General features: G+C 66.5%; 97 protein-coding genes and 2 pseudogenes. 76 read left to right on the top strand and 23 right to left on the bottom strand.

Translation table 11 applies throughout. The annotated features are described in order from the left end of the window. Positions 1 to 340: 340 nt before the first annotated feature. The 13 genes and pseudogenes from RhoFasB10_RS13485 to aroB all read left to right on the top strand — a co-directional run bounded on the left by RhoFasB10_RS13485 (position 341) and on the right by aroB (position 18,959). Positions 341 to 3,730, top strand: a pseudogene (locus RhoFasB10_RS13485) (transglutaminase family protein). A gap of 60 nt (positions 3,731 to 3,790) precedes the next feature. Further along, a complete protein-coding gene (locus RhoFasB10_RS13480; RefSeq protein WP_068424340.1) occupies positions 3,791 to 6,466 on the top strand; it encodes a circularly permuted type 2 ATP-grasp protein in 2,676 nt (891 codons plus the stop codon). Continuing rightward, positions 6,463 to 7,344 (top strand): transglutaminase family protein, encoded by an 882-nt coding sequence (locus tag RhoFasB10_RS13475; protein WP_068424339.1) that lies wholly within the window; start codon positions 6,463 to 6,465, stop codon positions 7,342 to 7,344. The genes RhoFasB10_RS13480 and RhoFasB10_RS13475 overlap by 4 nt, the downstream gene beginning before the upstream one ends. Positions 7,345 to 7,466: 122 nt before the next feature. Continuing rightward, entirely contained in the window at positions 7,467 to 8,636 is a 1,170-nt protein-coding gene (locus tag RhoFasB10_RS13470; RefSeq protein WP_068424338.1) for a kinase, read from the top strand. 33 nt (positions 8,637 to 8,669) lie between these two features. Further along, on the top strand, positions 8,670 to 10,073 hold the full coding sequence (locus RhoFasB10_RS13465; protein WP_068424337.1) for a replication-associated recombination protein A: 1,404 nt from the start codon (positions 8,670 to 8,672) through the stop codon (positions 10,071 to 10,073). 57 nt (positions 10,074 to 10,130) lie between these two features. Further along, entirely contained in the window at positions 10,131 to 12,797 is a 2,667-nt protein-coding gene (gene alaS / locus RhoFasB10_RS13460; RefSeq protein ID WP_068425945.1) for an alanine--tRNA ligase, read from the top strand. Between the two features lie 2 nt (positions 12,798 to 12,799). Next, on the top strand, positions 12,800 to 13,372 hold the full coding sequence (gene ruvX / locus RhoFasB10_RS13455; protein ID WP_068424335.1) for a Holliday junction resolvase RuvX: 573 nt from the start codon (positions 12,800 to 12,802) through the stop codon (positions 13,370 to 13,372). Continuing rightward, positions 13,369 to 14,679 carry an endolytic transglycosylase MltG gene (locus RhoFasB10_RS13450; RefSeq protein ID WP_068424333.1) on the top strand — a complete coding sequence of 437 codons (1,311 nt, stop codon included), beginning with the start codon at positions 13,369 to 13,371 and terminating at the stop codon, positions 14,677 to 14,679. The genes ruvX and RhoFasB10_RS13450 overlap by 4 nt, the downstream gene beginning before the upstream one ends. A gap of 3 nt (positions 14,680 to 14,682) precedes the next feature. Then, positions 14,683 to 15,483, top strand: a complete 801-nt coding sequence (locus RhoFasB10_RS13445) for a shikimate dehydrogenase (protein WP_167676750.1) — start codon at positions 14,683 to 14,685, stop codon at positions 15,481 to 15,483. A 169-nt stretch (positions 15,484 to 15,652) separates the two neighbouring features. Beyond that, on the top strand, positions 15,653 to 16,063 hold the full coding sequence (locus tag RhoFasB10_RS13440) for an A24 family peptidase (protein WP_068425942.1): 411 nt from the start codon (positions 15,653 to 15,655) through the stop codon (positions 16,061 to 16,063). 21 nt (positions 16,064 to 16,084) lie between these two features. Beyond that, positions 16,085 to 17,272, top strand: a complete 1,188-nt coding sequence (gene aroC / locus RhoFasB10_RS13435) for a chorismate synthase (protein ID WP_068424329.1) — start codon at positions 16,085 to 16,087, stop codon at positions 17,270 to 17,272. Beyond that, positions 17,269 to 17,841, top strand: a complete 573-nt coding sequence (locus RhoFasB10_RS13430; RefSeq protein WP_068424327.1) for a shikimate kinase — start codon at positions 17,269 to 17,271, stop codon at positions 17,839 to 17,841. The genes aroC and RhoFasB10_RS13430 overlap by 4 nt, the downstream gene beginning before the upstream one ends. A 5-nt stretch (positions 17,842 to 17,846) precedes the next feature. Then, positions 17,847 to 18,959 carry a 3-dehydroquinate synthase gene (gene aroB, locus RhoFasB10_RS13425; protein WP_068424326.1) on the top strand — a complete coding sequence of 371 codons (1,113 nt, stop codon included), beginning with the start codon at positions 17,847 to 17,849 and terminating at the stop codon, positions 18,957 to 18,959. Here aroB and RhoFasB10_RS13420 read toward each other — a convergent pair. Beyond that, complete coding sequence (locus RhoFasB10_RS13420; protein ID WP_068424325.1) at positions 18,956 to 19,603, bottom strand: B-4DMT family transporter; 648 nt, start codon at positions 19,601 to 19,603, stop codon at positions 18,956 to 18,958. The two genes, aroB and RhoFasB10_RS13420, sit on opposite strands and share 4 nt — an antisense overlap. Before the next feature lie 111 nt (positions 19,604 to 19,714). On the opposite strand from RhoFasB10_RS13420, the gene RhoFasB10_RS13415 reads away from it, so the two are divergent. The 20 genes from RhoFasB10_RS13415 (at position 19,715) to RhoFasB10_RS13320 (ending at position 41,294) form a co-directional block, all read left to right on the top strand. Beyond that, the gene (locus RhoFasB10_RS13415) at positions 19,715 to 20,833 is read left to right on the top strand and encodes an aminopeptidase P family protein (RefSeq protein WP_068424324.1); all 1,119 of its coding nucleotides are present in this window, start codon (positions 19,715 to 19,717) and stop codon (positions 20,831 to 20,833) included. Between the two features lie 41 nt (positions 20,834 to 20,874). After that, complete coding sequence (efp, locus tag RhoFasB10_RS13410) at positions 20,875 to 21,438, top strand: elongation factor P (RefSeq protein ID WP_068424322.1); 564 nt, start codon at positions 20,875 to 20,877, stop codon at positions 21,436 to 21,438. A 1-nt stretch (position 21,439) separates the two neighbouring features. Next, on the top strand, positions 21,440 to 21,976 hold the full coding sequence (nusB, locus tag RhoFasB10_RS13405) for a transcription antitermination factor NusB (protein ID WP_068424320.1): 537 nt from the start codon (positions 21,440 to 21,442) through the stop codon (positions 21,974 to 21,976). Positions 21,977 to 22,093: 117 nt separating this feature from the next. Next, on the top strand, positions 22,094 to 22,729 hold the full coding sequence (gene pyrR, locus RhoFasB10_RS13400; protein ID WP_068424318.1) for a bifunctional pyr operon transcriptional regulator/uracil phosphoribosyltransferase PyrR: 636 nt from the start codon (positions 22,094 to 22,096) through the stop codon (positions 22,727 to 22,729). Beyond that, the gene (locus tag RhoFasB10_RS13395; protein WP_068424316.1) at positions 22,726 to 23,673 is read left to right on the top strand and encodes an aspartate carbamoyltransferase catalytic subunit; all 948 of its coding nucleotides are present in this window, start codon (positions 22,726 to 22,728) and stop codon (positions 23,671 to 23,673) included. The genes pyrR and RhoFasB10_RS13395 overlap by 4 nt, the downstream gene beginning before the upstream one ends. Then, positions 23,670 to 24,971 carry a dihydroorotase gene (locus RhoFasB10_RS13390; protein WP_068424314.1) on the top strand — a complete coding sequence of 434 codons (1,302 nt, stop codon included), beginning with the start codon at positions 23,670 to 23,672 and terminating at the stop codon, positions 24,969 to 24,971. Before RhoFasB10_RS13395 ends, RhoFasB10_RS13390 begins: the two co-directional genes overlap by 4 nt. Before the next feature lie 2 nt (positions 24,972 to 24,973). Continuing rightward, positions 24,974 to 25,492 (top strand): transporter, encoded by a 519-nt coding sequence (locus RhoFasB10_RS13385; protein ID WP_068424313.1) that lies wholly within the window; start codon positions 24,974 to 24,976, stop codon positions 25,490 to 25,492. Further along, entirely contained in the window at positions 25,489 to 26,625 is a 1,137-nt protein-coding gene (gene carA, locus RhoFasB10_RS13380; protein WP_068424312.1) for a glutamine-hydrolyzing carbamoyl-phosphate synthase small subunit, read from the top strand. Before RhoFasB10_RS13385 ends, carA begins: the two co-directional genes overlap by 4 nt. After that, positions 26,625 to 29,966, top strand: a complete 3,342-nt coding sequence (gene carB / locus RhoFasB10_RS13375; RefSeq protein ID WP_068424310.1) for a carbamoyl-phosphate synthase large subunit — start codon at positions 26,625 to 26,627, stop codon at positions 29,964 to 29,966. Before carA ends, carB begins: the two co-directional genes overlap by 1 nt. Further along, positions 29,963 to 30,784, top strand: a complete 822-nt coding sequence (pyrF, locus tag RhoFasB10_RS13370) for an orotidine-5'-phosphate decarboxylase (RefSeq protein ID WP_068424308.1) — start codon at positions 29,963 to 29,965, stop codon at positions 30,782 to 30,784. The genes carB and pyrF overlap by 4 nt, the downstream gene beginning before the upstream one ends. A 159-nt stretch (positions 30,785 to 30,943) precedes the next feature. Further along, positions 30,944 to 31,264 carry an integration host factor, actinobacterial type gene (gene mihF, locus RhoFasB10_RS13365; protein ID WP_068424306.1) on the top strand — a complete coding sequence of 107 codons (321 nt, stop codon included), beginning with the start codon at positions 30,944 to 30,946 and terminating at the stop codon, positions 31,262 to 31,264. Positions 31,265 to 31,291: 27 nt separating this feature from the next. After that, on the top strand, positions 31,292 to 31,894 hold the full coding sequence (gmk, locus tag RhoFasB10_RS13360) for a guanylate kinase (RefSeq protein ID WP_068425940.1): 603 nt from the start codon (positions 31,292 to 31,294) through the stop codon (positions 31,892 to 31,894). Between the two features lie 90 nt (positions 31,895 to 31,984). Then, a complete protein-coding gene (gene rpoZ, locus RhoFasB10_RS13355; RefSeq protein ID WP_068424304.1) occupies positions 31,985 to 32,290 on the top strand; it encodes a DNA-directed RNA polymerase subunit omega in 306 nt (101 codons plus the stop codon). A 24-nt stretch (positions 32,291 to 32,314) separates the two neighbouring features. After that, positions 32,315 to 33,559, top strand: coding sequence for a bifunctional phosphopantothenoylcysteine decarboxylase/phosphopantothenate--cysteine ligase CoaBC (coaBC, locus tag RhoFasB10_RS13350; protein WP_167676748.1), 1,245 nt, complete (start codon positions 32,315 to 32,317; stop codon positions 33,557 to 33,559). 155 nt (positions 33,560 to 33,714) lie between these two features. Beyond that, complete coding sequence (gene metK, locus RhoFasB10_RS13345; protein WP_068424300.1) at positions 33,715 to 34,929, top strand: methionine adenosyltransferase; 1,215 nt, start codon at positions 33,715 to 33,717, stop codon at positions 34,927 to 34,929. Next, complete coding sequence (locus RhoFasB10_RS13340) at positions 34,926 to 36,950, top strand: primosomal protein N' (RefSeq protein ID WP_068425937.1); 2,025 nt, start codon at positions 34,926 to 34,928, stop codon at positions 36,948 to 36,950. Before metK ends, RhoFasB10_RS13340 begins: the two co-directional genes overlap by 4 nt. 85 nt (positions 36,951 to 37,035) lie before the next feature. After that, positions 37,036 to 37,887 (top strand): cyclase family protein, encoded by an 852-nt coding sequence (locus RhoFasB10_RS13335; RefSeq protein WP_167676746.1) that lies wholly within the window; start codon positions 37,036 to 37,038, stop codon positions 37,885 to 37,887. Positions 37,888 to 37,977: 90 nt separating this feature from the next. Continuing rightward, complete coding sequence (locus RhoFasB10_RS13330) at positions 37,978 to 38,784, top strand: PadR family transcriptional regulator (protein ID WP_240931078.1); 807 nt, start codon at positions 37,978 to 37,980, stop codon at positions 38,782 to 38,784. 81 nt (positions 38,785 to 38,865) lie between these two features. Next, on the top strand, positions 38,866 to 39,789 hold the full coding sequence (gene fmt / locus RhoFasB10_RS13325) for a methionyl-tRNA formyltransferase (RefSeq protein WP_167676744.1): 924 nt from the start codon (positions 38,866 to 38,868) through the stop codon (positions 39,787 to 39,789). Continuing rightward, positions 39,786 to 41,294, top strand: coding sequence for a transcription antitermination factor NusB (locus tag RhoFasB10_RS13320; protein WP_167676742.1), 1,509 nt, complete (start codon positions 39,786 to 39,788; stop codon positions 41,292 to 41,294). The genes fmt and RhoFasB10_RS13320 overlap by 4 nt, the downstream gene beginning before the upstream one ends. Here the strand turns inward: RhoFasB10_RS13320 and RhoFasB10_RS13315 are convergent. Next, positions 41,277 to 42,140 carry a helix-turn-helix transcriptional regulator gene (locus RhoFasB10_RS13315; protein WP_346764392.1) on the bottom strand — a complete coding sequence of 288 codons (864 nt, stop codon included), beginning with the start codon at positions 42,138 to 42,140 and terminating at the stop codon, positions 41,277 to 41,279. The two genes, RhoFasB10_RS13320 and RhoFasB10_RS13315, sit on opposite strands and share 18 nt — an antisense overlap. A 53-nt stretch (positions 42,141 to 42,193) precedes the next feature. Between RhoFasB10_RS13315 and RhoFasB10_RS13310 the strand changes: the two genes are divergently transcribed. From RhoFasB10_RS13310 to RhoFasB10_RS13230, 17 genes and pseudogenes are all read left to right on the top strand, one after another. After that, entirely contained in the window at positions 42,194 to 42,571 is a 378-nt protein-coding gene (locus RhoFasB10_RS13310; protein ID WP_167676740.1) for a VOC family protein, read from the top strand. Between the two features lie 48 nt (positions 42,572 to 42,619). Continuing rightward, a complete protein-coding gene (gene rpe / locus RhoFasB10_RS13305) occupies positions 42,620 to 43,297 on the top strand; it encodes a ribulose-phosphate 3-epimerase (protein ID WP_167676738.1) in 678 nt (225 codons plus the stop codon). Further along, positions 43,297 to 44,331 carry a bifunctional diaminohydroxyphosphoribosylaminopyrimidine deaminase/5-amino-6-(5-phosphoribosylamino)uracil reductase RibD gene (ribD, locus tag RhoFasB10_RS13300; RefSeq protein WP_167676736.1) on the top strand — a complete coding sequence of 345 codons (1,035 nt, stop codon included), beginning with the start codon at positions 43,297 to 43,299 and terminating at the stop codon, positions 44,329 to 44,331. The genes rpe and ribD overlap by 1 nt, the downstream gene beginning before the upstream one ends. 3 nt (positions 44,332 to 44,334) lie before the next feature. Then, entirely contained in the window at positions 44,335 to 44,946 is a 612-nt protein-coding gene (locus tag RhoFasB10_RS13295; RefSeq protein ID WP_167676734.1) for a riboflavin synthase, read from the top strand. 82 nt (positions 44,947 to 45,028) lie between these two features. Then, on the top strand, positions 45,029 to 46,354 hold the full coding sequence (locus RhoFasB10_RS13290; protein ID WP_167676732.1) for a bifunctional 3,4-dihydroxy-2-butanone-4-phosphate synthase/GTP cyclohydrolase II: 1,326 nt from the start codon (positions 45,029 to 45,031) through the stop codon (positions 46,352 to 46,354). Then, positions 46,351 to 46,848: a 6,7-dimethyl-8-ribityllumazine synthase gene (gene ribH / locus RhoFasB10_RS13285; protein ID WP_167676730.1), complete on the top strand. Its 498-nt coding sequence runs from the start codon at positions 46,351 to 46,353 to the stop codon at positions 46,846 to 46,848. The genes RhoFasB10_RS13290 and ribH overlap by 4 nt, the downstream gene beginning before the upstream one ends. Beyond that, a complete protein-coding gene (locus RhoFasB10_RS13280) occupies positions 46,845 to 47,300 on the top strand; it encodes a PH domain-containing protein (protein ID WP_114329556.1) in 456 nt (151 codons plus the stop codon). The genes ribH and RhoFasB10_RS13280 overlap by 4 nt, the downstream gene beginning before the upstream one ends. A gap of 36 nt (positions 47,301 to 47,336) precedes the next feature. Next, positions 47,337 to 49,304: pseudogene (gene uvrC / locus RhoFasB10_RS13275) on the top strand (excinuclease ABC subunit UvrC); the annotation flags it as partial. Positions 49,305 to 49,534: 230 nt separating this feature from the next. After that, positions 49,535 to 50,401 (top strand): RNase adapter RapZ, encoded by an 867-nt coding sequence (rapZ, locus tag RhoFasB10_RS13270; protein ID WP_346764395.1) that lies wholly within the window; start codon positions 49,535 to 49,537, stop codon positions 50,399 to 50,401. Further along, complete coding sequence (gene yvcK / locus RhoFasB10_RS13265; RefSeq protein WP_167676725.1) at positions 50,398 to 51,420, top strand: uridine diphosphate-N-acetylglucosamine-binding protein YvcK; 1,023 nt, start codon at positions 50,398 to 50,400, stop codon at positions 51,418 to 51,420. The genes rapZ and yvcK overlap by 4 nt, the downstream gene beginning before the upstream one ends. Then, complete coding sequence (gene whiA, locus RhoFasB10_RS13260) at positions 51,411 to 52,394, top strand: DNA-binding protein WhiA (protein ID WP_068424269.1); 984 nt, start codon at positions 51,411 to 51,413, stop codon at positions 52,392 to 52,394. Before yvcK ends, whiA begins: the two co-directional genes overlap by 10 nt. A 121-nt stretch (positions 52,395 to 52,515) precedes the next feature. After that, positions 52,516 to 53,535 carry a type I glyceraldehyde-3-phosphate dehydrogenase gene (gene gap / locus RhoFasB10_RS13255; RefSeq protein ID WP_114329552.1) on the top strand — a complete coding sequence of 340 codons (1,020 nt, stop codon included), beginning with the start codon at positions 52,516 to 52,518 and terminating at the stop codon, positions 53,533 to 53,535. 4 nt (positions 53,536 to 53,539) lie between these two features. Continuing rightward, positions 53,540 to 54,751 (top strand): phosphoglycerate kinase, encoded by a 1,212-nt coding sequence (locus RhoFasB10_RS13250; protein ID WP_167676723.1) that lies wholly within the window; start codon positions 53,540 to 53,542, stop codon positions 54,749 to 54,751. A 4-nt stretch (positions 54,752 to 54,755) separates the two neighbouring features. Then, positions 54,756 to 55,541: a triose-phosphate isomerase gene (gene tpiA, locus RhoFasB10_RS13245; protein WP_167676721.1), complete on the top strand. Its 786-nt coding sequence runs from the start codon at positions 54,756 to 54,758 to the stop codon at positions 55,539 to 55,541. Positions 55,542 to 55,663: 122 nt separating this feature from the next. After that, positions 55,664 to 55,897: a preprotein translocase subunit SecG gene (gene secG / locus RhoFasB10_RS13240; protein ID WP_068424261.1), complete on the top strand. Its 234-nt coding sequence runs from the start codon at positions 55,664 to 55,666 to the stop codon at positions 55,895 to 55,897. A gap of 92 nt (positions 55,898 to 55,989) precedes the next feature. After that, positions 55,990 to 58,818: a phosphoenolpyruvate carboxylase gene (gene ppc, locus RhoFasB10_RS13235; protein ID WP_167676719.1), complete on the top strand. Its 2,829-nt coding sequence runs from the start codon at positions 55,990 to 55,992 to the stop codon at positions 58,816 to 58,818. A 60-nt stretch (positions 58,819 to 58,878) separates the two neighbouring features. Beyond that, the gene (locus tag RhoFasB10_RS13230; RefSeq protein ID WP_068424256.1) at positions 58,879 to 60,021 is read left to right on the top strand and encodes an epoxide hydrolase family protein; all 1,143 of its coding nucleotides are present in this window, start codon (positions 58,879 to 58,881) and stop codon (positions 60,019 to 60,021) included. 305 nt (positions 60,022 to 60,326) lie between these two features. Here the strand turns inward: RhoFasB10_RS13230 and pgl are convergent, their stop codons facing one another. Genes pgl through tkt form a run of 5 tightly spaced genes read right to left on the bottom strand, consistent with a single transcriptional unit; the run spans position 60,327 to position 66,774 of the window. Beyond that, the gene (gene pgl / locus RhoFasB10_RS13225; RefSeq protein ID WP_068424252.1) at positions 60,327 to 61,073 is read right to left on the bottom strand and encodes a 6-phosphogluconolactonase; all 747 of its coding nucleotides are present in this window, start codon (positions 61,071 to 61,073) and stop codon (positions 60,327 to 60,329) included. Beyond that, entirely contained in the window at positions 61,066 to 61,974 is a 909-nt protein-coding gene (gene opcA / locus RhoFasB10_RS13220) for a glucose-6-phosphate dehydrogenase assembly protein OpcA (RefSeq protein ID WP_346764391.1), read from the bottom strand. The genes pgl and opcA overlap by 8 nt, the downstream gene beginning before the upstream one ends. Beyond that, positions 61,971 to 63,542, bottom strand: a complete 1,572-nt coding sequence (zwf, locus tag RhoFasB10_RS13215) for a glucose-6-phosphate dehydrogenase (RefSeq protein WP_068424248.1) — start codon at positions 63,540 to 63,542, stop codon at positions 61,971 to 61,973. The genes opcA and zwf overlap by 4 nt, the downstream gene beginning before the upstream one ends. A gap of 4 nt (positions 63,543 to 63,546) precedes the next feature. Further along, positions 63,547 to 64,671 carry a transaldolase gene (tal, locus tag RhoFasB10_RS13210; RefSeq protein ID WP_068424246.1) on the bottom strand — a complete coding sequence of 375 codons (1,125 nt, stop codon included), beginning with the start codon at positions 64,669 to 64,671 and terminating at the stop codon, positions 63,547 to 63,549. Positions 64,672 to 64,674: 3 nt separating this feature from the next. Next, the gene (gene tkt / locus RhoFasB10_RS13205; RefSeq protein ID WP_068424245.1) at positions 64,675 to 66,774 is read right to left on the bottom strand and encodes a transketolase; all 2,100 of its coding nucleotides are present in this window, start codon (positions 66,772 to 66,774) and stop codon (positions 64,675 to 64,677) included. Between the two features lie 309 nt (positions 66,775 to 67,083). On the opposite strand from tkt, the gene RhoFasB10_RS13200 reads away from it, so the two are divergent. Together RhoFasB10_RS13200 and RhoFasB10_RS13195 are read left to right on the top strand one after the other, a co-directional pair. Further along, on the top strand, positions 67,084 to 68,100 hold the full coding sequence (locus RhoFasB10_RS13200; protein ID WP_068424243.1) for a heme o synthase: 1,017 nt from the start codon (positions 67,084 to 67,086) through the stop codon (positions 68,098 to 68,100). 103 nt (positions 68,101 to 68,203) lie between these two features. Then, the gene (locus RhoFasB10_RS13195; RefSeq protein ID WP_068424241.1) at positions 68,204 to 68,596 is read left to right on the top strand and encodes a hypothetical protein; all 393 of its coding nucleotides are present in this window, start codon (positions 68,204 to 68,206) and stop codon (positions 68,594 to 68,596) included. A 135-nt stretch (positions 68,597 to 68,731) separates the two neighbouring features. Here the strand turns inward: RhoFasB10_RS13195 and RhoFasB10_RS13190 are convergent, their stop codons facing one another. The 4 genes from RhoFasB10_RS13190 to mptB are packed head-to-tail and all read right to left on the bottom strand — an operon-like array spanning position 68,732 to position 73,084. Continuing rightward, complete coding sequence (locus tag RhoFasB10_RS13190; RefSeq protein WP_068425931.1) at positions 68,732 to 69,700, bottom strand: heme A synthase; 969 nt, start codon at positions 69,698 to 69,700, stop codon at positions 68,732 to 68,734. Positions 69,701 to 69,747: 47 nt separating this feature from the next. Continuing rightward, positions 69,748 to 70,545, bottom strand: coding sequence for an ABC transporter permease (locus tag RhoFasB10_RS13185; protein ID WP_068424240.1), 798 nt, complete (start codon positions 70,543 to 70,545; stop codon positions 69,748 to 69,750). Continuing rightward, positions 70,542 to 71,489, bottom strand: coding sequence for an ABC transporter ATP-binding protein (locus RhoFasB10_RS13180; protein ID WP_157105278.1), 948 nt, complete (start codon positions 71,487 to 71,489; stop codon positions 70,542 to 70,544). Before RhoFasB10_RS13180 ends, RhoFasB10_RS13185 begins: the two co-directional genes overlap by 4 nt. Next, positions 71,486 to 73,084 carry a polyprenol phosphomannose-dependent alpha 1,6 mannosyltransferase MptB gene (mptB, locus tag RhoFasB10_RS13175; protein ID WP_346764394.1) on the bottom strand — a complete coding sequence of 533 codons (1,599 nt, stop codon included), beginning with the start codon at positions 73,082 to 73,084 and terminating at the stop codon, positions 71,486 to 71,488. The genes RhoFasB10_RS13180 and mptB overlap by 4 nt, the downstream gene beginning before the upstream one ends. Positions 73,085 to 73,391: 307 nt before the next feature. Between mptB and RhoFasB10_RS13170 the strand changes: the two genes are divergently transcribed. From RhoFasB10_RS13170 to RhoFasB10_RS13140, 7 genes are read left to right on the top strand one after another with little or no spacing between them, the layout of a single operon-like run. Then, on the top strand, positions 73,392 to 74,234 hold the full coding sequence (locus RhoFasB10_RS13170; RefSeq protein WP_308115103.1) for a transcriptional regulator: 843 nt from the start codon (positions 73,392 to 73,394) through the stop codon (positions 74,232 to 74,234). Continuing rightward, complete coding sequence (gene sufB / locus RhoFasB10_RS13165; RefSeq protein WP_068424238.1) at positions 74,231 to 75,685, top strand: Fe-S cluster assembly protein SufB; 1,455 nt, start codon at positions 74,231 to 74,233, stop codon at positions 75,683 to 75,685. Before RhoFasB10_RS13170 ends, sufB begins: the two co-directional genes overlap by 4 nt. Next, positions 75,686 to 76,918 (top strand): Fe-S cluster assembly protein SufD, encoded by a 1,233-nt coding sequence (gene sufD / locus RhoFasB10_RS13160; RefSeq protein WP_068424236.1) that lies wholly within the window; start codon positions 75,686 to 75,688, stop codon positions 76,916 to 76,918. Positions 76,919 to 76,949: 31 nt separating this feature from the next. Beyond that, on the top strand, positions 76,950 to 77,720 hold the full coding sequence (gene sufC, locus RhoFasB10_RS13155) for a Fe-S cluster assembly ATPase SufC (RefSeq protein ID WP_068424234.1): 771 nt from the start codon (positions 76,950 to 76,952) through the stop codon (positions 77,718 to 77,720). Positions 77,721 to 77,734: 14 nt separating this feature from the next. Next, positions 77,735 to 78,997 (top strand): cysteine desulfurase, encoded by a 1,263-nt coding sequence (locus tag RhoFasB10_RS13150; protein ID WP_068425920.1) that lies wholly within the window; start codon positions 77,735 to 77,737, stop codon positions 78,995 to 78,997. Between the two features lies 1 nt (position 78,998). Continuing rightward, complete coding sequence (gene sufU, locus RhoFasB10_RS13145) at positions 78,999 to 79,466, top strand: Fe-S cluster assembly sulfur transfer protein SufU (protein WP_068424232.1); 468 nt, start codon at positions 78,999 to 79,001, stop codon at positions 79,464 to 79,466. Then, positions 79,463 to 79,849, top strand: a complete 387-nt coding sequence (locus RhoFasB10_RS13140) for a metal-sulfur cluster assembly factor (RefSeq protein WP_068424231.1) — start codon at positions 79,463 to 79,465, stop codon at positions 79,847 to 79,849. The genes sufU and RhoFasB10_RS13140 overlap by 4 nt, the downstream gene beginning before the upstream one ends. 87 nt (positions 79,850 to 79,936) lie before the next feature. On the opposite strand, the gene RhoFasB10_RS13135 is transcribed toward RhoFasB10_RS13140, so the two are convergent. The 3 genes from RhoFasB10_RS13135 to RhoFasB10_RS13125 are packed head-to-tail and all read right to left on the bottom strand — an operon-like array spanning position 79,937 to position 82,869. Then, complete coding sequence (locus RhoFasB10_RS13135) at positions 79,937 to 80,902, bottom strand: Ku protein (RefSeq protein WP_068424230.1); 966 nt, start codon at positions 80,900 to 80,902, stop codon at positions 79,937 to 79,939. Between the two features lie 51 nt (positions 80,903 to 80,953). Beyond that, positions 80,954 to 82,084, bottom strand: a complete 1,131-nt coding sequence (locus RhoFasB10_RS13130; RefSeq protein ID WP_254303474.1) for a lycopene cyclase family protein — start codon at positions 82,082 to 82,084, stop codon at positions 80,954 to 80,956. Then, complete coding sequence (locus tag RhoFasB10_RS13125) at positions 82,081 to 82,869, bottom strand: SDR family oxidoreductase (RefSeq protein WP_068424224.1); 789 nt, start codon at positions 82,867 to 82,869, stop codon at positions 82,081 to 82,083. The genes RhoFasB10_RS13130 and RhoFasB10_RS13125 overlap by 4 nt, the downstream gene beginning before the upstream one ends. Before the next feature lie 157 nt (positions 82,870 to 83,026). Between RhoFasB10_RS13125 and RhoFasB10_RS13120 the strand changes: the two genes are divergently transcribed. Then, the gene (locus tag RhoFasB10_RS13120; RefSeq protein WP_068424222.1) at positions 83,027 to 84,658 is read left to right on the top strand and encodes an ABC-F family ATP-binding cassette domain-containing protein; all 1,632 of its coding nucleotides are present in this window, start codon (positions 83,027 to 83,029) and stop codon (positions 84,656 to 84,658) included. A gap of 166 nt (positions 84,659 to 84,824) precedes the next feature. Next, positions 84,825 to 85,055, top strand: a complete 231-nt coding sequence (locus tag RhoFasB10_RS26330) for a helix-turn-helix domain-containing protein (RefSeq protein ID WP_068424220.1) — start codon at positions 84,825 to 84,827, stop codon at positions 85,053 to 85,055. On the opposite strand, the gene RhoFasB10_RS13110 is transcribed toward RhoFasB10_RS26330, so the two are convergent. After that, positions 85,052 to 85,627 (bottom strand): TetR/AcrR family transcriptional regulator, encoded by a 576-nt coding sequence (locus RhoFasB10_RS13110; protein ID WP_068424218.1) that lies wholly within the window; start codon positions 85,625 to 85,627, stop codon positions 85,052 to 85,054. The two genes, RhoFasB10_RS26330 and RhoFasB10_RS13110, sit on opposite strands and share 4 nt — an antisense overlap. 114 nt (positions 85,628 to 85,741) lie before the next feature. Then, the gene (gene acnA, locus RhoFasB10_RS13105; RefSeq protein ID WP_068424217.1) at positions 85,742 to 88,546 is read right to left on the bottom strand and encodes an aconitate hydratase AcnA; all 2,805 of its coding nucleotides are present in this window, start codon (positions 88,544 to 88,546) and stop codon (positions 85,742 to 85,744) included. A 341-nt stretch (positions 88,547 to 88,887) separates the two neighbouring features. Between acnA and RhoFasB10_RS13100 the strand changes: the two genes are divergently transcribed. The 8 genes from RhoFasB10_RS13100 (at position 88,888) to RhoFasB10_RS13065 (ending at position 97,623) form a co-directional block, all read left to right on the top strand. Beyond that, entirely contained in the window at positions 88,888 to 89,430 is a 543-nt protein-coding gene (locus tag RhoFasB10_RS13100) for a DUF6676 family protein (RefSeq protein ID WP_068424215.1), read from the top strand. Between the two features lie 415 nt (positions 89,431 to 89,845). Further along, positions 89,846 to 91,363, top strand: coding sequence for an NlpC/P60 family protein (locus tag RhoFasB10_RS13095; RefSeq protein WP_068424213.1), 1,518 nt, complete (start codon positions 89,846 to 89,848; stop codon positions 91,361 to 91,363). A gap of 154 nt (positions 91,364 to 91,517) precedes the next feature. Continuing rightward, positions 91,518 to 92,789 (top strand): MoxR family ATPase, encoded by a 1,272-nt coding sequence (locus tag RhoFasB10_RS13090; protein ID WP_167676758.1) that lies wholly within the window; start codon positions 91,518 to 91,520, stop codon positions 92,787 to 92,789. Continuing rightward, entirely contained in the window at positions 92,786 to 93,778 is a 993-nt protein-coding gene (locus RhoFasB10_RS13085; RefSeq protein ID WP_068424209.1) for a DUF58 domain-containing protein, read from the top strand. Before RhoFasB10_RS13090 ends, RhoFasB10_RS13085 begins: the two co-directional genes overlap by 4 nt. Next, positions 93,775 to 94,767 (top strand): VWA domain-containing protein, encoded by a 993-nt coding sequence (locus RhoFasB10_RS13080; RefSeq protein ID WP_167676714.1) that lies wholly within the window; start codon positions 93,775 to 93,777, stop codon positions 94,765 to 94,767. The genes RhoFasB10_RS13085 and RhoFasB10_RS13080 overlap by 4 nt, the downstream gene beginning before the upstream one ends. A 65-nt stretch (positions 94,768 to 94,832) precedes the next feature. Continuing rightward, positions 94,833 to 95,555, top strand: coding sequence for a 3-oxoacyl-ACP reductase FabG1 (gene fabG1 / locus RhoFasB10_RS13075; protein ID WP_068424205.1), 723 nt, complete (start codon positions 94,833 to 94,835; stop codon positions 95,553 to 95,555). 63 nt (positions 95,556 to 95,618) lie between these two features. Beyond that, a complete protein-coding gene (gene inhA, locus RhoFasB10_RS13070; RefSeq protein ID WP_068424203.1) occupies positions 95,619 to 96,443 on the top strand; it encodes an NADH-dependent enoyl-ACP reductase InhA in 825 nt (274 codons plus the stop codon). A 100-nt stretch (positions 96,444 to 96,543) separates the two neighbouring features. Next, positions 96,544 to 97,623, top strand: coding sequence for a ferrochelatase (locus RhoFasB10_RS13065; RefSeq protein ID WP_068425913.1), 1,080 nt, complete (start codon positions 96,544 to 96,546; stop codon positions 97,621 to 97,623). Positions 97,624 to 97,650: 27 nt separating this feature from the next. Here the strand turns inward: RhoFasB10_RS13065 and RhoFasB10_RS13060 are convergent, their stop codons facing one another. Then, positions 97,651 to 98,475 (bottom strand): hypothetical protein, encoded by an 825-nt coding sequence (locus RhoFasB10_RS13060; protein ID WP_346764390.1) that lies wholly within the window; start codon positions 98,473 to 98,475, stop codon positions 97,651 to 97,653. A gap of 72 nt (positions 98,476 to 98,547) precedes the next feature. Between RhoFasB10_RS13060 and RhoFasB10_RS13055 the strand changes: the two genes are divergently transcribed. The 3 genes from RhoFasB10_RS13055 to RhoFasB10_RS13045 all read left to right on the top strand — a co-directional run bounded on the left by RhoFasB10_RS13055 (position 98,548) and on the right by RhoFasB10_RS13045 (position 101,081). After that, the gene (locus RhoFasB10_RS13055; protein WP_114329715.1) at positions 98,548 to 99,357 is read left to right on the top strand and encodes a DUF3097 domain-containing protein; all 810 of its coding nucleotides are present in this window, start codon (positions 98,548 to 98,550) and stop codon (positions 99,355 to 99,357) included. A gap of 76 nt (positions 99,358 to 99,433) precedes the next feature. Next, on the top strand, positions 99,434 to 99,865 hold the full coding sequence (locus RhoFasB10_RS13050) for an NfeD family protein (RefSeq protein ID WP_167676712.1): 432 nt from the start codon (positions 99,434 to 99,436) through the stop codon (positions 99,863 to 99,865). Positions 99,866 to 99,869: 4 nt separating this feature from the next. Next, positions 99,870 to 101,081 (top strand): SPFH domain-containing protein, encoded by a 1,212-nt coding sequence (locus RhoFasB10_RS13045; protein ID WP_114329513.1) that lies wholly within the window; start codon positions 99,870 to 99,872, stop codon positions 101,079 to 101,081. Positions 101,082 to 101,103: 22 nt separating this feature from the next. Here RhoFasB10_RS13045 and RhoFasB10_RS13040 read toward each other — a convergent pair whose 3' ends face one another. Genes RhoFasB10_RS13040 through RhoFasB10_RS13030 form a run of 3 tightly spaced genes read right to left on the bottom strand, consistent with a single transcriptional unit; the run spans position 101,104 to position 103,001 of the window. After that, positions 101,104 to 101,622, bottom strand: coding sequence for a hypothetical protein (locus RhoFasB10_RS13040; RefSeq protein WP_167676710.1), 519 nt, complete (start codon positions 101,620 to 101,622; stop codon positions 101,104 to 101,106). Beyond that, positions 101,619 to 102,254: a hypothetical protein gene (locus RhoFasB10_RS13035; protein ID WP_167676708.1), complete on the bottom strand. Its 636-nt coding sequence runs from the start codon at positions 102,252 to 102,254 to the stop codon at positions 101,619 to 101,621. Before RhoFasB10_RS13035 ends, RhoFasB10_RS13040 begins: the two co-directional genes overlap by 4 nt. A 60-nt stretch (positions 102,255 to 102,314) precedes the next feature. Beyond that, on the bottom strand, positions 102,315 to 103,001 hold the full coding sequence (locus RhoFasB10_RS13030) for a TVP38/TMEM64 family protein (protein ID WP_167676706.1): 687 nt from the start codon (positions 102,999 to 103,001) through the stop codon (positions 102,315 to 102,317). A gap of 162 nt (positions 103,002 to 103,163) precedes the next feature. Here RhoFasB10_RS13030 and mutA point away from each other — a divergent pair, with 162 nt between their 5' ends. From mutA to meaB, 3 genes are read left to right on the top strand one after another with little or no spacing between them, the layout of a single operon-like run. Next, a complete protein-coding gene (gene mutA / locus RhoFasB10_RS13025) occupies positions 103,164 to 105,023 on the top strand; it encodes a methylmalonyl-CoA mutase small subunit (RefSeq protein WP_167676703.1) in 1,860 nt (619 codons plus the stop codon). 4 nt (positions 105,024 to 105,027) lie between these two features. Next, a complete protein-coding gene (gene scpA, locus RhoFasB10_RS13020; RefSeq protein ID WP_167676701.1) occupies positions 105,028 to 107,310 on the top strand; it encodes a methylmalonyl-CoA mutase in 2,283 nt (760 codons plus the stop codon). A 2-nt stretch (positions 107,311 to 107,312) separates the two neighbouring features. After that, positions 107,313 to 108,323 carry a methylmalonyl Co-A mutase-associated GTPase MeaB gene (gene meaB / locus RhoFasB10_RS13015; RefSeq protein ID WP_114329502.1) on the top strand — a complete coding sequence of 337 codons (1,011 nt, stop codon included), beginning with the start codon at positions 107,313 to 107,315 and terminating at the stop codon, positions 108,321 to 108,323. Here the strand turns inward: meaB and RhoFasB10_RS13010 are convergent. Continuing rightward, the gene (locus tag RhoFasB10_RS13010; protein WP_346764389.1) at positions 108,320 to 109,351 is read right to left on the bottom strand and encodes a nucleoside hydrolase; all 1,032 of its coding nucleotides are present in this window, start codon (positions 109,349 to 109,351) and stop codon (positions 108,320 to 108,322) included. The genes meaB and RhoFasB10_RS13010 overlap by 4 nt on opposite strands. 369 nt (positions 109,352 to 109,720) lie before the next feature. On the opposite strand from RhoFasB10_RS13010, the gene proP reads away from it, so the two are divergent. Further along, a complete protein-coding gene (gene proP, locus RhoFasB10_RS13005) occupies positions 109,721 to 111,133 on the top strand; it encodes a glycine betaine/L-proline transporter ProP (protein WP_346764393.1) in 1,413 nt (470 codons plus the stop codon). 14 nt (positions 111,134 to 111,147) lie between these two features. Here proP and RhoFasB10_RS13000 read toward each other — a convergent pair whose 3' ends face one another. Further along, positions 111,148 to 112,488 carry a CoA transferase gene (locus tag RhoFasB10_RS13000; protein WP_346764388.1) on the bottom strand — a complete coding sequence of 447 codons (1,341 nt, stop codon included), beginning with the start codon at positions 112,486 to 112,488 and terminating at the stop codon, positions 111,148 to 111,150. After that, on the bottom strand, positions 112,485 to 113,723 hold the full coding sequence (locus tag RhoFasB10_RS12995) for a saccharopine dehydrogenase NADP-binding domain-containing protein (RefSeq protein WP_068424187.1): 1,239 nt from the start codon (positions 113,721 to 113,723) through the stop codon (positions 112,485 to 112,487). The genes RhoFasB10_RS13000 and RhoFasB10_RS12995 overlap by 4 nt, the downstream gene beginning before the upstream one ends. Positions 113,724 to 113,822: the final 99 nt, after the last annotated feature.

Here is a 113,822-nt window from a genome sequence, read left to right as displayed (position 1 = left end):
GTAGTTACCGGGAGGCGGGTAGTTTCCCGGAGGAGGGTAGTTGCCCGCTGGACTCTGCGGGTACTGCGGCTGGTTGGGGTCCGGACTGCCGCCGTACTGCGGTCCATTGGGTGGATTCTCGCTCACTGACATTCCCCTCGGCTGGAGTATTTATAGTTGCGTACCAATTCTTTACACATGCGCTGGTGAGCGAACCGCATTCCCGAGGGTGTGTCAAGCAGTACACGAGGTCGAGGAGAACGGGCATTTTCGGACCTGTCGATTCTCGACAGGCGAGTGGGCCTGGCCCGAACTATGGTTGTGCATTCGCACCCATTCCGGGACAGGTGAGGGGCTCGCCATGGGCATCAAGGTCGCACTGGAACATCGGACGAGCTATTCGTTCGACCGCATGGTGCGGGTATATCCGCACGAGATCCGTCTGCGTCCGGCGCCGCATTCGCGGACGCCGATCGAGGCATACTCGCTGACTATCGAACCCGCCGAGCATTTCGTCAACTGGCAGCAGGATGTCTTCGGGAATTTCCTTGCGCGCGTTGTCTTTCCCGAACGCACCGATCGCATGTCCGTCACCGTCGGACTCGTCGCCGACATGGCGGTGATCAATCCTCTCGACTTCTTCGTCGAGGACTGGGCGGAACACTTCGGTTTCGAGTACGAGGAACGCGACCTTCCGGATCTGGAGCCGTACCTGCGGGCCGTCGACGAAGAGGAGCCGGGATCGGGGCCGGGGTCGGTCGTCACCGCGTGAGTGGAGAAGCTCGACGCTGCTGTGCGAGAACGTGGTTCGACGATGCGGACGATCGACTTCCTGGTCATGGCGAACAGAGCCGTCCTCGGTGACGTCGAGTACTCGGTCCGCATGGAACCCGGTGTGCAGACGCCCGATCACACGTTGACCTCCGGGGTCGGCTCGTGCCGCGACTCGGCCTGGCTGCTGGTGTCGGTCCTTCGACAGATGGGCCTGGCCGCGAGGTTCGTCTCCGGCTATCTCGTGCAATTGGCGTCGGACGTGAGATCGCTGGACGGCCCGTCGGGTCCCGCTGCCGACTTCACCGATCTGCACGCATGGACCGAGGTCTACCTGCCCGGTGCGGGCTGGGTCGGCCTGGATCCGACGTCGGGGTTGTTCGCCGGCGAAGGTCACATTCCACTGTCCGCGACGCCCCATCCCTCCACGGCCGCAGCCATTTCCGGCGCCACCGGCAAATGCGAGGCCGAACTCGACTTCTCGAACACCGTCGTGCGCGTCCACGAGGATCCCCGCACGACGTTGCCGTACACCGCCGAGCAATGGACGGCCGTTCGCGCGGCCGCAGCGGTCCTCGACGAACGGATGTCCGAGCAGGACATCCGCCTCACGGTGGGGGGCGAGCCGACGTTCGTCGCGATCGAGAATCAGGAGGCACCGGAATGGAACACGACGGCCGACGGCCCGCACAAACGTCGGCTCGCGAGCGACCTCGCCGAACGGTTGCGCACCATCTACGCTCCGGACGGGCTCGTGCAACGCAGCCAGGGCAAGTGGTATCCGGGAGAGCCGTTGCCGCGCTGGCAGATCGGGCTCTTCTGGCGTACCGACGGCGAATCCTTGTGGCGGAACTCCGATCTCGTCGCCGACCCCTGGCCGCCCGACGACCGTAGGCCCGCCCCTGTCGATCCGGCGACGTCACGTGCCCTCGTGGAGAAGCTCGTCGAGGCACTGGGTCTGCCCGAGACTCAGGCCCGCCCGGCCTACGAGGATCCGCTCGTGCGACTTCTGGATCTGGTTCGGCAACCGTACGGAGACCCGCCGCACGACGACGACATCGAGCCGGGTGCCGATTCGGCGGAGACGCGGGCGGCACTGTTGCGCCGACTCGAATCCAGCACCGACGAGCCCGCTGCGTTCGTGCTTCCGATCAGCAGGAGCGCCGACGGCGCCGGCTGGCAGAGCGCCGACTGGACGCTGCGCCGGGGCAGACTGGTTCTGCTCGAGGGCGATTCACCCGCCGGTCTTCGACTGCCGTTGAACGCGATCACGTGGGCGGGCCGACCGCCCGAGAATCCGGACGATCCGACTGCCCCGAAAGATCCACTGCAGCAACGGACACAACGTCCGCCCAGGCAGGTCGACCCGGCCGAAGCGCGCTACGCGCGGCTCGTCGAGACGAACGAGGCTGCGCGCGGTCGCGTCGGGGGCTCGGATGTGACGGCCCTCGTCGCGGAAGTCCGCGACGGAACACTGTACGTGTTCATGCCACCGACCAACCGGCTCGACGACTTCGTCGAGTTGGTCACGCTCGTCGAGAACGCAGCCGCTGCACTCGACACGCCGGTCGTGGTCGAGGGGTACGGTCCGCCGTCGGACCCACGGATCCAGACACTCACCGTGACGCCGGATCCAGGCGTCATCGAGGTCAACGTGCAGCCGACGTCGTCGTGGGGCGAACAGGACGATCTGATGCAGACGCTGTACGAGCAGGCGCGGCAGTCACGTCTGAGCACGGAAGGGTTCGACAACGACGGCACCACCCGCGGCACGGGCGGGGGCAACCACATCACTCTCGGTGGCACGACGCCGTCGGACTCGCCGATTCTGAGGCGACCCGACCTGCTCGTGTCGCTGCTGACGCACTGGCAGCGGCATCCGTCGTTGTCGTACCTGTTCTCGGGCAGGTTCATCGGTACGACGTCGCAGGCGCCGCGCGTCGACGAGGGGCGCGAGGAGGCTCTCTACGAGCTCGAGGTGGCGTTCAGCGAGATCGGGCGGATGACGGATGCGGATCGAACCGCGTCACCGTGGGTGGTCGACCGCGCACTGAGACACCTGCTGACCGACATCACCGGCAACACTCACCGGGCCGAATTCTGCATCGACAAGCTGTACAGCCCGGACAGTACCCGGGGTCGGCTCGGTCTGCTCGAGCTGCGTGGATTCGAGATGCCGCCGCACCACCAGATGGCGATGGTGCAGTCGTTGCTGGTGCGGTCGTTGGTCAGCCGGTTCTGGGACGAACCGCTGAAGGCGCCCCTCGTCCGCCACGGCGCGAACCTGCACGGCCGCTACATGTTGCCGCACTTCGTGACCGCCGACATCGGACGCGTCGCCGAAGACCTGCGCGAGCACGGGATCGAATTCGACACCAGCTGGCTCGACCCGTTCACCGAGTTCCGATTTCCCAGGATCGGTACGACGGTCGTCGGCGACGCGGAACTCGAACTGCGCGGAGCCATCGAACCGTGGAACACGTTGGGCGAGGAGTCGACGTCGTCCGGCACCGCGCGGTACGTCGACTCCTCGGTCGAACGGATCCAGGTGCGTGTGGCAGGCGCCGACGACGGCCGCTACCTGGTCACCTGCAACGGCGTGCCCGTGCCACTGCTGCGCACCGATCGGAACGACGTCCAGGTTGCCGGTGTGCGCTACCGGGCGTGGCAGCCGCCGAGCGCGTTGCACCCGACCATCGAGGTACAGAGTCCGCTGCACTTCGACGTCGTCGAGAGACAGACCGGGCGTGCTGTCGGTGGGTGCACCTACCATGTCGTCCACCCGGGAGGCCGGTCGCACGACGGGCCTCCGGTCAACGCCGTCGAGGCGGAATCGCGACGTAACGGTCGGTTCGAGGAGGGCGGATTCGCCGCGGGGAAGGTGAACGTAGCAAGATTGGTCGAAATGCAAGCGCGACAGTCGATCGACGTCACCGCCCCGGGAATGCTCGATCTCCGGCGCACGGGTGTCCTGTTCTGACCGCGGTGCCCACCGGTGACCGGCGGCGTCGACTCGTCCCACGAAAGGAATGACGACTCGATGGTGCCCGTCGATACGGTCGACCCCGCGTCCGGGTCGGTCGACGGCAGTCCCGGCTCGCCTTCGGTCTCCGACCGCTTGGTGTCGCAGTATCACGCACGCCGCAGTACGTTGCGCGGCGCGGACACCCGCTACGACGAATTTCTCGCGCCCGACGGATGCGTCCGGCCGCAGTGGAATCGGCTCGTCCGGGGCATCGATGCCGCGGGGCCAGGTGGGGAGCGCGCTCTGCAGTCACGTGTGCGCCGCCTCGTCGACGACCACGGCATCACGTACAACCCGATTCCGGCCGACGGCGTCGAACGGGTCGCGTCCCCCGTGCGCTGGCGACTGGACAGCGTTCCGCTCGTCCTCTCCGCCGACGACTGGACAGGCCTGGAAGCAGGCCTGATTCAACGATCTCGACTGTTCGACGCTCTGCTCACCGATCTGTACGGCGCGATGGACACGGTTCGAAGGGCGCTCGTCCCGCCCGAACTGGTCTACGGCGACCCCGGCTACATCAGAGCCGCGCACGGCATCACCGTGCCCGGCCCGCATCAGTTGTTCATCCACGCCGCCGACGTCGGTCGGTCGTCGGACGGACGGTTCCGTGTCGTCGCCGATCGCACGCAGGCGCCGTCGGGGATCGGCTACGCGCTCGCCGATCGCCGGGTGATGTCGCGTGCCGCACCGGAATTGTTCGCCGGCACCAATCCTCGGCCGTTGTCGACGTTCGCCCGGGCGATGCGGTCGGCGTTGATCGACGCGGCGCCCGCTGCGGCAGAAGATCCGGTCGTCGTCGTCCTCAGTCCGGGTTCGCAGTCCGAAACGGCGTTCGACCAGGCCTATCTGGCGACGATTCTCGGTTTTCCGCTCGTCGAGAACGCGGATCTCGTCGTTCGCGACGGGGCATTGTGGATGCGCTCGCTCGGCACGTTGCGTCGGGTCGACGTGGTGCTCAGACGCGTCGATGCCGCGTTCACCGATCCGCTCGACCTCCGACCGGATTCACGTCTCGGCGTCGTCGGTCTCGTCGAAGTGTTGCGCCGCGGCGGAGTGACCGTCGTCAACACGCTCGGCAGCGGCATTCTGGAAAGCCCCGCGCTGTACCCGCTTCTCCCGTCGCTCAGCCGGGCGCTGCTGGACGAGGATCTGCTGCTCGAATCCACTCCGACGTACTGGGGTGGTGAACGCTCCGGCTTGTCTCACCTGACGTCGCACGTGCGGTCGCTGCTGTTCACATCGGTGACCACGCGCACGACCGTCCTCGGTCACGACCTGTCCGAAGCGGACGTCGACTCGCTTCTGCGGAAGGTGCGCGCCGAGCCGTGGAAGTGGGTCGGCCAGGACATTCCCGAGTTCGCCGTCGCCCCGTCGGGTTCGGCGTACGGCGGTCAGGTGGGCGCAGCCGAGGTGGGTCTCAGGCTGTTCAGCGTTGCGCAGCGGGTCGGTTACACGCCCATGGCAGGCGGTCTCGGCCGGGTGTTGGTCACCTCGCCGGTGGCAGAGCCACTCATCACGGTGGCCTCCAAAGACGTCTGGGTCAGGTCCGCCGAACGTGCCACTCCCGCCGACGCCGCGGCGCACACCCCGCCCTCGTCCGTCGAAGAGCTTCCGCACTACGCGGCAACCTCAGGCGACGTCGTCAGCTCGCCTCGTGTTCTCGGAGATCTGTTCTGGCTCGGTCGCTACAGCGAACGCGCCGAGGACATGACACGCCTTCTCATCGCAGTCCGCGAACGCTTGCAGGACTTCTCGTCGATGCCGTGGCTCGACGGGAGCGACAGCCTCCCGCTTCTGCTCGAAGCGGTGACGCGGGTGTCGGGAACGGCGCCGGGATTCTTCGACGAGAAGATCCGCGCCGACGCACAGTCCGAACTTCGGTCGCTGACGCTCGCCGTGGACCGACTCGGGTCGCTGGCGCAGTCGATCGACCGTGTACAGCAGGCAGCCCGGCGCGTGCGAGACCAGCTGTCGACCGACACGTGGGCGGTGCTGGCCCGGATCGCCACCGCGCTGGCCGAACTCGAAGCCTCGGAGGGCAACGGCGCGCAGTTGGCGGCGTCGCACACGTCGGTTCTGCGTGGCCTTCTGTCGCTCAGCGGACTCGCGTCGGAGTCGATGGTCCGTGACGCGGGCTGGTACCTGATGGATACCGGCAAGCGCATCGAGCGAGGCCTTCAACTGACGGCGCTTCTGTCGGCGACGTTGAGCCACGCGCTGCCTCCGACGACCGAGCAGGCAGTCATCGACTCGGTGTTGTCGGCTGCCGAGTCCTCGGTGATCTACCGGCGTCGCAATCGTGGGCCCGCGCGGCCGGCGGCCGTCGCACAGTTGCTGTTGTTCGACGAAGGTAATCCGCGGTCGTTGGTGTACCAGCTCGATCGGCTCAAGCACGATCTCGGCTCGCTTCCGGACGCGTCGGGCACCTCACGGCCGGAAGTCCTCGTCGAACAGATGGCCGTGCGGCTTCGGCGCGTCGACCCGGGCGACCTCGAGAGCGTCGACGCGTCCGGTGTGCGCACCGAGTTGGTCGAGCTGCTGGACGGCATTCACGCACAGCTCGAACAGCTTTCGGTTGTCGTGTTGGCGACGCACATGGTTCTGCCGGGCGGAACGCAGCCGCTGTGGGGTTCGAGTGCGCTGTGGGGTTCGAGAGCGCTGCGAGGTTCGACAGGCGAGGTCCGAGAGTGAGCAAGAGCTACCGCATCAGACACATCACCACCTATAAGTACTCCGATCGTGTGACGTCGTCGTACGGGCGGGGCTTCCTGGCGCCGCGAGACACCGAGGCCCAGCGGTGCGTCGAGAAATCGGTGACCGTCGAGCCTGCACCCTCGGATCAGTCGTTCGGCGTCGACGTCTACGGCAACGAAGACGTCTACTTTCATGTCACCACCGACCACGAGACCTTGGTGGTCACGGCGGATTCGCTCGTCGAGGTGTCGGAGCCGACCGGTGCCGACGATGCGCTCGGCACGACGTCGCCCTGGGAGACCGCGCGCCCGCAGTACCTCGGCGTCGACGGTGCCACCGCGGTCGAGTTCGTCCTCGACCTGGACGTTCCCGAGATCACCGACGAGGTTCGTGACTACGCCGCCGTGAGCTTCCCGCCGAACCGGTCGCTGCGTGACGCCGTCGTCGATCTGACGCACCGCATCTTCACCGACTTCACGTACGAGTCCGGTTCGACGACGGTGTCGACGACCGTCGCCGACGTGCTGGGGGCCAGGTCCGGGGTCTGTCAGGACTTCGCGCGGCTCGCGATCGCGTGCCTGCGCTCGAAAGGCCTGGCGGCACGGTACGTCTCGGGCTACCTCGCGACCGAACCGCCTCCCGGCAAGGAACGGATGGTCGGCGTCGACGCGACCCACGCCTGGGCCGCGGTGTGGACACCGGACGGAACATGGCTTGCGTTCGACCCGACCAACGATCAGCTCGTCGACGAGCGTTATGCGACCGTTGCGTGGGGTCGGGACTACGCCGACGTGCCGCCGCTGCGCGGAGTCATCTACACCGAGGCCGAGTCCAGCACGATTTCGGTATCGGTGGACGTGGCACCCGTGACCTGAGCTTTGTCGACCGTCGTGATGCAACTGCGACAGGACCTTTGTGCAGGTCGACCGGAAAGCGTCCGATTCGTTGTGTTGCGGAGGGCACAGTCGGTCGGTGCGACCGGGTACCTTGGTACCCGATGACCGCAACATTGGCAGACCCTGTCTCAGAGGTTGTAGCAGCTGCACAGCAGTTGCTCACCAAGCGCACCGGCGCACCCGTCACGCTCGTCGATGCCGTCGACCTCGGCGGCAGTGGGCAGGCTGTCGTTCTCCGTGTCCGGGTGGCCGAGAACCCATTTCAGCTTCCGCGCACCCTCGTGATCAAGCAGCTCCGTGAGACCGCCGCCGACGCCGACGTTCACGAGGGCAAGCAGACCACCGGCAGTCAGGCGGCGTTTCTCCGGGAGGCGGCGTCGTACCAGTTCGCGACGGCGCTCGCGACGGACAGCAGGCCAGGACCGGACCTGCTCGCCTACGACCTTCACGCCCGGCTGCTCGTGCTCAGCGACCTCGGGGACGCGAGCCCGATCACGACGCTGCTTCGGCATTCCGACACGGCGTCGGTGACCAACTCGCTCATGGCCATGGCGCAGGCGCTCGGACGCATGCACGCGGCAACCGTGGGTCGCGAGGAAGATTTCGCAGCACTGCTGCGGCGTGCCGGGCTGCCGCTGTCCGACGACGGTATCGCGGCTCAGATTCCCGACGCACTGGTTGCCGTTCCACGCATGCTTTCCGACGAACTCGATCTGGGGGAGACGCCGGAGTCGATTCTGCACCGTGTCGAGCGCAGCGGACGGCTGTTCGCGCACGGCGCGTTCCGCGCGTTCAGTCCGGCCGATCTGTGTCCCGACAACATCATCGTCAACGACGAAGGCGTCCGGTTCCTCGACTACGAGTGGGGTGGCTTCCGCGACGCGACTCTGGACATCACGTATGCGTTGGCGTCGTTCCCGGGTTGCCTGTGCCACTTCGATCTGTCCACCGAGCGTGCCCAGGCGATGATCGACGCATGGCGTGCCGAGGTCGTCGGCATCTGGCCGCACCTCGCCGACGATCACGTGCTCGCGTCCAAGATTCTCGACGCGCAGCTCATCTGGGTGTGGCTGTCGACCTACTGGTTCCTGCCGAACGATCATGCACGCATCGCTGCTGCTCGCGAACATCATCTGTCGGTGCCGCGCTCGGCGGCCCTGCTGGCTCGGTGGAGCGTGCTCGCCGATCAGGCAGAGCGGACGGGGGCGTCCGATGTCGCCGAGTTCGCCCACCGCGTCGTCACCGCGCTGCGCGCCAAATGGGACCGGTGATCGGCAGCTCGGCCGTCGTATAGCGTTTTCGACGTGAGTACAGGTTTCGGTGCGGGCTTCGACGACGACGCCGAAGAGAACGGTCTGTTCGAGGCCCCGCAGGCGGAGGACGAGGACATCGCACCCGACGTGACGTCCCCGTCGCCCGCCTCTCGCCCGTATGTCAGGCCCGACGCGCCACTCGCGGTTCGAATGCGCCCGACGACGCTCGACGAGGTGGTCGGGCAATCGCATCTGCTCGCGCCCGGTGCTCCGCTGCGCAGGCTCGTCGACGGCTCGGGCGCGTCGTCGGTCATGCTGTACGGCCCGCCCGGGACCGGCAAGACGACCCTGGCGTCGCTGATCTCGGGTGCGACCGGCCGCAAATTCGAGGCGTTGTCCGCGTTGTCGGCCGGAGTCAAGGAAGTGCGCGGCGTCATCGACCTGGCCCGTCGCAGGTTGACCGCAGGCGAACAGACCGTGCTGTTCATCGACGAGGTACATCGATTCTCCAAGACCCAGCAGGATGCGCTGCTCGCGGCCGTCGAGAACCGGATCGTGCTGCTGGTCGCCGCAACCACGGAGAACCCGTCGTTCTCCGTCGTGTCTCCCTTGCTGTCGCGCTCGCTCGTGCTGCAGTTGCAGCCGCTGAGCAGCGACGACATCGAACTGCTGCTCACCAGGGCCGCGAACGATCCGCGTGGTCTGGACGGCGCCGTGACCATCGACGAGGACGCCATGGCTCACCTGGTGCGCTTGGCGGCCGGTGATGCGCGACGCGCACTGACGGCGCTGGAAGCGGCAGCCGGCGCCGCATCCGGACCGGTGTTGGACCTGAAGACCGTCGAGGCAAGCGTCGACAAGGCCGCGGTGCGCTACGACCGCGACGGCGACCAGCACTACGACGTGATCAGCGCGTTCATCAAGTCCATCCGCGGATCGGACGTCGACGCGGCGCTGCACTACCTGGCTCGGATGATCACCGCGGGGGAAGACCCTCGGTTCATCGCGCGGCGCCTCGTGGTGCATGCGAGCGAGGACGTCGGTATGGCGGATCCGACGGCGCTGCAGACGGCGACGGCAGCCGCGACGGCCGTGCAGCTGATCGGAATGCCCGAGGCGCGGCTGGCGCTGGCGCAGGCCACCATCCACCTCGCGACGGCGCCGAAGTCCGGTGCCGTGATCGCCGCGCTCGGTGCTGCGATGGCCGACGTCGCCGCAGGCAAGTCCGGATCCGTGCCTGCGCACCTGCGGGACGGTCACTACAAGGGCGCGCAGGCTCTCGGCAACGCCGTCGGATACAAGTACCCGCACAGCGACCCAGGCGGTGTCCTGAGGCAGCAGTATCCACCCGACGAATTGGTCGGCGTCGACTACTACGAGCCCACCGATCACGGCGTCGAACGGGAGATCGGCACGCGCGTCGGGAAGCTCCGGCGTATCGTTCGAGGACGTTAGCGGCGGACCGCGGCGGGGCCTGCGCCTGTGCCGAGTCCGGCGCGTTAACCTGTGTACGTGCAAACCCATGACATTCGCAGGCGTTTCCTCGACCACTTCGTGAAGGCCGGGCACACCGAAGTGCCCAGTGCCTCGTTGGTGCTCGACGACCCCAACCTGCTGTTCGTCAATGCGGGCATGGTGCAGTTCAAGCCGTACTTCCTCGGCCAGCAGACCCCGCCCTTCCCGACCGCGACGAGCGTTCAGAAGTGCGTGCGGACCGGCGACATCGAGAACGTCGGCGTCACGACCCGGCACAACACCTTCTTCCAGATGGCGGGCAACTTCAGCTTCGGCGACTACTTCAAGGAGGGCGCGATCACGCTCGCCTGGGAGCTGATCACGAAGCCACAGTCCGAAGGCGGTTACGGGTTCGATCCGGAACGGATCTGGGTCACCGCGTACAACCAGGATCCCGAAGCTGCCGAGATCTGGCGACGCGTCGCGGGAATGCCCGACGAGCGGATCCAGTTCCGTGACGGCGCGGACAACTACTGGGACATGGGCGTGCCAGGACCGGGCGGACCGTGCTCGGAGATCTACTACGACCGTGGACCCGAGTACGGCAAGGAGGGCGGGCCCGTCGTCGACGAGGACCGCTACATCGAGATCTGGAATCTCGTCTTCATGCAGGACGTTCGCGGTGACCTGAGTCCGAAGAAGGGCCACCCGCCCGTCGGCGTGCTGCCGAAGAAGAACATCGACACGGGCATGGGTGTCGAGCGTGTCGCGTTCCTGCTGCAGGGTGTCGACAACGTGTACGAGACGGACCTGGTTCGTCCCGTCATCACGAAGGCCGAGTCGCTGTCCGGTCGCACGTACGGCACCGACCACCAGGCGGACGTCCGGTTCCGCGTCATCGCCGATCATGCTCGTACCGCCGTGATGCTGATCGCGGACGGCGTCAACCCCGGTAACGAGGGCCGCGGGTACGTGTTGCGCCGACTGCTGCGTCGCATCATCCGGTCTGCTCGACTTCTCGGGGCCGACAAGCCGAGCATGGCGGAGTTCGTCACCGTCGTGCGGGACACGATGGCCGAGTCGTACCCGGAACTGGTCACCGATTTCGATCGCATCCTCACCGTTGCCGTCGGCGAGGAGACCGCCTTCCTGAAGACGCTCTCGTCCGGTTCGAAGCTGTTCGACACCGCCGCCGAGTCGGTCAAGGCTGCGGGCAAGACGACGATCGGCGGCGCCGAAGCGTTCGCGCTGCACGACACGTACGGATTCCCGATCGACCTGACGCTGGAAATGGCGTCGGAGGCCGGTCTTCAGGTCGACGAAGAGGGCTTCCGGTCGCTGATGGCCGAGCAACGTCGTCGCGCCAAGGAGGACGCGCAGTCGCGCAAGCATGCGCACACCGACCTGTCCGTCTACAAGGACTTCGTCGACACCGCAGCGACCGAATTCACCGGTTTCGACGAATTATCCTCCGAGGCAACGGTTCTCGCGCTCATCTCCGGCGGCGTCCGTGTTCCGACGGCTACTGCGGGTGAATCCGTCGAGGTCATTCTCGACCGCAGCCCGCTGTACGCGGAGTCCGGCGGTCAGATCGCCGACATCGGTTCGATCAGCGCGCCCGGCTTGTCGGTCAAGGTGAACGACGTGCAGAAGATCGCCAAGAAGGTCTGGACGCACAAGGTGACCGTCGAGACCGGGCAGATCACCGAGGGTGACGTCGTCCGCGTCGACGTCGATCCCGCATGGCGCAAGGGCGCGACGCAGGGTCACTCGGGAACGCACATGGTGCACGCCGCGCTCCGACAGGTGTTGGGCCCCAACGCTACTCAGGCGGGCTCGCTCAACAAGCCGGGTTACCTGCGATTCGACTTCTCGTGGCAGGGCGCCCTGTCCGAGGCGCAGCGCAACGACATCGAGGCCGTCGCGAACGACGCGATCGGCGCGGACTTCGCCGTCAACACGATGGTCACCGATCTCGACAGTGCCAAGGCGATGGGCGCGATGGCGCTGTTCGGCGAGAACTACGGCAACGAGGTTCGCGTCGTCGAGATCGGCGGGCCGTTCTCGATGGAGCTGTGCGGTGGTACCCACGTCGGCCACTCGTCGCAGATCGGACCGGTCACGCTGCTCGGTGAGTCGTCCGTGGGTTCCGGCGTGCGCCGAGTCGAGGCGTTCGTCGGTCTCGACTCCTACCGCTACCTTGCGAAGGAGCGCGCGCTGCTCGCCGGAGTCGCGTCGTCGCTGAAGGTGCCGACCGACGAAGTGCCTGCCCGTATCGAGACGCTCGTCGATCGCCTTCGGGTCGCGGAGAAGGAACTCGAAGCGGTGAAGGCTGCGTCGGTTCTGGCCTCGGCAGGGACGCTGGCCGACTCGGCCGAGCGCATCGGGTCGGTCCGCGCTGTCGTCGCGCAGGCTCCCGACGGGGTCGGCGGCAACGACCTGCGCACTCTCGCCGCCGACGTGCGCGGACGTCTCGGGTCCGATCCCGCCGTCGTCGTGCTGTTCGGCACCGTCGACGGCAAGGTCCCGTTCGTCGTGAACGCCAACCAGGGCGCCCAGGACGCCGGAATCAAGGCCGGTGAACTCGTGTCGAGCTTCGGTCCCGCGATCGGTGGCCGCGGTGGTGGCAAGGGGGAGACCGCGCAGGGATCCGGCTCCAACCCGGACGGTATCGCGCAAGCTCTGTCGGGAGTGCGTGCTCGAATCTCGGAACTCGCTTCCTGATCGTGACGGATTCCGCCGGACAGGCCCGGCCGTCCCGTCGCGAACCCGACCGCCCCGGCGACGACGACCCGGGGCCCGGCCGACGCATAGCCATCGACGTCGGAAGCGTGCGCATCGGCGTCGCATCGAGTGATCCGGGTGGGGTGCTCGCGACGCCGGTGGAGACCGTCGCCCGATCCAAGATCAAAGGCCCCGACGCGCCCGATGTCGCTCGGGTGATCGAGATCGTCCGGGAGTACGAGGCCGTCGAGATCGTCGTCGGGCTGCCGCGCACTCTCCGGGGTGAGAGCGGTTCGGCGGTGAAAGCTGCAGAGGGCTTCGCGCGTACATTGTCGCGACGTCTGCCCGGCGTGCCGGTACGCATGGCGGACGAAAGATTGACTACCGTGACTGCGGCGCGTGCACTTCGAGAAAGCGGAGTCCGTGCCAAGGCTCAGCGTTCGGTGATCGACCAGGCTGCGGCCGTCGCGATCCTGCAGGGGTGGCTCGACGAGCGCTCCGGCCGCCTGAACGCGGCACGCACCAGCACCACCAGTTCCGAAGACACAGGTCCGACTCCGGAGGCCGGCGAGTGAACAACTACAGGTACGAGGACGAGGTCCACACCGATCCGATCGGCTATCGAACGGACGAAGGCAGCGAGTTCCATCGTGCCGTGAACGCTCCGGGCCCCCGCGAGGTCGGCCGCAGTCGCGCCCAGCGCCGGCAGGACCTCGAGGCCGAGCGCCGCAAGCGCCGAGGACGGACCGTCGGGTTGGCGTTGGGATTGATCGTCGTCCTGGCCGTAGCCGGAGTGGGGTACTTCGTATTCGATCGTTTCACCGGAGGACCAGGCGGTCCCGAGGATTTCGCGTCGGGAACCGCCGGGCCGTCCGTCGTCGTACGGGTGCATCCCGGTGACACCGCAGAGCAGATCGGCGCCGACGCCGTCGACAAGGGTGTCGTCGCCAGCACCGGTGCGTTCATGAGCGCTGCCGTGCAGAATTCGTCGATCTCCGCGGTGCAGCCGGGCTACTACCTGCTGCCCAGTCATGTTCCGGCGTCCGAGGCCGTCACCGCGCTCGTCGACCCCGCTGCTCGCGTCGGCAGCGTCGTCATCTCCGAGGGCCGTCAGCTGCACGATTCCAGCGACGTGAACACCGAGGCGGTCAAGAAGGGCATCTACACGCTGCTGTCGGAGGCGAGCTGCATCGACACCACCGGCAGCGGCACCCCGACCTGCATCTCGTACGAGGACTTCAACGCCGCAGGCGCGGCCGAGGACTCGTCGACCCTCGGGGTTCCGGACTGGGCTGCGGAACGAGTGAGCACGGTTCCCGACCGTGACCGTCAGCTCGAAGGCCTCATCTCGGCCGGCAGCTGGGACTTCGATCCCACCGCGTCGCCCACCGACATCCTGGCGCAGCTCGTGTCCGAGAGCGCCGAGACCTACGAGAGCACCGGCATTCTGACCGCGGGAGCCAACTCGGGCCTCGATCCGTATCAGACGCTGGTGGCCGCGTCGCTCGTCGAACGGGAATCGCTTCCCCAGGACTTCAGCAAGGTCGCGCGCGTCATCATCAACCGTCTCGCAGAACCGCAGAAGCTCGAATTCGATTCGACGGTCAACTACGCGCTCGACACCACCGAGGTCGCGACGACCGACCTCGACCGAGCCACCGTGACGCCGTGGAACACGTACGCGATGGAGGGTCTGCCTGCCACACCGATCGCGTCGCCCAGTGTCGGGGCGGTCGAGGCAGTCGAGGCGCCCGCCGACGGCGACTGGCTGTACTTCGTGACCATCAACACCGCAGGGGAGACGCTGTTCACCCGAAGCTACGACGAGCATCTGGCGAACATCGGCAAGGTCGAGGACGGCTTCCTCGAGAGCGGGCGCTGATCGATGCGCGCTGCGGTACTCGGCAGTCCCATCGAACACTCGAAGTCGCCTCTTCTGCACCTGGCGGCCTATCGCGCGCTCGGACTGGACGACTGGACGTACGAGCGAATCCTGTGCACGGGCGAACAGCTGCCTGATCTGGTGTCCGGTCTCGATTCGGACTGGGTCGGACTGTCGGTGACGATGCCGGGCAAGGTCGCAGCGCTGAATGTCGCCGACGAGCGCACCGATCGCGCGGTGTTGGCCGGATCGGCCAACACGCTCGTGCGGACGGCGACGGGGTGGCGCGCGGACTGCACCGACGTCGACGGCGTCGCAGGTGCCCTCGTCGAGGCGGGGATCGTCGACCTGACGGGTCGCTCGGTTCTCGTCGTCGGAGCAGGCGGAACCTCGCGTCCTGCCATCGTCGCTCTCGCCGGGCTCGGGGCGGCATCGGTCACCGTCGTGGCGCGATCGGCCGAGCGTGCGCAGGACACCCTCGCGTGCGCGAAGGCGACGGGGATGGCCGCGGACTTCGTGACCATCACGGACCCGAACCTCGCCGGGGTGGCCGCACGCGCCGCAGTGGCCGTCAGTACGGTGCCTGCGGTCGGCGTCGAACCCGTCGCTGCGGCCGTCGCGCATGCTCCGGTCGTCCTCGACGCCATCTACGACCCGTGGCCGACGCCGTTGGCCACGGCCGTCGAGACCGCGGGTGGCACCGTGATCTCGGGTGTGCAGATGCTGCTGAATCAGGCGTACGGCCAGGTCGAGCAGTTCACCGGCAAGCCCGCGCCCAGAGCCGCCATGCGCGCCGCGATCTGAGAAGATTCCACAGGTTCTCTTCGCTCACAGGGCAGATCGCGACCAGGGCATTCCGCGTGAGGGCCGACGCGAGGCACGCGAGCATGCGTGTGTGTACTTTCAAACCCTTCCTGTCGAACTCGGGTCCGCTTCCGCTGCAACGGCCGCCGGATGGCTCGACGGCGGACCCCTGGTCATCGTGTTCGTCTCGTGGTGCGTGTGCCTGTCCTGCATCGACCTGATGTCACGGCGGTTGCCGAATTCGCTGACCGGGACAGGAGCTGCCGCGATCGCCGTGTATTCGGGCGTCGTGGGGGCCGTTCCCGCGATGCTGGCGGGTGCCGTCGCACTGTTCGGTTGCTACCTGGCCGTCCATCTCGCGGCGCCGCGCGCATTGGGCGCGGGCGACGTCAAGTTGGCGTGGTCGCTGGGCGGTGTCACCGGTATGTCGGGTGTCGACGCGTGGGCGGTGGCCGCGGTTGCTGCACCGCTGCTCACCGGCCTGTGCGGGCTTGCGCTGTCGGCTGCCGGCCGCTCACGGACTCCGGTGCCACACGGCCCGGCGATGTGCGCGGCCACCCTGCTGGCACTCGCGGCGTGACGGACGTGGAAGGATAGCTGCGTGCTGCGCTGGATTACTGCTGGAGAATCTCACGGTCCCGCTCTCGTGTCCATCCTCGAAGGAATGGTCGCGGGTGTCGAGGTGACCTCGGACGACATCGCTGCTCAGTTGGCGCGTCGACGACTCGGATACGGGCGTGGTGCCCGCATGAAGTTCGAGGCCGACAAGGTCACCATCACGGGCGGCGTCCGGCACGGCCTGACCCTCGGTGGTCCCATCGCGATCGAGGTCGGAAACACCGAGTGGCCCAAGTGGGAGCAGGTCATGTCGGCCGACCCGGTCGATCAGTCGGTGCTGTCCGACCTCGCCCGCAACAGTCCGCTGACCCGTCCCCGTCCCGGTCACGCCGATTACTCCGGCATGCTCAAGTACGGCTTCGACGACGCGCGCCCGGTGCTCGAACGTGCGAGCGCGCGCGAGACCGCAGCCCGCGTCGCGATCGGAACCGTCGCACGGCGATTCCTGAAGCAGGCGTTCGGCGTCGACGTCGTCTCACACGTCATCTCCATCGGCGCGTCGGAGCCGTACGTCGGCCCTGCGCCGTCCGGTGACGACTTGGACGCGATCGACGCCAGTCCCGTCCGCGCGTTCGACGCCGCGGCCGAGGCATCGATGATCGCCGAGATCGAGGCCGCCAAACGTGACGGTGACACCCTCGGCGGCGTCGTCGAGGTCGTCGTGCACGGTCTGCCCGTCGGACTCGGGTCGTTCGTGAGCGGCGAGCGCAGGCTCGACGCACGGCTCGCGGCCGCCCTCATGGGCATCCAGGCGATCAAGGGCGTCGAGGTGGGCGACGGTTTCGAGACCGCCCGCAGGCGTGGAAGCGCCGCGCACGACGAGATGAAGCCGGGCCCCGACGGAGTTCTGCGGTCGACCAACCGCGCAGGCGGCATCGAAGGTGGCATGACCAACGGCGAGGCGCTGCGGGTGCGCGCTGCGATGAAGCCGATCTCGACGGTTCCGCGCGCGCTCGCCACCGTCGACATGTCGACCGGTGACGAGGCCGTCGCGATCCACCAGCGGTCCGACGTCTGCGCGGTCCCTGCTGCCGGCGTCGTCGCCGAGACGATGGTTGCCCTCGTCGTCGCGCAGGCCGCGCTCGAGAAGTTCGGGGGAGACTCGCTCGCGGAGACGGCGAGCAACGTCGACCACTACGTGAAGGGCTCTGCCGCCCGGCCGCCGCGATGACTCCGTACGCGGTGTTGATCGGCCCGCCCGGTGCCGGCAAGTCGACCATCGGGCGTCGGGTCGCTCAGGCGCTCGAACTGGAACTGCTCGACACCGACGCCGCGATCGAACGGACGACCGGACGGACCATCGCGGACATCTTCGCCGAGGACGGCGAACCCGCGTTCCGCGTCATCGAGGAGCAGGTGGTCGCCGACGCCATCGCGACCCACAGCGGCATCGTGTCGTTGGGAGGGGGCTCGATCCTCTCCGAGCGCACACGCGCGCTGCTGGAGTCGCAGACCGTGGTCTATCTGGAGATCAGCGTTGCCGAGGGCTTGCGCCGCACGGGCGCCAACAATGCTCGACCGCTGCTGGCCGGCCCGGATCCGCGTACGAAGTACCAGAACCTGATGCGTACGAGGCGGCCGCTGTACCGTTCGGCAGCCACCATCCGGGTGCGCACCGACGGGCGCAGTCCGGCACGTGTCGTCACCCAGGTCGTCGCGAAACTGAGAGCGCATCACGAGCACGCGGGTGCCACGACACCGCCCGCACTGGGGCGACCCAACCGATTCGATGGAGGGTGAGAACAATGACCGAGCCCGTACGCGTCATGGTCGAGACCGCAGCGCCGTACCCGGTGATCATCGGCAGGGGACTGCTGGGTGATCTGGTCGGCGAACTGGCCGGGACGGCCACCGTCGCGATCTTTCACCAGCCGCCGCTCGCGGAGACTGCCGAAGCCGTTCGAGAAGCCTTGGCGGCCAAGGGAATCGATGCTCACCGCATCGAGATTCCGGATGCCGAGGACGGCAAGGAACTGGCGGTCGCCGGGTTCTGCTGGGAGGTGTTGGGCCGGATCGGTCTGACGCGCAGCGACGCCGTCGTCAGCCTCGGCGGCGGCGCGGCCACCGATCTCGCCGGTTTCGTCGCCGCGACGTGGATGCGCGGGGTCAAGATCGTGCACGTGCCGACGACGCTCCTGGCGATGGTCGACGCAGCGGTCGGCGGCAAGACGGGCATCAACACCGAGGCCGGCAAGAACCTCGTCGGCTCGTTCCACGAACCCGCAGCAGTCCTCGTCGACCTCGCGACGCTCGAAACCGTTCCGCGCAACGAGATCGTGGCCGGTCTGGCCGAGGTCATCAAGACCGGTTTCATCGCCGACCCGACCATCCTCGATCTGATCGAAGCCGATCCGGACGCCGCGCTCGACCCTCAGGGGACCGTTCTGCCGGAACTCATTCGTCGTTCCGTCGAGGTCAAGGCCCGCGTCGTCGCGGCCGACCTCAAGGAATCGAGTCTGCGCGAGATCCTGAACTACGGACACACGCTCGGCCATGCCATCGAACGCCGGGAGCGCTACCGCTGGCGTCACGGTGCTGCCGTCGCCGTCGGTCTCGTCTTCGCGGCCGAACTGGGTCGCCTGGCCGGCCGTCTCGACGACGCCACCGCCGACCGTCACCGCAGCATCCTCGAGGCGGTGGGGCTGCCGACGACGTACGACGCGGACGCGTTCGGTGATCTGTTGAAGGGCATGCAGACCGACAAGAAGAATCGCGCCGGAATGCTGCGGTTCGTCGTGCTCGACGGCCTTGCCAAGCCGGGACGACTGGAAGGACCGGACCCGAGCCTTCTCGTCGCGGCCTACTCGGCCATCGCACGGGACGACTCCGGCCCGTCCAGCACCGGAATTCTGCTCTAGCTGGTGCTCTTCTTCGAGCCCTGATCTTTCTGCAGGTCTGGACCGACGGCCGGGAACACTTCGGTGTCGGCCGAGTCGTCGGCCCACCGTGCTTGGTCGGCCGTCGACTGCGACGGCGCTGCCTGACCGGTAGCCGACTGACCCGAGGCGTTCGCGCCGACCGTGTGATGTTCGCGGCGGTGCTGCTCGCGCTCGGCGTCGGTCGCGGCGAGCTTCTTCTTCGCATCGCGCGAAGCGAGAAGGCGTCCGAGGAACACGGCGATCGTCGCTGGAATGAAGATGACGAGGATCGTGAACGCGGCGCCCGACGTCAGTTCGAAGAACAGCGAATTCTGGCCGACGCTGAACTCGACGAGGAATCCGACCAGCCACGCGAGAAGGCCTGCCAGTAGACCACCGACGACCGCGGCCTTCAGCCAGACCATCGTCAGATCCTTGCCGTATTCGGGATCGGGATTGGCATGTCGGTCGCGGATTCCGTCGATTCCGGCCCACACGACGACCGCCAGCAGCACGGCGGCCATGCCCACCCAGCGCAGCTGCGAGCCGTGCGTCGGCCACTGCGCGACGGCTGCCCCCAGCAGTATCCGCACCCCCACGTTGATCAGACCCATACCGATTCCGCGCACAACCCACCCAGTCATGGGGTCAGCCTATCCCTACCCGCCGGTAAGTGTGTCCGGCCCCACAGAATTTCGTGACGGTCTACGACATCGATGGGCCGTGGCAGCTGCGTCGAACGATAGGTTGGAGGAATGTCTGCAGACCGGAAACGAGCCGACTTCGGAGCGCGTCGAGCCGCGCTACGTCGCGCTCTGCACGCGAAGAACCTCGACGCACTCCTGGTGACCGATCTCCTCAACATCCGGTACCTGACCGGGTTCACCGGGAGCAACGCCGCCCTCGTGGTGTCCGCCGCCGATTCCGACGGGAACGAGGACGGAACCGTCATCTGCACCGACGGTCGGTATCTCTCCCAGGTCGCCGCCCAGGTTCCCGACCTTCGTGCGTCGATCGACAGGTCGTCGGCGACGGCGTTGCTGACCGACGACCGGGCGGCGCCGTCCGGGAACGTGGGATTCGAAAGCCATGTCGTGACGGTCGACCAGCACGACGCGTGGAGTGCTCTGGACGCGGCTCCGACGCTCGTCCGCAGTCCGGGCCTCGTCGAGGATCTGCGCATGGTCAAGGACGAGCACGAGATCGGGCTGTTGCGCGACGCGTGTCGTGCCGCGGACGAGGCCTTCGCGCTACTGATCGAGCGCGGGGGAATCAGAGCCGGACGTACCGAGCTCGAGGTGGCGCGCGAGCTCGAAGCTCAGATGCTCGACGCGGGTGCCGACGGCATCTCGTTCGAGACGATCGTCGCAGCGGGTGCGAATTCCGCCGTGCCTCACCATCGGCCCACGGCGGCTGTACTCGCGACGGGTGACTTCGTGAAGTTCGACTTCGGTGCGCTCGTCGGCGGGTACCACTCGGACATGACACGCACGGTCGTCATCGGGGAGCCCGACGCGTGGCAGAAGGAGATCTACGAGCTCGTGCTGCGGTCTCAGGCCGCGGGCCGAGAGGCGCTGGCACCCGGCGTGAGCACGGCTTCGGTGGACGCGGCATCACGATCGGTCATCGAGGACGCCGGGTACGGGGAGCTGTTCCTGCACGGCCTCGGACACGGTGTCGGCCTCGAAATCCACGAAGCGCCGGGAATTGCACGCACCAGCACCGGTACACTGCTGAGCGGTGCAGCTGTGACCGTCGAGCCGGGTGTGTACATCTCGGGGCGCGGTGGCGTCCGGATCGAAGACACACTCGTCGTTCGCGACGGCGGACCCGAGTTGCTCACCATGACCAGCAAAGAACTGATTCTCGTGTGACGCACGGCGCAGGCGAGAAATACGAGGAGACGTAAGAGCCAGTGGCTTCTACCAGCGATTTCAAGAACGGTCTCGTTCTCAACATCGACAACCAGCTGTGGTCGATCATCGAGTTCCAGCACGTCAAGCCGGGCAAGGGCCCCGCTTTCGTGCGTACGAAGCTGAAGAACGTGCTGTCGGGCAAGGTCGTCGACAAGACGTTCAACGCAGGCGTCAAGGTCGACACCGCGACGGTCGATCGTCGCGACATGACGTACCTGTACCACGACGGCAGCGACTACGTCTTCATGGACGGCGACACCTACGACCAGATCTCGATCTCCGAGGCGACGGTCGGCGACGGCGCACGCTTCCTGCTCGAGAACATGCAGGTTCAGGTCGCGACCCACGAGGGCGCGCCGCTGTACGTCGAGCTGCCCGTCACGGTCGAGCTCGAGGTCAAGCACACCGATCCCGGTCTCCAGGGCGACCGCTCCACCGGCGGCACCAAGCCTGCAACCCTCGAGACCGGCGCCGAGATCTCCGTTCCGTTGTTCATCAACACCGGCGACAAGCTGAAGGTCGACTCGCGTGACGGCAACTACCTCGGGCGTGTGAACTCCTAACGTGTCGTCGAAGAAGAACCAAGCACGTCTTGCATCGAAACAGCCCGAGCAGCCGAAGAAGCTCGGTGCGCGCCACAAGGCTCGCAAGCGGGCCGTGGACTTCCTGTTCGAGGCCGAGGCGCGTGACACCGATCCGGTGGACCTGGCCAAGGAGCGTATCGAGTTGGCGCGCGGCGACGATACGATCGCGCCCGTCAGCGAGTACACCGAGACGCTGGTCGTCGGTGTCGCCGAGAATCTCGATCGTCTCGACGGTGTGATCTCCGACCACCTGACGGATTGGACGCTGAACCGGCTTCCGGCCGTCGACCGCGCGATTCTGCGTGTCGCGGTGTGGGAACTCTTCCACGCGACGGATGTGCCGCCGGTCGTGGCCGTCGACGAAGCCGTCGAACTCGCGAAGCAGCTGTCCACCGACGATTCGCCGTCGTTCGTCAACGGCGTTCTCGGCCAGATCGTGCTCGTGGCGCCTCAGGTTCGAGCGGCAGCCGCGGCCGTGTCCTCGCGTACTGCCGAGGACAAGCCCGCCGACTCCTGAGTATCTTTCGAATCGCTCCTCCCCGCCGCTCGTGCGGGGAGGAGCGATTGCTAGGCTGTGTCACCGTCAGACATCCTTTAACGATCCGTCCAGAGAGGCGGAGAAGGAGGTCGTAGTTTGCCTGCGCCCGAAAGTTCTTCCGTTCCCGACAATCGACCTGGTTCTTCCCGCGAGCTGCTGTCCGCCGCGGATGTGGGCCGGACCATCGCCCGGATGGCGCATCAGATCATCGAGAAGACCGCGCTGGATTCCGCGGACGGCCCCCGTGTCGTCCTCCTCGGCATTCCGACGCGCGGCACCACGCTCGCCGAGCGCCTCGCCGAGCGCATCGAGGTCTTCAGCGGTGTGCGCCCGCCGCTCGGCTCGCTCGACATCACGCTGTACCGCGACGATCTGCGGAACAAGCCGCACCGCCCCCTGGAGCGGACTCTCGTCCCCGAGGGCGGAATCGACGACGCACTCGTGGTTCTCGTCGACGACGTCCTGTTTTCCGGCCGGACAGTGCGGTCAGCGCTGGACGCGCTGCGTGACCTCGGTCGCCCCAGGGCCGTTCAGCTGGCCGTTCTCATCGACCGCGGACATCGCGAACTCCCGTTGCGCGCCGACTACGTCGGAAAGAACGTGCCGACGGCTCGGACCGAGGACGTGTCGGTGTCTCTGACCGAGCACGACGGGCAGGACGGTGTATCTATCTCAGCCGGGAGCGGAGCCCGCAGGAGTGACCCAGATGGAAACAAAGGTGTAGTGCAGTGAAGCATCTGCTGTCCGTGGCCGATCTGACCCGCGAGACCGCGACCGAGCTGCTCGACGAGGCCGATCGGTTCGAGCAGGCGCTGCTGGGCCGCGAGGTCAAGAAGCTCCCGACTCTCCGCGGCCGTACGGTCATGACCGTCTTCTTCGAGAACTCGACCCGCACCCGTGTGTCGTTCGAGGTCGCAGGCAAGTGGATGAGCGCCGACGTCATCAACGTCAGCGCCAGCAGCTCGTCGGTGTCGAAGGGGGAGTCGTTGCGGGACACCGCGATGACGCTGCGTGCCGCGGGCGCGGACGCGCTGATCGTGCGTCACCCGGCATCGGGTGCGGCACACCAGATCGCCGCGTGGACGAAGGGCCAGGGCGACGGGGCGGGACCCGCGATCATCAATGCAGGTGACGGAACCCACGAGCACCCCACGCAGGCGCTGCTCGACGCCGTGACCCTGCGCCAACGTCTCGGTGACATCGAGGGCAGGCGCATCGGCATCGTCGGCGACATCCTGCACAGTCGCGTCGCGCGATCGAACGCGATTCTGTTGTCGACGCTCGGCGCCGAGGTGGTTCTCATCGCGCCGCCGACGCTACTGCCCGTCGGAGTCTCCGGCTGGCCGGTCCGCGTGTCGCACGACATCGATGCCGAACTGCCCTCGCTCGACGCCGTGCTGATGCTGCGCGTGCAGGCGGAACGGATGAACGGCGGATTCTTCCCGTCGGCGAAGGAGTACTCGATCACATACGGGCTGTCCCAGAAGCGGATGGACCTTCTCCCGGAGCATGCCGTCGTGCTGCACCCGGGACCGATGCTGCGCGGTATGGAGATCGCGTCGTCGGTGGCCGATTCACCCAGAACTGCTGTACTGCAACAGGTTACGAACGGAGTTCACGTGCGCATGGCGGTGCTGTTCCGATTGCTCGTCGGCTCGGACGGAGGTGCGCTGTGAGTGTTCTGCTGCGCGGCGTTCTGATCTACGGCGAGGAACCCGCTACCGACGTCCTGATCGACGACGGCCAGATCGCCGCCATCGGATCCGATCTCGACGCAGGTGATGCCGAGGTCGTCGAGGCGGGCGGGCAGATTCTGCTCCCCGGATTCGTCGACCTGCACACCCACCTGCGCGAGCCCGGCCGCGAGGACACCGAGACCATCGAAACCGGTTCTGCCGCAGCCGCACTGGGTGGTTACACGGCGGTGTTCGCGATGGCCAACACCAACCCCGTCGCCGACTCGGTCGTCATCACCGATCACGTGTGGCGTCGCGGCCAGGAGGTCGGACTCGTCGACGTGCACCCGGTCGGTGCCGTCACGGTCGGTCTCGGGGGCAAGCAGCTCGCCGAGATGGCGACGATGGCGAGTGGCGTCGGCAAGGTCAAGATGTTCTCCGACGACGGCAAATGCGTCGACGACCCGCTGATCATGCGTCGCGCGCTCGAATACTCGAGCTCGCTCGGGGTGCTCATCGCGCAGCACGCCGAGGAGCCGCGTCTGACCGTCGGTGCCGTCGCACACGAGGGGCCGACGGCAGCTCGCTTGGGTCTCGCCGGCTGGCCGCGTGCCGCCGAGGAGTCGATCGTCGCCCGTGACGCTCTGCTCGCTCGCGACGCCGGAGCGAAGGTGCACATCTGTCACGCGTCGACGGCGGGAACCGTCGAACTGCTCAAGTGGGCACGCGCACAAGGGATTTCGATCTCGGCCGAGGTGACGCCGCATCACCTGCTGCTCGACGATTCGCGCCTCGAGACGTACGACGCCGTCAACAAGGTGAACCCGCCGCTGCGCGAGGCGTCCGACGTCGCGGCGCTGCGCACGGGCCTCGCCGACGGCACGGTCGACTGCGTCGCGACCGATCACGCGCCACACGCCGAGCAGGACAAGTGCTGTGAGTTCTCGCAGGCGCGTCCGGGCATGCTCGGTCTGGAGACCGCCCTCGCGATCGTCGCGCAGACGATGGTCGAGCCCGGTCTGCTCGATTGGCGTGGCGTGGCCCGCGTCATGAGCGAGCGTCCGGCGGAGATCGTCGGACTCGCCGACCAGGGGCGTCCGATCGAGGTCGGAGAGATCGCGAACCTGACGCTCGTCGACCCGGACGCATCGTGGACGGTCGAGGGCAGGAAGTTCGCCAGTATCTCCGAGAACACGCCGTTCGAGCAGATGGCGTTCTCGGCCAGAGTCACCACGACGCTGCTGCGCGGACGGATCACTGCCCTGGGCGGCGCCGTTCGCGTCGCGACGGAGGCATAGCCGTGGACAGAGTGGTCATCGTCGTCGCGTTCGTCGTCTTCTGGCTGGCGATGATCGGATTGATCTTCTGGGGCTGGCGTGGCCGGCAGAAGCGTCAGGCGGACCGGATCGGGGTGTTCCCTCCCGTGCCCGCCGATCTCGGGGCACCGTCGATCGCCGCTGCGACCGGCCTGTACGTCGGCAGCACGATCGCGCCGAACTGGCAGGACCGCATCGCCGTCGGCGACATCGGCCACCGCGCGACGGCGGAACTGTCGCGGTACGAGAAGGGCATCCTGCTCGAGCGAACAGGGGAGTCCACCATCTGGATTCCGCAGGAGTCCATTCGCGGGATCAGAACCGATCGTGCGTTGGCGGGCAAGGTCATGAGCAAGGACGGCCTGCTGGTCATCCGCTGGACCCTGCCGACCGGCACCGAGATCGACACCGGCTTTCGAGCCGACGACAAGCTCGTCTACCCCACGTGGGTCGACACACATCCGAACACAGGCACGAACGACTCGAAGGAGACACCCGCGTGAGCAGCGCAGTTCTTGTTCTGGAGGACGGCCGGACGTTCCGTGGCACCACCTTCGGCGCCACCGGACGGACTCTCGGCGAAGCCGTCTTCTGCACCGGTATGACCGGATACCAGGAAACCTTGACCGACCCCAGCTACCACCGTCAGATCGTCGTCGCGACGGCGCCGCAGATCGGCAACACGGGCTGGAACCAGGAAGACGGCGAAGCCGCGAGCGCCCAGGATCCCAACAAGATCTGGGTCGCAGGCTACGTCGTCCGTGACCCGGCACGACGCACGTCGAGCTGGCGATCGACCGGATCGCTGCAGGAACAGCTCGAGGCGCAGAACGTCGTCGGCATCGCCGGCATCGACACGCGCGCTCTCGTACGCCACCTGCGCACCCGCGGTTCGATGCGCGCGGGCGTCTTCTCCGGTGACGCACTCGGCACGGAGACGGAGATGCTCGAGCAGGTCGTCGGTCAGCCGTCGATGCTCGGTGCCGACCTGGCCGGTGAGGTCACCACCGACACCGGCTACGTGATCGAGCCCGAAGGCGGCGACGCCCGATTCACCGTCGCCGCAGTCGATCTCGGCATCAAGACGAACACACCGCGTATGTTCGCCCAGCGCGGCATCCGTGTGCACGTGGTTCCGTCGGCAGCCACCATGGACCAGATTCTGGAGCTGAATCCCGACGGCGTCTTTCTGTCCAACGGACCGGGCGACCCAGCGACTGCCGACGCCAACGTCGCGCTGACCCGCGAGGTTCTCGGACGCGGACTGCCGTTGTTCGGCATCTGCTTCGGAAACCAGATCTTCGGCCGCGCGCTCGGACGCTCGACGTACAAGATGAAGTTCGGCCACCGCGGCATGAACATCCCCGTCGTCGAGCACACCACCGGACGCATCGCCATCACCGCGCAGAACCACGGCTTCGCGCTCGAAGGCGAAGCAGGCGAGGAGTTCGACACCGACTTCGGCCGCGCCCGGATCAGCCACACGTGCGCCAACGACGGCACCGTCGAAGGCGTCGAACTGCTGAGTGGACGCGCGTTCTCGGTTCAGTACCACCCCGAGGCCGCGGCGGGCCCACACGACGCCGCGTACCTCTTCGATCGGTTCACATCAGTGCTCGAGGGAGTTGACAAGTAATGCCACGCCGCAGCGATCTGGGACACGTCCTGGTCATCGGTTCGGGACCGATCGTCATCGGACAGGCCTGTGAGTTCGACTATTCCGGCACTCAGGCGTGCCGGGTACTTCGCGAGGAGGGCCTGCGCGTCAGCCTCGTGAACTCGAACCCGGCCACCATCATGACCGACCCGGAGTTCGCCGACGCCACCTACGTCGAGCCGATCACCGCCGACTTCATCGAGAAGATCTTCGCTCGCGAGGCCGAGCAGGGACATCCGATCGACGCCGTTCTCGCAACCCTCGGTGGCCAGACCGCGCTCAACGCCGCCGTCGCGCTGCACGAGCAGGGGATCCTCGAGAAGTACGACGTCGAGCTCATCGGCGCGGACTTCGACGCCATCCAGCGTGGCGAGGACCGTCAGAAGTTCAAGGACATCGTGTCCAAGGTCGGAGGGGAGAGCGCGCGCTCTCGCGTCTGCTACACGATGGACGAGGTGCGTGAGACCGTCGCCGAGCTGGGCTTCCCGGTCGTCGTGCGGCCGTCGTTCACGATGGGCGGCTTGGGCTCGGGCATGGCCTACGACGACGCCGACCTCACGCGCATCGCCGGAGGCGGGCTCGCCGCGTCGCCGACCGCGAACGTGCTCATCGAGGAGTCCATCCTCGGCTGGAAGGAATACGAGCTCGAGCTCATGCGCGACGGCCGCGACAACGTGGTCATCGTCTGCTCCATCGAGAACGTCGACCCGGTCGGTGTGCACACCGGCGACTCGGTCACCGTCGCCCCGGCGATGACGCTGACCGACCGCGAATACCAGAAGATGCGCGACCTCTCGATCGACATCCTCCGCGAGGTGGGCGTCGACACCGGTGGTTGCAACATCCAGTTCGCGATGGACCCGACGGACGGCCGCCTCGTCGTCATCGAGATGAACCCGCGTGTCTCGCGGTCGTCGGCACTGGCGTCGAAGGCCACCGGCTATCCGATTGCGAAGATGGCCGCCAAGTTGGCCATCGGCTACACCCTCGACGAGATCGTCAACGACATCACGAAGGAAACCCCGGCGTGCTTCGAGCCGACGCTGGACTACGTCGTCGTCAAGGCGCCGCGGTTCGCGTTCGAGAAGTTCCCGGGCGCCGACGGCACGCTCACGACGACGATGAAGTCCGTCGGCGAGGCTATGTCGATCGGCCGTAACTTCGCCGAGGCGTTCGGCAAGGTCATGCGGTCGCTCGAGACGAAGCGAGCGGGTTACTGGACCGGCCCCGAGGTCGAGGCCGTGAACCTCGAGTCGTTGCTGAAGGACCTGTCGGTCCCGAAGGACGGCCGGATGTACGGCATCGAGAAGGCGTTCGAACTGGGCGCGACCCTCGAGCAGCTGTTCGACGCCACCAAGATCGACCCGTGGTTCCTCGACCAGTTCCAGCAGATCCACGAACTCGGACACGAACTGCGTGCCGCCGAGAAGTTCGACGAGGCGCTCCTGCGTCAGGCCAAGTACCACGGCCTGTCGGACCGCCAGATCGCCGCGGTGCGGCCGGAACTCGGCGGTGAAGACGGTGTTCGCGCCTTGCGCGTCGAGCTGGGTGTCCACCCCGTCTACAAGACGGTCGACACCTGCGCAGCCGAGTTCGAGGCCAAGACGCCGTACCACTACGGCACCTACGAGCTCGATCCGAACGCCGAGTCCGAGGTCGCCGAACAGCGCGAGCGTCAGAAGGTGCTCATCCTCGGTTCGGGCCCGAACCGCATCGGCCAGGGCATCGAGTTCGACTACTCGTGTGTGCACGCGGCGCAGACGCTGTCGCAGGCCGGCTACGAGACCGTCATGGTCAACTGCAACCCGGAGACCGTGTCGACCGACTACGACACCGCCGACCGCCTGTACTTCGAGCCACTGACGTTCGAGGACGTGCTCGAGGTATATCGAGCCGAATCGCAGTCCGGCACCGTGGCAGGCGTCATCGTGCAGCTCGGTGGCCAGACGCCGCTGGGACTGGCGAAGCGCCTGAAGGCTGCGGGTGTTCCCATCGTCGGAACCAGCCCCGAGGCGATCGACCTGGCCGAGGATCGCGGCGAGTTCGGTCGCGTCCTCACCGAGGCGGGCCTGCCTGCTCCGAAATTCGGAACCGCGACGACGTTCGACGGCGCTCGCGAGATCGCGGGCGGTATCGGCTACCCCGTCCTCGTGCGTCCGTCGTACGTGCTCGGCGGCCGCGGCATGGAGATCGTCTACGACGAAGCATCGCTCGCCGACTACATCTCGCGTGCGACCGAGATCTCGCACGACCGTCCGGTTCTCGTCGACCGCTTCCTCGAAGACGCCGTGGAGATCGACGTCGACGCACTGTGCGACGGAACCGAGGTCTACCTCGGTGGCGTCATGGAACACATCGAGGAAGCCGGTATCCACTCCGGCGACTCGGCGTGTGCGCTGCCGCCGATCACGTTGGGCAAGGCCGACATCGAGAACGTGCGACGGTCCACCGAGCTGCTCGCCAAGGGCATCGGCGTGAAGGGACTGCTCAACGTCCAGTACGCGCTCAAGGACGACATTCTGTACGTCCTCGAAGCGAATCCGCGTGCAAGCCGGACGGTTCCGTTCGTGTCCAAGGCCACGGCCGTGCAGCTGGCCAAGGCGTGTGCGCGCGTCATGCTCGGTGAGTCGATCGCCGACCTGCGGGCCGAAGGCATCCTGCCTGCCGAGGGCGACGGCGGGACGACCCCGCTGGACGCGCCGATCGCCGTCAAGGAAGCGGTCCTGCCGTTCAACCGATTCCGTCGCGCCGACGGCACAGGCGTCGACACGCTGCTGAGCCCGGAGATGAAGTCGACGGGCGAGGTCATGGGTATCGACGCGGACTTCGGTACCGCCTTCTCCAAGAGCCAGACGGCGGCATACGGTTCGCTGCCGACGTCGGGCTCGGTGTTCGTATCGGTCGCCAACAAGGACAAGCGGTCGCTGATCTTCCCGGTCAAGCGTCTCGCCGACCTCGGCTTCACGATCCTCGCGACCGAGGGCACCGCAGAGGTGCTGCGTCGCAACGGCGTCGAGTGCCAGCAGGTCTACAAGCAGTCCGGTGAGGACGTACCTGCAGGGGAGTCGACGATCGTCGACCGCATCCTCGCCGGGGACGTCGCGATGGTGATCAACACCCCGTACGGCAACTCGGGACCGCGCGTCGACGGCTACGAGATCCGCAGCGCCGCGGTGGCACAGAGCATTCCGTGCATCACGACGGTGCAGGGCGCGTCGGCGGCAGTGCAGGGCATCGAAGCCGCCATTGCCGGTGGGGTGGGAGTGCGGTCGTTGCAGGACCTGCACGCGGCCATCGCGGGCGCCTCGGTCACGGCATGAGCAAGACGTGGGCGGATCGGCTGCGCGCTGCGACGGCGGCGCGCGGCCGGCTCTGCGTCGGCATCGATCCGCACCCGTCGCTGCTCGACGCCTGGGGTCTGCCCCGATCGGCCGACGGGTTGGAGACCTTCGCCGAGCTGTGCGTCGAGGCGTTCGTCGGCGAGGTCGCCGTCGTCAAGCCTCAGGTCGCGTTCTTCGAGGCCTACGGCAGCGCGGGGTACGCCGTGCTCGAACGCACCGTCTCGGTATTGCGTGACGCAGGCACACTCGTCGTCGCCGACGCCAAGCGCGGCGACATCGGGAGCACGATGAGCGCCTACGCGCAGACGTGGCTCGGGGAGGACTCGCCGCTGTCGTCCGACGCGGTCACCGTCTCCCCGTACCTCGGGTTCGATTCGCTGCGCGAGACGTTCGACCTGGCCGCGCGAAACGGTCGAGGAGTGTTCGTCCTCGCGCGAACGTCCAACGCCGAGGGGGCGGACCTGCAGACCGCGACGGCGTCCCATCGGTCGGTCGCGCAGTCCATCGTCGACGGGGCTGCCGACATCGACCGGGACGGACGCGCCACGGCCGGTCTCGTCGTCGGCGCAACGCGTGATCACGGTCTGGATCTCAGCGACTTCACCGGCCCGATCCTCGCTCCCGGGCTCGGCGCTCAGGGCGCGGGTGTCGACGATCTCGCCCAGATCTTCGCGGGTTCCCGAGAGCTTCTGCTGCCCAACTCGTCTCGCGGCGTGCTCGCGGCAGGGCCGTCGGTCACCGCTCTTCGCGATGCCGCCACCACCCTCCGCGACGAAGTAGAAGCGGGCCTCGCATAGACCATGGTTGCGACCCCGTCAGCTCCGGGGGCAAGTTCGCCATGCGGGTCGCGCGTCGGTAACGTCGCTGATGTTGCTGGTGACCACGAGTTGCGCAGCAGCGACGTGCGCGACCCGCCATTCCGTGCACTGTCCACCCCACGATGAGACGGAGGAAACGTGGCGCTTCCCCAGTTGACCGCAGAGCAGCGTGCCGCTGCTCTGGAGAAGGCGGCTGCCGCCCGTAAAGTCAGGGCCGAGCTCAAAGAGCGCCTCAAGCGAGGCGGCACCGATCTGAAGCAGGTGCTCAAAGACGCCGAGACCGACGAGATCCTCGGCAAGATGAAGGTATCGGCACTTCTCGAGGCATTGCCGAAGGTGGGCAAGGTCAAGGCGCAGGAGCTGATGACCGAGCTGGAGATCGCGCCGACGCGTCGTCTCCGTGGCCTCGGCGATCGCCAGCGCAAGGCACTGCTGACCAAGTTCGATTTCGACGCCTGAGTGCACGTACAAGCGGAGGTAGCGCACGTGTCCGATCGTGACGCGTCATCGCCCCGGAGGGGCCGGCTCATCGTTTTGGCCGGTCCCTCCGGCGTCGGTAAGTCCAGTGTCGTCCGCGTCGTTCGACGCGTACTGCCCGAACTGTGGTTCAGCGTGTCCGTCACCACGCGCGACCCACGTCCGGGTGAGATCGACGGTGAGGACTACCACTTCGTCACCGCCGCGGAGTTCGATCGCATGATCGAGGCAGGGGAGCTGCTCGAATGGGCCAGCGTCCACGGTGGCCTGCATCGGTCCGGCACCCCGGCCGCGCCGGTCGAAGAGGCGCTCGAGCAGGGGAAACCGGTGCTTCTGGAGCTCGACCTCGCCGGCGCGCGAGCGGTACGGGTGTCGAAGCCCGAGGCGCAGCTGGTGTTCATGGCACCGCCGACGTGGGACGACCTCGTTCACCGACTCACGTCGCGGGCGACCGAGGAATCGGCGGCCACCGCACGCCGACTCGAGACCGCCAAGGTCGAACTGGCCGCGCAGGACGAGTTCGACACGGTCATCGTCAATACCGATGTCGACCATTCGTGCGAAGAGTTGGTATCCTTGTTGGTCGGTAGCTCGTCGGTCGGCCCTTCCTGAGGTTCTCGGCCTCCGAGGTTCACGAGCACGAACAACCTTTTCGCAGTTCAGTACGTATGCAGCATCGACGCTATTCAGGGAGATTCCATAGTGAGCAGCACTTCAGTGGCCGGTTCCGACTTCGACGCGCGTAGCGCACTCCCGGCTTACGACACGCCGCTCGGGATCACCAACCCTCCGATCGACGAGCTCCTCGCGCGCACGTCGTCGAAGTACGCGCTGGTCATCTACGCAGCCAAGCGCGCGCGTCAGATCAACGACTACTACAACCAGCTCGGCGACGGCATCCTCGAGTACGTCGGCCCGCTCGTCGAGCCGGGCCTGCAGGAGAAGCCGCTGTCCATCGCGCTTCGCGAGATCCACTCCGATCTCCTCGAGCACTCCGAAGGCGAATAAGAACCGAACAAGGAATCAGCCAAGTTGCGCGTAGTCGTCGGTGTAGGCGGAGGTATCGCCGCCTACAAGAGCTGTTCCCTCATTCGAAGGTTCACCGAGAACGGTGACCACGTCCGCGTCATCCCGACCGAATCCGCGCTCGAGTTCGTCGGCCGCGCAACATTCGAGGCGTTGTCGGGCAACCCGGTCCACACCGGAGTGTTCGCCGACGTTCCCGAGGTGCCTCACGTGCGCCTCGGGCAAGAGGCGGACCTGGTCGTCGTCGCGCCTGCGACCGCCGATCTGATCGCTCGGATGGCAGGCGGCCGGGCCGACGATCTTCTGACCGCCACGTTGTTGACGGCGAGATGTCCCGTCGTCGTCGCGCCTGCGATGCACACCGAGATGTGGGAACACCCGGCGACGGTCGCCAACGTCGCGACTTTGCGCGGTCGGGGCGTCACGGTCATCGAACCCGCTTCGGGGCGGCTGACCGGCCGCGACACCGGCGCGGGACGGCTTCCCGAGCCCGACGAGATCCACGCGCTCGCGATGCTGCTGGCAGAGCGCACCGATTCGCTGCCGCACGATCTCACCGGTCGCCGCGTCGTCGTGACAGCAGGCGGCACCCGCGAACCGCTCGATCCGGTTCGGTTCCTGGGCAATCGCAGCTCCGGCAAACAGGGCTACGCCATCGCCCGCGTCGCGGCGCAGCGCGGTGCGCGTGTGACGTTGATCGCCGGCTTCACCGCGAACCTGCCGGATCCTGCCGCCGTCGACGTCGTTCACGTCAAGACCGCGCACGAGATGCGGGACGCAGTGACGCAGTACTCGCCCGATGCCGACGTCGTCGTCATGGCTGCGGCCGTCGCGGACTTCCGTCCGTCCAGTATCGCGACGAGCAAGATCAAGAAGGGCGCCGACGAGCCCGACTCGATCCCGCTCGTTCGCAACGACGACATCCTCGCCGGTCTCGTCGACGCGCGTCGGAACGGCGAGATCGACAAGACCACGGTCATCGTCGGTTTCGCCGCCGAAACCGGTGACGAGCACGGCGACGTCCTGAGCTACGCACGCGCGAAGCTGGAACGCAAAGGTTGTGATTTGCTCGTCGTCAACGCGGTCGGCGACGGCAAGGCGTTCGAGGTGGATCACAACGACGGATGGCTCCTCGGATCGGACGGATCGGAAGCCGCTCTCGGTGCCGGGTCGAAGGCGCTGCTCGCCAGTCGCGTCGTCGACGCGGCGGTCTCCGTACTGTCCGATGTTTCACATTCGAATCTCGGGTGATTTCAAGGGTGCACGGGCGGCATCGACGCGACTAGTGTCGGTGTGCCAGAACGCCCATGTGTGCTTACCCGCAGTAACAGCGTGACCGTAGACAATGGAAGTGCCGACCGGAGCTGTGGCTCCGATCGGCCGGGAAACACGTCGAGAGGAAATCCGTGAGCAAGTCCGGCAGTCGGCTCTTCACCAGTGAGTCCGTGACCGAGGGTCACCCAGACAAGATCTGCGACGCCATCAGCGATTCGATTCTCGACGCGCTCCTCGCGGAGGATCCGCGTGCGCGTGTGGCGGTGGAGACGCTCGTCACGACCGGCCAGGTTCACGTCGCGGGCGAGGTCAACACCACCGCCTACGCCGATATCCCGAAGATCGTGCGCGACAAGGTGCTCGAGATCGGCTACGACTCGTCCGCCAAGGGCTTCGACGGCAACTCCTGTGGCGTCAACATCGCCATCGGTGCGCAGTCTCCGGAGATCGCGCAGGGCGTCGATCACTCCCACGAGGCACGCGTCGAGGGCCTGTCCGACGACGAGATCGACCGGCAGGGCGCAGGCGATCAGGGTCTGATGTTCGGCTACGCCAACACCGACACCCCCGAGTTGATGCCGCTGCCCATCGCGCTCGCACACCGGCTGTCGCGTCGTCTCACCGAGGTTCGTAAGTCGGGTGTGCTTCCGTACCTGCGTCCGGACGGCAAGACCCAGGTCACCATCGAGTACGACGGGGACGACGCGGTGCGCCTCGACACGGTCGTGGTGTCGACGCAGCACGCCGCCGACATCGACCTCGACAACCTGCTGACGCCCGACATCCGCGAGAAGGTTCTCGGCTCGGTACTCGAAGAACTGAACGTGCCCACGCTGGACACGTCCAACATTCGTCTGCTCGTCAACCCCACCGGCAAGTTCGTGCTCGGTGGACCGATGGGCGACGCAGGTCTGACCGGCCGCAAGATCATCGTCGACACCTACGGCGGAATGGCGCGCCACGGTGGTGGCGCGTTCTCGGGCAAGGATCCGTCGAAGGTCGACCGGAGCGCCGCGTACGCGATGCGCTGGGTCGCCAAGAACGCCGTCGCCGCAGGTCTGGCCGACCGCATCGAGGTCCAGGTCGCCTACGCAATCGGCAAGGCAGCCCCCGTCGGTCTGTTCGTCGAGACCTTCGGTACCGAGAAGACCGACCCGGCGCGCATCCAGTCGGCGATCAACGAAGTCTTCGACCTGCGTCCGGGCGCGATCATTCGCGATCTCGACCTCCTCCGCCCGATCTACGCGCCGACCGCCGCCTACGGTCATTTCGGTCGTACCGACATCGCGTTGCCGTGGGAGTCGACCGACCGCGCGGAGAAGCTGCGCGCGGCAGCGGGTCTCTGAGCAGCACAGCGCGAGCGGCAGCACCCGAGCTCCCCATAGCTCGGGTTCTGCCGCTCTTGCCGTTACCGCACCTCGATCGCGAGTTCGACTATCTCGTCCCCGCCGAATTCGCCGACGACGCGAAGGTCGGCGTTCGTGTCCGCATCCGCTTCGCGGGTCGACTCGTCGACGGTTTCGTCGTCGAACGCGTGGCGACCACCGAGCACACCGGCAAGCTGGGGTGGCTCGACCGCGTCGTGTCCGACGAGCAGGTTCTGACGCCGGAGGTCAGCCGGCTGGTGTCGGCCGTCGCGCATCGCTACGCGGGAACGCGTGCCGACGTTCTCCGGCTGGCGGTTCCGCCGCGTCACGCCAAGGTCGAGTCCGAGGATCCGCCCGAAAAACCGGACGTTCCAGAACCCGTGGTCGACGAACGAGCGTGGAGCAGCTATACCCACGGGTCCGCGTTTCTCGATGCACTCCGCGCCGGCCGCAATCCACGGGCCGTCTGGCAGGCCCTTCCGGGCGAGGAGTGGGCGCGTCGGCTCGCCGAGCTCGCGGCAACGTGTGTCGCCGTGGGCCGCAGCGCCGTCATCGTGGTGCCCGATCAACGCGACCTGGATCGGGTCGCGGCCGCGTGTGAAGCGGCAGCGGGCCCGGACGTCGTGGCTGCGCTCTCCGCCGGGCTCGGTCCGGCCAAGCGATACCGGAGATGGCTCGGCGTGCTGCGTCGAGACGTGTCGATCGTGGTCGGTACCCGCAGTGCCGTTTTCGCACCCGCCGCGAATCTCGGTCTCGTCGTGCTGTGGGACGACGGTGACGACGGATACGCCGAGCCGCGTTCGCCGTATCCGCACGCCCGTGAAGTCGCGTTGCTGCGAGCGTTCGAGACCGGATGCGGCGTGGTCCTCGCCGGACACGCACGCACCGCAGAGGCCGAAGCGCTCGTCGACTCGGGATGGGCCCACGATCTCGTGGCGCCACGAGACGTGGTCCGCGCCCGGCAGCCTCACGTCGTCGCGTTGGCCGACAGCGATCATGCGCTGGCCCGCGATCCGGGAGCCCGCGCTGCGAGGCTGCCGGCGATTGCCTTCGACGCTGCGCGAACAGCGGTGAAGAACGACCTACCGGTGCTGGTGCAGGTACCGCGCGGCGGCTACATCCCGTCTCTCGCGTGCGGAAAATGCCGGACCCCAGCGCGATGCCGCCGATGCAACGGCCCGTTGGCACTACCGTCGGCGCCAGGAGCCGACGGGGCCGCGAGCCCCACGTGCACGTGGTGTGGCATCGCCGACACCAATCATCGCTGCACCGTGTGCGGCTCGCGCGCGCTCCGCGCAGTCGTCGTCGGAGCGCACCGCACCGCCGAGGAACTGGGACGCGCATTCCCCGGCGTCACGGTGCGAACATCGGGGGGCCCGGCAGTTCTGGACACCGTCGAACCCGGTGCGTCGCTTGTCATCTCGACGGTCGGCGCCGAGCCGTGGGCTCCGGGCGGGTACGGTGCTGCGCTGCTTCTCGACGGATGGGCGCTGCTCGGCCGAGCCGACCTGCGTGCGGCCGAGGAAGCGCTGCGACGCTGGATGACGGCAGCTGCCCTCGTACGTCCGGGAGCCGAGGGCGGCCGCGTCGTGGTCGTCGCGGAATCCGAGATTCCGACGGTTCAGGCTCTGGTCCGGTGGGATCCAGTAGGGCACGCGCGAAGTCAACTCGACGAGCGCGCCGAGGTGCGCTTCCCGCCTGCTGTCCATGTCGCGGCCGTCGATGGCACGACCGCCGCGATCATGGCTCTCGTCGAGACGGCCGAATTGCCCGAGGGGACAGAGGTTCTCGGGCCGGTGGACCTTCCCGAGGGGCAACGGCTGCCTGCGGGCGGCGGCGAGGACAGGATGCCAGGAGACGTGCAACGGCTGTTGTTGCGGGTCCCGCGTGCCGCCGGGGGAGCGCTGGCGCACGCGCTCGCCGACGCTCAGGCGGTTCGGAGCGCGCGGAAGAACACCGAGGCGGTCCGCGTGCAGATCGATCCCATTCGTATCGGTTGAGTCACCGCTCGGCTGCCGGTCCGCATAGAGTCCTCGGCGACGACGTGGCACCACACGAAACTCGGCCGCGAGGAGGGCGCTTCGAATGCACCGCAGGCAGTGGGTTCGGCGGGTGGCGACGGGACTGGCCGGCATCGCGGGGGCGCGGTTCGCGGGTCGGAGTTTCGCACATGCGGCACCCGGGACCGGATCGGCCGATCTACCGACGCCGGCGGTGCCGCTGGGCGAACTGGTGCGCATCGTCTCGTTGTCGCACGTCAACGATCCGGCGTCCACACCGATCTTCTCCGGCGACCCGGAGTTCGTGCTGGAGACAGCCGCGACGGTCGCCGAGGACGGGTACTACCTGCAGAACGTGCGCCAGGGTGAGCACACGGGAACGCACTGGGGTGCGCCTGCGCACTTCCAGGACGGAGGCCTGACGGCGGACCGACTCGTACCCGAGGATCTGTTCCTGCCTGCCGTCAAGATCGACATTCGCGACAAGGCCGCGGCCGACGCCGACTATGCGGTCACCGTCGCCGATCTGCAGGAGTGGGAAACTGCACACGGGCGAATCCCGTCCGGAGCTGCGGTCGTGCTCTGGACCGGCTGGGAATCGCGATGGGGCACCGATGCATACGTGGGCGCGGACGCCGACGGTGTGACCCATCAGCCCGGATTTTCCGCCGACGCCGCCCAGTGGTTGATCGACACGGGCAGGCTCGCCGTTCGCGGCGCACTCGGCACCGATACGTTCGGTCCCGATCTCGGTAACGACGACACGTATCCGGTGTCGGAAAAGCTGTACGACCAGCACCGCATCAGCCTCGAAAACCTGACCAACCTCGGATCGTTGCCCACCACCGGTGCTTACATCCTGGTCGGCGGCCCGATCAATCGCGCCGGATCGGGTTCTCCTGCAACGATATTCGGGTTGGTTCCGCGGCTGTCCTGACGCGGGTGAGCTCGACCGTCAGGGGGTTGCCATCGATGCATTGTCGATATATCGTCAATATGTCCAAACGATACGACAAGGAGCAAGGACATGGAAAACTACTTCGACATGCACCGCATGCCCTGGATGGGCATGGCGGAACGTCCCCAGAAGCGGCGAGCGTTCACGATGTGGATGCCGCAGGATGCGTCCGGTCCCGAGGATTCGCGACCGGATTCAGGTCATCGTGGCGGGCCGGGTCACCGTGGTGGCCATGGGCGTCGCGGACACGGCGGCGACGGACTCCGCGGAGACGAACACCGCGGACGCGGCGACCGGAATCGCGGCTTCGGGCCAGGTGGCTTCGGACCGGGCGGATTCGGCGGTTTCGGGCCGGGCGGCGACTTCGGACGAGGTCGAGGACGCGGCGGACGTGGTCGGCGAGGAGACGTCCGATCGGCAATTCTGTTGTTGCTGGCGGAATCTCCCATGCACGGCTACGAGCTGATCCAGCAGATCGTCGCGCGAAGCGAGGGTGCGTGGAAGCCGAGTCCGGGATCGATCTATCCCGCCCTGTCCCAGTTGGAAGACGAGGGCCTCGTTCTGATCGAGAAAGTCGACGGCCGCAAGACTGCACGACTCACCGAGCAGGGAACCACCTTCGTCGACGAGCACCGAGCTGAGCTGGGCGCCCCGTGGGACGACGTGCGCCGCAGCGTCGGCGGTGACGCTCTCGATCTGCGCGGTCTCATCGGCCAACTGATGGGCGCAGCAGGCCAGGTTGCAGCAGTCGGGACGCCCGACCAGGTGAAGGCGGCCGGTGAGGTTCTCACCGACGCACGGCGACGTCTCTACCGCATTCTCGCCGAGGACGATGCCGACAACGGCGACGCCGCGTCGTCGCCTACGGCGGAGTGATCGATGAGCTGCGACAGCGGTTCCCTAGAATAGGTAGTTCGTCGTACGGAATCGAACTACCTATTCTTCGGGAGCCAACTGGTGCGTGTTGTGTTTGCAGGGACGCCTGATGCGGCGGTTCCGTCGCTGGAACGGCTGATCGCGTCGACGAAACACGATGTGGTGGCCGTCGTGACGCGGCCCGATGCCCACGCCGGACGCGGCCGCAAGGTCAATCGCTCCCCCGTCGGACTACTGGCCGACCAGCACGGGATCCCGGTTCTGACCCCGAGGCGTCCGTCCGAACCCGAATTCGTGTCGGAACTGACCGATCTCGCTCCCGACGTGTGCCCCGTCGTCGCGTACGGCGCTCTACTTCCGCGGCCCGTTCTCGACATCCCTCGCTTCGGCTGGATCAATCTCCATTTCTCTCTTCTCCCTGCGTGGCGCGGAGCAGCGCCCGTGCAGGCGTCGATCGCCGCAGGAGACGACATCACCGGCGCATCGACCTTCCTGCTGGACGACGGCATGGACACCGGTCCTGTTCTCGGCGTCGTCACCGAGACGATTCGCCCGACCGACACGTCGGGAGATCTGTTGCACCGGCTGTCGGTGAGCGGTGCGGAGCTTCTGGAGGCGACGCTCGACGCCATCGAATCCGGTGAGGCATCGGCAATCCCGCAACCCACGGACGGTGTGTCCCACGCCGCGAAGGTGACCGTCGACGCGGCCCGCATCGACTGGTCGGCGTCGTCGACGGCGGTCGACCGGCATATTCGTGCCGTCACTCCCGCGCCGGGCGCCTGGACGACGATCGGAGATCTGCGTGTGAAGATCGGACCGGTCCGTCCGTCCGACGAGACGCTCGAACCCGGAGAGGTTCTGGCGCGCAAGGACGGTGTCCACATCGGAACCGGTGACGGCTCGATCGTTCTCGGTGACGTGCAACCGCAGGGCAAGAAACTCATGAAGGCAGCAGATTGGGCGCGCGGCGCACGATCGATCGACGGGACGGTGGCGCAGTGAGCGACCGCAGCAGTAACTCGAACCGAGACGGCAACTCCGACAACGCCGGTCGGCGTCGTTCCGGCGGCGGATCGGCTCGCGGCGGTCGGCCGCAGCGCAGTCCCGGATCTCGTGGTGGCGGTGGCCAGCGACCCCAGCGCGGGCGCGGACCGTCGTCGGCACCGCCGATCGATCCGGCACGGCTGGCTGCGCGCGATGTTCTGAAGGCAGTTCGTGAACGCGATGCGTACGCCAATCTCGTTCTGCCAGGACTGCTTCGGGATCGCAAGCTGGACAGCCGCGACGCGGCGCTCGCGACCGAACTTGCCTACGGCGCGTGTCGCGCCCGTGGGTTGCTCGACGCGGTCGTCGAATCAGGTTCGGGCAGAACGATTTCCGAGATCGACGGCGGTCTGCTCGACATTCTTCGTCTCGGCGCCTACCAACTGTTGCGCACGCGTGTCGCGCCGCACGCCGCCGTCGCCACGTCCGTCGACCTGACGCGCGCCGAATTCGGCAGCGGCAAAGCGGGATTCGTCAATGCCGTACTGCGGCGGGTGTCGGAGAAGAGCGCCGAGGAGTGGGTCGCCGAGCTCGCTCCGGACGCGGAGAAGGATCCGGTGGGGCACCTCGCGTTCGAACATGCCCACCCGAGATGGATCGCGCAGGCATTCGCCGACGCACTCGGTGCCGACGCGGGCGAGCTGGCGGCGGTCCTCGAAGCCGACGATGCCCGTCCGGCGGTCCACCTCGTCGCGCGTCCCGGAGAGATCTCGGCCGAGGAACTGGCGTTGATCACCGGGGGAGAAGAGGGAAAGTACTCGCCCTACGCGGTCTACCTCGACGGCGGCGACCCCGGCAAGCTCGACGCGGTCCGCGACGGTCTCGCCGGGGTGCAGGACGAGGGCAGCCAGCTCGTCGCGCGGGCGCTGACGCTGGCACCGCTCGACGGTCCCGACGGGGGTCGTTGGCTCGACCTGTGTGCGGGGCCGGGCGGCAAGGCGGCGCTGCTCGGTGCACTGGCCGAGATCGACGCGGCGCAGGTCGACGCCGTCGAGCCTGCGGCGCACCGGGCCGAACTGGTGCGCAAGACGACCAAGGCGCTGCCCGTCACCGTGCACGCCGTCGACGGACGCGATCCGGGCCTGGATCCGGGGTACGACCGCGTCCTCGTCGACGCGCCCTGCACCGGTCTCGGAGCGTTGCGTCGTCGCCCCGAGGCACGGTGGCGACGCTCGCCGAAGGACGTCGCCGAGCTGGTGACGTTGCAGAAGCAGCTGTTGGCCTCCGCGATCGAACTGGTGCGTCCCGGCGGGGTCGTGCTCTATTCGACCTGCTCACCGCACCTGTCGGAGACCTCGGCCGTCGTCGCCGACGCGGTCCGCAGGCACGGTGTGGAGGAGCTCGACACCCGCGCACTGGTGCCCGATGTGCCGGGTGTCGGCGACGGCACCTCGGTGCAGTTGTGGCCGCACCGACACGGAACGGATGCCATGTTCCTGGCGGCGCTACGCAAGCCGTCGTGATCGATAGTCGCTCGGTGGCACGCCCACGAGTTCGGTGAACTCCCGGGTGAAGTGCGCCTGGTCGAACCAGGCGTAGCGCGCCGCCAGATCGGCGATGGAGCCGGAGAATCCGTCGTCGAGATCGGTGATGGCGTCATGGATGCGGTAGCGGTTCAGCACCCATTTGGGGGTCGTGCCCACGTACCGTTCGAACAGTCGCTGCAGATGTCGCGTACCGATGTCGCAAGCACGCTCGACGTCGGACACGCGCAACAATGTCCGGTCGTTCAACATCGTTGCGACGATGGACAACACCGCGCTGTACGCGGGTTCGACGTGTGCGTCCTGGATCGACAATGCCTCGTCCGCGACGGCCGCGCATCGGTCCGGATCGTCGTCGGGGCCGAGCGCTCCGAGTGCGGCGACCGCGTCCGGGGCGAACATCGACGGCGCGGCGACCAGAACATCGCGCAACGTGCGGGCGGACGTTCCGGTCATGCTCGCGAAACCACCGGGCCTGAACTTGACGCCGAACACCCAGCCGGATTCGGCGATGGTGACGTCGAATCGCCGCGTCAGGACACCGGTCGCCACCACTGGTCCGACGTCGGCGACGCCGGTGCGCACTCGTCCACGTTCGACGCTCAACGTGCACGCCGGGTGGGGAAGCGTCGAGCTCCGGTACGACACGCCGTCCGGCAGATCCCAGCGCAGCAACCAGTAGTTCTCGACCCACGCGCTCGCCGAGTCCCCACACGCCAACCGCGTGAGGTTCACGTGTTGCGCCAACCGTTCCGGGCTCAGGATGCCCGCGGTCGTCGACGTCCCGGCCGCGACGGCTGCTGTCGCATTTTTCCTATCGACCACGGGCGAAGTCTAGAAGTCTGGGGCGACACGAGAAATCGAACGAGGGGACAGTCATGAGTGAGAAGCCGGTGGCCGCACTGAAGATGGTGACGCTGGACTGCGCGAATCCTGCCGAGAGCGCCGAGTTCTGGTCCGCGCTGCTGGGCTGGACGGTCGCACACGCGGAACAGGAGTACGCGATGGTGACGGGAGGGGACACCGCGCTCGGCTTCGGTCGCGTCGAGGACTACGTCCCTCCCGCGTGGCCGAATCCCCACGGCAGCAAGCAGTTCCATTTCGATCTCGCCGTGGACGACCTCGACGACGCCGCGCTCCGGGCCGTCGACCTCGGGGCGGTGCTTCCCGATGATCAGCCCGGCGAGACATGGCGGGTGCTGCTCGATCCGGCGGGCCATCCGTTCTGTCTGACGAAGGCGGAGAACTGGGGTTGACGGCAGCCGCCTGTGACGGCTGATACAGGGCCGCACTAGGCTGCGCATGTGGCTGCTCCGATGATCGCTCCGTCGATATTGTCCGCCGATTTCGCTCGTCTGGGGGAGGAGGCCGACGCTGTCGCCGGTTCGGACTGGTTGCATGTCGACGTCATGGACGCGCACTTCGTTCCGAACCTGACGTTGGGCCTGCCTGTGGTGAAGAGCCTGTTGAAGGCGACGGACATCCCGCTGGACTGCCATCTGATGATCGACGACCCCGGCCGGTGGGCGCCGTCGTACGCCGAGGCAGGTGCGTACAACGTGACGTTCCACGCCGAGGCAACCGACGATCCGATCGCAGTGGCGAAGGACATTCGGGCGGCAGGCGGGAAGGCGGGCCTGTCGGTCAAGCCGAACACCCCGATCGAGCCCTACCTGGAAATCTTGAAGGAATTCGACACGCTGCTGGTGATGAGCGTCGAACCCGGCTTCGGCGGGCAGTCGTTCATTCCCGACGTGCTCGGCAAGGCTCGAACCGTGCGGAAACTCGTCGACTCCGGTGAGCTGACGCTCGTCGTCGAGATCGACGGTGGAATCAACGTCGACACCATCGAGCAGGCGGCCGAGGCAGGCGTCGACTGCTTCGTCGCCGGCTCGGCCGTGTACGGCGCTGCCGATCCCGCCGCTGCGGTCCGTGGACTCCGCGAGCAGGCAGGGCGCGCGTCGGCACATCTGTCCCTCTGATGTCGGATCCCGCCGCGTCCGACTACGCGGCCGCGATGCGCACGGCGATCGACGCGTCGGAATCGGCACGGGGACGCACGAGCCCCAATCCGCCTGTCGGCGCAGTGATCCTGGATGCCGCGGGCGCGGTCGTCGGTATCGGGTCCACGCAGCCACCCGGTGGTCCTCATGCCGAGATCATGGCGTTGCGCGAGGCCGGTGACCGGGCTCGGGGCGGTACGGCCGTCGTCACGCTCGAGCCGTGCAACCACACCGGTCGGACCGGGCCGTGTGCAGTCGCGCTGATCGAAGCAGGTATCGCCCACGTGATCCACGCCGTCGGCGACCCCAATCCCGTGGCGATGGGCGGCGCGGACAGGCTGCGCGCCGCGGGTGTCGTCGTGGAATCCGGTCTGGAGGCCGACGCCGTCTCGCACGGTCCGTTGCGCGCCTGGCTGCACAAGCAACGAGCGGGCAGGCCGTTCGTGACGTTGAAGTACGCGGCAGGCCTCGACGGACGTAGTGCCGCCGCAGACGGAACGAGTCAGTGGATCACCGGTCCCGACGCGCGCGCTCACGTCCACGCCGAGCGCGCGAAGCTCGACGCCGTCGTCGTCGGGACCGGAACAGTGCTGGCCGACGACCCGCTGCTGACCGCACGGCTGACCGACGGGTCGAACGCCGCCCGGCAGCCGCTGCGCGTCGTCGTCGGGCGACGCGAGATACCGGCAGATGCTCGAATACGCGGAGACGACGCGCCGACGGTGTTCGTCCGCAGTCACGACCCGCTCGACGTCCTCGCCGCTCTGGCCGACCACACCGATGTCCTGGTCGAAGGTGGTCCGACTCTGGCGGGCGCGTTTCTCGCAGCGGGCGTGGTCGACCGAATCGTGGCCTACATCGCGCCCGTCGTGCTGGGGTCGGGCAGAGCCGCGGTGGAGAATGCGGGGGTCGGAACAATTGCCGACGCCCTGCGGTTCTCGATCGAGAGTGTGCAGACGCTGGGGACCGACCTGGTCGTCGTCGCCGTACCGAAAGAAACAGGAGTGACGTAGACAGTGTTCACCGGGATAGTCGAAGAGCTCGGCGAGATCGTCGGCAAGGAAGACCTGGCCGACGCGGCGCGGTTCACCGTCAAGGGACCTGTCGTGACGTCGGACGCAGGTCACGGAGATTCGATCGCGGTCAACGGTGTGTGCCTGACCGTGGTGGACGTCCTCGACGGGATCTCCTTCACCGCCGACGTCATGCAGGAGACACTGAACCGGTCGAGCCTGCAGCGGCTCGAGGTGGGCAGTCGCGTGAATCTCGAACGCGCTGCGTCGCTCGGCGGCAGGCTCGGCGGACACCTCGTTCAGGGGCATGTGGACGGCACCGGAACGGTCGTCAGCCGCTCGCCCTCCGAGAACTGGACGGTGGTGCGCATCGCGCTGCCGACCTCGGTCGCCCGATACGTCGTCGAGAAGGGATCGATCACCGTCGACGGTGTCTCGTTGACGGTGTCCGGCCTGGGCGAGGATGCGGACGGTCACTGGTTCGAGATCTCGCTGATCCCGACGACACTCGAGCTCACCACCCTCGGCCGGTCGCCGGTCGGCACGCCGGTGAACCTCGAAGTCGACGTCATCGCGAAGTACGTCGAACGCCTGCAGACCCTCGCCGCAGACTGACCGAACCGGAAAGTACTGTTGAAGGGGTATCTGCGCCGACGTCTGAAGTCGGTGCGGAACGAGACACTTTGGAGCGTACGACGTGACTAGGTTCGACAGTATCGAGCGTGCTGTCGCCGACATCGCCGCAGGCAAAGCCGTGGTGGTGGTCGACGACGAGGATCGCGAGAACGAAGGCGATCTGATCTTCGCCGCCGAGAAGGCCACCCCCGAGCTCGTGGCGTTCATGGTCCGATACACGTCCGGATACCTCTGTGTTCCGCTGTCCGGCGACGACTGCGACCGGCTCGGTCTGCCTCCGATGTACGCGACCAACCAGGACAAGCACGGCACCGCGTACACGGTCACCGTCGACGCGCGTGAAGGCATCGGAACCGGTATCTCCGCATCCGATCGTGCCGCGACCATGCGTCTGTTGGCCGACCCGAACAGCGGCGCGGGCGACTTCACTCGTCCGGGCCACGTCGTGCCACTGCGCGCCAAGGACGGCGGCGTGCTGCGACGCCCCGGCCACACCGAGGCCGCCGTCGACCTGGCACGCATGGCGGATCTTCGTCCCGCCGGCGTGATCTGCGAGATCGTCAGTCAGAAGGACGAGGGCGAGATGGCTCGCACCGACGAGCTCCGCGTGTTCGCCGACGACCACGATCTTGCACTCATTTCCATCGCGGATCTCATCGCATGGCGTCGCAAGCACGAGAAGCACGTCGTACGCGTCGCCGATGCACGGATCCCGACGTCGCACGGCGTTTTTCGCGCCGTCGGCTACCAGAGCGTGTACGACGACGTCGAGCACGTCGCCCTCGTGCGCGGCGACATCGCAGGCCCCGACGGCGACGGCAGCGACGTGCTCGTGCGCGTCCACTCCGAATGCCTCACCGGCGACGTCTTCGGGTCGCTGCGCTGCGACTGCGGTCCCCAGCTCGATGCCGCACTCGAGATGATCGCGCAGGAAGGCCGCGGCGTCGTGCTGTACATGCGTGGCCACGAAGGCCGCGGCATCGGTCTGCTGCACAAACTGCAGGCCTACCAGCTGCAGGACGCGGGATCGGACACCGTCGACGCGAACCTCCAACTCGGATTGCCCGCCGATTCGCGCGACTACGGCATCGGTGCGCAGATCCTGGTCGACCTCGGCATCTCGTCGATGCGTCTGCTGACCAACAACCCGGCCAAGCGCGTCGGACTCGACGGCTACGGTCTGCACGTCACCGAGCGGGTGCCGATGCCGCTGCGCGCGAACGCCGAGAACCTGACGTACCTCCGGACCAAACGCGACCGCATGGGCCACGACCTCGTCGGCCTCGACGAGTACGAGGCGGGTCATTCCGCAGGCTCCACTCCCGAGTACGAGTTGGGTCACAAGGCAGGCTCGACCCCGGATATCGAGTTGGGAACGAATCCATGAGCGGCGAGGGCGAGCCCGTACTCCAGTTGTCCGGTGCTGCCGATCTGAAGTTGGCGATCGTGGCGGGCCAGTGGCACAAGACGGTGTCCGAGGCGCTGCTCGACGGTGCCACGCGCAAGGCCGACGAGGCAGGTGTCACCGACGTGACCGTCGTACGTGTCGCGGGTGCCATCGAGCTTCCCGTCGTCGCGCAGCAGTTGGCGCGCACGCACGACGCAGTGGTCGCGTTGGGCGTCGTCATCCGAGGCGGCACGCCGCACTTCGAGTACGTCTGCGACGCCGTCACGGCCGGTCTGACGCGGGTGTCGCTCGACGAGGGCACCCCTGTCACCAACGGTGTGCTGACGACCAACGACGAGCAGCAAGCGCTCGATCGTGCCGGGCTTCCCGGGTCGAGCGAGGACAAGGGCGCCCAAGCGGTGGCCGCGGCCATCGACACCGCGTTGACGCTGCAGCGACTACGGCAGGCTCATGTCGACGGGGCTGCGCGATGACCGAGCCCGGTCGCTGGGAACTCGAAGTCAGGTCTCGAAAGTCCGCCCGATACGCCGTCATCGCGGCGGTCGTACTGGTCACCGCGCACGTGACCGTCGCCGTTCTGCTGCGAGTGTCGCCGACCGGTGTGTACTTCCGTACCGCCGACCAGCTGGCGCTCGCCGGCATCGGCTTCCTGCTCGCCGGCATCGCGTTGCTGCTGACGCGCCCGCGTGTGCGGGTCGGCGCCGAAGGGGTAGCGGTCCGCAACATCCTGTCCGAGCGACTCATCGAATGGGATCTCGTTCGGGGTCTGTCGTTCCCCGACGGCGCCATGTGGGCACGCGTCGACATTCCCGACGACGAGTTCATCCCGGTCATGGCCATCCAGTCGAACGATCGCGATCGAGCCGTCGCAGCCGTGCGCACGTTCCGCGCTCTCGAAGCCAAATACGCAGGCGCCGACACGTGATGTTCCGCGTCGGACCCTGCGGCTAGCCTGGAATACGTGTCCGATCCCTCTACGTATCGCCCGGCCACCGGGACCATCCCGGTCGAACCCGGCGTGTACAAATTTCGTGATCCGCACGGACGCGTGATCTACGTCGGCAAGGCCAAAAGCCTGCGCAGCCGACTCAATTCGTACTTCGCGGACGTCGCGTCGTTGCATCCGCGTACCCGCCAGATGGTCACCACCGCGGCGTCCGTCGAATGGACGGTCGTCACCACCGAGGTGGAGGCGCTGCAGCTCGAGTACAACTGGATCAAGGAGTTCGATCCGCGGTTCAACGTTCGGTACCGCGACGACAAGAGCTACCCGATGCTCGCCGTCACGATGAACGAGGAGTATCCGCGGCTGTTCGTCTATCGCGGTCCGAGACGCAAAGGTGTGCGGTACTTCGGGCCGTACGCGCACGCGTGGGCCATCCGGGAGACCCTCGATCTACTGCTGCGAGTGTTCCCGGCGCGTACCTGCTCGGCGGGAGTGTTCAAGCGACACAGCCAGATCGGCAGGCCCTGCCTGCTGGGGTACATCGACAAGTGTTCGGCGCCCTGCGTGGACCGCGTCAGCGCCGAGGAGCACCGCAAGATCGTCGAGGATTTCTGCGATTTCCTTTCCGGCAAGACCGACAAGCTCGTGCGGCAACTCGAGAAGCGCATGCAGGAGGCGTCCGAGGAACTCGATTTCGAGACCGCGGCTCGGCTGCGCGACGACGTCGGCGCACTCCGACGCGCGTTGGAGAAGCAGGCTGTCGTTCTCGGGGACGGCACGGACGCCGACCTCGTCGCCTTCGCTGCCGACGACCTCGAAGCCGCCGTACAGGTCTTCCACGTGCGCGGTGGGCGGGTGCGCGGCCAGCGGGGCTGGGTCGTGGAGAAGGCGGGAGAAGTGGTCGAGCAGCAAGCCGAGAACCGTGACGATCTGCCTGCTCTCGTCGAGCAGTTCCTGACGCAGTTCTACGGTGAGCAAGCTGCCATGTCGATTCAGTCACCCGGTGTCGACGACGCAGGCGCCAATGCGGTTCCGCGTGAGGTCCTCGTTCCGGTCATGCCTGCCAACTCCGATCAGGTACAGCAATGGCTCAGCCGTCTGCGCGGGTCCAACGTGCAGCTTCGGGTTCCGCAGCGCGGTGACAAGAAGGCGCTGGCCGAGACCGTAGAACGCAACGCCAAAGAGGCGCTGCAGCAACACAAGCTCAAGCGTGCAGGTGACTTCACGTCCAGATCGGCTGCGCTGCAGGGTATTCAGGAGGCACTCGATCTCGACTCCGCGCCTCTGCGGATCGAGTGCATCGACATCTCGCACGTGCAGGGCACCGACGTCGTGGCCTCGCTCGTCGTGTTCGAGGACGGTCTCCCGCGCAAGAGCGACTATCGCCACTACTCGATCAAGGAAGCGGCGGGCGACGGACATTCCGACGACGTCGCCAGCATCGCCGAGGTGACGCGTCGCCGATTCCTCCGGCACAGTTCCGACGCTGGTGGCGGCGGTGACCTGTCGCCCGAAGCCGCGTTGGATCCGCAGACCGGACGCCCGAAGCGCTTCGCGTACCCACCGAACTTGTTCGTCGTCGACGGCGGCGCTCCCCAGGTCGCAGCCGCCTCCGAGGTTCTGGACGAGCTGGGCGTGACCGACGTCGCGATAGTCGGTCTGGCCAAGCGTCTCGAAGAAGTCTGGGTGCCGGGCGAGTCGGATCCGGTCATCCTGCCGAGGACCAGCGAGTCCCTGTACCTCCTGCAACGGGTGCGCGACGAGGCACACCGATTCGCCATCAGTTTCCACCGCAGCAAACGTTCGCGTCGCATGACGGCGTCGGCGCTGGACTCGGTACGCGGGCTCGGCGAGACGCGTCGCAACGCTCTCGTGGCGCATTTCGGATCCGTCGCCAAGCTGAAGCAGGCGTCGGTCGACGACATCGTCCAGGTACCGGGAATCGGCGAGATGACGGCGAAGTCGGTGCTCGAGGCCCTGGGCGGGGAGTCAGGTCCGGTCGTTCCGGACACCCTAGGGTCGGACACTTCGGACATCGTCGGTCAAGATGGAGTCACGGGCAGCGACGCTGCCGATCGGGGTCGGGAAGATGCAACTTCGACAGGGTGAGGCGTGACGTGAGCAAACCGGATGTACAGCCGGCGCCGGACGCGACGGCGGCGGACAGCGCGAGCGGCAGCAGCGACGAGGTCGTCCCACCGCACCCAGGCGGTATCGAGGTCGCCCTCGTCACCGGCTTGTCGGGCGCCGGGCTTCGTACTGCCGCCAAGGCGCTCGAGGACATGGGGTGGTACGTCGCGGACAACCTGCCACCCGAGCTGATCTCGAAGATGGTCGATCTGGGCCTGGAGTCGGACCCGCGCATCGAGCGGCTCGCACTCGTGATGGACGTGCGCAGCCGCCTGTTCACGGGCGACCTCGGCTGGGTCGTCCGGGAACTCGATTCCAAGGGCGTCCGCAATCGTGTCCTGTTCCTCGACGCCACCGACGCGGCGCTGATTCGACGGTTCGAGTCCAACCGACGTAGCCACCCACTGCAGAACGACGGGCAGGACGGCACGCTGACCGAGGGCATCGCAGCCGAGCGGCTCCGCCTCGCGCAGGTCAAGGCGGCAGCCGACGTGACGATCGAGACCTCCTCGCTGTCGGTGCACCAGCTACGTCGCAAGATCGAGGCCGCGTTCGGAGGCGCCGATGCTGCGATGATCGGCGTCACCGTGCAGTCCTTCGGCTTCAAATACGGTCTTCCGATCGACGCGGATCTGGTGTGCGACGTCAGATTTCTGCCCAACCCGCACTGGGTTCCGGAGCTCCGCGAGCACACTGGTCGGGACGAGGCGGTTCGCGACTACGTCCTGGAGCAGGACGGGGCCCAGGACTACTTGGACACCTACCACCATCTGTTGCAGCTGACGGTGGACGGATATCGGCGGGAAGGCAAGCGATACATGACGGTTGCAGTCGGGTGCACCGGAGGAAAACATCGAAGCGTGGCCATGTCGGAAGCGCTGGCCGCGATGCTGGAACAACACGACGACCTGTCGGTGCGGGTGCTGCATCGAGACATGGGTCGCGAATGACCGACCTGCGACCGGACGACACGTCGTCGAAGAAGATAGTCGCGCTGGGTGGAGGTCATGGTCTGTATGCCACGCTGAGCGCGGCGCGCAGGCTCGCGAAGGACGTGACGGCCGTCGTGACCGTCGCGGACGACGGGGGATCGTCGGGTCGCCTTCGCGCCGAGCTCGGTGTCCTTCCGCCCGGTGACCTGCGGATGGCATTGGCCGCGCTGGCCGCCGAGAACCCGCGCACCCGCATGTGGGCCGACGTGCTCCAACATCGCTTCCGCGGTACCGGGGCGCTGGCGGGACACTCGGTGGGCAATCTCATACTGGCCGGGCTCACCGAGGTGCTCGGTGACACGGTTCTGGCGCTGGACGAGGTGTCCGATCTGCTGGGAATTCGGGGCAGGGTGCTCCCGATGGCACCCGTTCCGCTCGACATCGAGGCGGACGTCTCGGGGCTGGAGGACGATCCTCGGGTCAGCCGCGTCATTCGGGGTCAGGTGGCCGTTGCGACGACACCCGGCAAGGTGCGGCGTGTCCGCCTGATGCCTCCCGATCCGCCGGCTACGCCGGAAGCAGTGGAGGCCATCGGCGCGGCCGACCTCGTGGTGCTCGGTCCCGGTTCGTGGTTCTCCAGTGTCATTCCCCACGTTCTCGTCCCGGACCTACTGGCTGCTCTCGACCGATCGACGGCGCCGAAGGTCCTGGTGTTGAATCTCGCGCCGGAGTTGGGGGAGACCACCGGATTCTCCGCCGAGCGGCATCTGCACGTACTCTCCCAACACGCACCTGACTTCGGAGTGGACTACGTCCTCGTCGATTCGCTCTCCGTGCCTGCCGGGGGAGAGCGAGACCACCTCGCCCGTGCGGCTGCCAGGCTGGGAGCCGAGGTCGTCTACGACGATGTCGCCGAATCAGGTACTCACGCGCATCATTTCGGAAAGTTGGCGGCAGCGCTCGGTAGCATCGTCTCGTCGCGAGACGGGACTGCGCCGACGACGTCGCGCAGAGAGGGGATCACTTCGTGGCCATGACAGCGGAGGTGAAAGACGAGCTCTCGAGGCTCGCGATCACCCAGGTGAGCTGCAGGAGAGCCGAGGTGTCGGCTCTCCTGCGGTTTGCCGGTGGGCTTCACATCGTTGCGGGGCGTGTCGTCGTCGAGGCGGAGGTCGATCTGGGGTCGATCGCGCGGCGCCTACGGCGGGAGATCTTCGACCTGTACGGCTACTCGTCGGACGTGCACGTTCTCAGTGCAGGCGGTCTGCGCAAGAGCTCGCGCTACGTCGTGCGCGTCGCGAAGGACGGCGAAGCGCTGGCTCGCCAGACGGGACTGCTCGACATGCGCGGTCGGCCCGTGCGTGGTCTCCCCGCACAGGTCGTCGGCGGCACGGTCGGCGACGCCGAAGCAGCATGGCGCGGTGCCTTTCTCGCTCATGGTTCGCTGACCGAGCCGGGTCGCTCGTCGGCTCTCGAAATCAGCTGCCCCGGTCCTGAAGCCGCGCTCGCGCTCGTCGGTGCGGCCAGACGACTGGGTGTGGCAGCCAAGGCGCGTGAGGTGCGTGGCACCGATCGCGTCGTCGTCCGCGACGGCGAGGCCATCGGCGCTCTGCTGACCCGCATGGGAGCTCAGGACACTCGCCTCGTCTGGGAGGAACGCCGCATGCGACGCGAGGTGCGTGCGACCGCCAACCGGCTCGCGAACTTCGACGACGCCAACCTACGACGCTCCGCACGTGCCGCAGTCGCGGCGGCGGCACGCGTCGAACGGGCGTTGGAGATCCTGGGCGACGACGTTCCCGACCATCTCGCCGCGGCGGGTTCGTTGCGAGTTCAGCATCGACAGGCGTCCCTGGAGGAGCTCGGCCAGCTGGCCGATCCGCCGATGACGAAGGATGCCGTCGCGGGAAGGATCCGTCGTCTGCTGTCGATGGCGGACCGAAAAGCGAAGGACACCGGCATTCCGGACACCGAGTCGGCCGTCACCGCGGAATTGCTCGACGAGGCGTGAAGGCCCTGGTAGCGGACGACCCGCGCGCGAGTCGTGACTGCGCACTAGGGTGGGATCTGCTGCGTGCGGATGTCCACATGCACGAAATCCGACAAACGGTTCAACAACTTAGGAGCGAACAGTGACGATCCGGGTAGGCGTGAACGGCTTCGGCCGCATCGGACGTAACTTCTTCAGGGCAGTCGATGCGCAGAAAGCTCTGGGCACCACCGACATCGAGATCGTGGCTGTCAACGACCTCACGGACAACGCAACCCTGGCGCACCTGCTCAAGTACGACTCCATCCTCGGCCGTCTGCCGCACGACGTGAGCCTCGAAGGCGACGACACCATCGTCGTCGGCGACCAGAAGATCAAGGCGTTGTCGCTGCGCGAGGGCCCGTCCGCTCTTCCGTGGGGCGACCTGGGTGTCGACGTCGTCGTGGAGTCCACCGGCATCTTCACCGACGCGGCCAAGGCCAAGGGTCACCTCGACGCAGGCGCCAAGAAGGTCATCATCTCCGCGCCCGCCAAGGGTGAGGACATCACCATCGTGATGGGCGTCAACGACGACAAGTACGACGGCAGCCAGAACATCATCTCGAACGCGTCGTGCACCACCAACTGCCTCGGTCCGATCGCCAAGGTTCTCGACGACGAGTTCGGCATCGTCAAGGGCCTCATGACGACCGTGCACGCGTACACGCAGGATCAGAACCTGCAGGACGGCCCGCACAGCGACCTGCGCCGTGCGCGCGCTGCCGCTCTGAACGTGGTTCCGACCGGAACGGGCGCGGCGAAGGCGATCGGCCTGGTTCTTCCGCAGCTGCTCGGCAAGCTCGACGGCTACGCACTGCGTGTGCCGATCCCGACCGGCTCGGTCACCGACCTGACGGCCAACCTGAAGAAGTCGGCCAGCGCCGCGGACATCAACGCTGCGATGAAGTCGGCCTCCGAGGGCGCGTTGAAGGGCATCCTGAAGTACACCGAGGATCCGATCGTCTCGTCGGACATCGTCACCGACCCGCACTCGTCGATCTTCGACGCAGGCCTGACCAAGGTCATCGACGACCAGGTCAAGATCGTCTCCTGGTACGACAACGAGTGGGGCTACTCCAACCGCCTCGCGGACCTCATCGGCCTCGTCGGAAAGTCTCTCTGATCACATGGCAGTCAAAACACTGCAGGATTTGATCGCCGCCGGGGTGTCCGGCCGCGCTGTACTGGTCCGATCGGACTTCAACGTTCCGATCGAGAACGGTGTCATCACCGATCCGGGCCGGATCGTCGCGTCGCTTCCGACGCTGAACGCTCTGCTCGACGCGGGCGCCAAGCTCATCGTGACGGCGCATCTCGGACGACCGGATGGCAAGCCCGAGTCGAAGTACTCGTTGGCGCCCGTCGCGTCGAAGCTCGGCGAGCTGCTGGGCAGGCACGTGCAGCTGGCCGGCGACGTCGTCGGGCAGGATGCCCAGGCGCGCGCCGAGGGACTGACCGACGGCGACGTCCTCCTGCTGGAGAACATCCGCTTCGATCCGCGCGAGACCAGCAAGGACGAGGCGGAGCGTGCTGCGCTCGCTGCCGAGTTGGTGGCGCTGACCGACGGCGAGGGTGCGTTCGTGTCCGACGGCTTCGGTGTGGTCCACCGCAAGCAGGCGTCGGTCTACGACGTCGCGAAGTTGCTCCCGTCGTACGCGGGCAACCTGGTCGGCACCGAGGTCGACGTCCTGAAGACGCTGACCGAGACCCCGCAGCGCCCGTATGCGGTCGTGCTGGGTGGCTCGAAGGTGTCCGACAAGCTCGCGGTCATCGAAGCTCTGGCACCGAAGGTCGACACGCTCGTCATCGGCGGCGGAATGTGCTTCACGTTCCTCGCGGCTCAGGGACAGTCCGTCGGTTCGTCGCTGCTGCAGGACGACATGATCGACACGTGCAAGGACCTGCTCGAGCGTTTCGGTGACGTCATCCACCTGCCGAAGGACGTCGTCGTCGCCGATTCGTTCTCTGCGGATGCGGATGCGAAGACGGTGCCGTCGTACGAGATTCCCGACGGCTGGATGGGCCTGGACATCGGCCCGGAATCCGTCGAGCGTTTCGGTGCGGTTCTGCGCGCGGCCAAAACGGTGTTCTGGAACGGCCCCATGGGTGTGTTCGAGTTCGAGAAGTTCGCGGCAGGCACCAAGGGTCTCGCCGAGGCGATCGTCGCGGCGACCTCGAACGGCGCTTTCAGCGTCGTCGGTGGCGGCGACTCCGCAGCCGCGGTCCGTGCCCTCGGACTTCCGGACGACGGTTTCTCGCACATCTCCACCGGAGGAGGGGCGTCGCTCGAATATCTCGAGGGCAAGCAGCTCCCCGGTCTCGCAGCCCTGGAGGACTGAACAGATGGCACGTAAGCCGCTCATCGCCGGCAACTGGAAGATGAATCTCAACCACCTCGAGGCCATCTCGTTGGTGCAGAAGATCGCGTTCTCGTTGCCCGCGAAGTACTTCGACAAGGTCGACGTGACGGTCATCCCGCCGTTCACCGACATCCGCAGCGTGCAGACGCTGATCGAGGGCGACAAGCTGCTGCTCACCTTCGGTGCGCAGGACGTGTCGGCTCACGACTCGGGTGCGTACACCGGTGAGATCAGCGGTGGCATGCTCGCCAAGCTGGGATGCACGTTCGTCGTCGTCGGACATTCCGAGCGCCGCACGCTGCACAGCGAGGACGACGCGACGGTCCTGGCCAAGACCAAGGCTGCGCTGAAGCACGGGCTGACGCCGATTGTCTGCATCGGCGAAGGCCTGAACATTCGAGAGGCCGGTGAGCACGTGTCGTACAACGTCGCTCAGCTGCGTGCGTCGCTCGAGGGGCTGTCCGCCGAGGACATCTCCAAGATCGTCATCGCGTACGAGCCCGTGTGGGCCATCGGTACCGGCAAGGTGGCCAGCGCTGCGGATGCGCAGGAAGTGTGCGCAGCCATTCGCGAGGAACTGCAGACGCTGGCGTCCGCCGATGTCGCGGCCGGCGTTCGAATCCTCTACGGCGGATCGGTCAACGCCAAGAACGTCGGCGAGATCGTCGCGCAGAACGACGTCGACGGCGCCCTCGTCGGTGGTGCGTCGTTGAAGGCGGACGAGTTCGCCACCCTGTCGGCCATCGCCGCAGGGGGACCCCTGCCCTGATCTTCTGGGCGACACCCGACCGGAGCTGCCGTGCCACTGTCTCGCGAGAGGCGGTGGCACGGCAGTCGGCGTTCGACAGGTAGGCTGTCAGCGGTCGTGAGCTGAATCGATGTGAGGCGGACATGGAACTGTTTCTGGATATCTTGCTGGTCGTCACCAGCTTGGCGCTGATTCTTCTGGTGCTGTTGCACCGGGGTAAGGGCGGCGGTCTGTCCAGTCTGTTCGGTGGCGGCGTGCAATCGTCTCTGTCGAGTTCGACGGTCGTCGAGAAGAACCTCGACCGCTTGACCATCTTCACCGGCATCGTCTGGCTCATCGCGATTCTCGGCATCGGCCTCGAGATCAAGTTCTCCTGACTGTCGCGGCCTCACCGAGGTCATTTGTAAAGACATGCCGACACGACGTGGTGTGAACTGCGGATGCGGGGGCGTTCGGCGATACTGTACGAATGAGTGAAACCCCTGTGGAGTCGGCTGGATCTCCTGCGTTCGTCACACCGACGACCCAGGGTCGCGAGCTGACCGAACCGCTGCGCGAGGACATCCGTTATCTCGGTGGGATTCTCGGCGACATCATTCGCGAACACGAGGGTGAGGAGACGTTCGACCTCGTCGAGCGGGCGCGTGTCGAATCGTTCGCCGTCCGCCGTTCGGAGGTCGATCGAGGCACCTCCGTCGGCATGTACGCCGATACCGCTGTAGCCCAAGCGATTCCGCTCATCCGCGCATTCAGTCATTTCTCGCTCCTGGCCAACCTCGCCGAGGATCTGCACCGCGAGCGTCGACGCGCGATTCACCTCGACCGCGAGGATCCGCCGCAGGACAGCAGCCTCGAGGCGACCTGGCTCAAGCTCGACGCCGCGAACCTCACGCGCGACCGGATCGCGTCCGCATTGACCGATGCCCTTGTCTCGCCGGTCATCACGGCGCATCCGACGGAGACGCGTCGGCGCACGGTGTTCGACGTACAGTCCAAGATCACCGAGCTGATGCGTCGTCGAGAGGTCGCGATGGCTGCGGCGCCGAACAAGGCGTCGGCCGCGAAAGAGCTTGCGTCCGTTGATGCCTCGATCAGGCGTCAGGTGCTGACACTGTGGGAGACGGCGTTGATCCGCTTGTCCCGCTTGCGGATCCAGGACGAGATCGAGGTCGGGCTCCGGTACTTCGAGACATCGCTCTTCGACGTCATCCCGGCGCTGAACGCGGATGTCCGTGCCGCACTGCGCACACGGTACCCCGAGGACGGTCTGCTGCCGCGGCCGATCCTGCGCCCCGGTTCGTGGATCGGCGGCGACCGCGACGGCAACCCGAACGTCACCGGCGACGTCGTGCACACCGCGACACACCAGGCGGGATACGTCGCCTTCGCGCACTACCTGGACCAGTTGGTCGCGCTGGAGAAGGAACTGTCGATGTCGGCGCGGTTGGTCGACATCGCCGACGAATTGACCGCCCTCGCTGCGGAGTCGGGAGATCCCGACGACCGACGGGAGGACGAGCCGTACCGCGTCGCAGTCCGTGGAATTCGTGCCCGACTCACCGCCACCGCGGTTGCAGTGCTCGACTCGCTGCCTGTCTCTGCGCTCGACCTGGGCGCGACGCCGTATGCCGCCCCGCAGGACGTGTTGAACGATCTCGACGTCATCGACCGAGCACTGCGTGCCGACGGCGACGCACTGATCGCCGACGACCGTCTGCTCGCGCTCCGACAAGCCGTCGAGACGTTCGGGTTCCATCTGCAGGCCCTGGACATGCGTCAGAACTCGGAGACGCACGAAGAGGTCGTTGCCGAACTGTTGGCGTGGGCCGGTGTGCATCCGGACTACGCGTCGCTGGGGGAGGACGAGCGGGTCGCACTGCTGTCTCGGGAGCTGACGACGCGTCGTCCGCTCGTGGCAGCCGACGCCCGACTGAGCGACCTTGCGACCAAGGAACTCGGCATCGTCCGCGCCGCGAAGACGGCGATCGATCATCTCGGCCCCGACACGATCCAGAACTACATCATCAGCATGTGTCAGTCGGTCAGCGACATGCTCGAAGCGGCCCTTCTGCTCAAGGAAGCAGGCATCTTCGATCCGGGTGCGGACGGGTCGGCCCCGACGTCGACCGTCGGCGTCGTGCCGCTGTTCGAAACGATCGAAGACCTGCAGCAGGGCGCCGAGACGCTCGTCGCGACGCTGAACGTCCCGGTCTACCGAGCTCTCGTCGAGGGCCGCGGCATGAACCAGGAAGTCATGCTCGGGTACTCGGACTCCAACAAGGACGGCGGGTACCTCGCGGCCAACTGGGCGCTGTACCGCGCCGAACTGGATCTGCTGGAGGCGTCGCGCACCACGGGAATTCGACTGCGGCTGTTCCACGGTCGCGGCGGCACCGTGGGACGCGGCGGCGGCCCCAGCTACGACGCGATCCTCGCCCAGCCGCCCGGCGTCGTCCAGGGCTCGCTTCGACTCACCGAGCAGGGCGAGATCATCGCGGCGAAGTACGCCGAACCGTCGATGGCACGGCGCAACCTCGAATCGCTCGTCGCGGGCACGCTGGAATCGACGTTGCTCGACGTCGAAGGTCTGGGCGACGGGGCCGAACCGGCCTACGCCGTGCTCGACGACCTGGCGGCCAGAGCCCGTGCCGCCTACGGCCGTCTGGTGCACGAGGAGCCCGGGTTCGTCGAGTACTTCCGGACGTCGACGCCCGTCGCCGAGGTCGGGGAGTTGAACATCGGTAGCAGGCCCGCATCGCGGAAGCCCACCAACTCGGTCTACGACCTCCGGGCGATCCCGTGGGTCATGTCCTGGAGTCAGTGCCGCGTCATGCTTCCGGGGTGGTACGGAACCGGCTCGGCGTTCGAGGAATGGGTCGACGGCGACGACGAGAAGCTGGCCGTGCTGACCGACCTGTACCGGAAGTGGCCGTTCTTCCAGACGGTGCTGTCCAATCTCGCTCAGGTCATGGCGAAGTCGGATCTCGGCATTGCCGCTCGATACGCCGAGCTGGTGCCGGACACGGCTTTGCGTGATCGCATCTTCGGCATGATCGAGACCGAACACGCGAAGACCATCGAGATGTACCTGAAGATCACCGGTCATTCCCGATTGCTCGAGGACAACCCGGCGCTGGAACGGTCGGTGCACAACCGGTTCCCGTATCTCGAGCCGCTGAACCAGATGCAGGTCGAAATGCTGCGGCGCTTCCGTGCAGGCGACGACGACGAGCGCGTCAAGCGCGGAATTCTGTTGACGATGAACGGTCTAGCGACGGCGTTGCGCAACAGCGGGTAATAGTTCTCGATGGGCTGTCGAGGACCGAAGCCGTCCTCGACAGCCCATACCGTGCGTGGCATGACTTCGTTCAAGGCATCACCGTTCCGTGTCGACATTCCTCAGGCCGAACTCGACGACCTTCGACGGCGTCTGACCGGCACCCGCTGGCCGGACGACCTTCCCGGTGTCGGATGGGAGTACGGCGTCCCTGTCACGTATCTGCGCGAACTCGCCGAGTACTGGGCCACGGCGTTCGACTGGCGTGCCCACGAGAAGAGACTGAATCGGTACCCGCAGTTCGTCGCAGACATCGACGGCCGAACGCTCCACTACGTCCACGTCGCGTCGCCGGATCCCGACGCGGTTCCGTTGGTTCTCGTTCACGGATGGCCGTTCGAGGACTTCGGCGACGTGATCGGACCGCTCACGGATCCGCGTGGCCACGGCGACGATACGGCGCAGGCGTTCCACGTCGTGGTGCCCACACTCCCCGGATTCGGCTTCTCGGGCCCCACGACCCGGCGCGGTGACGCAGACACGGTGTGTTCGGCCGAGCTGATCGCGCGGCTCATGGCCGAACTCGGCTACGACCGCTACGGTGCACAAGGCGGAGACGCCGGTTCGTTCATCGCCCCGCAGCTCGGGCGGATTGCGCCGGACAAGGTCATCGGAGTGCACATGAACGGACCGATCACCATCCCGTCGTGGGACGACGACGGTAGCGGATACAGTGCCGAGGATCGGAAAAAAGTTGCGGCGCTGGCAGATTGGAGCAATTCCGAGACAGCGTCGTATGCGTCTGTTCATTCGACGCGGCCCGCAACGCTTGCACCCGCACTGACCGATTCACCGGTCGGATTGCTGTCCTGGGTGATCGACGTCGTGAACACCTACATCGACCCGGCGAAGACCCTATCCGACGCGATCGACCGCGACATGCTGCTCGCGAACGTCAGCATTCTGTGGTTCACCGAGACCATCGGGTCGTCGATGCGCCTGTACAAGGAGTCGACGCAGTGGGGAGCAGAGCTGACCTCGTCGGGTGTGCCTACCGCTGCCGCAGTGTTCGCGCGTGACAACAGTATTCGTGGAATCGCCGAGAAGCAGAACCACATCGTCCGGTGGACCGAGTTCGATCACGGCGGACATTTCGCAGCGATGGAAACGCCGGGCGAGTTGATCGACGATCTCCGGACCTTCTTCTCGTCGCTGTCGCGGTGAGTCCGCTGGTGGAACCGTTTCCTCGGCGGCCGCGTCAGAAGGGATAGGAAGCCGGGTCGAGGCAAAGGGGGACAAGGCCGTGGCACAGTGCTCGAGCGACGCCCGATCGTGGCGTGACGGGACCGCGTATCGCGTGCACGGACGTCGGTCTCTCGGTGGTCGCGCGCAGATGTCGGCCGGCACGGACGCCACGGATTCGAGCCTTGCGACGCCGCCCGCCGGGGACCTGTCGAGAGACGGCGACGGCGTCGAACCTGCTTGACGGACAAGCAGATTCGACGCCGTCGTGGTTCTCGCCGCTCGTACTACGTGTCCAGCTTCGACGCGGCCGCCGTGTCGACGAACCACACCGTCGACTCGGATCCGACGGCTCCGGCCGATGGCACGTCGTCCGGGGAGGCGCCGCCGACCGCTGCAGCCACGGCCTCGGCCTTTGCTTCGCCGGACACCAGTAGCCAGACATGCTTCGCACGTCGAATCGCGGGCAGAGTCAACGTGATTCGCACGGGTGGCGGCTTGGGGGAGTCCTCGACCGCGATGACGTACTGCGTCGTCTCGCGCACCGCGTCGGTATGGGGGAACAGGGAATTGATGTGTCCCTCGCCTCCCATGCCGAGCAGGTGCACGTCGAACTCCGGCGCCCGCTCACCCTCGTCGGCGTGGGCTGCGAGAACCCGGGCGTACGACGCCGCAGCCACCTCGGGGTCGCTCTCGTGCGGACCGTCCGACGCGGCCATGCGGAACACTCGATCTGGGTGCACGTCGACGTGATTCAGCAGGGCGTCCGACGCTTGAACTTCGTTGCGTTCGGGATCGCCCGCCGGCAGGAACCGCTCGTCGCCGAAATAGACGTCGACGCGGCTCCAGTCGATGTTCCCCGAGTCCTTGCGCAGAGCTTCGAGCAGTGCGATGCCGGTTCCACCACCGGTCAGTACGACCGAGGCGGATCCACGCTCGGCCTGCGCCGAGGTGACGACGTCGACGAACCTCGAACGTGCCGCGTCGACGAGCGCGTCGGCGTCGAGAAAATGCAGAACCGATGTCTCACTCATAAGTCACCTTCGACAGTCCGTTCAGGGCCAGTTCGTAGATCTCGTCCGTGTCGAGGCGACGCAGCTCCTCGGCGAGGCATTCACGCGTGTCCCGACGCGCCAGCGCGACCTCGGCGTCGGGCTGTCCCGTGCGCCGAAGCGTGGCAGTCTTGCCGGTCTGGGGCCGGGTGATCGAGATGCTGCTGTTCTCGCGATGCAGCTCGACTCTCAGCTCGCCCGTCGTCCGGTGGACCGGCACGTCGAGCTTCGCGGCCAGCCAGCCGGCGAGGATGTCCAACGCGGGCTCCTCGGCCAAACCGGAGACCGACACGGACACGACCTTCTCGTGCGGCGGCTGGTCGAGTGCCGTCGCGAGCAGCCCACGCCAGTACGTGATGCGGCTCCACGACAGGTCGGTATCGCCCTGCCGGTAACTGGTGACGCGGCTCTTGATCGCCGCGGTCGTGTCCGGAGCGTTCGTCGCGTCGGTGATGCGACGAATAGCCAAGCGGCCCAACGGATTCTTCGCAGGAACCGCAGGAGCCTCGTCCGGCCACCACGCCACAATCGGCGTGTCCGGCAGCAGGAACGGGATGACGACGCTGTGTTCGTGATCCGCCAGTTCGCCGTTGAGCCTGAGCACGACGACCTCCGACGCGCCTGCATCGCCTCCGACGCGAATCTGGGCGTCCAGACTCGACTCGGCGGCGCGGTCACCGTGGGTCAGCACGATGACACGACACGGGTGCTCACGACTGGCGTCGTTCGCGGCCTCGATGGCACGCTCTGCCTTCTCGGCGTCCGGGCTGGCGACGATGAGCGTGAGTACGCGCCCGATGGTGACGGCACCACCGGACTCGCGCAGCTCGACCAGCTGTTTGCCGACCTCGGCCGTGGTGGTGCGGGGGATGTCGACGATCACGGCCTTCTCCATTCGCGTCCGGTGCGGTGCATCATCTCGTCACCGGAGGTCGGTCCCCACGTGCCGGCCTCGTACGGCTCGGCGGTGCCGCCGGACGCCCAGTACTCGAGAATCGGGTCGAGAATCTTCCAGGACAGTTCGACCTCGGCGTTGACGGGAAACAGCGACGGCTCGCCGAGCAGAACGTCGAGGATCAGACGTTCGTAGGCCTCGGGGGACGACTCGGTGAACGCCTGCCCGTAGCTGAAGTCCATGCTGACGTCGCGCACCTGCATGCTCGAGCCCGGCACCTTCGATCCGAAGCGCATGGTGACGCCCTCGTCCGGCTGGACGCGGATGACGAGCGCGTTCTGGCCGAGTTCCTCGGTCATGGTGGCGTCGAACGGCAGGTGCGGTGCACGCTTGAACACCATGGCGATCTCGGTGACCCTGCGCCCCAACGCTTTTCCGGTGCGCAGGTAGAACGGGACGCCGCCCCAGCGCCTGGTGTCGACCTGCAGGGTGATCGCCGCGTACGTCTCGGTGTTGGATTCGGAGTCGAATCCCTCTTCTTCCTTGAGCCCCTTGACCTTCTGGCTGCCCTGCCACCCCGCGGTGTACTGGCCGCGGGCGGTGGTTTCCCCGAGAGGGAGTGCAGGCTTGGTCGCCGACAGCACCTTGATCTTCTCGGACTGCAGTTCCGACGGGCTGAAACTGACCGGTTCCTCCATCGCGGTGATCGCGAGCAGCTGCAGCAGGTGGTTCTGGATCACGTCACGGGCCGCGCCGATGCCGTCGTAATAGCCTGCGCGGCCGCCCAATCCGATGTCCTCGGCCATCGTGATCTGAACGTGGTCGACGTAGTGCGCATTCCAGATCGGATCGAACAGCTGGTTCGCGAAGCGCAGCGCCAGGATGTTCTGAACCGTCTCCTTGCCGAGGTAGTGATCGATCCGAAAGACGGTGTCCTCCGGGAACACTCGGTTCACGACGGCGTTGAGCTCCTGAGCGCTCTGAAGGTCGTGGCCGAACGGCTTCTCGATGACGACGCGTCGCCACTGGTCGTCCTTGCCCTGGGACAGCCCGGAGCGAGAGAGCTGTTCGAGGACGACGGGAAACGCGCCGGGTGGGATCGACAGATAGAACGCGTGATTGCCGCCCGTCCCGCGGGTCTCGTCCAGCTCGGTGAGCGTGCGGGACAGTTCGTCGAATGCAGCGTCGTCGTCGAAGGACCCCTGCACGAACCGGAACCCTTCGGCCAGGGTGTTCCAGACTTCTTCGCTGAAGGGTGTACGCGCGTGATCCCGGACCGCGTCGTGCACGATCGTGGCGAAATCTTCCTTGCCCCACTCACGTCGAGCGAAGCCGACCAGGGCGAAACCGGGGGGCAGAAGCCCCCGGTTCGCCAGGTCGTACACCGCAGGCATGAGCTTCTTACGAGCGAGATCGCCAGTGACGCCGAAGATCACGAGACTGCACGGTCCGGCGATTCGCGGAAGACGCTTGTCACTTCGATCGCGGAGCGGGTTGGTCCACTCCGAGGAACTGTTCTGCGCAGGATCCTTGTGTTCGGTGTCTGCGGTGGTCACGTCTCTAGCTCTTCTGGCCCGCTTGGCGGAGCTGTTCGCCGGTGGCGTCGAGCAACTCGGTCCACGACGCCTCGAACTTGGCGACACCCTCGTTCTCGAGCGTCAGGAACACGTCGGTGACGTCGATGCCGATGGCGGAGAGCTTGTCGAAGACTTCCTGCGACTCCTGACCCTTGCCCGAGATCGTGTCACCGGTGATCTCACCGTGGTCGGCGACAGCATCGAGAGTCTTCTCGGGCATCGTGTTGACGGTGTTCGGCGACACCAGGTCGGTGACGTAGAGCGTGTCCGGGTACGCGGGGTTCTTGACACCGGTCGACGCCCACAGCGGGCGCTGCGGACGTCCGCCGGATCCGGCGAGCTCGTGGAAACGCGGTCCGACCTCGAACGCCTGCTGGTACGCGACGTAGGCCAGGCGAGCGTTCGCCAGAGCAGCCTTGCCCTTGAGTTCCTCGGCCTCGGGGGTGCCGATCTTGTCCAGGCGTGCATCGATCTCGGTGTCGACGCGCGAGACGAAGAACGAAGCGACCGAGTGGATTCTGGACAGATCGTGGCCTGCGGCGCGCGCAGCCTCCAGTCCCTCGAGGTAGGCGCCGATGACCGCCTCGTACCGCTCGACGGAGAAGATCAGTGTGACGTTGACGCTGATGCCCTCTCCGATGACCTTGGCGATCGCGGGAATGCCGGCTTCGGTCGCGGGAATCTTGATGAGCACGTTCGGGCGGTCGACGATCTTCCACAGCTCGACGGCCTGCGCGACGGTCTTCTCGGTGTCGTGCGCCAGGCGGGGATCGACCTCGATGGAGACGCGGCCGTCGACTCCTGCCGTCGACTCGAAGACGGGAGCGAAGATGTCGCACGCGTTGCGCACGTCGTCGGTGGTGACCGTGCGGATGGTGGCGTCGACGTCGGCGCCTCGCTCGGCCAGCTCACGAACCTGCGCGTCGTAGGCGTCGCCCTTGCTCAGCGCTGCCTGGAAGATCGACGGGTTGGTCGTCACGCCGACGACGCTCTTGCTCTCGATCAGCTCCTGCAGGTTGCCGGAGTTGATGCGGTCGCGGGACAGGTCGTCGAGCCAGACGGATACGCCTGCTGCGGACAGATCTGCGAGGTTCTTGTTCTGGGTCATGGGTTATCCCTTCACATTGGTGATCGAGCGCTGTGCGGCAGCGACCACGGCCTCGGCCGTGAATCCGTACTCGCGGAACAGCGTCTTGGCGTCCGCCGACTCGCCGTAGTGCTCGAGCGAGATGATCTCGCCGAAGCCGCCGACGATCCGGTACCACGGCATCGCGATGCCCGCCTCGATGGAGACGCGCGCCTTGACGGTGGGCGGAATGACCTGGTCGCGGTAGTTCTGGTCCTGGCTGAAGAACCACTCGACACACGGCATGGACACGACGCGAGCCGCGATGCCCTGCTCCTCGAGAGTCGTCTGCGCCTCGACGGCGTACTGCAGTTCCGAGCCGGTGCCGATGAGGACGACGTCCGGAGCCGCCTTCGAGGACTCGGAGAGGATGTAGGCGCCCTTCGACACACCCTCGTAGCTCGTGCCCTCGAGAATCGGGATGCCCTGACGGGTCAGTGCCAAACCGACGGGGCCGCTGCTGCTGGAGCGCGCCAGCACGGCCTGCCAGGCGAACGCGGTTTCGTTGGCGTCGCCCGGGCGGACGACGGACAGGTTCGGAATGGCACGCAACGCGGCGAGGTGCTCGACGGGCTGGTGCGTCGGGCCGTCCTCACCGAGGCCGATGGAATCGTGGGTCCACACGTAGATCGGATCGATGTCCATCAACGACGCCAGACGCACCGCCGGACGCATGTAGTCGCTGAACTGCATGAACGTACCGCCGTAGGCGCGGGTCGGTCCGTGCATGACGATGCCCGACAGGATCGACCCCATCGCGTGCTCACGGATACCGAAGTGCAGCGTGCGTCCGTAGGGCTCGGCGTCCCAGTCGTCGGTGGAGATCGACGTGGGGCCGAAGGACTTGGCGCCCTTGATGGTCGTGTTGTTGCTGCCCGCGAGGTCGGCGGATCCGCCCCAGAGTTCGGGAAGGACCGGTCCGACGGCGCTCAGCACCTCGCCGGACGCGGCGCGCGTCGCGATGGCCTTGCTACCGGGCTCCCAGGACGGGAGGACGTCGGTCCAGTTCTCGGGCAGGGTGCCCGCGGTCAGCCGGTCGAGCAGCTGCTTGCGCTCGGGCTCACGTGCGGCCCATGCGTCGAACTGGGTGTTCCACTCGGCGTGGGCCTTGCGTCCGCGTTCCTGCAGCGACCGGGTGTGCGCGATGACCTCGTCGGAGACCTCGAACTTCTTCTCGGGGTCGAAGTCGAGCGCCTGCTTGACCTTCGCGACCTCTTCGTCGCCGAGAGCGGCACCGTGCACGGCGCCGGTGTTCATCATCGTCGGAGCAGGGAAGCCGATGATCGTGCGCAGCACGATGATCGACGGCTTGTCGGTGACGGCCTTGGCCTTCTCGATGGCCTCTTCGATCGCCACGACGTTCTCGCCGCCCTCGACGACCTGGACGTGCCAGCCGTACGCCTCGTACCGAGCTGCCGTGTCCTCCGACAGCGCGATGTCGGTGGCGTGCTCGATCGAGATCTTGTTGTCGTCGTAGAACAGGATCAGGTTGCCGAGCTGCTGCGTTCCTGCGAGCGACGACGCCTCGGACGTCACACCTTCTTCGATGTCGCCGTCGGAGGCGATGACGTAGATGAAGTGATCGAAGGGGCTGTCACCGAGCGCGGGCTCGGGGTCGAACAGGCCGCGTTCGCGTCGCGACGCCATGGCCATACCGACAGCGGACGCGAGACCCTGGCCGAGGGGACCCGTCGTGATCTCGACGCCGTCGGTGTGGCGGAACTCCGGGTGGCCGGGGGTCTTGGACTTGAAGGTACGCAGCGACTCGATGTCGATGAGCTCGAGACCGAATCCGCCCAAGTACAGCTGCAGGTAGAGCGTCAGGCTCGAGTGTCCGCACGAGAGGACGAAACGGTCGCGTCCGATCCAGTGGGTGTCGTTGGGGTCGTGGCGCATGGTGCGCTGAAAAAGCGTGTAGGCGAGCGGGGCCAGGCTCATGGCCGTGCCGGGGTGCCCGTTGCCGACCTTCTGTACCGCATCCGCAGCGAGGACTCTGACGGTATCGACCGCCCTGGTGTCCAGGTCCGTCCAGTCGCTGGGGTGGTGCGCCGTGGTGAGGACGTCAATATCGTCTGTGATCGACACGAGCAGAGATCTCCTGACATTGGTACGAGTAAGGCCAGTTGCGCGCACCGATTTCAGCGCATCGGAAACACGTCGCCCACCAGCCTAGTTCCGCGGCGGTCCGATGTCGTGCCTTCCCCCTCCCGGTCGCGTCGGCGTAACCGGGGAGCGACGCATTGCTCACTTTGGGTGCCCTGAGAATTGGAGTCGGGATGGTCGACGTCTACCATCGCTTGTAGTAGTACGCATCCGCACCGAAGTTCTCGGTGTCGACGTGTGCGTGCAGTAGTTCGAGTGTTCATGTGTTTCGAGCCCGTGCAAGGAGACGTAGTGCGAATGGGGCAGCGGCCGGGCGGCCACGGATTCGCAGGCGGCCCTAGCCACCCCGAGGACGACGCACACGGTGCGGACGCCCCGTCGCAGACCACCGGAGAGAAGTCCGCGACCAAGCGGGCGATCGATCTGGTGTTGGCGTACGTCGCGCTGACCAAGCCGCGGGTCATCGAGCTTCTTCTCGTCACGACGATCCCGGCCATGCTGCTCGCCGACCGTGGACACGTGCAGCCGTGGCTGATCCTGACGACGTTGTTCGGCGGAATGATGGCAGCCGCCAGCGCCAACTGCCTCAACATGGTGGCCGACGCGGACATCGACAAGGTCATGGCCAGGACGGCGAAGCGTCCGCTCGCACGCGGCGCGATGCCGGTGTCGCACGCGTTCGTCTTCGGCGTGACACTGGGCATCGTCTCGTTCTTCTGGCTGTGGGCGACGACGAACCTGCTCAGCGGCATTCTCGCCGTCGTCACCATCTGCTTCTACATCTTCGTCTACACGCTCGTCCTCAAGCGGCGGACGTCGCAGAACGTCGTCTGGGGCGGTGCCGCCGGCTGCATGCCCGTGATGATCGGCTGGTCGGCCGTCACCGGGACGATCGGCTGGCAGGCGATCGTCATGTTCCTGGTCATCTTCCTGTGGACGCCGCCGCACACATGGGCGCTGATGCTGCGCTACAAGGAGGACTACCAGGCCGCCAACGTGCCGATGTTGCCTGCGGTTGCGTCGGAAACCAAGGTCACCAAGCACATCGTGATCTACGCCTGGGCCACGGTTCTGGCGACGTTCGCGTTGGCCCCTGGATCCGGCGTCATCTATGCGGCGGTCGCACTGGCGGCGGGCGTGTGGTTCCTCGTCGTCGCGCACCGGTTGTACGCGGGCGTTCGCGGCGGCACACCGGTCAAGCCGCTCAAGCTCTTCATTCTGTCGAACGAGTACCTGGCGCTGGTGTTCTGCGGACTCGCGGTCGACTCGGTCATCGGCTGGGACACGCTCGCACAGCTGTTCTCCTGACGCGCATGTGAGCAGAAATGCGTACCCCGGTACGCATTTCTGCTCACGGGGCGCGCAGCGCCCTCCACGCGTGCACGAGGTTACCGAGCGGTATTGTCGTGCAATGGCTACCGATTCTGAGAAGACGCTCGAAGACATTTCGGATCAGGCTGAGGACGCGCCCCAGACGGAGGTGCCCGCGGGCGCGCTGAAGGCGGTGCGTGAGTTCGTCGGCGAGCACGGGGGATCCGGACATGTCGTCGTTCAGCCGATCGGCCGCGCAGGCACCCGGGTGACCCTCGTGGGCGCCGACGGCGTGTTGGGGGACCAGGTCGTCGCGAACGACGAGATCGCCCGGGCGCTCGTCGACCAGGTGGACAGTCTCAGCGAGTCGGAATGGGACCGTGACCTCGTCAGTTCGGTCAATCCGGCCCCGGGGCACTACCGCCGGATGGCGGGATGGGTTGCGCGCCAGACCCGTTTCCCGAAGGCGCGTAACGCAGCGCTCGAGAAGTAATCCGAACCCGCGAAATTTTCCCCGAAACCGGGGAACCGAATGTTTCCGGGTCGCGTCGAATATGAGTGGAGAGGTAGTCGGTCGTCTGAGGGGGAGACCGGCTGCCTCTCCCCTCGTGAGGTCTGACTTCCAGCTCTAGATCGCTGCGCTGTCCACCAGCTCGTCGGCAGGAGTACGAGCCCGGCATGCCGCCCACACGGCCGCGGTCGCTGCGGTGCAGGCGCCCGCTCCGGCCACGTGCACGGCCACCAGTGCGGCGGGCACGTCCGTGAAGTACTGGACGACACCGACGAGGGCTTGTGCGACGACGGTCGCGATGAGCACCCAGAGGCGCTTCTTGACCGTGTCGGAGGCTCGCACGGCGTACAGCGCGAATCCGAGTCCGACCAGAAGGGCGAGGTAGGCAACGAGCAGCTGTGCATGCAGGTGCACCAGCGTGACGATCTCGATCTCGAGACGCGGAACCGGCTCGTCGATGCTCTTGTCGCCGGCGTGCGGGCCTGCGCCGGTCACCATCGTGCCCGCGACGAGCACGGCTGCGAGCACGATGCCGGACAATCCGGCGAGCATGCGCAGAGGCTCGGGCACGGTTCGCGTGGACACGACGTTCTCGTCGGGTTCGGCGACCTTGAAGTACAACAACGTGGCCAGCCACACCATCGCCATCGAGACCACCAGGTGGATGGCGACGGTCCACCACAGCAGACCGGTGAGAACGGTGAATCCGCCGATGATCGCCTGCACGACGGTTCCGAGCGGCATCAGCCACGCGAAAAGAAGTACGTTGCGACGACGACGCGCCCGCGTCACGGCGAGGACGATCGCTGCAGCGGCGAGCACGACGACGAACGTCAGAAGCCGGTTTCCGAACTCGACTGCCTGGTGCAGCACCGGTACTTCCGACACACCGACCGGCGTGAAACTGCCGGGGAAGCACTGCGGCCACGTCGGGCATCCGAGTCCGGACGCCGTGACGCGCACGATCGCGCCGGTCACGGCGATGCCGCCCTGGGTCAGGATGACGATGAACGCCAGGATCTTCTGCACTCGAAGCGAGGGCAGCGGAAGACGGTCGACGACGCTCAGAAACGCTCGATACAGCACGTGGTGATCGTAGTGGTCGATCAACTACAGGCTGTCGTTGACCCCGGTCAGACGAACTTGAACAGCCGAACGGCCAGCCAGGAACAGACGACGGTCCAGCCGGCGAGCACGGCGACGCCGAACCAGTCCCACGAACCGGACACCGCGTTGCCGAGTGCTTCCGCAAGGGCCCCGGACGGGACGAACCGCGCGATGGTGTGCAGCGCGACCGGCAGGTCGTCGCTCAGCACGACGAGCGAGCCGATTCCGAGCATCACGAACCAGAGGATGTTGGCGAGCGCGAGCACGATCTCCGCGCGCAGAGTTCCGCCGAGCAGCAGACCCATCGTCGCGAACGTGACGGTCCCGAGGGCGATGATCACCGCGCCGAGTACCAGTCCGCCTGCGCCGGGGCGCCACCCCAGCAACGCCCCGATGGCGCCGAGCAGTACCGACTGCAGGACGACGACGAGTACGACGGCCACGGCCTTGCCGCCGATGATGCCCCACTTGGGCAGCGGCGTCGCACCCAGACGTTTCAATGCGCCGTAACGGCGATCGAATCCGACTGCGATGGCCTGTCCGGTGAACGCCGTCGACATGATCGCGACCATCATCACCGCGGGCACGACCTGGTCGACGGGTTCCTTGCCCATCGCGCCGAGGGGCAGAAGAGTGAGACCCACGAGCAACGTGATGGGGATGAACATCGTCAGCAGAAGCTGTTCGCCGTTGCGCAGCAACAACTTCAGCTCGAGCATGGACTGCGACGTCAGCATCGTGAGTGGCGAGTTCGGCGACGGGTCGGGTGTGAAGAGTCCCGCGTCGAAACGGTTGTCGCTGCGTGCGTCCTTGCGCACCGTCATCGTCTGAGCTCCCTGCCGGTCAATTCGAGAAACACGTCTTCCAGGCGACGTTGATCCACCTGGAGTTCCGTCGCGAGAACGTTCTGCTGTGCGCACCACGACGTCACCGTCACGAGGATGTCCGGTTCGATGACGCCCTCGATCACGTACGAGCCGGGCGACTCCTCGGACGGTCGATAGCCGACGGGGAGGGCGGCGTCGAGAAGCGAGAGCTCGAGGCCAGGGGGAGCGGTGAAGCGAAGGCGTCCCTCGGCGCCCTGCTTCGTCAGTTCCGATGCCGTGCCCGACGCCACGATACGGCCGTGGTCGACGATGACGAGCTGGTCGGCGAGCTGTTCGGCCTCGTCCATGAGGTGGGTCGTCAGCAGCACGCTGACGCCGTCCCGCCGCAGCGCCTCGACGAGTTCCCAGACCAACAGACGCGCCTGCGCGTCGAGACCGGCCGTCGGTTCGTCGAGAAAGACCAGTTCGGGCCTACCGACGATGGCGCACGCGAGAGCGAGCCGCTGCTGTTGACCGCCGGACAGCCGTCGATACGGCGTCTTGACGGTGCGGTCCAGGCCGAGACACGTGAGCAGCCAGTCGGGGTCGAGCGGATTCGCGGAGTACGACGCGACCAGGTGCAACATCTCGCCGGCCTTGGCGCCCGGGTAGGCGCCGCCTCCCTGCAACATGACACCGATGCGGGGGCGTAGCTGGGCCGATTGCGTGATCGGGTCGAGGCCGAGCACTCGGACGGTTCCCGAATCAGGGGTGACGAATCCTTCGCACATCTCGACGGTGGTCGTCTTGCCTGCTCCGTTGGGTCCGAGCAGAGCGAGCACCTGACCACGTTCGACGGTGATGTCGAGTCCGTCGACGGCCAGAAGTCCGTTGTACGACTTCCGCACATCGGTCAGCTGTACGGCAGGTTGCGTCGAGGAGTTCGACGAGCGCACGATCACGAGGAACCAGCGTATTCCCCTGCCGATGTCCGGCGTGTCTGCGGTCCGACCTCGGACCGCCACGGCAGCGTCGAGCGGGTCAGGAGATACAGGACGCCGATGGTCAGGATGGTCATGACGGCTGCCTGGACGATCTGGAACGGCAGATACTCGCTGCCGTTCGGCATGAGGATGACGCTGACGATCGTCGAGAAGACGATCGCAGGAACACGGAACGCAGGCCGTGTCGCCCACGCCGCGAGCGGGATGACCGCCCACAGCAGGTACCACGGCTGGACCACCGGGAACAGCAGTACGAGCGCACCGAGCGAGACGCCGAGCGCGCCGACCGGGTGCAACCGTCCCTTCAGGACCGCGACCAGCATCCTGATCGCGACGAAGCCTGCGACGACCGACGCGATCGGTCGTGTGAGACTCAGCATAGCCGTCGTGTGGTCGCCGAGGCCGAGGAGCACGCCGACGAACCCGGTGCCGACGCCCAGGATGGTCGGGATCGACATCCAGCTGCGCACGACGCTCGCGGTCCCGAGGGTGTGCACCCACCCGAAGCCGAGGCCACTCGCGAGACTGACCCCGACGTGCACGATCACCGCCACGACACCGAGCAGCGCTGCCGCCGAGACGACGGCCTTGACCGTTCCGCCCCATCGTCGGGCGAGTGCCATCCCGACGAACCCGAGCGCGAGCAGCGACGGGATCTTCACCGTCGACGACAGGGCGATCAGCGCCGCGCCGGACAGCAGAAGAGCCAACGACGCGTTCCTGATGGGCGACGCGGATTCGATGGCGCGCCACGCGAGCTCGGTACCGGCGAGCATCAGTCCGATCATCAGGGCTTCGTTGTGGATGCCCGCCACCAGGTGGAAGAGCAGCAGGGGGTTGGCGGCACCGAGCCACAACGCGCTGACCGCGGCGACACCGCAGCGCCGAGCGAGGCGGGGTAGCGCCCAGACGATCAACGCGACACCGACGAGGGCAAGCAACCGATGCAGGAAGATGCCCGCGACGATGTTCTCACCCGTCAGCCACGTGATGCCGCGCCCGATCCAGAGGAAGAACGGGCCGTACGGCGCAGGCGTGTCTCGCCAGATGTTGGGAACGGTCCGCGTCAGGACGTTGTCGACGCCGAGTGCCCCTGCCGGCCCGATCTCGTAGGGGTCGAGGCCTCGCGCGGTGATCTCGCTCTGGGCGAGGTAGGAGTAGACGTCGCGGGAGAACATCGGCGGTGCGACGCACAGCGGAAGGATCCACAGCAGCAGGGTGCGATCGAGTTGGGAACGCGTCATTCGTCGGGGGACCGATCCGTCGCGCAGACGCCCGACGGCGAAGCGGCCGAGCAACAGCCATGCCAACACGACGATGACGGTTCCGGTCATGGTGATCGTCAGAGCCGAGCTCGCCATGCGCGACGGCAGGCTCAGCACCCGGACTCCGGCGACCGGATTCTGCAGGACCGGTTGCGCTCCTGCGCCGAGCGCGCCGACGGCCATGAGAATCGCGCCTGCCGCGCCGAACCGTCGTATCGCCCGTAGCTGCGACGTTTCCGACGCGTTCAGACCGGGCGCCTCGGGCTCGTCACCGTGCAGCGCAGCCACACTCGCCGACGACGGGTGGCGTGTGTCGAGGCCGACGAGTCGCCGCGCCGAGTGGACTACCGTGCGCGGGAGTTGCCCGAGGCGTCGTCCGGGATGATCGGTCGGGGTGACCGAGGAGTCCGCGAAGTTCTCGTCGTCGGCGGTCTGTGGCACGTGTGAAGCGTAACCGTGCGGGCCGCACGCGCGGTCGGTCCGGTCCGAGGGCACTCCAACAACGGGTGGACGACGGATATTCCCTGGTGCCGCCGGTCGGTGAAGAAGGGCACCCTTGGTGGACCGGTGCGGGTAATTCCGTCACACTGGTGTTGTGAAAACATCCGTCAGTCGCATGCGCGCCGCCGAGAACAGCCGTTCTCGTGCCGACGTGTCCGCGTCCGAGCAGGCTGTCGTCACGTCGAGTTCGCCGTCGTCGGTAGCCGCGCCCGTCGGTCACGAGGGGCAGACGCGGAACGCCGTCGTCACATTACTGCTCGAAGAAGGACCGATCACGGCGTCGGACATCGGGTCGCGGCTCGGTGTGAGCGCGGCAGGGGTCAGGCGCCATCTCGACGCACTCATCGAGACCGGCGAAGCGCGCGTCGCATCCTCGGCAGCCGTTCGGCATCGGGGCCGCGGTCGCCCCGCGAAGCACTTCCAGCTGACGGCCGTCGGACGGAACAGGCTGGGCCACACGTACGACGACCTGGCCGGTGCCGCGATGCGTCAGCTGCGCAAGATCGGTGGCGACGCCGCGATCGAGACGTTCGCCCGGCAACGCGTCGACGCCATCGTCGCCGACGTCGAGCCCGCGGCAGGTGAACGTGCAGTCGACGTCACCGAGGCAGCGGACCGGATCGCCGACGCGTTCACCGCCGCCGGTTTCGCCGCGTCCACCCGAAAGGTGGGCAACGGGGTGCAGATCTGCCAGCACCACTGCCCGGTCTCGCACGTGGCATCGGAGTTTCCGGAGTTGTGCGACGCCGAACGTCGTGCATTCTCCGAACTGCTCGGCACGCACGTCCAACGACTCGCGACCATCGCCAACGGCGATTGCGCATGCACCACCCACGTTCCACTGAACACCCCGCACGTTCGTTCCACCCCCTCCAGAACATCCGGTGCACAGCCCAGTGCCGGAGAACGTACAAGCCTCCGGAAGGAGCTCGCATGACCGTCTCACCAGACCAGGTGACCCCAGCTGCGCCCGCAGCCCCGCTGACGCAGGACGAGACCATTGCGTCACTCGGTAACTACGGATACGGATGGGCGGATTCGGACGTCGCCGGGGCAAGCGCTCAGCGCGGACTGTCCGAAGCGGTGGTTCGCGACATCTCGGCCAAGAAGAACGAGCCCGAGTGGATGCTCGAGGCCCGGCTGAAGGCCCTCAAGACCTTCGATCGCAAGCCGATGCCGTCGTGGGGTTCCGACCTCGACGGAATCGACTTCGACAACATCAAGTACTTCGTCCGCTCCAGCGAGAAGCAGGCAGCGACGTGGGACGATCTGCCGTCGGACATCAAGAACACCTACGACAAGCTCGGCATCCCCGAGGCCGAGAAGCAGCGCCTCGTGTCGGGCGTCGCGGCACAGTACGAGTCCGAGGTCGTCTACCACTCCATCCGTGAGGATCTCGAAGCTCAGGGTGTGCTGTTCCTCGACACCGACACCGCTCTGAAGGAGCAGCCGGAGCTGTTCCGCGAGTACTTCGGAACCGTCATTCCCGCCGGTGACAACAAGTTCTCGGCGCTCAACACGGCCGTGTGGTCGGGTGGCTCGTTCATCTACGTGCCGCCGGGCGTCCACGTCGACATCCCGCTGCAGGCGTACTTCCGCATCAACACCGAGAACATGGGTCAGTTCGAGCGCACGCTGATCATCGTCGACGAGGGTGCGTACGTGCACTACGTCGAGGGATGCACCGCGCCGATCTACAAGTCGGACTCGCTGCACTCCGCCGTCGTCGAGATCATCGTCAAGAAGGGCGGTCGCTGCCGCTACACGACCATCCAGAACTGGTCGAACAACGTCTACAACCTCGTCACCAAGCGCGCCAAGGCAGAAGCAGGGGCGACGATGGAGTGGATCGACGGCAACATCGGTTCCAAGGTCACGATGAAGTACCCGGCCGTCTGGATGACGGGCGAGCACGCCAAGGGCGAGGTTCTGTCGGTGGCGTTCGCCGGTCCGGACCAGCACCAGGACACCGGGTCGAAGATGCTGCACCTCGCGCCGCACACGTCGTCGAACATCGTCAGCAAGTCCGTCGCACGCGGTGGTGGACGCACGTCCTACCGCGGTCTGATCCAGATCAACAAGGGCGCACACGGCTCGCGTTCGACGGTCAAGTGCGACGCACTGCTCGTCGACACGATCTCCCGCTCGGACACCTACCCGTACGTCGACATCCGTGAGGACGACGTCTCGATGGGACACGAGGCGACGGTCTCGAAGGTCAGCGACGATCAGCTCTTCTACCTGATGAGCCGCGGCCTCACCGAGGACGAGGCGATGGCGATGGTCGTTCGCGGATTCGTCGAGCCGATCGCTCGCGAGCTCCCCATGGAATACGCGCTCGAGCTCAACCGGCTCATCGAGCTTCAGATGGAAGGATCGGTCGGTTAAGTGACCAACCCCGCAACAGGCGCGCAGGGTCCCCTCACGGGAGTGCAGGGCGCAGTGGCGTCCGAGAACCCCGGCGCGAAGGAAGACAAGTCGAAGCTGGTCGCCAACAAGGGCGCTCAGTTCACCTCCTACGACGTGAACGCGTTCGAGGTGCCGTCGGGACGTGACGAGCTGTGGCGGTTCACGCCTCTGCGTCGACTCCGTGGCCTGCACGACGGTTCCGCTGTCGCCACCGCCGGCTCCGACATCGCGGTCACCGCGGTGGACGGCGTCACCGTCGAGAAGGTCGGTCGCGACGACGACCGTCTCGGCGTGGCCGGTGTGCCCGCCGATCGTATTGCGGCGCAAGCGTTTTCGTCGTTCGCCGATGCGACCGTCGTGACCGTGGCGCGCGAGCAGGAGATCGCCGAGCCGATCGACGTCACCGTCACCGGCCCGGGTGCCGACGCGATCGCATTCGGTCACCTGCAGATTCGGCTCGAACCGTTTGCGAAGGCAACCGTCGTCGTCGACCAGGTCGGCAGCGGCACGTATGCCGAGAACATCGAGTTCGTCGTCGGCGACAGCGCGCAGCTCACCGTGGTGCTGCTGCAGAGTTGGCAGCAGGACGCCGTCCACGTCGCGGCACATCACGCTCGGCTCGGGCGCGATGCGGTGTTGCGGCACTTCAACGTCAGCCTGGGTGGCGATCTGGTTCGCGTCAGCCCGACGGTGCACTACGACGCACCCGGTGGCGACGCCGAACTCCTCGGCCTCTACTTCGCCGACGCCGGCCAGCACCTCGAGCAGCGACTGCTGGTCGATCACACGGCGCCGAAGTGCAAGTCCAACGTTCTCTACAAGGGTGCGCTGCAGGGCGAGACCGGTCCGGGCAAGCAGGACGCGCACACCGTTTGGATCGGCGACGTGCTCATTCGCGCCGAGGCCGAGGACACCAGCACGTTCGAGTTCAACCGGAACCTCGTTCTGACGGACGGTGCGCGCGCCGATTCGGTGCCGAACCTCGAGATCGAGACCGGCGAGATCCTCGGTGCAGGACACGCCAGTGCAACGGGACGATTCGACGACGAGCAGCTGTTCTATCTGCGCGCTCGCGGAATCTCCGAGGACGCAGCCCGACGTCTGATCGTCCGCGGCTTCTTCCACGAGATCATCGAACGTATTCCGGTGCCCGCCGTGCGCGAGCGTCTCGACGCCGCCATCGAGATCGAACTCGCCGTCACCGGCGCTTGAGCCCACCTCTCACACTTCGAAGGAACTACAGATGTCCACGCTCGAAATCCGCGACCTGCACGTCAGCGTCGCGCAGTCGGATCCGACCGCCCCGTCCATCGACATCCTCAAGGGCGTCGATCTGACCGTGAAGTCCGGCGAGACCCACGCGATCATGGGTCCGAACGGATCCGGCAAGTCGACGCTGTCGTACGCGATCGCCGGCCACCCCAAGTACACCGTGACGTCGGGCAGCATCACCCTCGACGGTGAAGACGTGCTCGAGATGTCCGTCGACGAGCGGGCTCGCGCAGGACTCTTCCTGGCGATGCAGTACCCGGTCGAGGTGCCCGGCGTCTCGATGTCGAACTTCCTGCGCACCGCCGCGACCGCGGTCCGCGGCGAGGCGCCGAAGCTGCGTCACTGGGTCAAGGAAGTCAAGACCGCCATGGGCGAACTCGAGATCAAGGAAGAGTTCGCCGAGCGCAGCGTCAACGAAGGCTTCTCCGGTGGCGAGAAGAAGCGCCACGAGATCCTGCAGCTCGGTCTGCTCAAGCCGAAGATCGCGATCCTCGACGAGACCGACTCCGGCTTGGACGTCGACGCGCTGCGCGTCGTGTCCGAGGGCGTCAACACCTACCGGGAGCGCGAGGACGGCGGCGTTCTGCTGATCACGCACTACACGCGAATCCTGCGCTACATCAAGCCCGATTTCGTGCATGTGTTCGTCGGCGGCAAGGTCGTCCAGTCGGGCGGCGCCGAGCTGGCCGACGAGCTCGAGACGAACGGATACGCAGGATTCACGCAGACCGCGACATTGTGAGGACGGAGGCACCGGTGGCTTCGAAGGACGATGCGTTCGACGTCGACACGATTCGCGCCGACTTTCCGATCCTCGGGCGAACCGTCCGCGACGACAAGCCTTTGGTGTACCTCGATTCCGGCGCGACATCGCAGCGTCCGGTACAGGTGCTCGACGCCGAACGTGACTTTCTGGTGACGTGCAACGCCGCGGTTCACCGCGGCGCGCATCAGCTGGCCGAAGAGGCAACCGACGCGTACGAAGGTGCCCGCGCGGCCATCGCGTCGTTCGTCGGCGCCGACGTGAACGAGTTGGTGTTCACCAAGAACGCCACCGAGTCGTTGAACCTCGTCACGCATGTGTTCGGAGACGATCGGTTCGAGCACCGGGTCGGTCCCGGTGACGAGATCGTGATCACCGAACTCGAGCACCACGCCAACCTCGTTCCGTGGCAGGAACTCGCGCGTCGAACGGGTGCCACACTGCGCTGGTACGGCGTCACCGACGACGGACGCATCGATCTCGATTCGCTCGAGCTGACCGACGCCGTCAAGGTCGTCGCGTTCACTCACCAGTCGAACGTGACCGGTGCCGTTGCACCGGTGGCCGAGCTGGTTCGCCGTGCTCGAGCCGTCGGCGCGCTCGTCGTGCTCGACGCGTGCCAGTCGGTTCCGCACATGACCGTCGACTTCCATGCACTCGACGTCGACTACGCGGCGTTCTCCGGGCACAAGATGCTCGGCCCGTCCGGCGTCGGCGTCCTGTACGGCAAGGCCGCCTTGCTCGACGCGATGCCGCCGTTCATCACCGGCGGGTCGATGATCGAGACCGTGACGATGGAGAAGACCACGTACGCGCCGCCGCCGCAGCGTTTCGAGGCCGGCGTGCCGATGACGTCGCAGGTCGTCGGTCTCGGTGCCGCGGTCGACTACCTCGGCAAGATCGGTATGTCACGCATCGCCGGTCACGAGCACAGCTTGGTCGGCGCGACCTTGGAGCGGTTCGCCGCACTCGACGGGGTACGGGTCGTCGGCCCGACGGACAACGTCGATCGGGGTTCGGCCATCTCGTTCGTCGTCGACGGAATCCACGCGCACGACCTCGGTCAGATTCTCGACGACGAGGGCGTCGCCATCCGCGTCGGACATCACTGCGCGTGGCCACTGCATCGTCGATTCGGGGTCGCGGCCACCGCCAGGGCGTCGTTCGCGCTCTACAACACGCTCGACGAAGTCGATGCCCTGGTCGCCGCCATCGAGCGAGCGCAGAGGTTCTTCGGAACCGGTGAGGTGGCCTGAGATGCGAATGGAACAGATGTACCAGGACGTGATCCTGGACCACTACAAACACCCGCACGGCCGCGGCCTACGTGAGCCGTTCGGTGCCGAGGTGCATCACGTCAACCCGACGTGCGGTGACGAGGTCACTCTCCGCGTGCACATCGACGACGCGGGCACCGTCGCGGACGTGTCCTACGACGGTCAGGGCTGCTCCATCAGCCAGGCGGCGACGTCCGTCCTCACCGATCAGGTCGTCGGATTGGCGGTCCCCGAGGCTCTGCGCATCGTCGACGCGTTCGGCGAGATGGTCGGAAGCCGGGGTAGCGTCGAGGGTGACGAGGACGTCCTTGGCGACGGAATCGCATTCGCCGGAGTGTCGAAGTACCCCGCACGCGTCAAGTGCGCGCTGCTCGGGTGGATGGCTTTCAAGGACGCGGTTGTTCGAATAGTAGAAGAAGCTCCCGCTCGATCCGGAGGACAGGCATGACCGAACCACAAGCACCCGAGACAGCAGCAGAGGACACGACCGCCGCTGCTCCGCTCACCCCCGAAGAGATCAAGGTTCTCGAGGACCTCGAAGAAGCCATGCGCGACGTCGTCGACCCCGAGCTCGGCATCAACGTCGTCGACCTGGGCCTCGTCTACGACATCAAGGTCGACGACGAAGAGATCGTCACGATCGACATGACGCTGACGTCGGCGGCGTGCCCGCTGACGGACGTCATCGAGGACCAGGCCCGCGGTGCTCTCGTGCGCAGCGGCCTGTGCGCGGATCTGAAGATCAACTGGGTCTGGATGCCGCCGTGGGGCCCGGACAAGATCACCGAGGACGGACGCGAGCAGCTCCGCGCACTCGGCTTCACCGTCTAGCGATCGAAACGCTTCACCTCAGCACGAGAAACGCTCCGCGTCGGAAACATGACGCGGAGCGTTCTTCGTTCTGCCACTACGTTCTGCTCAGGCGCCCTTGCGCGTCTCGCTCGTGCCACCGGACGACTTCTTGGCGGCAGTTTTCTTCGCTGCCGTCTTCTTGGCGGGGGCCTTCTTCGCGGGTGTCTTCTTCGCCGCTGCCTTCTTGGCAGGTGCCTTCTTCGCGGCGGACTTCCCGGACGATTCCGTGGACGAACTCTTGGCGTTCCGGCCCGCGGCCTCGACACTGCGCTGCAGTGCCGCGACCAGGTCGACCACCTCGGCGTCCTCGCCGTCGTCGGACGTCTCTTCCTCGGTGTGGATGACCTTTTCACCACCGTTCGCGATGGTGTCGTCGAGCAGCTTGCGGAGTTCGATCTGGTAGTCGTCGGTGAACTCGGTCGGATCGAAGTCCGACGACATGCTCTCCACCAGCGACGTCGCCATCTTCACTTCCTGCGGACGTGCCTCGGGTGCGTCGTCGAGCGACGGGAACTCCGCTGCACGCACCTCGTCGGGCCACAGAAGAGTTTGAATGACCAGTGTCTCGTCGCGGACGCGCAGCGCGGCGAGCCTGGTCTTCTGGCGCAGCGTGAAGTGCACGAGCGCGGTCCGTTCGGTTTCGAGAAGGGTCTGCCTCAACAGCACGTAGGCCTTCGGCGACGTCGAATCGGGCTCGAGAAAATAGCTCTTGTCGTAGAGAATCGGATCGATCTGATCGGTCGGAACGAATTCGAGCACCGGTATCTCGTGCTTCTCCGCTGCCGGTAGTTTGTCGAAGTCCTCGTCGGTCAGGACGACCCGATCACCGTCGGGGGAGTCGTACGCCTTGTCGATGTCGGCGAACTGCACCGACTTTCCGCATTCGGAGCACACCCGGTCGTACTTGATGCGGCCGCCGTCCTTCGCGTGCACCTGGTGGAACCTGATGTCGTGGGTCTCCGTCGCCGAATAGACCTTCACCGGCACGTTGACGAGTCCGAAGGCGATCGATCCTTTCCAGATGCTACGCATGGGGTTCATGATTCCCGAGAAACGACAGCCGTGTCGAGCGAAGGGACCGATTCATCTGCCGGCGACCGTTCTCGCGATCGCCAACCGCGCACTCGGGGGCAGCGTCGGAAACATGCGCATCATGGCGCCCAGCGTGCCGCGCAGGTCGTTTCCGCCCGACAGATAGGCCGTCTGAAGGGGTACCGACAACTCGAAGAAACTCGCGAAGAAATCCGGAATCTGACGAGCCTCCAGATTCAGCGCCGTCCGCAGGCCCAGGTTGCGCAGACGTTGAACGGCCCAGATGGACGGCGAATGTCCAGAGCGGCCGCTCGTCACCGTGGCGAGGAATGCATCCGTCGTCGCGAGCGATGCGGCGACGCTGTATCCGGTGGCCGGGTGCATCGACGCCGAGCGTGCTCCGAACCGCCGCACCCCGCGATCCGCCCGGTCGCGCGGAGGGGGCTGGACCGCGAATTTCACGCGTTCGACGGCTTCGTCGCCGGTCAGGTCGAGTCCGCGTGTGCTCAGGCGCTGGACAAGCCTGTCGCGCAACACATCCGACGTGAGCGCAGGCGCTCCGACGAGGCACGTCTCCTCGAGCAGGATTCGGTGTTCGTCGAGCGCGACGGCGTAGAGGAAGCTCGGTGTGTCGGCGGGGTCGGATCCGTTGTCGGACCGCCAGTCCATGAACCAGGCGCCCTCACCTTCGAGCAGTTTCTCGCCCACATGCCGCTCGACGACGACGCCGTATGCCGTTTGTTCCGCGAGGCCGGCCATTCCGACCGAACCCCGCGCGTCGACGACGGTGCGCCCGTGGATGACTCGTCCGTCTGCGAGCGTCACCTGATGGCAGCGCACGTCGGTCGCGGTGGCGGCGACGACCCTGGCGGGATCCACGACGAGAGCACGCTGCAGCGCCGGCGTGTCCAGGACGCAGTAGGTGCGCTCGATCGCCTGCCTGCGCGTCGTCCATGCCGCCGGCCGCGTGGTGGACGACGCCGCAACGGACAGAGGAAGCCAACTCGGTAGCTCGTCCGCCCACGCGGAATAGGTGGGAGTCCACGTTCGATTCGGATGCGCGTCGATGCCCAGGACATCGATGCCGGACGCCTCGGCGCGGTGCATCAGAGACCGGCCTGCCGGCCCCATGCCGATGACGACGAGGTCGGCCGATCGCCGGTGCGGTGCGGGCTCGTTCACAGCCCGCCGGTTGCCAGCAGGCCGCCGTCGACGCGAATCGTCTCGCCGGTGATCCACGACGACGCGTCGGACACGAGGAACCCGACCAGCGACGCGACATCCTCGGGAGTCCCGAGCCTCTTCATCGGGTACATCGCCGCGGCCTTGTCCTCGCCCGCCGCGACCAGCGCCTCCGCGAACTTGGTCTTCACGACGCCGGGTGCGACTGCGTTGACGCGAATCGACGGGCCGAGCTGCCAGGCGAGTTCTTCGGTCAACCGGATCAGCGCAGCTTTCGACGCACCGTAGGCGGCGATCACACCGGTGGACCGAAGGCCTGCCACGCTGGCGAGATTGACGACCGCCCCGCCGTGCTCGCCCATCCACTGGCGATAGGCCTCCTGCACGAATCCGAGGGTGGCGACGACGTTGGTGTCGAAGATCTTCTTGACGCCGTCGAGGTCGGCGTCCATCAGCGAGCCGTACACGGGGTTGATGCCGGTGTTGTTGACGAGAATGTCGATCGAGCCGAACTGCTCGATCGTCTGCGTCACCGCGTCACGTCGTGAATCCGCGTCGCCCGCGTTTCCCGGTACGGCGTGCACCCTCGCTGCGTCGCCGGCCTCGGCGCCGAGGTCGCGGGCCGCGTCGGCCAGCGGTTCCGGCTTTCGCGCGGTGATCGTGACCGAGGCGCCGCGGGCGAGCAACTCGGCCGCTATCGCCTTTCCGATGCCTCGACTCGCCCCTGTGACCAGAGCAACTCGTCCGGCAAGGTCCTTCTCGTCTGCTGTGTTCGCGGTGGTCATGCGCCAGACGTTACCGGGGTCACGGCCCATAGTGGCGGGAGCACACTCCGGGAGCGGCTAAAATGAGTGGTTGCTCGGGTCACCGTCCGGGCACCATTCGTAGCAAAGCCGATCGCGTCGACGTTCGGACCTGCCCGCTATCGCTAGGAGCTCATGCGTGATCACCGCCACCGACTTGGAAGTTCGTGCCGGTGTCCGCACGTTGCTCTCAGCCCCTGGACCTGCACTGCGCGTCCAGGCAGGTGACAGGATCGGTCTCGTCGGCCGTAACGGTGCAGGCAAGACCACCACGCTCCGGATTCTGGCGGGCGAGGGCGAACCGTACGCCGGCCAGGTCGTGCGTACGGGCGAGCTCGGGTACCTGCCGCAGGATCCGAAAGAAGGAGACCTCGACGTCCTGGCCAAGGACCGGGTGCTCTCCGCTCGCGGCCTGGACACGCTGCTGCGCCAGATGGAGAAGCAGCAAGCTCTGATGGCCGAGCTCGTCGACGACAACCGCCTCGACAAGGCCGTGCGCAAATACAGCTCCCTCGAAGAGCGGTTCGCGTCGCTGGGCGGGTACGAGGCGGAGAGCGAGGCCGCACGCATCTCGAACAGTCTCGGTCTGCCCGACCGCATCCTGGCTCAGCCGCTGCGCACATTGTCGGGTGGTCAGCGTCGTCGCGTGGAATTGGCGCGCATCCTGTTCGCGGCGTCCGACGGTAGCGGCGGTCGATCCACCACCACGTTGCTGCTCGACGAGCCGACGAACCACCTCGACGCGGACTCGATCAACTGGCTTCGTAGCTTCCTGCAGAACCACGAGGGCGGTCTGATCGTGATCAGCCACGACGTCGAACTGCTGGGGGACGTCGTCAACCGTGTTTGGTTCCTCGACGCCGTCCGCGGCGAGGCCGACATCTACAACATGAACTGGAAGAAGTACATCGACGCCCGGGCGACCGACGAGCAGCGTCGACGCCGCGAGCGCGCCAACGCCGAGAAGAAGGCGGGCGCGCTGCGCGCCCAGGCGGCCAAGATGGGCGCCAAGGCGACGAAAGCCGTTGCAGCACAGAACATGGCGAAGCGGGCCGACAAGTTGCTGGCCAACCTCGATGCCGAGCGCGTGTCGGACAAGGTCGCCCACATCCGCTTCCCCGAACCGGCACCGTGCGGCAAGACCCCGCTGATGGCCTCGAACCTGACGAAGATGTACGGATCGCTCGAGATCTTCGCCGGTGTCGACCTCGCCATCGACCGCGGCAGCCGCGTCGTCGTGCTCGGACTGAACGGTGCGGGCAAGACGACGCTCCTGCGCATCCTGGCCGGATCGGAGAAATCCGATTCCGGTCAGCTGGAACCCGGCCACGGTCTACGCGTCGGGTACTTCGCGCAGGAGCACGACACCCTCGACGACAACGCGTCGGTGTGGGAGAACATCCGACACGCGGCGCCGGACACGGGGGAGCAGGAGCTCAGGTCGCTGTTGGGTGCGTTCATGTTCACCGGCCCGCAGTTGGAGCAGCCCGCAGGCACGCTGTCCGGTGGTGAGAAGACTCGCCTCGCCCTGGCGGGTCTGGTGTCGTCGGCCGCCAACGTGCTGCTGCTCGACGAGCCCACCAACAACCTCGATCCGATCTCGCGAGAGCAGGTTCTCGACGCGCTGCGCAGCTACAAGGGTGCCGTCGTCCTCGTGACGCACGACCCGGGTGCAGCCGAGGCGCTCTCGCCCGAGCGTGTGATCCTGCTGCCCGACGGTACCGAGGATCACTGGTCTCAGGACTACCTGGAGCTCATTCAGCTGGCCTGACCGGTCGCTTCGGACGATTCGGCTGTTCTCCGATGGCGTCCGGTGACCTCCTCTACCCTGAAGTCACGGGGGGTTTTCGGTGAGTGAGGTTCGCTGACTGGAGGACGCCATGGGCCGCGCACAACCACGAGGGACCATCCCGAACGGTGATCCACGTGCGGGAGCTGTGTCCGCGGTCGGTGCCGAGTACACGAAAGGCACTCGTATCACCGGGGATTCGCGTGATCGGCTGCGGGCGATGCTCGTGGACCGGTACGCGTCGGGTGCGAGCATTCGATCGCTCGCCGAGCAGACCGGTCGCTCCTACGGATTCGTGCACAAGGTGTTGGCCGAGTCGGACACACCGCTGCGTACGCGCGGTGGTCCGAACCGACGTAAGTCCGCGCGGCCGGATTAGTTGTTCGTGTCCGACTTCCGCACGGACTCCTCGACGAGATCGAGAACTGCGGACAGGTTGCTGCCGTTCTGTCCCGACGCGATGCGCGCGACGAGGCCGTCCAGCACCAGATCCAGGTATTCGAGCACCACATCTTTCGGGACGTCGTCGCGTAGACGGCCCGCGGTCTTCTGCCGCTCGAGGCGGGCGAGAGTCGCATCGGTGAGTTCGGCCGACTGTTCCGACCAGCTCTCCCGGAACTCGCGGTCGGTCCTCAGTCGGCGCGCGATCTCCAACCTGGTTCCGAGCCACTCGAACCGATCGGGCTCGGCGAGCATGTCTCTCATGACCTGGACGAGACCCTGGTTCGCCGCGACCTCGGCCATGCGTCGGGCATCCTCCTGCGCAAGCGCGAGGAACAGGCCGTCCTTGTCCTTGAAATGGTGGAAGATCGCCCCTCGCGACAGCCCGGTGGCCTCTTCCAAGCGCCGTACCGTCGCGCCTTCGTAGCCGAACTCGCCGAAGCATCGTCGGGCGCCGTCGAGTATCTCGCTTCGTCTGGCGGCCAACTGATCTTCACTGACCTTGGGCACTTTGTCGTTCCTACTCTCGATGAAATCTCCGCCGAACGGCGATGGACCCGGAAGAAGCCACTTCCGGGTCCATCGCCGTGACGGAGCAGATCACTACTGCGGTCGAGGAACCGATCAGCCGCGAATCATGTTGCGCAGCACGTATTGCAGGATGCCACCGTTGCGGTAGTAGTCCGCCTCACCGGGGGTATCGATGCGCACGACGGCGTCGAACTCGATCTTGGTGCCGTCTTCCTTCGTGGCGGTCACGGCCATCGTCTTCGGCGTGACGCCCTCGTTCAGCTTCTCGATGCCGACGATGTCGAACGTCTCGGTGCCGTCGAGCTTCAGCGACGCGGCGCTCTCACCGGCCGGGAACTGAAGCGGGACAACGCCCATGCCGATGAGGTTCGAGCGGTGGATGCGCTCGAACGACTCGGTGATGACGGCCTTGACGCCGAGCAGACGGGTGCCCTTGGCGGCCCAGTCACGCGACGATCCCGAGCCGTACTCCTTGCCACCCAGCACGACGAGCGGGATGCCCGCTGCCTGGTAGTTCTGCGACGCGTCGTAGATGAACGCCTGCGGGCCGCCGTCCTGCGTGAAGTCGCGGGTGTAACCGCCCGAGACGTCGTCGAGGAGCTGGTTGCGCAGACGGATGTTCGCGAACGTTCCGCGAATCATCACCTCGTGGTTACCGCGACGCGAGCCGAGGGAGTTGTAGTCCTTGCGCTCGACGCCGTGCGCGTCGAGGTACTGCGCGGCCGGGGTACCGGACTTGATCGGGCCTGCCGGGCTGATGTGGTCGGTGGTGACCGAGTCGCCGAGCAGTGCCAGAACGCGTGCACCCTTGATGTCCTCGACGGGGGCCGGGTCCATCGTCATGCCGTCGAAGTACGGAGCCTTGCGGACGTACGTCGAGTTCTCGTCCCACGCGAAGGTGTCGCCCTCGGGCGTCTCGAGGTTCTGCCAACGGCTGTCGCCGGCGAAGATCGTCTCGTAGGACTTGCTGAACATGTCCCGACTGATCGCGGACTGGATGGTCTCCTCGATCTCCTGCGAGGACGGCCAGATGTCCTTCAGGTAGACGGGGTTGCCGTCCTGATCCGTTCCGAGCGAGTCGCTCTCGAAGTCGAAGTCCATCGTTCCGGCGAGACCGTACGCGATGACCAACGGAGGCGAAGCCAGGTAGTTCATCTTGACGTCGGGGGAGATGCGACCCTCGAAGTTACGGTTTCCGGAGAGAACCGCGGTGACGGACAGGTCGTTGTCGTTGATCGCCTTGGAGATCGGCTCGAGCAGCGGGCCGGTGTTGCCGATGCACGTGGTGCATCCGTAGCCGCCGAGGTAGTAGCCGAGCTTCTCGAGGTACGGCCACAGGCCGGCCTTCTCGTAGTAGTCGGTGACGACCTGCGAGCCCGGAGCCATGTTGGTCTTGACCCACGGCTTGGTCGACAGACCCTTCTCGACGGCGTTGCGTGCGAGCAGCGCAGCTCCGAGCATGACCGACGGGTTGGAGGTGTTGGTGCACGAGGTGATACCCGCGACGACCACGGCGCCGTGGTCGAGAACGAACTCTCCGGCCTCGTCGGTGACGACCTTGACCGGCTTGGTCGGGCGACCCTCGGAGCCGTTGGCGGCCGACTGAACGTCGACGGCACCGTCGTCGGCGAAGGACAGCACGGCCGGATCGCTCGCCGGGAACGACTCTTCGACTGCCTCGTCGAGCTGGGTGTGCTCGGCCGGGTAGTTCTCCTCCACGTAGTTGTGGATGTCCTTGCGGAACGCGACCTTGGAGTCCGACAGCAGGATTCGGTCCTGCGGACGCTTCGGGCCTGCGATCGAGGGGACGACAGTGCTGAGGTCGAGCTCGATGTACTCGGAGTACTCGGCTTCGTTGTCCGGGTCGTGCCAGAGGCCCTGCTCCTTGGCGTACGCCTCGACGAGAGCGATCTGCTCGTCGCTGCGGCCGGTGAGGCGCAGGTAGTTGATGGTCTCGTCGTCGATCGGGAAGATCGCTGCGGTGGAACCGAATTCGGGGCTCATGTTGCCCAGCGTCGCGCGGTTGGCCAGAGGAACCTCGGCCACGCCCTTGCCGTAGAACTCGACGAACTTGCCGACCACGCCGTGCTTGCGCAGCATGTCGGTAGCGGTCAGCACGACGTCGGTCGCGGTGACGCCCGGCTGGATCTCACCGGAGAGCTTGAACCCGACGACGCGGGGGATGAGCATCGAGACGGGCTGGCCCAGCATGGCTGCCTCGGCCTCGATACCGCCGACGCCCCAGCCCAGCACGCCGAGGCCGTTGACCATCGTGGTGTGCGAGTCGGTGCCGACACAGGTGTCGGGGTAGGCCTGGCCCTTGCGGGTCATGACCGTCGGTGCCAGGTACTCGATGTTGACCTGGTGGACGATGCCCATGCCGGGGGGGACGACCTTGAAGTCGTCGAACGCGCCCTGGCCCCAACGCAGGAACTGGTAACGCTCGCCGTTGCGCTCGTATTCGAGATCGACGTTGCGCTCGAGGGCATCGGCCTTGCCGAAGACGTCGAGGATGACCGAGTGGTCGATGACCATGTCGGCGGGGGACAGCGGGTTGACCTTGTTCGGGTCGCCGCCGAGAGTCGTCACAGCTTCGCGCATGGTGGCGAGGTCGACGACACAGGGAACGCCGGTGAAGTCCTGCATGATGACACGTGCAGGGGTGAACTGGATTTCGATGCTGGGGTCCGCGGACGGGTCCCACGACGCGATCGAACGAATGTGGTCGGCGGTGATGTTGGCACCGTCCTCGGTGCGAAGGAGGTTCTCCGCGAGGACCTTCAGCGCGTAGGGCAACTTCTCGGCGCCGGGCAGGGCCGACAGACGGAAGATCTCGTACGAGTTCTCTCCGACTTCGAGGGTGCCCTTTGCACCGAATGAATCATTACTGGCGGTCACTTCAGCTCCACTCGTCTATGAGGCACACCGCCGACGGGGCTGTGTCGACGGTTGAAGCGAGGCGTACGTCGCGGGCCGGTTGGCGCGGGTGAACGTCTCGTTCTCGAGTCTAACAGTACGCTTGTCCGGTTGAAACGAAGGGCAGCCTACATGTTCTTGCGGTTGCCGTTCGGGGTCGATTTTCGTGTAGTTGCTGTGGGTTCGCAATGCAGGGCAGCCTCAGTCTCTCCGGCGTGGGACCGGCGGGCCGACGACTCGAGGACGCCCCGTGACGCTATGGTCTGTGCGGTGCGGTCGCTTCCGCCCCCGACATTCCTTTCCTAGATCCGACTGGACGAGAGATGCCTGAACCGATCCACGCCATTGCTCCGCTCGCGGCCTTCGTTCCCCTTGCCGCGGACATCCCGCCGGGTGTCGACGTGGATTCGATCGTGGCTGCGGTCGAGGCAACCGGAGTGAGCGCACCTGCTTCCGTCGAAGACGGTTTGCTCGATGCGGTCCAGCGCGCGGAGGACAACGGCATCGATCTGAGCATCGTCGTCGTCGAACAGAACGCGTCGCACGATTCGCAACTCCGAGATCTGGCGACGGCCGTGGGCGCGCAGGACGGCGGCACGGTTCTCGTGCTGAGTCCGGGGCAGGTCGGATCGTTCAGCGATTCCGTCTCGCGCGTCGTGCTGGAAGCCGGACAGGACCGCACGTACACCGGTGACCCCGTCGTGGCGGCGGACAACTTCGTCGACACCCTGACCGGGGACCAGACTCCGTGGGCGCTCATGACCGGCGCCATCGTGGTCGTCGTCGCCGGTGCAGCCGCGGCCACCGCGGTCGCCAAGGTTCGTCGGCACACGTCGGTCGAGCATCGGCCGACCGCCGACCGGTAGCAGCCGTTCACGACAGCGCCCCGACCACGCGGTCGGGGCGTTCGTCGTATCGGGGTCACGATCCCCGGAAAAAGACCGAAGAACTGTTTTCGGCATAACCCGAGTTCAGCGCGTTTTCGCTGGTCGAATTACAAATGTGTTCTTTGTGACTGGAGTTTCATTAGTGGGCGAAGTGTCGTACGGTGCCATTGGCACTGCTGGGGAAGGAGTGTCGCAGAGGGCAGAGGTCTATCCGTGGGGAAACGGTCGACCGATGCTTCGGGTGTGACCGACGTGGTCTGCACCTGTCGTGTTGCTGCGTGCTTTCTTCCTGCTCGGCGAGTGAGCAGACGCATCCGACGTGGATGCGACGGGCCGCTCGACCGGCGACGACGTTCATCGAACGCCGCGAGTGCCGGGACCGAGGGAGACATTTGTGAGGCGACGGGCATTCCGCAGTACTCGCCGTAGGACGTTCTCGGGTTCTGCTCGACTACTGGTCGGGGCCGGCCTGGTCGTCGCGCTCATGGGCGCAGTGTCCGGTACCGCGGCCGCAGTTCCACCGCCACCTCCCAACCCGTCCGATTCGGACCTCGCCGCAGCCGGCTCGCGCGTCGACTCGTCGCTCGGCGCGGTCGGTGACCTGATCAACCAGGTTGCGGCCGCGAACCAGCAGTTGGCGCAGCTCGACAACGACGTCGCCATCAAGCGCGAGGACGTCAACAAAGCGCTCGTCGATCTCCAGAACGCCCGCGACGCGGCGGATCTGGCGGCGCAGGTCGTGGCGACGGCGCAACAGGCTCTCGCCGACGCCGGTGGCCAGATTCAAGCCGCGCAGCAGAAGTTCGACGAATTCGCTCGGTCCAGCTACACGCAGGGCTCGGGAGTCGCGTCGGTCGCGTCGTTCCTCGGTTCGACGGGCCCGGACGACATCCTCGACCGCGCGCAGGTGTTGCGGGTGTTGTCGAACAGCCAGAACGCGGTGCTCGACGGTCTGCAGCGTGCTCGTGCCGAGGAAGCCAACAAGGAGTCGACGGCACGCGAATCCAAGCAGCAGGCCGACGCCGCGTCCGCCGAGGCCGAGAACAAGAAGGCCGAAGCGGAAGAAGCGATCGCCGTCGCCCGAGCCGCGTTGCAGGCCCAGGCCGATCAGAAGGCCGCGATCGAGAGCCAGCGTGACGCTGCCCAGGTGCAGCTCGACGCGGCTCGGTCCGACGTCGCCGGTCTGCAAGGTCAGCGTGCGGCGTACTCGGCGTGGGAGCAGCAGAAGGCTGCAGAAGACGCCGCCATCGTCGCCGCGGCCGCGGCCGCGAAAGAAGCTGCTGTTCAGGCCGCCGCCAGGGTCGCAGCGAACCAGGCGGCGGCAGCAGCTGCCGCGGCTGCCGCCGCCGGCCAGCGAGCCCACACCGACATCGACGACGAATCCAGCAGCATCGGTGACAGCGACAGCGACAGCAGTTCGGGAACCGCCGCGACGCCGACGCCGAAGAAGCCGCGCAGTTCGGGCCAGTCGAACCCGTCACTCACCGGAAGCGCCGCCATCGAGCTCGCGATCGACCGCGGTATGTCGCAGCTCGGCGTTCCGTACTCGTGGGGCGGCGGCGACGAGAACGGCCCGACCAAGGGCATCCGCGACGGTGGCGTCGCCGACAGCTACGGCGACTACAACAAGGTCGGATTCGACTGCTCCGGCCTCATGATCTACGCGTTCGCAGGTCTCGGGATCTCGCTCCCGCATTACACCGGCTACCAGTACACGGCAGGCAAGCAGGTGCCGTCCTCGGACATGAAGAGGGGCGACATGCTCTTCTACGGTCCCAATGCGAGCCAGCACGTCGCGCTGTATCTCGGCGACGGCAAGATGCTCGAGGCGCCACAATCGGGCGACGTCGTCAAAGTTTCACCCGTCCGATACGACGGCATGACGCCGTACGCCGTGCGTATGGTGTCCTGAGCGGGTGTAGTTCGCCGGTGGCCTCGGCCTTCCGGCACGCGAGAGAATCACCTGGAATAGTTGGCGGGGGACACCGACGTGCCCGAGAGACGATGCGAATGAAAGCGGTGAATTCTTGGTGACATCACGTGACGGCAGCGAACCGAACGGCAGTGTGCCGAGCGGGGGCGGTTCGAGCCGGACGGACACCTCGGCTCTCGCCCAGGATGTTCAGACGCTCGAGAAGGCCGTGTACGAGGTCAAGCGTGTGATCGTCGGCCAGGATCGGCTGGTCGAGCGCATTCTGGTCGGCCTTTTGGCCCGTGGCCACGTTCTCCTCGAAGGCGTTCCCGGCGTGGCGAAGACGCTCGCGGTCGAGACCTTCGCGAAAGTGGTCGGCGGATCGTTCTCTCGTGTTCAGTTCACGCCCGACCTCGTACCGACCGACCTGATCGGTACGCGCATCTACCGGCAGGGCCGCGAGGAGTTCGACACCGAACTCGGCCCCGTGGTCGCGAACTTCGTCCTCGCCGACGAGATCAACCGCGCACCCGCGAAGGTGCAGTCGGCGCTGCTCGAAGTCATGGCCGAGCGGCACGTGTCCATCGGCGGCAAGACGTTCCCGATGCCCGATCCGTTCCTCGTGATGGCGACGCAGAACCCGATCGAGAACGAGGGTGTGTACCCGCTTCCCGAGGCGCAGCGCGACCGCTTCCTGTTCAAGATCGTCGTCGACTACCCGTCGGTCGAGGAAGAGCGCGAGATCGTCTACCGCATGGGAACGGCAGTGCCGACACCCAAGCAGATCCTCGACCCCGTCGAGCTGGTCAGGCTGCAGAACGTCGCGAGTCAGGTGTTCGTGCATCATGCGCTCGTCGACTACGTCGTCCGAGTCATCGCCGCCACCAGGACCCCGGAACAGCTGGGCCTCGACGACGTCGCCAGTTGGATCGCGTACGGCGCGTCACCACGTGCCACGCTGGGCATCATCTCGGCGTCCCGCGCGCTCGCGCTGCTCCGTGGACGCGACTACGTCGTCCCGCAGGACGTCCTCGAAGTGATCCCCGACGTGCTGCGTCACCGTCTCGTGCTGTCGTACGACGCGCTCGCCGACGAGGTCACACCCGAGGACGTCATCACGCGCGTGCTGCAGACGGTGGGTCTGCCTCAGGTGTCACCGCAGGCCGTTCCCGTTCCGCAGCAACAGGTTTCGCAGCAAGCGGTTACGCAGCAGCAGGGGCCGCATCAGGCGCCTGCCCACCCGCACGCCCCGCAGCAGCCGCACGCACAGCAGCCCGGACCGCACCAGCAGGGACCGCAGCAGCAGCACGGACCGCAACAGCCGGGCCAGGCGCCGTTCCCCGGTAACGGGCAGCAGGGTGCACCGGCGCCGAACCTGGACAAGTCCGCTGGCAATTCTCCGGCCGTGGGTAGCCAGAAGCAGTGAGTGGGGCAGCAGCCGGCGCGGCCGCTCGGTCGTCCGACGCGCGTCCGCCCTCGTTTCGCAGCGGTGAGCTTCGGGACCCGACGCTGACGGCGGCGCTCCGCACTCTCGAGCTGACGGTGCGTCGTCGACTCGACGGTGTGCTGCACGGAGACCACCTCGGGTTGATTCCCGGGCCGGGCTCCGAGCCCGGTGACGCACGCGAGTACCAGCCGGGCGACGACGTACGCCAGATGGACTGGTCCGTCACCGCTCGCACGACGCATCCACACGTCCGGCAGTCGGTCGCGGACCGAGAGCTCGAGACATGGATGGTCGTCGACCTGTCGGCCAGCCTGGACTTCGGCACGACGGGATGCGAGAAGCGTGATCTCGCGGTGGCCGCGGCGGCAGCGATCACGCATCTGACGAGCGGTGGAGGTAACCGGATCGGCGCGGTGGTCGCGACGGGAGAGAACACGACGCGTATTCCGGCGCGCGGTGGCCGAGTGCACCTTCAGTCGATGCTTCGAACCATCGCGACGACGCCGAGCGCGGCGGACGGTGTTCGCGGAGATCTGCGGGGTGCGATCGAGTCGTTGCGTCGGCCGCAGCGGCGGCGCGGTATGGCTGTCGTCATCAGTGACTTCCTCGGTGAGATCGACTGGGAGCGTTCGCTCCGTGCCATCGCGGCTCGGCACGATGTGCTCGCCGTCGAAGTTCTGGACCCGCGGGATCTCGAACTACCCGATATCGGAGATGTGGTGTTGCACGATCCCGAATCCGGTCGCACGCGCGAGTTCAGCGTGACTCCGCGTCTCCGTGAGGACTTCGCGGAGGCTGCAGCGAATCATCGGTCCGAGGTCGAACGAGCGTTGCGTCGCTGCGGAGCACCGCGGATGACGCTCCGCACCGACGGCGACTGGATCGCCGACGTCGTCCGCTTCGTCTCGTCGCGGCGTCACACGCTCGGTGCGGGTGCCGTCACCAACGCTCGGGTGGGTCGCCGGTGAGTCTGTCGGATTTCACGTCACCGTGGTGGCTGCTGTTCCTGCTCGTCGTGATCGGCCTCGTCGTCGGTTACGTTCTCGTGCAACGCGCGCGGCACAAGCACACGTTGCGCTTCTCCAACATGGACCTGCTGGAGAAAGTCGCGCCGACGCGTCCCGGCTATTGGCGGCATGTTCCGACCGCGCTGGTCCTCGTCGGCTTGCTGCTGTTGACGGTTGCGCTCGCCGGTCCCACGTCGGATCAGAAGGTTCCGCGGAACCGGGCGACCGTCATGCTCGTCATCGACGTGTCGCTGTCGATGGAGGCCACCGACGTCGAACCGTCGCGCCTGGCGGCCGCGCAGGAGGCAGGCAAGTCGTTCGCCGACGGGTTGACGCCCGGCATCAACCTCGGTCTCGTGGCGTTCGCGGGCACCGCGTCGGTGCTGGTCTCGCCGACGGCGAATCGCGAAGCGACCAAGACGGCCATCGACAAGCTGCAGCTGAGCGAACGTACCGCGACAGGCGAGGCGATCTTCACGTCGCTGCAGTCCATCGACACACTCGGTGCCGTCCTGGGCGGCGGTGACGCGGCGCCGCCCGCACGCATCGTGCTGTTGTCCGACGGCAAACAGACCGTTCCCGAGAGTCCGGACGATCCCCGCGGCGGCTACACGGCCGCACGTGCGGCCAAGGACAAGAACGTTCCGATCTCGACCATCTCGTTCGGTACGAGCTACGGCACCGTCGACATCGAGGACGATTCCGGTGTCGAACGTGTCCCTGTTCCCGTGGACGACCCGTCGCTCCGAGAGATCGCGAACCTGTCGGGCGGAAGTTTCTTCACGGCGTCGTCGCTGGAGGAACTGCGTGCGGTGTACGACACTCTCGAAGAGCAGATCGGGTTCGAGATCACGCGGGGCGACGCGAGTCGCCCGTGGCTGATTCTCGGAGTCCTTTTCACCGCAACAGGATTGGGCACGGCTTTGGTCCTGCGGCAAAGATTGCCGTGATTCCCTGTTACTACTCACCAGTAGCTCTGCTTTGCCATTTCCGCACGAACAGATAGGTTGCAGACATGTCAACACCCGACTTCACCGCTCGATCGGTACTCGTCACCGGAGGTAACCGGGGCATCGGCCTCGCCATCGCACAACGGCTCGCCGCCGACGGTCACAAGGTCGCCGTCACGCACCGCGGATCCGGAGCGCCCGAGGGTCTTCTCGGCGTGAAGTGCGACGTCACCGATTCCGAGTCGGTCGACGCTGCGTTCAAGGAGGTCGAGGAGAAGCAGGGCCCCGTCGAGGTGCTCGTCGCCAACGCCGGAATCACCGACGACACGCTGCTGATGCGCATGACCGAGGAGCAGTTCGAGCGGGTGCTCGACGCGAACCTGACGGGTGCGTTCCGAGTTGCCAAGCGTGCCAACCGCGCAATGCTGCGTGCGCGCTGGGGCCGCATGGTGTTCCTGAGTTCCGTCGTCGCGCTCGGCGGTGGCCCGGGCCAGATCAACTACGCGGCGTCCAAGGCCGGTGTCATCGGCATGGCTCGTTCCATCACGCGTGAACTCGGCTCGCGCTCGATCACGGCGAACGTCGTCTCGCCGGGATTCATCGAGACCGACATGACCGCCGACCTGCCCGACGACTTGCGCGGCAAGGCAAAGGAATTCATTCCGCTGCAGCGTCTCGGCCAGCCCGAGGACGTGGCGGCCGTCGTCAGCTTCCTCGCGGGCCCCGACTCGGCGTACGTGTCCGGTGCGGTCATCCCCGTCGACGGCGGCATGGGCATGGGCCACTGAGCCCTCGTCGGTCATCCGGCTTTTCATTTCTCGATTCGTTTCCGATTTCGACAAGGAAGACACATGGGCGGACTGCTCGAAGGTAAGACAATTCTCGTCACCGGCATCATCACCGATGCCTCGATCGCGTTCCACGCTGCCGCCATGGCGCAGAACCAGGGCGCCAAGGTCATCATCACCGGGTTCGATCGGCTGCGTCTGATCGACCGCATCGCGCAGCGACTGCCGCAGCCCGTTCCGCCGGCCATCGAGCTCGATGCGACCAACGAGGAACACCTTGCGGCGCTGGCCGATCGCGTCCGTGAGGTCGCACCCGAGGGCCTCGACGGCGTTCTGCACTCCATTGCGTTCGCTCCGCGCACGCTGATGGGTCCGGACGCCAAGCCGTTCCTCGACGGCCCAGGCCCCGACGCCGCCAAGGCATTCGAGATCTCGGCGTGGAGCTACGCGTCGTTGGCTCGCGCAGCACTGCCCGTCATGAACGAGGGCGGTTCGATCGTCGGCATGAACTTCGATCCGCGCACCGCGATGCCGTACTACAACTGGATGGGCGTCGCGAAGGCCGCTCTCGAGTCGGTCAACCGCTATGTCGCTCGCGAGGTCGGCGAGGCGAAGAAGATTCGTTCGAATCTCGTTGCGGCAGGCCCTATTCGCACGCTCGCCGCGAAGGCCATCGCAGGCACCGCAACCGGTGACGCGAAGAAGATGAACCAGCTCAACGAGTACTGGGATGCCGCCTCGCCCATCGGCTGGAACTACGACGACCCGACGGTCGTCGCCAAGTCGGTCGTCGCGCTGCTGTCCGATTGGCTCCCCGGTACGACCGGTTCCATCGTCTACGTCGACGGCGGTGCCAGCCACAACACCTACCTGCCGGAAGGCATGTAGCACTCGTCGACTACCGGAAATGCGCGCTGCGGCGCGCATTTCCCGTACTCGGGGTCGGTGCGTGTTCGGTCACACGAGGGCCAGGCGCACAATGGAGCCCATGACGACGACGTCCCCCGGTTACGACGCTCTTCTCGTTCTCTCGTTCGGCGGCCCCGAAGAGCCAGCCCATGTCCGACCGTTTCTGGAGAACGTCACGCGCGGGCGCGGAGTGCCCCCCGAGCGCCTCGACGCGGTCGTCGAGCACTACATGCATTTCGGGGGAGTGTCTCCCATCAATGCTCTGAATCGCGACATCATCGCGGCGATCGAGACCGAGTTGGCCGCGGCCGGAATCGAATTGCCGATCTACTTCGGGAATCGGAACTGGCATCCGATGGTGGAGGACACCGTCGCGCAGATGGCATCCGACGGCGTCGAGCGTGCTCTCGTCTTCCCGACGTCGGCGTGGGGCGGTTACTCGGGCTGCAGGCAGTATCACGAGGACGTCGCGCGCGCCCGTGACGCCGCGGGTGACGGCGCCCCGGACCTGGTGAAGATTCGGCAGTACTACGACCATCCGGCGATGATCGCAGCGTTCGCCGATGCCATCTCAGCGGCACGGGAATCCCTTCCCGAAGAGCATCGGCAGACCGCCCGGGTCGTGTTCACCGCGCACTCCATTCCGAGCGCCGCCGACGCGAACGCAGGTCCGCCGGAAGACGGTGGCCATCTGTACAGCAGGCAGGTCGCCGAGGCGTCGCGACTCGTGGCGGCCGCGTCGGGCATCGACGACTTCGATCTCGTGTGGCAGTCCCGTTCGGGTCCACCGCAGGTGCCGTGGCTCGAACCGGATATCTGCGATCATCTGGAATCGTTGTCGCGTGACGGCGTCGACGCCGTCGTCGTCTGCCCGATCGGGTTCGTCTCCGACCACCTCGAAGTGGTGTGGGATCTCGACACCGAGGCGAAGGACAAAGCGCGCGAGCTGAACATGGCGTTCGCGCGGGCGGCGACGCCGGGTACCGATGCACGGTTCGCGCAGATGGTCGTCGAGCTGGTCCGCGAGCACATCGCAGGTGCCGACGAACGTGGCCGGGGCACGGTTCCGCGCTACGGATCGACGCTCAACGGGTCTCGCTGCGCGTTCCGCTGCTGCGAACAACCGGCACGTCCCACTCGTGCCGGGGCCGCGACCTGACGGCAGCGGCGACACCGCCCGCAGGCGTCAGCGTCGGGGAACGCTCGACGCGATACTCGCGGAGATCGCGCCGAGTCGTGCGGAGCGAACCGCGTTCCACAGCGGTCTTATCAGGTCCTCGCGCGCAGCCGCCGAGTGCGCGGTGGGTTCCTCGGTGGGCGACGAATGGCGAGCCACCGACAGGATCGCTGCGACACGGTCGGCGGACTCGAGAACGCGCAGCGCGCGTTCCGGTGTCTCGTCGGGGTAGCGGTGCCGAGAGAGTTCGGCGAGCTCGGCCGCGATGCGGGCCCGCGGGTCACCGAGCTCGGATCGCGTGGGCAGTGACTGCATCGTCCCGAGCGCATCGGCTGCGCCGCGAACGGCCTCACGCATGGCGTACTCGGCTTCACCCAACGTGAAATCGGTGCCTGCGTGCACGGGGACATCGATGACGAACACCGTCCAACGCAGGACGTCGGGGCCCACGACCGTGGGGACGATGCCGAGACCGCGGGCCCCGGGATCACCGACGACGACCGCCTGCTCCGCTCCGATGGCGCTGCGCGCGAACGGCGTTCCCGGCGGCAGATGGGTGGTCGTGGCACCGGGCCCCGGCAGCAACAGCTCGATGCCGGGTTCGGTGCGCTCGGCGGGGAGGTGACGTCGAATCACGGTGAGCAGTCCCGCGACGCCGTCGGCGCGCGGACTTGGCCACGACAAGCCGGTGGCGTCGGCGGACGGGCCGTCGCCTGCAACGAGAAGATGCATCGGCGCCCATTCGGTCATGGCGTCGATCACGTCGTCGGGCGCACCGATTCCGGCCAGCCACGAACTGGCCCACACGGCGAGGCTTGCACTGGGAGAACTCACGACTCACGAGCATAGGACGGCGTGGCGACAGGCGCACAGAGGTGGCCTTCGATACCGTGATCCGCCGTGGACATGTACGGCGGAGACATTCTTGCGGGGCACAGCCGGATGCGAAAGGTGCCCGCACCTCGCGTGCCGGCCGAGCGCGGACTGGTCGTGGAGGACGCAGCCAGCGGGTTCTGCGGCGCGGTCGTCGGGTTCGAGCGCACCTACGACGGCGATTTCGTCCGACTGGAAGATGCGGCACGCACGACGCGGTTGTTCGCGCTCCGCGAGGCGGCGTTCATGATCGACGGCAAACGCGTCACGCTCGAGCGCGCGGTGGCACCGAAGAAGCAGGAATCGACGCGATCGGCGTCCGGTTCGACGAAGGTGGAGAATCTGCGGGCTCGTACCGCGCGTGCCAGCCGAATCTGGGTCGAGGGAGTGCACGACGCGGCCCTCGTGGAACGTGTGTGGGGCCACGATCTTCGGGTCGAGGGTGTGGTCGTCGAACACTTGGAGGGACTCGACAATCTGGGGGAGCGGCTCGCCGAATTCCAGCCGGGGCCGGGTCGTCGTGTCGGTGTGCTGGTCGACCACCTCGTCGAGGGCTCGAAGGAGTCTCGGCTGACGACCTCGCTCGGGGAGCACGTTCTCGTCACCGGCCATCCGTACATCGACGTGTGGGAAGCGGTGCGCCCGAAGGCGGTCGGGATCGCCGCGTGGCCGAAGATCCCTCGCGGTGAGGACTGGAAGACCGGTATCTGCCGCGAACTCGGATGGGGGACACCCAAGGACGGTTGGCGACACGTGTACGGGTCGGTGTCGACGTTCCGCGATCTCGAGGCGCCGCTGATCGGCGCGGTGGAGCGTCTCGTCGATTTCGTCACCGAGGTCTGATCGGCGTTCGTTTCCGAACACCGCCGTACGCAGCGACGCTGCCGCCGGATGTCCGGTTTGTGGTTGTATGGTCGGTGTGGCGGCGATCATCTGGCTCATCGCAGGAGTGGTACTCGCGGCTGCCGAAGCACTGACGGGCGATTTCTTCCTGCTCATGCTCGCCGGTGGCGCACTGGCCACCGCCGGGGTTTCGGCCGTGACGGATTTTCCGGTGTGGGCCGACGCGCTCGTGTTCGGCGTCGTGTCGCTGGCCCTCGTTCTCGGCGTCAGGCCGATTCTGCTCCGCAAGTTCGCGAAGCCGCCACTTCTCCCGACCAACGCTGCCGCGTTGACCGGCAAGAGTGCCCTTGTGCTGGAACAGGTTTCGGCGCACGAAGGACAGATCAAGCTCGCCGGCGAAGTGTGGACGGCTCGTCCGCTCGACGAGACCGAGGTGTATGCACCGGGCACCACCGTGACCGTGATGGAAATAGACGGCGCTACCGCCGTCGTGTGGAGGGGACCGTAGCTTCATGGCAGCACTGATAGTTCTCGGCGTGATCGTTCTGCTCGTCGTCGTTCTGGTCGCGAAATCCGTTGCGCTCGTTCCGCAAGCGGACGCAGCGGTCATCGAGCGGCTCGGGCGCTATTCGAAGACGGTGTCCGGTCAGTTGACGTTCCTCGTACCGTTCGTCGATCGCATCAGGGCCAAGGTCGATCTGCGTGAGCGCGTCGTGTCGTTCCCTCCGCAGCCGGTCATCACGAAGGACAACCTGACGGTGTCGATCGACACCGTCGTGTACTTCCAGGTCACCAATCCCCAGGCTGCGGTCTACGAGATCAACAACTACATCGTGGGTGTCGAGCAGCTCACGACGACCACGTTGCGCAACGTCGTCGGTGGTATGACGCTGGAAGAGACGCTGACGTCGCGCGATTCGATCAACGGCCAGCTGCGCGGCGTGCTCGACGAAGCGACGGGTCGGTGGGGCCTGCGCGTCGCCCGCGTCGAACTGAAGAGCATCGATCCGCCGCCGTCGATCCAGGAGTCGATGGAGAAGCAGATGAAGGCCGACCGAGAGAAGCGGGCGACCATTCTGACGGCCGAAGGCCACCGAGAGTCGGCCATCAAGACCGCCGAGGGCGACAAGCAGAGCCGTATCCTCGCAGCCGAAGGCGCCAAGCAGGCTGCCATTCTGACAGCCGAGGGCGAACGCCAGTCGCGCATCCTTCGCGCCCAGGGTGACCGTGCCGCGAAATACCTTCAGGCGCAGGGCCAGGCGAAGGCCATCGAGAAGGTGTTCGCCGCGATCAAGGCAGGCAAGCCGACTCCCGAGCTGCTCGCGTACCAGTACATGCAGACGCTTCCCCAGATGGCGCAGGGCGATGCGAACAAGGTCTGGATGATCCCCAGCGACTTCGGGGATGCGTTGAAGGGGTTCGCGAAGAACCTCGGCGCGCAGGGCGAGGACGGAGTCTTCCGTTTCGAGCCCAGTGCCGACGGCGGTGTCGCGCCCAAGCCGGAGGACGATTCGGCGGAGGTCGCCGACTGGTTCGAGGCCAAGACCGACCCGGCCGTGGCGGAAGCCGTCAAGGCAGCCGAGGCCGTCGCCCGGACACCGGTCGACACGTCTCTCGCGCCCGATCCGAGTCTGACGAAGGGTCTCGATCTGGGCGAACTGTCCGCCCGTCAGCCGGAGACAGGACCGCTCACGCCGTCGATGGATCCCGAACAGCAGCAGTGACGCCGACGTCGGGCCGCTGGTGTCACGTCACCAGCGCCTGACCGACGCCGCACACCGCTACGGCCCACATGACGCTCGTGAACGTGCCGATAATGAACTGCTCCGAGGCTGCCGACGCCTGAGCCCCGCGTAGCTCGGGATAGCGTGCAAGACCCTTGACCGCCAGCACGATGGCGATGCCCTCGGGCCATCCGGCCAGGATCGACGCCGCGACCGCGCTGCGTTCCAGGATTCCGATCGTGCGACCACCGTGCAGAGGCTGATCCGCGGCGTCGGGAGTCGGACCGTTCGTCCGACGTGCCAGTCGGAAGACCGCCGTGACGACGGGGGAGCCACCGGTCAGCGCTGCCGCGACGGTGAGCACGTACGTGGCGGCCAGCGCGAATCCTGTCGCCGGGTGCGTGTTCGCGCCGGTGACGGCCGCCGCTGCGAGCAGGATCGTCGCTGCGGCCGCCGGAAGCCAGTGCGGGACGGGCCGACGCGGCGGTACGACGGCTGCAGCAGCCGCGGCTCCGAGCAGAAACAACGTCACGACCGTCATGCATCCCCCTGTGTTGTGTGAACCCCTGTCGTAGGGCCTGGTGCTGTGTCAAGTTCGGCGAGCAGACGTTCGGCCAAGACCCGTCCGCCCGCCTCGATGGTCCACCGAGCCACCGACAGTCGTTGCGACATGGCCTGCTTGCTGATCCCCAATACTTCGGCGGCGCTTTTCTGGGTATGACCGTCGGCCATCAGATCGACCGCGGCGTGACCCTGGTCGGTGCGGTCGGTGACGAGCAGGGCCACCAGCGTGAGGGCCGTTTCGGCGTCTCGGCTCCGGCTTTCCGATGCGGCGTCGGCTGCGGTGATCGCGATCGACGCGGGCGCGTTCTTGGCCCGGGTCACGGCGTCGCGCGCCGCCTCGAACGCCGGGCCCCGACCTGCGCGCGTACTCTCCGGCAGCGGCTGTTCGACGGAACCGACGCCGATGCCCACGCTCCACCACCCCTGCCTGGCCAACGACAGCGCGATGTCGACCACCGTGCGGGCGTCGGCTGCGACCGCTTGTACCTCGTCGCCCGCTGTTCGTTCGAACGGCCGGACCAGCCGGGAATCCTGCATGCTGTCGAGCAGCCGGCCGACGCGGTCGACGTCCCGGCGGCTACCGCGTTGGTCGACCGTCAATACGTACATTGCGACAAGGCTAGAGACTGGATTCCGCCAAGTCAATGCATTTAGCTTGACTGACGAGAATCAAGCATCCAAGCTTGACGGTGACGTAGCGGCCGAACGCCTGTGCGACGCCACCGACAACCTCCAGTCGACGACGAGGCCCACCACGCCCACGGCGATACACACGCCCGACAGCGCCAACAGCAGTGGATCGGTGTGGCCGCCCAACGCGTCCCCGAGTACGACGATGCCGATCGTGCCGGGTACGACGCCGACCGCCGTCGCAAGCGCGAACGGAAGCACTCGAATCGACGACACCCCACAGCAGTAGTTGACGACGGAGAACGGGACCGGGGCGATCAACCTGAGGGAGCCCACGGCCAACCAGCCGCGACGAATCAGGCTGTCGTCGATCGCCTTCACTGCCGGGTGGGTCAAACGCGTCGCGAACCATTCGCGGCCGACCGCGCGCACCAACAGCAGTGCCAGGACCGCGCTGACGGTGGTGGCGCCGACGGTGACGGTCAGTCCGATCGCCGGGCCGAACAGCACACCGGCGGACAGTGTGAACAGAGTTCGCGGAACCGGTGCGATGGTGACGACGGTGTGGACCGCGAAGAACACGACAGGGAACAGGGGGCCGATCGACTGCGCCCATGCGCGGACCTGCGCGATGGACGGGTGCGGCACGATCAGGGCCGCGGCGGTCAGAACAACGACGAGAACGACGAGTCCGATGAACCTCGGATCACGCAGTCGCTTCGCCACGTTCACCGAGACTACCGGCGCGAACGATGCTGTCGATCGCTGGAAAGGGCTACCGACGCGAACGTGAGGTGTTCCTCACGATAATGTCGGATCGATCGCGGTTAACATCACACAAAATGCCTACTGTCGATCGGCTCTCGCCGATCAATCGAGGAGCAGATCGTGCCCAGTGCTACACAGGAGGACGCTGCGCGCAGCGCGTACGAGGCGTGGCAGAAGGCCGTCGCGACGGTGCTGGCCAAGTCGCGGCGCGTCGACGTCGCCGACCTGCCTCCCGAGCCCGAGCGTCTGTTGGAGACCCACACCTACGACGGTGTGACGGTGTCGCCGTTGTACGGGTCGCAGGACGAACTCGTGGACCGTCCGTTGCCGGGTGTGTTCCCGTTCGTTCGCGGTCGTGACTCCGGTCGTGACGTCAACGCAGGCTGGAAGGTCAGCGCGCGGTACGGCATCGGACAGACCGATGCAGGGGCGGTGAACGAGTCGATCCTCGACGGTTTGAACAACGGCGTCAGTGCGCTGTGGCTGCGGCTCGGGGGAGCCGATCTGGCCGTCGAGGCGTTGCCGGTGGCCCTGAACGGCGTGCTGTGGGATCTGGCCCCGGTCGTCCTGGACGCGAAGGCGGCAACGAGCGACGCCGCCGACGTCGTCTTCGGGATCCTCGACGGAGTCACCGCCGAGGATCGAGGCGCCATCGACGTACGCCTGGGCGCGGCGTCGTTGACGTCGCGCTTCGCCGGGACCGAGTCCGTGGATCTGGACGAGACGGTACGACTGGCTTCTCGTGCGGCGCAGCGGGCGGAGACCGTGCGCGCGATCACGATCGACGGCACTGTCTTTCACAACGCCGGAGCGAGTGACGCCCAAGAGGTCGGGGCTGCGGTCGCGGCGGGTCTCGACTACCTTCGCGCGCTGACCGATGGGGGCATGTCGGTCGGAGATGCGTTGCGGCAGATCGAGTTTCGCTTTGCAGCGACCGACGATCAGTTCCAGACGATCGCGAAGTTCCGTGCGGCGCGGTCGGTCTGGGCGCGCGTCGCGCAGGTGTGCGGCGCACCGGCCGACGGTGGCGCGCCGCAGCACGCGGTGACGTCGGAAGCGATGATGGCACAACGTGATCCGTGGGTGAACATGCTGCGTACGACGTTGGCCGCGTTCGGCGCGGGTGTCGGCGGTGCCGATGCGGTGACGGTCCTGCCCTTCGACGCCGCGATCGACGGTGGCGCCGCGGGTGTGTCGAAGACGTTCGCGGCCAGGATCGCCCGCAACACCCAGCTGTTGCTGCTCGAGGAATCGCATCTGGGCCGTGTCCTGGATCCAGGTGCCGGCTCGTGGTACATCGAGCAGCTGACCGACGACGTCGCAGCCAAGGCGTGGGAATTCACCCAGGCGATCGAGTCGAACGGTGGCTACGTGAGTGCGCTGGATTCGGGCTTCGTCTCGGGCGAGATCGACCGGGTCCGAGCGCTGCGCGATTCCGATATCGCGCACCGACGTACCCCGGTCACGGGCGTCAACGAGTTCCCGAACCTCGCCGAGGAGCCGTTGCCGCCGCAGTCGACCGACACGGGTGTCGCTCGGTACGGCGCGGCATTCGAGGCGCTGCGGGACCGATCCGATGCATACCTGAAGGCGAACGGTTCGCGGCCCGAGATACTGCTCGTTCCACTGGGGCCGATCGCCGAGCACAACGTGCGTACGACGTTCGCGGCGAATCTCCTTGCTTCGGGCGGCATTCATACCGAGAACCCGGGTCCGCTGACGGCCGACGCCGTCGCGGCCGCTGTCGCTGCGTCGGGAGCGACGACCGCGGTGTTGTGCGGTACCGACAAGCGTTACGCGGACGAAGCACGTGCTGCGGTGCTGGCGCTGCGGAAGGCGGGCATCGAGCGGGTCCTGCTCGCCGGCCCGGACAAGATCTTCGCCGATGTCACCGGGGACGAGCGTCCCGACGGCTTCTTGACCATGAAGGTCGACGCCGTCGCTGTCCTGTCCGACCTCCTCGACACGCTGGGAGCGTAGAGCCATGACCAGTCAGGATGAGCGCATCTCGCACACGATCGGCAGTTTCGCCGATGTGCCGCTGAAGGATCCGTCCGAGCCGGCACCGTCCGCGCCGACGCCGGACGAGGCGTCGGCGCACATCGCCGCAGGCGCGGAGGCGAACAACTACACGGCCGAGCAGGTGGTCTGGTCGACTCCCGAGGGAATCGACGTCAAGCCCGTCTACACGAAGGCCGATCGCGACGAAGCCGAAGCGCAGGGGTATCCGGTCGACAGCTACCCGGGTGCACCGCCGTTCGTTCGCGGCCCGTACCCGACGATGTACGTCAATCAGCCGTGGACGATTCGTCAGTACGCAGGCTTCTCGACGGCGGCGGAATCGAATGCGTTCTACCGCCGCAACCTCGCCGCCGGACAGAAGGGTCTGTCGGTCGCGTTCGATCTCGCGACGCACCGCGGCTACGACTCCGATCACCCGCGCGTGCAGGGTGACGTCGGAATGGCCGGTGTCGCAATCGATTCCATCTACGACATGCGTCAGTTGTTCGACGGCATCGACCTGGGCAGCGTCTCGGTGTCGATGACGATGAACGGCGCTGTGCTGCCGATTCTCGCGCTGTACGTGGCGGCCGCCGAGGAGCAGGGTGTGCCCCCGGAGAAGCTGGCCGGGACCATCCAGAACGACATCCTCAAGGAGTTCATGGTCCGCAACACCTACATCTACCCGCCGAAGCCGTCGATGCGGATCATCTCCGACATCTTCGCCTACACCAGCGAGAAGATGCCGAAGTACAACTCGATCTCGATCTCCGGCTATCACATCCAAGAGGCCGGTGCGACAGCCGATCTGGAGCTCGCGTACACACTCGCCGACGGTGTGGAGTACATCCGCGCGGGACTGGATGCAGGCATGGACATCGACACGTTCGCGCCGCGCCTGTCGTTCTTCTGGGCGATCGGCATGAACTTCTTCATGGAGGTCGCCAAGCTGCGGGCCGGGCGTCTGTTGTGGTCGGAGCTGGTACAGAAGTTCGAGCCGAAGAGCGCGAAATCACGGTCGCTGCGGACACATTCGCAGACGTCCGGATGGTCGCTGACGGCGCAGGACGTGTTCAACAACGTCGCTCGTACGTGTGTCGAGGCGATGGCCGCGACGCAGGGACACACTCAGTCGCTGCACACCAACGCCCTCGACGAGGCTCTGGCGTTGCCGACGGACTTCTCCGCACGTATCGCGCGCAACACGCAGTTGTTGATCCAGCAGGAGTCGAACACCGTTCGGCCGATCGACCCGTGGGGCGGCTCGCACTACGTCGAGTGGCTGACCCACCAGCTCGCGAACCGGGCGCGTGCACACATCGCCGAGGTCGAGGCTGCCGGCGGTATGGCGCAGGCCATCAACGAGGGCATCCCGAAGCTGCGCATCGAGGAAGCCGCGGCCCGCACCCAGGCTCGCATCGACTCCGGTCGCCAGCCCCTCGTCGGCGTGAACAAGTACGTCCCGGACGAGCCGGACACCATCGAAGTGCTCAAGGTCGAGAACTCGAAGGTACGACGCGAGCAGATCGAGAAGCTCGAGCGTCTGCGCGGCGAGCGTGACACCGCGGCCGTCGAGGAAGCGCTGGCGAACCTGACCCGAGCTGCCGCGTCGAGCGAATCGGGGCTGGAGAACAACCTGCTGCACCTCGCGATCGATGCGGCGCGCAAGATGGCCACCGTCGGCGAGATCTCCGACGCGCTCGAGAAGGTCTACGGGCGTCATCAGGCGGAAATCCGGACAATCAGTGGTGTGTACCGCGACGAAGCAGGCAAATCCCAGAACATCGCCACGGCGACCGAACTGGCCAGGAAGTTCGCCGAGGACGAGGGCCGTCGTCCCCGCGTGCTGGTCTGCAAGATGGGCCAGGACGGGCACGACCGAGGTCAGAAGGTCATCGCGACGGCCTTCGCGGACATCGGCTTCGACGTCGATGTCGGCCCGTTGTTCCAGACACCCGAGGAGGTCGCACGTCAGGCGGCCGACAACGACGTTCACGTCGTCGGAGTGTCCTCGTTGGCCGCAGGCCATCTGACGCTGGTTCCCGCACTGCGGGACGCACTCGCGGCGGTGGATCGTCCCGACATCATGATCGTCGTCGGTGGCGTCATCCCGCCCGGGGATTTCGACGAGCTCTACGCCGCCGGAGCGTCGGCGATCTTCCCACCCGGAACGGTCATCGCCGACGCGGCGATCGGGCTGGTGCAGAAGCTCTCGGAGCAACTCGGACACGGCCCTGCCGCCGAATCCGGTGAGGCGTCCGCCTGAGCATGACGTCTGCGAACAAGCCTGGCAGGCAGATCGACATCGACGCGGTTGCCGAGTCGGTTCTGAGGGGCGAACGGTCGGGTCTCGCCCGGGCGATCACGTTGGTCGAATCGACGCGCACCGATCACCGCGAATTGGCGCAGCAGCTGCTTCTGCAGCTGCTGCCCAAGGCGGGTGGGTCGCATCGGGTGGGCATCACCGGTGTTCCCGGCGTCGGAAAGTCGACGTTCATCGATGCGCTCGGGATGTATCTGATCGGGAAGGGACACCGGGTTGCGGTGTTGGCGGTGGATCCGTCGTCGACGCGTACCGGTGGCTCGATTCTCGGCGACAAGACGCGCATGGCCCGGCTGACGGTCGAGGACAACGCCTACATCCGGCCGTCTCCGACGTCGGGCACTCTCGGTGGCGTCGCCCGTGCGACGCGCGAGACCATCGTGCTGCTCGAGGCCGCCGGGTTCGACGTCATTCTCGTGGAGACCGTCGGCGTCGGGCAGTCCGAGGTGACCGTCGCGAACATGGTCGACTGCTTCGCGTTCCTGACGTTGGCACGCACCGGTGACCAGCTGCAGGGCATCAAGAAGGGCGTGCTCGAGCTCGCCGATCTGGTGGCCGTCAACAAGGCCGACGGCAAGCATGCGATCGAGGCGAAGAGTGCCGCGCGCGAACTGCAGGGTGCGCTGCGGATGATCTACCCGCACGACGCGATCTGGAAGCCGCCTGTGCTGACGATGAGCGCGCTCGAAGGAGTCGGGCTCGACGACTTCTGGGACACCGTACTGCGGCATCGTGAAGTCCTCACCGACGCAGGCGAATTCGCCGAGAAGCGACGTACGCAACAGGTGGACTGGACGTGGACGATGGTCGACGATCAGTTGCTCCGGCGGCTGGCGCAGAACCCGGCTGTCAAGAAGATCCGCGCGGACGTCGAACAAAGCGTCCGCGACGGATCTCTCACGGCGGCGTTGGCCGCCCAGAAACTCCTCGATGCGTTCGATTCGGGGGAGAGTTAGGGATACAGGCGCGCAGCCAGCCCGCCCACTCGTTCGATCAGATCGTCGAAGAAGGCGCTGGGGTCGGTTGCATACGCGATGGATGCATTGTGCTCGCGTCCCCACATTCCCCGGTAGTCCGCGACCGTCGTTCCGCGCGTGAGCTTTCCGTCGAGTTCGACGTCGACGGTCGCGGTGCGCTGCACGGCGATGCTCGGATCCAACGCCACGGCAGCCGCGAAGGGATCGTGCATGTGCGCGAGAAACCCCTGATCGTGGTCGCGGTGGAACTCGAAGTAGAACCGAACGGCGTCGGAGAAGTGTCTGACGACGGGGTTCGACGCCGAGGACCGTGTCGTCGACGCGTCGTCCTCCGACAGAACCTCTCGCGGTGTGCTTCCGGCGCGTTCCGCGAGCCGCGCGATGTGCTCGGGGAACATCTCCACCGTCTCGGTGACGTCCAGCGGGCACAGGATCGGTAGTCGGTTTTCGGGCAGACCGGCGAACGCCGCGAAGACCTCGGCCGCTGCCTCGGGGTCGACTGCGATGTTCCATTCGCTCGTCGGGGTCGTGTTGCCGGGATGGTGGAACGCCCCGCCCATGACGACCAATCGTTTCAACAACCGCGGCAGTTCCGGCTCGACGCGAATGGCCGTCGCGAGGTTGGTCAGAGGGCCTGTCACGAGACCGGTGACCTCGCCGGGACGTTCACGGACGATCTCGACCCATGCGGTCGCGGCGTCGCGATCCGACAGCGGACGCGTCGAGAGTGGTAGTTCTGCGTGTCCGATTCCCTGCGGGCCGTGTGTCTCCTCGGTCGTCATGAGCGGCGCGACGAGTGGCTTCTGCGCGCCGAGTGTGACTTCGATGTCGGTGGCGCCGCAGAGGTCGAGCCAGGCCAGGTTGTTCGCCGCGACCTGGTTCACCGGGACGTTGCCCGCGGTGGACGCGATCGACAGAATCTCGGCCTCGGGACTCGACAACAGGTAGAGCAGAGCGAGAGAGTCGTCGATTCCGGTGTCGACGTCGACGATCAGGGGGACGGTCACGCGATCACCCGCTTTCGGGCTGTGGGATTCGGGGAGCATGGAAGTGCGCACCGAATCATCGTGCCCGGTTCGAGGTGTTCGCGGTGTTTCGGGGTGTGCACCGACGACCAGGCCGCGTCCGAATTGACCGAAATGGCCCAATTGTGCAGTGCGCGAACGAAATTGAGGTTTAGGTCAGATGACCTGCGGGGATGCAGAGGAATCCGACTCATCGACCGCCGAACGGTTTGAAACCTGATAATTATGCTGGCTAACGTTAAGAAAATGACGGTTGCGAAGGATTCCGAGTCATCCCAGACGCCACCGGAGGACACCCGGTGGGGACACGAACATGTCCGGCATCTGCGGCGGGGCGTGTTCGCCCGCCTGATGCACCGTAAACCGAAGCTGACCGAAGACGGCATCACGGTCGTCGACCAGCCGATGCTCAAGCGCGCGGTCTCGGCCGCCGCGCTCGGCAACACGATGGAGTGGTTCGACTTCGGCGTGTACGGCTATCTGGCCGCGACACTCGGCAAGGTCTTCTATCCCGATGCCTCGCCCGGCGTTCAGCTTCTCAGTACGTTCGCGACGTTCGCTGCGGCCTTCCTCGTCCGACCGCTGGGTGGTCTGTTCTTCGGTCCGCTCGGTGACCGCATCGGCAGGCAGAAGGTTCTCGCCGCGACGATGATCCTGATGTCCATCGGAACCCTCGCAGTCGGTTTGATCCCGAGCTACGCCACCATCGGGATCTGGGCTCCGATTCTGCTTCTGGTCGCGCGTCTCGTTCAGGGTTTCTCGACGGGCGGCGAATACGGCGGTGCCACGACGTTCATCGCCGAGTATTCGCCCGACAAACGACGTGGCTTCTTCGGAAGTTGGCTCGACTTCGGCACTTTCGTCGGTTACGCGATGGGCTCGGGTCTCGTGACGATCCTCAACGCGGCGCTCGGCGACGCCACGATGGTCGAATGGGGTTGGCGCATACCGTTCTTCATCGCAGGCCCGATGGGAATCATCGGCCTTTACCTGCGCCTCAAGCTCGAGGACACTCCCGCATTCCGGAAGCAGCTCGACGATCACGACTCCAAGGTCAAGGAGCAGGAAAGCGGAGCGAAGGAGATCGGCAAGATCTTCACGCAGCACTGGCGCGCGCTGCTCATCTGCATGGGAATCGTGTTGCTGTACAACGTGTCCAACTACATGGTCACGAGCTACCTTCCGACCTACTTCACCGAGGTGCTCGGTCGTTCGCAACTCAGCGCCGACCTGCTTGTGCTGTCCGCGATGGTCATCGTGGTCTCGATCATCGTGGGCGTCGGACGCCTCACCGACTGGATCGGGCGCAAGCCCGTCTTCGTCTTCGGAGCCGTCGCGCAGATCGTCCTCGCGATACCGTGCTTCCTGTTGATCCAACAGACAGGCTTCGTCGGACCGTTGATCGGATGCCTGGTTCTCGGTGTCATCCTGGCGTGCTTCGCGGCGCCGAGCGCATCGACGCTGCCCGCGCTGTTCCCCACCCGGGTCCGATACGCAGCCCTGTCGATCGGCTTCAACCTGTCGGTCTCGCTGTTCGGCGGCACGACCCCGCTCGTCACGTCGGCGCTGGTCTCGGCGACGGGCAGTGCCATGGTCCCCGCGTTCTACCTGATTCTCAGTGGCGTCATCGGCCTCGTCGCCGTCGGATTCCTTCGCGAATCCGCGACACAGCCGCTCGAGGGATCCCCGCCGCAGGTCGATTCGCCGAAGGAAGCGAAGACGCTCTACCAGGAGGCGTCCAAGCTGCCTGCTCCCGCGTCCTGAGTCGGGTTCTCAGGTCACCGGAAAGCCGGTTCGTCGAACCCGAATCGACGAGCCGGCGACGGATAGTCGCAGTACTCGATCAACGCGGGCCGTGCGGCACGGATCGAACCGTGCTGGACTGTCGTCTCGTCGCCGGGCAGCGTCGACGCCACCGGATGCGTGACGCGTCCCCGTCGGCCCCGTAGCCACGCACCGGTCCGTGCCAACGAGACCGACACATCGAGCGCGTCGTTGCCCGAGCGTTGCGCTGTCAGCGCGTCGACGACCGCGGCGGCGAGCAGGTAACCACTCGCGTGGTCGAGCGCTTGCGCCGGCAGGGCTCCGGGTTTCTCGGAGGTGCCTTCGACGAGCGAAATCCCGGTGGCCGCCTGGACGATGCTGTCGAACCCGCGTCGATCCGCCCATGGCCCGTGTCCCCACGCCGACACGCGACCGTGTACGACGCCCGCAGGCAGGACGTCGAGCCCGAACGCCTCCAGCGCACCGGGCCGGTATCCGGTGACGACGACGTCGGCAGTCGCGACGAGATCGCGAAGTACCTCGGCGTCGTCGGACGCACGGATGTCGAGAAATGCGGACCGCTTACCCTGTCCGTTCTCGAGATGCTGCCACTCGATCTCCGGCATCTGCGGAGGGTCGACGCGGAGAACGTCCGCACCCAGCAGCGCGAGGGCCCGCGTCGAGACGGGCCCGGCGATCACACGCGTCATGTCGAGCACCCGGATGCCGCGCATCGGCGCGTCGGCCGTCGCGTCGGACCGAACGCCCGAACGCCGTCTTCCCGATGATCGAGACCCGGCCGCGGTTCGTATCAGTGGGCCGGAATCGGCGACCGACGCAGCGTCGCGGGCCCACTCGGTCTCCGTGCGCACCCGGACGGCGACGGCAGAGGCGGCGGCACACCGATCCTCGATGTCCTGTCCCGTCAGCTCGCCGATGCGCGACGCCGCCACCCCGCGGTCGGCATCGTCCGGAAGTCCGAGAGCGGCGAGCAGAGCACGCCGGTGATGCGGATAGTTCGCATGCGTGCGGACCCAGCCGTCGGCGCTGCGGAAGAACCCGGACAACTCTGCGAATCCCTGAACCGGAGCGTCGTCGATCCGCAACATCCGATCGCCGGAGAACGATGCGGTGATCCGTCCCGGGTCGAGGTGCCACGCACTCGTCGGAAGTCCGTGGGCCACCCGGTAGCGGTCGACCGCCGCAGCGAACGACGCGACTGCTCCACTCGCCAGTTCTGCTACGGGGAGCGTCGCGGACAGCATCGAACCGAAGTCACCGACGGTGAAACAGCTTGCGCCGGAATCGATCCCGAGGGCGGCGTCGTACGACCGTATGAGGTCGTCGACGGTCACGCCTTCTCGGCTCGAATCTCGAACCCGGCGTCACGCAGGCGGGTCACCAGGGCGTCGCCGATCGCAGTCGCGGGCGTCAGCACCCCTGCCGCGTCGGGCAGACGATCCCGGTCGAACGCCAAGGCAAGAGCGGATTCGGAGAGCATGACCGAGGTCGCCTTGTATCCAGGATCGCCCTTCGCCTTCACGCGCGAACGGTAGCGGGCACCGGTTGTCGTGGTCGTGTAGATGTCGACCGTGAAGTGTCCGTTCTCCTGAGCTTTCGTGCTCGGGCCGCTGCCGGGCGCAACCAGAACACGATCGAGAAGCTTCTTCGGCGCGACCGTCATCGCGAACACCATCGCGCCCAACCCGGCGGACACGGCGCCGGCGACGAGCGGGGAAGCAACGGACGAGCCGACGCTCATGACCTCGCGATAGCGAAACTTCCTGCCGTAGGCCCAGTCTCGTAGTGCGTTGCTGCGTCGCACGACACGGGTGTTGGCCGACGCCATGACGAACGGCGCCTTCCACCCCTTCACGCCGGGAGCGATGTCCTTGCCGTCGACCAGTTGCACGTCGGACTGCCGACCCAGGTCGGGTTCACGAGACCGGTCCGGGCTCAACGTGTACGGACTCGCGGCCAGACGTCGCAGTTTCTTGTCCTTCTTGACGACCTCGATCTGTGTGCGCAACGAGTCGATGGTTCCGCCGCTGACGCCGCCGCGCATCGAGGTGACCACGAGGGTGGTGTCGGTCATCTCGCCCGCACCGTCGGCTGCGACGGCCGCGTGCAGGACATGGACGCCGAGATCGGAAGGGATGGAATCGAATCCGCAGGCGTGCACGATCCGTGCGCCCGTGCGTCGGGCGATCTCCTCGTTGGTGTCGATGCTCTCTCGCGTGAAGAGCACCTCACCGGTGAGGTCGACGTAGTCCGTCCCTGCCTCGGCGCACGCGGTGGTCAGCGGAAGGCCGTACTTCGCATACGGGCCGACCGTCGTGATGACGACACGCGTGCTCTCGGCCATCGTGCGAAGTGCGTCGGTGTCGGCGGCATCGGCCTGGATCAACGGCCACTCGGCCGCCGAAGCGGGAAGCGAACGTCGGACTTCCTCCAGCTTCGACAGCGACCGTCCAGCCAGGGCGATCGACGTGTTCGCGGGGGCATGGGACGCAAGGTAGGCGGCGGTGAGCTTGCCGACGAAACCGGTTGCACCGTAGACGACGATGTCGTGCTCGCGTGACGAAGTCATGTACTGGACAGTAACGCGGATCTCCACGGGAGTCGAAGACCCCCTCGGTCACTCCGCAGGCTCCACTCCCGCACCCCGGGTCATTCCGCAGGCTCCACT

The organism is Rhodococcus sp. B10 (genome assembly GCF_011770055.1).
GTDB lineage: Bacteria > Actinomycetota > Actinomycetes > Mycobacteriales > Mycobacteriaceae > Rhodococcoides > Rhodococcoides kyotonensis_B.
The sequence above is the reverse complement of the archived record's forward strand: the minus strand, read 5'-3'. Positions and strand labels throughout refer to the sequence as shown.

Excerpts from the sequence above, each read along its gene's own strand:
- pyrF (WP_068424308.1), top strand. The coding sequence starts at position 29,963 with ATGAGCAAGACGTGGGCGGATCGGCTGCGCGCTGCGACGGCGGCGCGC.
- RhoFasB10_RS13480 (WP_068424340.1), top strand. The coding sequence starts at position 3,791 with ATGGTGCCCGTCGATACGGTCGACCCCGCGTCCGGGTCGGTCGACGGC.
- tpiA (WP_167676721.1), top strand. The coding sequence starts at position 54,756 with ATGGCACGTAAGCCGCTCATCGCCGGCAACTGGAAGATGAATCTCAAC.
- RhoFasB10_RS13470 (WP_068424338.1), top strand. The coding sequence starts at position 7,467 with ATGACCGCAACATTGGCAGACCCTGTCTCAGAGGTTGTAGCAGCTGCA.
- RhoFasB10_RS13310 (WP_167676740.1), top strand. The coding sequence starts at position 42,194 with ATGAGTGAGAAGCCGGTGGCCGCACTGAAGATGGTGACGCTGGACTGC.
- RhoFasB10_RS13335 (WP_167676746.1), top strand. The coding sequence starts at position 37,036 with ATGCACCGCAGGCAGTGGGTTCGGCGGGTGGCGACGGGACTGGCCGGC.
- RhoFasB10_RS13280 (WP_114329556.1), top strand. The coding sequence starts at position 46,845 with ATGACCGAGCCCGGTCGCTGGGAACTCGAAGTCAGGTCTCGAAAGTCC.
- RhoFasB10_RS13065 (WP_068425913.1), top strand. The coding sequence starts at position 96,544 with ATGACGACGACGTCCCCCGGTTACGACGCTCTTCTCGTTCTCTCGTTC.
- RhoFasB10_RS13230 (WP_068424256.1), top strand. The coding sequence starts at position 58,879 with ATGACTTCGTTCAAGGCATCACCGTTCCGTGTCGACATTCCTCAGGCC.
- RhoFasB10_RS13420 (WP_068424325.1), bottom strand. The coding sequence starts at position 19,603 with ATGACTGGGTGGGTTGTGCGCGGAATCGGTATGGGTCTGATCAACGTG.
- RhoFasB10_RS13430 (WP_068424327.1), top strand. The coding sequence starts at position 17,269 with ATGACTCCGTACGCGGTGTTGATCGGCCCGCCCGGTGCCGGCAAGTCG.
- ppc (WP_167676719.1), top strand. The coding sequence starts at position 55,990 with ATGAGTGAAACCCCTGTGGAGTCGGCTGGATCTCCTGCGTTCGTCACA.
- secG (WP_068424261.1), top strand. The coding sequence starts at position 55,664 with ATGGAACTGTTTCTGGATATCTTGCTGGTCGTCACCAGCTTGGCGCTG.
- RhoFasB10_RS13445 (WP_167676750.1), top strand. The coding sequence starts at position 14,683 with ATGCGCGCTGCGGTACTCGGCAGTCCCATCGAACACTCGAAGTCGCCT.
- fabG1 (WP_068424205.1), top strand. The coding sequence starts at position 94,833 with ATGTCAACACCCGACTTCACCGCTCGATCGGTACTCGTCACCGGAGGT.
- scpA (WP_167676701.1), top strand. The coding sequence starts at position 105,028 with ATGACCAGTCAGGATGAGCGCATCTCGCACACGATCGGCAGTTTCGCC.
- sufB (WP_068424238.1), top strand. The coding sequence starts at position 74,231 with ATGACCGTCTCACCAGACCAGGTGACCCCAGCTGCGCCCGCAGCCCCG.
- pgl (WP_068424252.1), bottom strand. The coding sequence starts at position 61,073 with ATGAGTGAGACATCGGTTCTGCATTTTCTCGACGCCGACGCGCTCGTC.
- tal (WP_068424246.1), bottom strand. The coding sequence starts at position 64,671 with ATGACCCAGAACAAGAACCTCGCAGATCTGTCCGCAGCAGGCGTATCC.
- RhoFasB10_RS13185 (WP_068424240.1), bottom strand. The coding sequence starts at position 70,545 with ATGACGGTGCGCAAGGACGCACGCAGCGACAACCGTTTCGACGCGGGA.
- sufU (WP_068424232.1), top strand. The coding sequence starts at position 78,999 with ATGCGAATGGAACAGATGTACCAGGACGTGATCCTGGACCACTACAAA.
- aroB (WP_068424326.1), top strand. The coding sequence starts at position 17,847 with ATGACCGAGCCCGTACGCGTCATGGTCGAGACCGCAGCGCCGTACCCG.
- RhoFasB10_RS13135 (WP_068424230.1), bottom strand. The coding sequence starts at position 80,902 with ATGCGTAGCATCTGGAAAGGATCGATCGCCTTCGGACTCGTCAACGTG.
- RhoFasB10_RS13195 (WP_068424241.1), top strand. The coding sequence starts at position 68,204 with ATGGCTACCGATTCTGAGAAGACGCTCGAAGACATTTCGGATCAGGCT.
- RhoFasB10_RS13040 (WP_167676710.1), bottom strand. The coding sequence starts at position 101,622 with ATGACGGTCGTGACGTTGTTTCTGCTCGGAGCCGCGGCTGCTGCAGCC.
- RhoFasB10_RS13055 (WP_114329715.1), top strand. The coding sequence starts at position 98,548 with ATGTACGGCGGAGACATTCTTGCGGGGCACAGCCGGATGCGAAAGGTG.
- RhoFasB10_RS13330 (WP_240931078.1), top strand. The coding sequence starts at position 37,978 with ATGGAAAACTACTTCGACATGCACCGCATGCCCTGGATGGGCATGGCG.
- RhoFasB10_RS13035 (WP_167676708.1), bottom strand. The coding sequence starts at position 102,254 with ATGTACGTATTGACGGTCGACCAACGCGGTAGCCGCCGGGACGTCGAC.
- sufC (WP_068424234.1), top strand. The coding sequence starts at position 76,950 with ATGTCCACGCTCGAAATCCGCGACCTGCACGTCAGCGTCGCGCAGTCG.
- RhoFasB10_RS13045 (WP_114329513.1), top strand. The coding sequence starts at position 99,870 with ATGGCAGCACTGATAGTTCTCGGCGTGATCGTTCTGCTCGTCGTCGTT.
- RhoFasB10_RS12995 (WP_068424187.1), bottom strand. The coding sequence starts at position 113,723 with ATGACTTCGTCACGCGAGCACGACATCGTCGTCTACGGTGCAACCGGT.
- ribH (WP_167676730.1), top strand. The coding sequence starts at position 46,351 with ATGAGCGGCGAGGGCGAGCCCGTACTCCAGTTGTCCGGTGCTGCCGAT.
- RhoFasB10_RS13125 (WP_068424224.1), bottom strand. The coding sequence starts at position 82,869 with ATGACCACCGCGAACACAGCAGACGAGAAGGACCTTGCCGGACGAGTT.
- meaB (WP_114329502.1), top strand. The coding sequence starts at position 107,313 with ATGACGTCTGCGAACAAGCCTGGCAGGCAGATCGACATCGACGCGGTT.
- ribD (WP_167676736.1), top strand. The coding sequence starts at position 43,297 with ATGTCGGATCCCGCCGCGTCCGACTACGCGGCCGCGATGCGCACGGCG.
- RhoFasB10_RS13250 (WP_167676723.1), top strand. The coding sequence starts at position 53,540 with ATGGCAGTCAAAACACTGCAGGATTTGATCGCCGCCGGGGTGTCCGGC.
- proP (WP_346764393.1), top strand. The coding sequence starts at position 109,721 with ATGCACCGTAAACCGAAGCTGACCGAAGACGGCATCACGGTCGTCGAC.
- carB (WP_068424310.1), top strand. The coding sequence starts at position 26,625 with ATGCCACGCCGCAGCGATCTGGGACACGTCCTGGTCATCGGTTCGGGA.
- RhoFasB10_RS13415 (WP_068424324.1), top strand. The coding sequence starts at position 19,715 with ATGTCTGCAGACCGGAAACGAGCCGACTTCGGAGCGCGTCGAGCCGCG.
- RhoFasB10_RS13140 (WP_068424231.1), top strand. The coding sequence starts at position 79,463 with ATGACCGAACCACAAGCACCCGAGACAGCAGCAGAGGACACGACCGCC.
- inhA (WP_068424203.1), top strand. The coding sequence starts at position 95,619 with ATGGGCGGACTGCTCGAAGGTAAGACAATTCTCGTCACCGGCATCATC.
- RhoFasB10_RS13100 (WP_068424215.1), top strand. The coding sequence starts at position 88,888 with ATGCCTGAACCGATCCACGCCATTGCTCCGCTCGCGGCCTTCGTTCCC.
- yvcK (WP_167676725.1), top strand. The coding sequence starts at position 50,398 with ATGACCGACCTGCGACCGGACGACACGTCGTCGAAGAAGATAGTCGCG.